96 protein-coding genes, 3 tRNA genes, 1 rRNA gene and 1 other RNA gene (1 of these 101 running past the window's edge) are annotated in these 110,801 nt (G+C 72.7%); 74 read left to right on the top strand and 27 right to left on the bottom strand.

The annotated features are described in order from the left end of the window. The 4 genes from rrf to QUG93_RS02565 all read left to right on the top strand — a co-directional run. Nucleotides 1–65 (top strand): 5S ribosomal RNA (rrf, locus tag QUG93_RS16040); the annotation flags it as partial. 104 nt (nt 66–169) lie between these two features. After that, nucleotides 170–1,657, top strand: a complete 1,488-nt coding sequence (gltX, locus tag QUG93_RS02575) for a glutamate--tRNA ligase (RefSeq protein WP_289472032.1) — start codon at nt 170–172, stop codon at nt 1,655–1,657. 10 nt (nt 1,658–1,667) lie between these two features. Next, nucleotides 1,668–2,651 carry an NAD(P)/FAD-dependent oxidoreductase gene (locus tag QUG93_RS02570; protein WP_289472031.1) on the top strand — a complete coding sequence of 328 codons (984 nt, stop codon included), beginning with the start codon at nt 1,668–1,670 and terminating at the stop codon, nt 2,649–2,651. 44 nt (nt 2,652–2,695) lie between these two features. Continuing rightward, nucleotides 2,696–2,767 (top strand) — tRNA-Gln (locus QUG93_RS02565). Nucleotides 2,768–3,134: 367 nt separating this feature from the next. Here the strand turns inward: QUG93_RS02565 and QUG93_RS02560 are convergent. Both QUG93_RS02560 and QUG93_RS02555 read right to left on the bottom strand, forming a co-directional pair. Continuing rightward, on the bottom strand, nt 3,135–4,013 hold the full coding sequence (locus tag QUG93_RS02560; protein WP_289472030.1) for a glycoside hydrolase family 16 protein: 879 nt from the start codon (nt 4,011–4,013) through the stop codon (nt 3,135–3,137). Continuing rightward, nucleotides 4,003–6,201, bottom strand: coding sequence for a hypothetical protein (locus tag QUG93_RS02555; RefSeq protein ID WP_289472029.1), 2,199 nt, complete (start codon nt 6,199–6,201; stop codon nt 4,003–4,005). The genes QUG93_RS02560 and QUG93_RS02555 overlap by 11 nt, the downstream gene beginning before the upstream one ends. Nucleotides 6,202–6,427: 226 nt before the next feature. On the opposite strand from QUG93_RS02555, the gene QUG93_RS02550 reads away from it, so the two are divergent. The 4 genes from QUG93_RS02550 (at nt 6,428) to QUG93_RS02535 (ending at nt 12,360) form a co-directional block, all read left to right on the top strand. After that, complete coding sequence (locus QUG93_RS02550; protein ID WP_289472028.1) at nt 6,428–7,762, top strand: glycosyltransferase family 2 protein; 1,335 nt, start codon at nt 6,428–6,430, stop codon at nt 7,760–7,762. A gap of 407 nt (nt 7,763–8,169) precedes the next feature. After that, nucleotides 8,170–8,991, top strand: coding sequence for a glycosyltransferase family 2 protein (locus tag QUG93_RS02545; RefSeq protein ID WP_289472027.1), 822 nt, complete (start codon nt 8,170–8,172; stop codon nt 8,989–8,991). Then, nucleotides 8,988–9,953: a glycosyltransferase family 2 protein gene (locus QUG93_RS02540; protein WP_289472026.1), complete on the top strand. Its 966-nt coding sequence runs from the start codon at nt 8,988–8,990 to the stop codon at nt 9,951–9,953. Before QUG93_RS02545 ends, QUG93_RS02540 begins: the two co-directional genes overlap by 4 nt. Before the next feature lie 280 nt (nt 9,954–10,233). Further along, nucleotides 10,234–12,360, top strand: a complete 2,127-nt coding sequence (locus tag QUG93_RS02535) for a DUF7402 domain-containing protein (RefSeq protein WP_289472025.1) — start codon at nt 10,234–10,236, stop codon at nt 12,358–12,360. A 219-nt stretch (nt 12,361–12,579) separates the two neighbouring features. Here QUG93_RS02535 and QUG93_RS02530 read toward each other — a convergent pair whose 3' ends face one another. The 5 genes from QUG93_RS02530 to QUG93_RS02510 all read right to left on the bottom strand — a co-directional run bounded on the left by QUG93_RS02530 (nt 12,580) and on the right by QUG93_RS02510 (nt 17,411). Then, nucleotides 12,580–13,944, bottom strand: a complete 1,365-nt coding sequence (locus QUG93_RS02530) for a glycosyltransferase family 4 protein (protein WP_289472024.1) — start codon at nt 13,942–13,944, stop codon at nt 12,580–12,582. Then, nucleotides 13,941–15,533 carry a lipopolysaccharide biosynthesis protein gene (locus tag QUG93_RS02525; RefSeq protein WP_289472023.1) on the bottom strand — a complete coding sequence of 531 codons (1,593 nt, stop codon included), beginning with the start codon at nt 15,531–15,533 and terminating at the stop codon, nt 13,941–13,943. Before QUG93_RS02525 ends, QUG93_RS02530 begins: the two co-directional genes overlap by 4 nt. Further along, nucleotides 15,530–15,655 (bottom strand): hypothetical protein, encoded by a 126-nt coding sequence (locus tag QUG93_RS02520; RefSeq protein ID WP_289472022.1) that lies wholly within the window; start codon nt 15,653–15,655, stop codon nt 15,530–15,532. Before QUG93_RS02520 ends, QUG93_RS02525 begins: the two co-directional genes overlap by 4 nt. Nucleotides 15,656–15,770: 115 nt before the next feature. Next, nucleotides 15,771–15,974: a hypothetical protein gene (locus tag QUG93_RS02515; RefSeq protein ID WP_289472021.1), complete on the bottom strand. Its 204-nt coding sequence runs from the start codon at nt 15,972–15,974 to the stop codon at nt 15,771–15,773. A 78-nt stretch (nt 15,975–16,052) separates the two neighbouring features. After that, a complete protein-coding gene (locus QUG93_RS02510) occupies nt 16,053–17,411 on the bottom strand; it encodes a glycosyltransferase (protein WP_289472020.1) in 1,359 nt (452 codons plus the stop codon). Nucleotides 17,412–17,716: 305 nt separating this feature from the next. Here QUG93_RS02510 and QUG93_RS02505 point away from each other — a divergent pair, with 305 nt between their 5' ends. The 8 genes from QUG93_RS02505 (at nt 17,717) to QUG93_RS02470 (ending at nt 23,559) form a co-directional block, all read left to right on the top strand. Further along, nucleotides 17,717–19,003: an ABC transporter substrate-binding protein gene (locus QUG93_RS02505; RefSeq protein WP_289472019.1), complete on the top strand. Its 1,287-nt coding sequence runs from the start codon at nt 17,717–17,719 to the stop codon at nt 19,001–19,003. A gap of 100 nt (nt 19,004–19,103) precedes the next feature. Continuing rightward, on the top strand, nt 19,104–20,123 hold the full coding sequence (locus tag QUG93_RS02500) for a carbohydrate ABC transporter permease (RefSeq protein WP_434533070.1): 1,020 nt from the start codon (nt 19,104–19,106) through the stop codon (nt 20,121–20,123). Then, nucleotides 20,120–21,031, top strand: coding sequence for a carbohydrate ABC transporter permease (locus QUG93_RS02495; protein WP_289472018.1), 912 nt, complete (start codon nt 20,120–20,122; stop codon nt 21,029–21,031). The genes QUG93_RS02500 and QUG93_RS02495 overlap by 4 nt, the downstream gene beginning before the upstream one ends. 5 nt (nt 21,032–21,036) lie before the next feature. Then, a complete protein-coding gene (locus QUG93_RS02490) occupies nt 21,037–21,375 on the top strand; it encodes a hypothetical protein (protein ID WP_289472017.1) in 339 nt (112 codons plus the stop codon). A gap of 14 nt (nt 21,376–21,389) precedes the next feature. After that, nucleotides 21,390–22,433: a LacI family DNA-binding transcriptional regulator gene (locus tag QUG93_RS02485; RefSeq protein WP_289472016.1), complete on the top strand. Its 1,044-nt coding sequence runs from the start codon at nt 21,390–21,392 to the stop codon at nt 22,431–22,433. A 157-nt stretch (nt 22,434–22,590) separates the two neighbouring features. Further along, on the top strand, nt 22,591–23,223 hold the full coding sequence (locus tag QUG93_RS02480; RefSeq protein WP_289472015.1) for an MBL fold metallo-hydrolase: 633 nt from the start codon (nt 22,591–22,593) through the stop codon (nt 23,221–23,223). Nucleotides 23,224–23,352: 129 nt separating this feature from the next. Then, nucleotides 23,353–23,428: transfer RNA gene (locus tag QUG93_RS02475), tRNA-Glu, on the top strand. Nucleotides 23,429–23,486: 58 nt separating this feature from the next. Then, nucleotides 23,487–23,559 (top strand) — tRNA-Glu (locus QUG93_RS02470). Between the two features lie 352 nt (nt 23,560–23,911). Here QUG93_RS02470 and QUG93_RS02465 read toward each other — a convergent pair. Continuing rightward, nucleotides 23,912–24,460, bottom strand: coding sequence for a MarR family winged helix-turn-helix transcriptional regulator (locus tag QUG93_RS02465; RefSeq protein ID WP_289472014.1), 549 nt, complete (start codon nt 24,458–24,460; stop codon nt 23,912–23,914). Nucleotides 24,461–24,544: 84 nt separating this feature from the next. On the opposite strand from QUG93_RS02465, the gene QUG93_RS02460 reads away from it, so the two are divergent. Continuing rightward, a complete protein-coding gene (locus tag QUG93_RS02460; RefSeq protein WP_289472013.1) occupies nt 24,545–25,762 on the top strand; it encodes an FAD-dependent monooxygenase in 1,218 nt (405 codons plus the stop codon). 56 nt (nt 25,763–25,818) lie between these two features. On the opposite strand, the gene QUG93_RS02455 is transcribed toward QUG93_RS02460, so the two are convergent. Next, nucleotides 25,819–26,973, bottom strand: coding sequence for an NAD(P)-binding domain-containing protein (locus tag QUG93_RS02455; RefSeq protein ID WP_289472012.1), 1,155 nt, complete (start codon nt 26,971–26,973; stop codon nt 25,819–25,821). A gap of 108 nt (nt 26,974–27,081) precedes the next feature. Between QUG93_RS02455 and QUG93_RS02450 the strand changes: the two genes are divergently transcribed. The 7 genes from QUG93_RS02450 to QUG93_RS02420 all read left to right on the top strand — a co-directional run bounded on the left by QUG93_RS02450 (nt 27,082) and on the right by QUG93_RS02420 (nt 34,224). Continuing rightward, on the top strand, nt 27,082–28,557 hold the full coding sequence (locus QUG93_RS02450; protein ID WP_289472011.1) for a pyridoxal phosphate-dependent decarboxylase family protein: 1,476 nt from the start codon (nt 27,082–27,084) through the stop codon (nt 28,555–28,557). Then, nucleotides 28,554–29,993 carry a lysine N(6)-hydroxylase/L-ornithine N(5)-oxygenase family protein gene (locus QUG93_RS02445; RefSeq protein WP_289472010.1) on the top strand — a complete coding sequence of 480 codons (1,440 nt, stop codon included), beginning with the start codon at nt 28,554–28,556 and terminating at the stop codon, nt 29,991–29,993. The genes QUG93_RS02450 and QUG93_RS02445 overlap by 4 nt, the downstream gene beginning before the upstream one ends. Continuing rightward, the gene (locus QUG93_RS02440) at nt 29,990–32,332 is read left to right on the top strand and encodes a GNAT family N-acetyltransferase (protein ID WP_289472009.1); all 2,343 of its coding nucleotides are present in this window, start codon (nt 29,990–29,992) and stop codon (nt 32,330–32,332) included. Before QUG93_RS02445 ends, QUG93_RS02440 begins: the two co-directional genes overlap by 4 nt. A gap of 74 nt (nt 32,333–32,406) precedes the next feature. Then, nucleotides 32,407–32,814, top strand: coding sequence for a RidA family protein (locus QUG93_RS02435; RefSeq protein ID WP_289472008.1), 408 nt, complete (start codon nt 32,407–32,409; stop codon nt 32,812–32,814). A gap of 5 nt (nt 32,815–32,819) precedes the next feature. Continuing rightward, nucleotides 32,820–33,251 (top strand): fluoride efflux transporter FluC, encoded by a 432-nt coding sequence (locus tag QUG93_RS02430; protein ID WP_289472007.1) that lies wholly within the window; start codon nt 32,820–32,822, stop codon nt 33,249–33,251. Next, nucleotides 33,248–33,622, top strand: coding sequence for a fluoride efflux transporter CrcB (gene crcB / locus QUG93_RS02425; RefSeq protein WP_289472006.1), 375 nt, complete (start codon nt 33,248–33,250; stop codon nt 33,620–33,622). Before QUG93_RS02430 ends, crcB begins: the two co-directional genes overlap by 4 nt. Continuing rightward, a complete protein-coding gene (locus QUG93_RS02420) occupies nt 33,619–34,224 on the top strand; it encodes a histidine phosphatase family protein (RefSeq protein ID WP_289472005.1) in 606 nt (201 codons plus the stop codon). Before crcB ends, QUG93_RS02420 begins: the two co-directional genes overlap by 4 nt. Nucleotides 34,225–34,343: 119 nt before the next feature. Here QUG93_RS02420 and QUG93_RS02415 read toward each other — a convergent pair whose 3' ends face one another. Beyond that, nucleotides 34,344–35,411: an FUSC family protein gene (locus QUG93_RS02415; RefSeq protein WP_289472004.1), complete on the bottom strand. Its 1,068-nt coding sequence runs from the start codon at nt 35,409–35,411 to the stop codon at nt 34,344–34,346. A gap of 205 nt (nt 35,412–35,616) precedes the next feature. On the opposite strand from QUG93_RS02415, the gene leuC reads away from it, so the two are divergent. The 6 genes from leuC (at nt 35,617) to QUG93_RS02385 (ending at nt 42,143) form a co-directional block, all read left to right on the top strand. Continuing rightward, nucleotides 35,617–37,089 carry a 3-isopropylmalate dehydratase large subunit gene (leuC, locus tag QUG93_RS02410; protein ID WP_289472003.1) on the top strand — a complete coding sequence of 491 codons (1,473 nt, stop codon included), beginning with the start codon at nt 35,617–35,619 and terminating at the stop codon, nt 37,087–37,089. Next, the gene (gene leuD / locus QUG93_RS02405; RefSeq protein ID WP_289472002.1) at nt 37,089–37,685 is read left to right on the top strand and encodes a 3-isopropylmalate dehydratase small subunit; all 597 of its coding nucleotides are present in this window, start codon (nt 37,089–37,091) and stop codon (nt 37,683–37,685) included. The genes leuC and leuD overlap by 1 nt, the downstream gene beginning before the upstream one ends. Next, nucleotides 37,685–39,052: a UDP-N-acetylglucosamine 1-carboxyvinyltransferase gene (murA, locus tag QUG93_RS02400; RefSeq protein ID WP_289472001.1), complete on the top strand. Its 1,368-nt coding sequence runs from the start codon at nt 37,685–37,687 to the stop codon at nt 39,050–39,052. Before leuD ends, murA begins: the two co-directional genes overlap by 1 nt. 4 nt (nt 39,053–39,056) lie before the next feature. After that, nucleotides 39,057–39,908 (top strand): lysophospholipid acyltransferase family protein, encoded by an 852-nt coding sequence (locus QUG93_RS02395; protein WP_289472000.1) that lies wholly within the window; start codon nt 39,057–39,059, stop codon nt 39,906–39,908. A gap of 91 nt (nt 39,909–39,999) precedes the next feature. After that, complete coding sequence (locus QUG93_RS02390; protein ID WP_289472066.1) at nt 40,000–41,013, top strand: NAD(P)H-dependent glycerol-3-phosphate dehydrogenase; 1,014 nt, start codon at nt 40,000–40,002, stop codon at nt 41,011–41,013. A gap of 32 nt (nt 41,014–41,045) precedes the next feature. After that, nucleotides 41,046–42,143, top strand: a complete 1,098-nt coding sequence (locus QUG93_RS02385; protein WP_289471999.1) for a D-alanine--D-alanine ligase family protein — start codon at nt 41,046–41,048, stop codon at nt 42,141–42,143. 141 nt (nt 42,144–42,284) lie between these two features. Here the strand turns inward: QUG93_RS02385 and QUG93_RS02380 are convergent, their stop codons facing one another. Next, complete coding sequence (locus tag QUG93_RS02380; RefSeq protein WP_289471998.1) at nt 42,285–42,770, bottom strand: DUF3515 family protein; 486 nt, start codon at nt 42,768–42,770, stop codon at nt 42,285–42,287. A gap of 34 nt (nt 42,771–42,804) precedes the next feature. Between QUG93_RS02380 and thiL the strand changes: the two genes are divergently transcribed. Beyond that, nucleotides 42,805–43,791 (top strand): thiamine-phosphate kinase, encoded by a 987-nt coding sequence (gene thiL, locus QUG93_RS02375; protein ID WP_289472065.1) that lies wholly within the window; start codon nt 42,805–42,807, stop codon nt 43,789–43,791. Nucleotides 43,792–44,012: 221 nt separating this feature from the next. Here the strand turns inward: thiL and QUG93_RS02370 are convergent, their stop codons facing one another. After that, nucleotides 44,013–44,573 (bottom strand): RsmD family RNA methyltransferase, encoded by a 561-nt coding sequence (locus QUG93_RS02370; RefSeq protein WP_289471997.1) that lies wholly within the window; start codon nt 44,571–44,573, stop codon nt 44,013–44,015. 179 nt (nt 44,574–44,752) lie between these two features. Here QUG93_RS02370 and QUG93_RS02365 point away from each other — a divergent pair, with 179 nt between their 5' ends. The 7 genes from QUG93_RS02365 to QUG93_RS02335 all read left to right on the top strand — a co-directional run bounded on the left by QUG93_RS02365 (nt 44,753) and on the right by QUG93_RS02335 (nt 53,963). Beyond that, entirely contained in the window at nt 44,753–46,963 is a 2,211-nt protein-coding gene (locus tag QUG93_RS02365) for an ATP-dependent DNA helicase RecG (RefSeq protein WP_289472064.1), read from the top strand. 90 nt (nt 46,964–47,053) lie between these two features. Then, nucleotides 47,054–47,548 (top strand): pantetheine-phosphate adenylyltransferase, encoded by a 495-nt coding sequence (gene coaD, locus QUG93_RS02360; protein WP_289471996.1) that lies wholly within the window; start codon nt 47,054–47,056, stop codon nt 47,546–47,548. 58 nt (nt 47,549–47,606) lie between these two features. Further along, on the top strand, nt 47,607–48,179 hold the full coding sequence (locus QUG93_RS02355) for a YceD family protein (protein ID WP_353067751.1): 573 nt from the start codon (nt 47,607–47,609) through the stop codon (nt 48,177–48,179). A gap of 43 nt (nt 48,180–48,222) precedes the next feature. Beyond that, on the top strand, nt 48,223–48,426 hold the full coding sequence (gene rpmF, locus QUG93_RS02350) for a 50S ribosomal protein L32 (RefSeq protein ID WP_058728177.1): 204 nt from the start codon (nt 48,223–48,225) through the stop codon (nt 48,424–48,426). Between the two features lie 13 nt (nt 48,427–48,439). Next, entirely contained in the window at nt 48,440–49,165 is a 726-nt protein-coding gene (rnc, locus tag QUG93_RS02345; protein ID WP_289471995.1) for a ribonuclease III, read from the top strand. A 4-nt stretch (nt 49,166–49,169) separates the two neighbouring features. After that, on the top strand, nt 49,170–50,141 hold the full coding sequence (gene mutM, locus QUG93_RS02340; protein WP_289471994.1) for a bifunctional DNA-formamidopyrimidine glycosylase/DNA-(apurinic or apyrimidinic site) lyase: 972 nt from the start codon (nt 49,170–49,172) through the stop codon (nt 50,139–50,141). 33 nt (nt 50,142–50,174) lie between these two features. Then, entirely contained in the window at nt 50,175–53,963 is a 3,789-nt protein-coding gene (locus tag QUG93_RS02335) for a chromosome segregation SMC family protein (protein ID WP_289471993.1), read from the top strand. Nucleotides 53,964–54,210: 247 nt separating this feature from the next. Here QUG93_RS02335 and QUG93_RS02330 read toward each other — a convergent pair whose 3' ends face one another. Continuing rightward, nucleotides 54,211–55,239, bottom strand: coding sequence for a TerC family protein (locus QUG93_RS02330; RefSeq protein WP_289471992.1), 1,029 nt, complete (start codon nt 55,237–55,239; stop codon nt 54,211–54,213). Between the two features lie 214 nt (nt 55,240–55,453). Here QUG93_RS02330 and ftsY point away from each other — a divergent pair, with 214 nt between their 5' ends. Next, nucleotides 55,454–56,323 (top strand): signal recognition particle-docking protein FtsY, encoded by an 870-nt coding sequence (ftsY, locus tag QUG93_RS02325; RefSeq protein ID WP_289471991.1) that lies wholly within the window; start codon nt 55,454–55,456, stop codon nt 56,321–56,323. Nucleotides 56,324–56,413: 90 nt separating this feature from the next. Further along, nucleotides 56,414–56,572, top strand: coding sequence for a DUF4175 domain-containing protein (locus QUG93_RS02320; protein WP_137767577.1), 159 nt, complete (start codon nt 56,414–56,416; stop codon nt 56,570–56,572). 100 nt (nt 56,573–56,672) lie between these two features. On the opposite strand, the gene lipA is transcribed toward QUG93_RS02320, so the two are convergent. Both lipA and lipB read right to left on the bottom strand, forming a co-directional pair. Then, the gene (gene lipA, locus QUG93_RS02315) at nt 56,673–57,656 is read right to left on the bottom strand and encodes a lipoyl synthase (RefSeq protein ID WP_289471990.1); all 984 of its coding nucleotides are present in this window, start codon (nt 57,654–57,656) and stop codon (nt 56,673–56,675) included. Next, nucleotides 57,653–58,336, bottom strand: a complete 684-nt coding sequence (gene lipB / locus QUG93_RS02310) for a lipoyl(octanoyl) transferase LipB (RefSeq protein ID WP_434533069.1) — start codon at nt 58,334–58,336, stop codon at nt 57,653–57,655. The genes lipA and lipB overlap by 4 nt, the downstream gene beginning before the upstream one ends. Nucleotides 58,337–58,431: 95 nt before the next feature. On the opposite strand from lipB, the gene ffh reads away from it, so the two are divergent. Next, nucleotides 58,432–59,988 carry a signal recognition particle protein gene (gene ffh / locus QUG93_RS02305; RefSeq protein WP_289471988.1) on the top strand — a complete coding sequence of 519 codons (1,557 nt, stop codon included), beginning with the start codon at nt 58,432–58,434 and terminating at the stop codon, nt 59,986–59,988. A 72-nt stretch (nt 59,989–60,060) separates the two neighbouring features. Here ffh and QUG93_RS02300 read toward each other — a convergent pair whose 3' ends face one another. Beyond that, nucleotides 60,061–61,200 carry a glutamate--cysteine ligase gene (locus tag QUG93_RS02300; protein WP_289471987.1) on the bottom strand — a complete coding sequence of 380 codons (1,140 nt, stop codon included), beginning with the start codon at nt 61,198–61,200 and terminating at the stop codon, nt 60,061–60,063. A 70-nt stretch (nt 61,201–61,270) separates the two neighbouring features. Between QUG93_RS02300 and QUG93_RS02295 the strand changes: the two genes are divergently transcribed. The 5 genes from QUG93_RS02295 (at nt 61,271) to trmD (ending at nt 65,570) form a co-directional block, all read left to right on the top strand. Next, a complete protein-coding gene (locus tag QUG93_RS02295; protein ID WP_289471986.1) occupies nt 61,271–63,400 on the top strand; it encodes an oxidoreductase in 2,130 nt (709 codons plus the stop codon). Between the two features lie 241 nt (nt 63,401–63,641). After that, the gene (rpsP, locus tag QUG93_RS02290) at nt 63,642–64,058 is read left to right on the top strand and encodes a 30S ribosomal protein S16 (RefSeq protein WP_289471985.1); all 417 of its coding nucleotides are present in this window, start codon (nt 63,642–63,644) and stop codon (nt 64,056–64,058) included. A 4-nt stretch (nt 64,059–64,062) separates the two neighbouring features. Continuing rightward, nucleotides 64,063–64,299 (top strand): RNA-binding protein, encoded by a 237-nt coding sequence (locus QUG93_RS02285; protein WP_022902329.1) that lies wholly within the window; start codon nt 64,063–64,065, stop codon nt 64,297–64,299. 19 nt (nt 64,300–64,318) lie between these two features. Next, on the top strand, nt 64,319–64,861 hold the full coding sequence (gene rimM / locus QUG93_RS02280) for a ribosome maturation factor RimM (RefSeq protein ID WP_353067745.1): 543 nt from the start codon (nt 64,319–64,321) through the stop codon (nt 64,859–64,861). 7 nt (nt 64,862–64,868) lie between these two features. Further along, the gene (trmD, locus tag QUG93_RS02275) at nt 64,869–65,570 is read left to right on the top strand and encodes a tRNA (guanosine(37)-N1)-methyltransferase TrmD (RefSeq protein ID WP_289471984.1); all 702 of its coding nucleotides are present in this window, start codon (nt 64,869–64,871) and stop codon (nt 65,568–65,570) included. A 57-nt stretch (nt 65,571–65,627) separates the two neighbouring features. On the opposite strand, the gene map is transcribed toward trmD, so the two are convergent. Beyond that, on the bottom strand, nt 65,628–66,419 hold the full coding sequence (map, locus tag QUG93_RS02270) for a type I methionyl aminopeptidase (protein WP_289471983.1): 792 nt from the start codon (nt 66,417–66,419) through the stop codon (nt 65,628–65,630). A 167-nt stretch (nt 66,420–66,586) separates the two neighbouring features. Here map and rplS point away from each other — a divergent pair, with 167 nt between their 5' ends. The 9 genes from rplS (at nt 66,587) to QUG93_RS02225 (ending at nt 73,703) form a co-directional block, all read left to right on the top strand. Then, on the top strand, nt 66,587–66,940 hold the full coding sequence (gene rplS / locus QUG93_RS02265) for a 50S ribosomal protein L19 (protein WP_289471982.1): 354 nt from the start codon (nt 66,587–66,589) through the stop codon (nt 66,938–66,940). 183 nt (nt 66,941–67,123) lie between these two features. Next, nucleotides 67,124–67,867, top strand: a complete 744-nt coding sequence (lepB, locus tag QUG93_RS02260) for a signal peptidase I (RefSeq protein WP_289471981.1) — start codon at nt 67,124–67,126, stop codon at nt 67,865–67,867. Continuing rightward, nucleotides 67,864–68,568, top strand: coding sequence for a ribonuclease HII (gene rnhB / locus QUG93_RS02255; RefSeq protein WP_289471980.1), 705 nt, complete (start codon nt 67,864–67,866; stop codon nt 68,566–68,568). The genes lepB and rnhB overlap by 4 nt, the downstream gene beginning before the upstream one ends. 48 nt (nt 68,569–68,616) lie before the next feature. Then, complete coding sequence (locus tag QUG93_RS02250; RefSeq protein WP_058730091.1) at nt 68,617–68,940, top strand: DUF2469 family protein; 324 nt, start codon at nt 68,617–68,619, stop codon at nt 68,938–68,940. Nucleotides 68,941–69,050: 110 nt separating this feature from the next. Further along, nucleotides 69,051–69,410 (top strand): histone-like nucleoid-structuring protein Lsr2, encoded by a 360-nt coding sequence (locus QUG93_RS02245; protein WP_289471979.1) that lies wholly within the window; start codon nt 69,051–69,053, stop codon nt 69,408–69,410. A gap of 152 nt (nt 69,411–69,562) precedes the next feature. Then, nucleotides 69,563–69,916 carry a YraN family protein gene (locus tag QUG93_RS02240; RefSeq protein ID WP_289471978.1) on the top strand — a complete coding sequence of 118 codons (354 nt, stop codon included), beginning with the start codon at nt 69,563–69,565 and terminating at the stop codon, nt 69,914–69,916. Further along, complete coding sequence (locus QUG93_RS02235; RefSeq protein WP_289471977.1) at nt 69,913–71,433, top strand: YifB family Mg chelatase-like AAA ATPase; 1,521 nt, start codon at nt 69,913–69,915, stop codon at nt 71,431–71,433. Before QUG93_RS02240 ends, QUG93_RS02235 begins: the two co-directional genes overlap by 4 nt. Next, complete coding sequence (dprA, locus tag QUG93_RS02230; protein WP_289471976.1) at nt 71,430–72,674, top strand: DNA-processing protein DprA; 1,245 nt, start codon at nt 71,430–71,432, stop codon at nt 72,672–72,674. The genes QUG93_RS02235 and dprA overlap by 4 nt, the downstream gene beginning before the upstream one ends. A gap of 24 nt (nt 72,675–72,698) precedes the next feature. Next, a complete protein-coding gene (locus tag QUG93_RS02225; RefSeq protein ID WP_289471975.1) occupies nt 72,699–73,703 on the top strand; it encodes a tyrosine recombinase XerC in 1,005 nt (334 codons plus the stop codon). Nucleotides 73,704–73,730: 27 nt separating this feature from the next. On the opposite strand, the gene QUG93_RS02220 is transcribed toward QUG93_RS02225, so the two are convergent. After that, entirely contained in the window at nt 73,731–74,312 is a 582-nt protein-coding gene (locus QUG93_RS02220) for a murein hydrolase activator EnvC family protein (RefSeq protein WP_289471974.1), read from the bottom strand. 621 nt (nt 74,313–74,933) lie between these two features. Here QUG93_RS02220 and QUG93_RS02215 point away from each other — a divergent pair. From QUG93_RS02215 to QUG93_RS02170, 10 genes are all read left to right on the top strand, one after another. After that, nucleotides 74,934–76,373 carry a sugar porter family MFS transporter gene (locus tag QUG93_RS02215; RefSeq protein ID WP_289471973.1) on the top strand — a complete coding sequence of 480 codons (1,440 nt, stop codon included), beginning with the start codon at nt 74,934–74,936 and terminating at the stop codon, nt 76,371–76,373. A 362-nt stretch (nt 76,374–76,735) separates the two neighbouring features. Further along, nucleotides 76,736–77,644: a 30S ribosomal protein S2 gene (gene rpsB, locus QUG93_RS02210; RefSeq protein ID WP_289471972.1), complete on the top strand. Its 909-nt coding sequence runs from the start codon at nt 76,736–76,738 to the stop codon at nt 77,642–77,644. A gap of 83 nt (nt 77,645–77,727) precedes the next feature. Next, entirely contained in the window at nt 77,728–78,555 is an 828-nt protein-coding gene (gene tsf / locus QUG93_RS02205) for a translation elongation factor Ts (protein WP_289471971.1), read from the top strand. A gap of 174 nt (nt 78,556–78,729) precedes the next feature. Next, nucleotides 78,730–79,449: a UMP kinase gene (pyrH, locus tag QUG93_RS02200; protein WP_289471970.1), complete on the top strand. Its 720-nt coding sequence runs from the start codon at nt 78,730–78,732 to the stop codon at nt 79,447–79,449. A 45-nt stretch (nt 79,450–79,494) separates the two neighbouring features. Beyond that, nucleotides 79,495–80,049 (top strand): ribosome recycling factor, encoded by a 555-nt coding sequence (gene frr, locus QUG93_RS02195; protein WP_058750599.1) that lies wholly within the window; start codon nt 79,495–79,497, stop codon nt 80,047–80,049. Next, nucleotides 80,049–81,059, top strand: a complete 1,011-nt coding sequence (locus QUG93_RS02190) for a phosphatidate cytidylyltransferase (protein ID WP_289471969.1) — start codon at nt 80,049–80,051, stop codon at nt 81,057–81,059. The genes frr and QUG93_RS02190 overlap by 1 nt, the downstream gene beginning before the upstream one ends. Nucleotides 81,060–81,127: 68 nt before the next feature. Beyond that, complete coding sequence (locus QUG93_RS02185) at nt 81,128–81,676, top strand: DivIVA domain-containing protein (protein WP_289471968.1); 549 nt, start codon at nt 81,128–81,130, stop codon at nt 81,674–81,676. A gap of 60 nt (nt 81,677–81,736) precedes the next feature. Next, nucleotides 81,737–82,720, top strand: a complete 984-nt coding sequence (locus QUG93_RS02180) for an aggregation-promoting factor C-terminal-like domain-containing protein (protein WP_289471967.1) — start codon at nt 81,737–81,739, stop codon at nt 82,718–82,720. A gap of 14 nt (nt 82,721–82,734) precedes the next feature. After that, on the top strand, nt 82,735–83,040 hold the full coding sequence (locus QUG93_RS02175; RefSeq protein ID WP_289471966.1) for an Rv1322 family protein: 306 nt from the start codon (nt 82,735–82,737) through the stop codon (nt 83,038–83,040). Beyond that, the gene (locus tag QUG93_RS02170) at nt 83,037–83,765 is read left to right on the top strand and encodes an alpha/beta hydrolase (RefSeq protein WP_289471965.1); all 729 of its coding nucleotides are present in this window, start codon (nt 83,037–83,039) and stop codon (nt 83,763–83,765) included. The genes QUG93_RS02175 and QUG93_RS02170 overlap by 4 nt, the downstream gene beginning before the upstream one ends. 103 nt (nt 83,766–83,868) lie before the next feature. On the opposite strand, the gene QUG93_RS02165 is transcribed toward QUG93_RS02170, so the two are convergent. After that, entirely contained in the window at nt 83,869–85,701 is a 1,833-nt protein-coding gene (locus QUG93_RS02165; RefSeq protein WP_289471964.1) for a coiled-coil domain-containing protein, read from the bottom strand. A gap of 185 nt (nt 85,702–85,886) precedes the next feature. Here QUG93_RS02165 and QUG93_RS02160 point away from each other — a divergent pair, with 185 nt between their 5' ends. Together QUG93_RS02160 and QUG93_RS02155 are read left to right on the top strand one after the other, a co-directional pair. Beyond that, nucleotides 85,887–87,626, top strand: coding sequence for a DUF8094 domain-containing protein (locus QUG93_RS02160; protein WP_289471963.1), 1,740 nt, complete (start codon nt 85,887–85,889; stop codon nt 87,624–87,626). Further along, a complete protein-coding gene (locus QUG93_RS02155; protein ID WP_289471962.1) occupies nt 87,623–88,642 on the top strand; it encodes a tetratricopeptide repeat protein in 1,020 nt (339 codons plus the stop codon). The genes QUG93_RS02160 and QUG93_RS02155 overlap by 4 nt, the downstream gene beginning before the upstream one ends. A gap of 365 nt (nt 88,643–89,007) precedes the next feature. Here QUG93_RS02155 and glgB read toward each other — a convergent pair whose 3' ends face one another. The 3 genes from glgB to QUG93_RS02140 all read right to left on the bottom strand — a co-directional run bounded on the left by glgB (nt 89,008) and on the right by QUG93_RS02140 (nt 95,836). Then, entirely contained in the window at nt 89,008–91,632 is a 2,625-nt protein-coding gene (glgB, locus tag QUG93_RS02150; RefSeq protein WP_289471961.1) for a 1,4-alpha-glucan branching protein GlgB, read from the bottom strand. After that, nucleotides 91,629–93,629 carry an alpha-1,4-glucan--maltose-1-phosphate maltosyltransferase gene (locus tag QUG93_RS02145; protein WP_289471960.1) on the bottom strand — a complete coding sequence of 667 codons (2,001 nt, stop codon included), beginning with the start codon at nt 93,627–93,629 and terminating at the stop codon, nt 91,629–91,631. The genes glgB and QUG93_RS02145 overlap by 4 nt, the downstream gene beginning before the upstream one ends. 149 nt (nt 93,630–93,778) lie before the next feature. Continuing rightward, nucleotides 93,779–95,836, bottom strand: coding sequence for a glycogen debranching protein (locus tag QUG93_RS02140; protein WP_289471959.1), 2,058 nt, complete (start codon nt 95,834–95,836; stop codon nt 93,779–93,781). Nucleotides 95,837–95,897: 61 nt separating this feature from the next. Here QUG93_RS02140 and QUG93_RS02135 point away from each other — a divergent pair, with 61 nt between their 5' ends. The 7 genes from QUG93_RS02135 to QUG93_RS02105 all read left to right on the top strand — a co-directional run bounded on the left by QUG93_RS02135 (nt 95,898) and on the right by QUG93_RS02105 (nt 102,104). Beyond that, the gene (locus QUG93_RS02135; RefSeq protein ID WP_289471958.1) at nt 95,898–97,061 is read left to right on the top strand and encodes a cysteine desulfurase family protein; all 1,164 of its coding nucleotides are present in this window, start codon (nt 95,898–95,900) and stop codon (nt 97,059–97,061) included. 108 nt (nt 97,062–97,169) lie between these two features. Continuing rightward, complete coding sequence (gene prfB, locus QUG93_RS02130) at nt 97,170–98,279, top strand: peptide chain release factor 2 (RefSeq protein ID WP_289471957.1); 1,110 nt, start codon at nt 97,170–97,172, stop codon at nt 98,277–98,279. A 72-nt stretch (nt 98,280–98,351) separates the two neighbouring features. Beyond that, complete coding sequence (gene ftsE / locus QUG93_RS02125; protein ID WP_289471956.1) at nt 98,352–99,110, top strand: cell division ATP-binding protein FtsE; 759 nt, start codon at nt 98,352–98,354, stop codon at nt 99,108–99,110. Continuing rightward, nucleotides 99,107–100,021 (top strand): permease-like cell division protein FtsX, encoded by a 915-nt coding sequence (gene ftsX, locus QUG93_RS02120; RefSeq protein WP_289471955.1) that lies wholly within the window; start codon nt 99,107–99,109, stop codon nt 100,019–100,021. Before ftsE ends, ftsX begins: the two co-directional genes overlap by 4 nt. Nucleotides 100,022–100,136: 115 nt before the next feature. Beyond that, entirely contained in the window at nt 100,137–100,613 is a 477-nt protein-coding gene (gene smpB, locus QUG93_RS02115) for an SsrA-binding protein SmpB (RefSeq protein WP_289471954.1), read from the top strand. Between the two features lie 119 nt (nt 100,614–100,732). Further along, nucleotides 100,733–101,110: a transfer-messenger RNA gene (ssrA, locus tag QUG93_RS02110) on the top strand. Nucleotides 101,111–101,270: 160 nt separating this feature from the next. Beyond that, a complete protein-coding gene (locus tag QUG93_RS02105) occupies nt 101,271–102,104 on the top strand; it encodes a hypothetical protein (RefSeq protein WP_289471953.1) in 834 nt (277 codons plus the stop codon). A 100-nt stretch (nt 102,105–102,204) separates the two neighbouring features. Here the strand turns inward: QUG93_RS02105 and QUG93_RS02100 are convergent, their stop codons facing one another. The 5 genes from QUG93_RS02100 to QUG93_RS02080 form a co-directional block, all read right to left on the bottom strand. Continuing rightward, nucleotides 102,205–103,509 (bottom strand): LLM class flavin-dependent oxidoreductase, encoded by a 1,305-nt coding sequence (locus QUG93_RS02100; RefSeq protein ID WP_289471952.1) that lies wholly within the window; start codon nt 103,507–103,509, stop codon nt 102,205–102,207. Nucleotides 103,510–103,511: 2 nt separating this feature from the next. Continuing rightward, the gene (locus tag QUG93_RS02095; protein ID WP_289471951.1) at nt 103,512–104,915 is read right to left on the bottom strand and encodes an O-acetylhomoserine aminocarboxypropyltransferase/cysteine synthase family protein; all 1,404 of its coding nucleotides are present in this window, start codon (nt 104,913–104,915) and stop codon (nt 103,512–103,514) included. Nucleotides 104,916–105,031: 116 nt separating this feature from the next. After that, on the bottom strand, nt 105,032–105,745 hold the full coding sequence (locus tag QUG93_RS02090; protein WP_289471950.1) for a M50 family metallopeptidase: 714 nt from the start codon (nt 105,743–105,745) through the stop codon (nt 105,032–105,034). A gap of 166 nt (nt 105,746–105,911) precedes the next feature. Next, nucleotides 105,912–107,732, bottom strand: coding sequence for a glutamine--fructose-6-phosphate transaminase (isomerizing) (gene glmS / locus QUG93_RS02085; protein WP_289471949.1), 1,821 nt, complete (start codon nt 107,730–107,732; stop codon nt 105,912–105,914). 421 nt (nt 107,733–108,153) lie between these two features. Next, nucleotides 108,154–110,801 carry the 3' portion of a helix-turn-helix transcriptional regulator gene (locus QUG93_RS02080; protein ID WP_289471948.1) on the bottom strand. 73 nt of this gene lie beyond the right edge of the window, so only the last 2,648 of its 2,721 coding nucleotides appear in the window; the start codon falls outside the window, past its right edge; it ends in the stop codon at nt 108,154–108,156.

Genomic DNA, 110,801 nt, shown 5'->3' with positions numbered 1-110,801 from the left:
CTAAGCCTCTCAGCGCCGATGGTACTGCAAGGGGGACCTTGTGGGAGAGTAGGACGCCGCCGGACTCAAACATTGCATCACCAGGAAACCCCTGACCATCACTGGTCAGGGGTTTCCTGCGTTTGCGGGCAGGTCGACCCGGCCAGGACGCCGGTAGGATCGAGGCGTCATGACTGCGCCATTCACCACCGCCACCGGCTCCGACGTCCGAGTCCGCTTCTGCCCGAGCCCGACGGGGACCCCGCACGTGGGTCTCATCCGGACCGCGCTCTTCAACTGGGCCTACGCGCGCCACACCGGCGGCAAGCTCGTCTTCCGCATCGAGGACACCGACGCCGCTCGCGACAGCGAGGAGTCGTACCAGCAGATCCTCGACGCGCTCCGGTGGCTGCGGCTCGACTGGGACGAGGGTGTCGAGGCGGGTGGGCCGCACGGACCGTACCGGCAGTCGGAACGGTCGGACGTCTACGACGAGGTGATCGCAAAGCTCCGCGCGTCCGGCCACGTCTACGAGTCGTACGTCACGCCGGAGGAGATGGAGGCCCGCAACAAGGCCGCCGGTCGTGACCCGAAGCAGGGTTACGACAACCACGAGCGTGACCTGACCGACGCCGAGCGACAGGCCTTCCGCGACGAGGGCCGCGAGCCGGCGCTCCGTCTGCGGGTGCCGGACCGCGACCTGAGCTTCGATGACCTGGTGCGCGGGGAGATCACGTTCAAGCAGGGCACCTTCCCGGACTTCGTCGTGGTCCGTCCGAACGGCAAGCCGCTCTACACGTTCACGAACCCGGTGGACGACGCCCTCATGGGGATCACGCACGTGCTCCGCGGTGAGGACCTGCTGTCGTCGACGCCGCGGCAGATCGCCCTCTACGAGGCGCTCGTCGAGGTCGGGATCGCCGAGTCGATCCCGCTCTTCGGACACCTGCCCTACGTGATGGGCGAGGGCAACAAGAAGCTGTCCAAGCGCGACCCGGAGTCGAACCTGTTCCACCACCGGGCCGCCGGCATGGTGCCCGAGGGCCTGCTCAACTACCTGGCGCTGCTCGGCTGGTCGATCGGGCCGGACCGCGACGTCTTCTCGTCCGACGAGATGATCGCAGCGTTCGACGTGGTGGACGTCAACCCGAACCCGGCGCGGTTCGACCACAAGAAGGCCGAGGCGATCAACGGGGACCACATCCGTCTGCTCGCGCCGGACGACTTCCGCGCTCGCCTGGTCCCGTACCTGTCGGACTTCCTGTCGGAGCCGCCGACGGCCGAACAGGAGCGCGTGCTCACCGCGGCTGCGCCGCTCGTGCAGGAGCGCATGCAGCTCCTCGGTGAGGCCCCTGGCATGCTCGGCTTCCTCTTCACGGCCGACGACGCCCTGGTGGTCGAGGACGACGCCCTTGCGACGCTCAAGGCGGACGCCGGCGACGTCCTCCGGACCGGCTCGACCGCGCTCGAGGGCGTCACCGACTGGAGCACCCCGGCGATCGAGGCCGCGCTGCGCGAGGCCCTCATCGAAGGCATGGGGCTCAAGCCGCGTGTCGCCTTCGGGCCGCTGCGCGTGGCCGTCTCCGGGCGCCGTGTCAGTCCGCCGCTGTTCGAGTCGATGGAGATCCTCGGCAAGGACTCGACGCTCGCGCGCCTCCGTCAGCTCGCGGACCGCTGACGCCGTCGTGGTGACGACTGCGGGGGAGCACGGGTCTACGCCGATCGAAGCGGGGACCGACGAGGTGCTGTCGGTCGACGTCGCGGTGGTCGGCGCCGGACCCGCCGGGCTGAGCGCCGCGCTCAACCTGGTGCGGGCACGGCGGACGGTGTTGCTCGTCGACGCCAACCGGCCGCGGAACGCTGCCACGCTGCGGTCGCACGGGTTCCTCACGCGGGACGGCATCCCGCCGCTCGAGCTGCGGAAGCTCGGGCGGTCCGAGGTCGAGGGGTACCCGGAGGCGACGGTCGTGCAGTCCGTGGTCGACCGGGTCGCGCCCGACGGTGACGGCTGGAGCGTCCACGGCACCTGGCGCGGCGCGGAACTCCGGGCCCGTGCACGGGCGGTCGTGGTCGCCACCGGGCTGCGTGAGGAGTTCCCGGCCCTGCCGACCCTGCGGGCGTTCTACGGGACGTCCGTGCACAGCTGCGTCGAGTGCGACGGGTACGAGCACGCTGGTGCCTCTCTCGCGTTCCTGTGCGAGACGCCCGACGTGGTGGACCGGGCGCTGCTCGTGGCCTCGTGGACCGACGACCTGGTCGTCTACACGAACGGAGCCGCGACCCTCGACGCCCGCGGACGCGAGCGTCTGGCGGCTGCGGGTGTCAGCGTGGACGAGCGTGCGGTGGCGGACCTCGAGGGGGACCGGAGCGGCTTGACCGGCGTCCGGCTCGCGGACGGCGACGTGCGGCCGCACACGGGCGCGTTCGTCCGCCCCGTGTGGCACGCGGACCTCGACTGGGTCGACGCCCCGATCGAGCGTGACGCCGAGGGGCTGGTGGAGGTCGACCGACTCGGGCGCACCGGTGTCCCCGGGCTGTACGCGGTGGGGGACGTGACGCCTCCGGGCCCGGAACAGCTCGTCGTGGCGGCCGGTCACGGGGCATCGACGGCGGCCGCGGTGCACCGGGACCTCGTGGGTGGTCTCGAAGACCTCCGGGATGCTGTACAGTAGTTGATCGTGCCCCGGACAACGGGGAACGAAGGCCGACAGGCCTTTGGGGTATGGTGTAATTGGCAACACAGCGGTTTCTGGTACCGTCGTTCTTGGTTCGAGTCCAGGTACCCCAGCTCGAGAAAGGCCCCCGGGATCTCCCGGGGGCCTTTCGCGTTCCTGCTCCGGATCGTGCAGCGCGCAGCGGCAGGGGACACGCCCGGAGTGCCGACGGCGCCCGATCCCGGGCGGGCCGACGGGCGCGCGCCGCGCCGCGCTGGCTGCGCGCCGCGCTGGCTGCGCGCCGCGCCGGCTGCCTGCCTGGCGGTCGGCTCGCGTGGCGGTGGGCCTGCGTGGCGGTCGGCTCGCGTGGCGGTGGGCCTGCGTGGCGGTCGGCTCGCGTGGCGGTGAGCCTGCGTGGCGGTGGGCCTGCGTGGCAGTCGGCTCGCCTGGCGGTGAGCCTGGGTGGCGGTGAGCACGGGTGGCGGTGAGCCCGCCTGGCGGTCAGCCCGCCTGGCGGTACGCCACCACCCAGTCGACGAGCACGTGCCCGTCCGAGTCAGCAGGCACCTGCGAGTCGTCGATCGTCGTCTCCGCCTGCAGGGTCACGCGCATCGGGACCGTCGGCACGGCGCCGGTCGTGGTGGCCACCAGTCGGCCGTCCCACCAGAAGCGCACGGCGTCGGCGGTCCACTCGACCGTGGCGACGTGCCAGTCCTCCTGACCGCCGGGCAGCACCGGCGGGTCCTCGGGCAGGAAGCGCATCGTGCCGGACGTCGGGTCGAAGCTCCCGGGCACCGCCGACACCGGCCGCACGTCGCCGCCGAGGTCGCCCTCGGGCCAGTCGATCTCGCCCTCGTTCCACTCACCCGAGAGCGGCCAGAGGATCATCACGAACTTGTAGCCGGGGGCGTGGTCGGCGCGGTAGCGGATGGAGACGCGCTGGTGCGTCCACGACCGGTACCCGGCCGGCAGCACGGTCGCCACGAGGGGCTGCCCGCCCTCGGAGCGCAGGTGGAAGTCGAGGACCGAGTCGTGCACCGAGACGACCTCGTCCGGGTGGTACAGCCCCTTGCCGGAGGTGTCTCGGATCCCCGTGTACTGGGCCATCGCGGGGTAGACCGACAGGAGCTCGCCGTGGGCGGCGTCCCGGTCGAAGTCCTGCGCCAGGTACGGGATCCAGCGCACGTCCCCGGACTCGAGTGCGCCGGTGGGCATCCGCTCCGCCTGCGCCTGGTCGGACCGGCGCGCCGAGGTGGGCAGCACGACGGCGACCGTCCCGGTCAGGGCCGCGGCGCCGACGAGTCCGGCCACCACGGCGCCCCGACGCAGCACCGCACGCCGCGTGGGCGTGCGGTGCCGGGCGCCGGGCTCATGCTGCACGCGCGACCTCGTACACGCGGACACCGTCCCGGTCGTAGCGGAGGACACCCTCGGCGGCGACCGAGCGCTCCATCGCGTCGACCTCGGCACCCGTGAGCACCCCGCGGTCGACCACGTCAGCCCGCTGTGTGTCCGAGAAGACCAGCCAGGCGTCGCCGCCGTGTGACCGGTCGACGATCGACTCCTGCAGGTCGGCCGGGGTCATGCCGTCCGGGTACCAGGCGGTCGTGTCCGCGACCGAGGCGACCTGCGCCCAGTGGTGCAGGTACGCGGGGTAGTCGGCGCCGATGAGCGCCGGGAAGCTGCCCACCGTCGTGAGGGTGTCGTCCGCGTCGAAGCGGCCGTCGAGCCACCGTGCGGCGGCGACGTCGCCGGCCGGGGTCTGGCTCGCCTGCTCCGCCTGGAACGTCGTGCCGACGAACAGCGCGGTCGTCACGGTCACGAGGGCGGCCGTCGCACCGAGTCGCAGCCGTCGCCCGTGCAGCGCGTGGACCGCCGCGGTCGCGAGGAACGGCGCCGAGAACAGCACCACGCGGTACTTCCCCTCGCCGCCGTAGCTCTGGCCGAGCACCAGGACCATCGGGCACGCCGCCAGCCAGAGGAGGACGAGGGCACGTTGCCCGTGCCCCGAACGCACCATCCGGACGATCCCGACGACGGCGACGACGGCGACGAGGGCGGTGATCGCGAGCACACCCCGGCTCTGCAGCGTCGTCGCGAGCGACGGGATCGAGATCGAGGTGGAGGCGGCGGTGACGTTGCTGACCGGGTCGAACCCGGTGGTCAGGCCGAACTTCTCCTGCACGTAGTCGAGGTTCGGCAGCAGGTAGAGCAGCGGAGCCGCGGTCACCGGCAGCGCGACCCACCACGGCCGGACCACGCCCACGACGACGAGCGGTACGAGGGCGGCGACGAGCACGAAGGGTGTGAGCTGGTGCGACGCGGTGATCACCGCCTGCAGCAGGACGACGACGAGCACAGCGGCGATCGTCGCCGTGCTGCCGACGGGTGCCGCCGGCGCGGGGGCGACCGGTGCGCGGCGTGCCCGGAGGAGTCGGGAGACACCGCCGACGAGTCCGCGGCCGAGCGAGTTCGGAGACCGGCGCAGTGTCGTCACGACGACGAGCACCGCGGCGAGGAACAGCGCGAAGGCGAGCGCCTGCGGCGAGTAGTAGTCCTGTCCGACCCAGTTCGCGGTGCTGAACAGGACGGCTGCGGTGACCGCCCAGCGCCCCCTCGCACCCAGGGCACGGGCGATCCCGTACACCAGGGCCGCGTCGAGCAGGGCGAACGCGATCTCGACGAACCGCACGGGAGCGAGGGCCTCGAGGTTCCCGGTCGCGGAGCCGAGGAAGGCGCTGAGCGAGAAGAAGCCCGGCCACCGGTTGTAGATGTCGATCGTGGGGTCGACACTGCCGTGCTGCTGGATGGCGGCCGTGACGGCGATGTGCTTGAAGACCCACGGCGGTCGAGGCTCGGTGGCGACGAGGTTCGCCGTGCCGTACACGACGACGACCAGCACGGCGGCGGATGCCGTGCGCAGGGCCGCCGGGAAGCGACGGTCGACGAGGGCGAGCACGGTGACGGCGACGACCGCGCCGGCGCCGAGCCACCACGTCGGGGTGACGGCGGTGAGCAGCCCCCACTCGCCGAGGGCGGTCGCGTCGGTCTGCGCCGTCCCGACCGCCCACAGCGCGACGCCCGTGACGAGGACGCCGCCGCCGGCCACGAGCCGGACGAGGGTCCCGTCGTGCCGCGCCGACCACGCCGCGCGCAACGAGCGGACCGACGGCCCCCGGTCACCGGCGCGGACCGTGACGACGCCGTGCGCCAGTGCTGCCCACCCGCTGACCACGAGGACGAGCCCGGCCGCGGGGACCGGCGTCCACCGGTCCGACCAGACCATGACGAGGGCCACGACCGCGTCGACCGCGGCACTCGTCGCGACGACCAGGCCCGCCCGGCCGATCGGCTCGACGAGTCCGAGCGGACGGACGACGGCGAGACCGGGCACGACGAGGAGCGCGGCGAGCACGACGGCCGTCTGCACCGGGCCGGTCGTGCCCGTCACGAGCACACCGGCCGCGACGAACGCGAGGACCGCGGCGGACAGGGCGGGCACGGGGGAGCGGGGGATCCGGCGTGTCCGGCGGACCGCCACCCGCGCCGGGGTGGTGGTCGCGGTCACGGTGCGACCTCCTGGGTCGTACGGTCCATCGAGGGTTCCTTCGTGTCGGGAGCGTCCTGGCACGCTAACCAGCGCGGCGACCGCCCCACGAGGGCCCGCAGCCGGTTGTGCGGGTGCCCTGCGGCATTGCGGGATCGCGCACCCGCAGCCGGGCCGCGACGGTCGAAACCGCACGCTCGGCCGACGCGCGTTGACGTCCGGAGGGACGCCCGGCGACGGTGGATCCATGACCCACACCGCCCCGCGACCGTCGTCGTCCCGTCTCGTGCTCGAGCGCACGATGGCGAGCCCCGAACCGCCCACGTGGGCCGGGGCCGTCTGGGTCGGCGCCGTCGACGTGCACGAGGTGCCCGTCGACGACCTCCCGATCACGCTCGCCGACGCCGCCGGCCACGGCAGCGCGCGGCTCCTGGTGCGCGAGGGCACCTCGCCCCGGGGCTTCGTCGACCTCCCGGTCGTCGACGGCACGGTCGCCGCAGCCGCACTCCGCGCCGCCGTCGACACGCTCCCGGCGGCCGAGCACCCGCCCGTCCCGGTCCGGCTGCCGAGCACGAGCGTGGTGCTCTGCACCCGGGACCGCGCGGACCAGCTCGCCGATGCGCTCCGGTCCGTGCTGGCAGTCGACCACCCGGACCTCGAGGTCGTCGTGGTCGACAACGCCCCGTCGGACGACGCCACCCGCCGACTCGTCACCGCCCCCGGCACCGACCCCCGCGTCCGGTACGTGCTGGAACCCGTCCCCGGGCTGTCGAGCGCCCGCAACGCCGGCGTCCGCGCCGCTCGCGGCGAGGTCGTCGCCTTCACCGACGACGACGTCGTCGTCGACCGCGGGTGGCTGCGTGCCGTCGCCTCCGGGTTCGCGCGCGGCGAGGACGTGGTGTGCGTCAGCGGACTGGTGGCGAGCGGCGAGCTGCGGACCGCTGCCCAGCGCTGGTTCGACGAGCGCGTCACGTGGTCGCGCAACCTGACGCCGCGGGTCTTCCGACTCACCGCGCCGCCGCAGGACCGGCCGCTGTTCCCGTTCTCGGTCGGCGACTACGGCACGGGCGCCAACTTCGCGATGCGGCGCGACGCCGTCCTCGCGCTCGGTGGGTTCGACGAGGCCCTCGGCGTCGGGACCGTCACCGGTGGCGGCGAGGACATCGACATGTTCGCCCGTGTCGTGCTCGGCGGTTCCGCCCTCGTCGTCGAGCCGTCGGCCCTGGTGTGGCACCGCCACCGGGCCGAGGTCGCTGCGCTCCGCACGCAGGCGGTCGGCTACGGGACGGGTCTCGGCGCCTGGCTCACCAAGACCGCCCTGCGCCCCCGGACCCTCGGCATGGCCGTGGTCCGTGCCCCGCGCGCCCTCCGCCACCTGCTCGCCGGCCCGGTCACGACGGAGGTCGCGGGCGGACCGGCCGTCACGACGCCGGCACCTGCCGCCGGTGACGCGGCCTTCGACCGGGAGGTCGCCGCGGTGCGCGGCACCGAGCTCCGCGCCGTCGTGCGCGGCGTCGCACGGTACGCGCGCTCCCGCCGCACGGTGCGTGCACGGACCGCCGCGGCACGTCGCTCGGCCTGACACGCGTCGGACGGGAGGCGCGTGGCGGGCCGGCCACGCGCCTCCCGTCCGACGCGTCACGACGTGGCACCGCTCGACGCGCCTCGGCGTGCACCGGTCCCCCGCGACCGCGACCAGCGGCGCCGCCCGACGGTCCGGACCGTCCGGCGCACCCGGAACGATCGGCGGTCGGTTGCGGGTTTCCGTATCCACCGTGGGGGGTCCGCAACGCACCCCGCGCCGCATTGACCGAGGGTGTCGGCGCGCACGAAGGTGGGAATGCCCAGGGAACGGTGTACCCCCGTTCCGGACGGCCGCCGAGGCCGCTCCCGGGCCTCGCCGCCGGAACCTCCCCGTCTCCCCGCCGCCCACCCAGCGGCGGGACCAACGAGACACCGCCAACGCCGCCTGAACCCGACAGGAGCACCATGTCCACCACCGTCCGGCCCCGTGACCCCCGCGTCTCGGTCGTCATCCCTGCGAGGAACGAGGCACGCAACCTCGAGATCATCCTCCCGATGCTGCCGCCCGTGTACGAGGTGATCCTCGTCGACGGCAACTCGGTCGACGACACCATCGCCACCGCGCAGCGCATCATGCCGTCGATCAAGGTCGTGCAGCAGACCCGCAAGGGCAAGGGCAACGCGCTCGCGTGCGGCTTCGAGGCCGTCACCGGCGACGTGGTCGTCATGTTCGACGCCGACTGCTCCGCGGACGCCGCCGAGATCCCGCGCTTCGTCGACGCGCTCGTCGCCGGCGCCGACGTCGCGAAGGGCAGCCGCTACGCGCCCGGCGGCGGCAGCGACGACATCACGATCATCCGCGGCCTCGGCAACAAGGGGCTCAACATGGTCTCCAACCTGCTGCTCCGCGCCAAGTACACGGACCTCTGCTACGGGTACAACGCGTTCTGGGCGGACACGCTGCCGACCGTCGGCCTGCTGTCCTCGACGCTGCCGCAGCCGTCGGACGGCTCGATGCGCTGGGGCGACGGCTTCGAGATCGAGACGATCCTCACCTGCCGCTGGTCGGCAGCGGGCTTCGCGATCACCGAGGTGCCGAGCCACGAGAAGCTCCGCGTGCACGGCGCGAGCAACCTCAACGCCGTGAGCGACGGCATCCGCGTGCTGACGTCGATCATGCACGAGCGCCGCCGCGCCCGCGAGGCCGCCGCACGCGCCCGCCTCGCCCCGGTGCCGGCCCGCATCGTCCCGGAGCCGGTGGCGGTCCTCGACGAGGAAGCCGCGTGACGCTCCCCACGGTCGCGGTCGTCATCTGCGCCTACACGCAGCAGCGATGGGGTGACCTGCAGGCCGCCGTCGAGTCGGCGAAGCGGCAGCCCGAGGCGACCGAGGTCATCGTCGTCATCGACCACGAGCCGGAGCTGCTGCTCCGGGCCGCAGCCCGGTGGCCGGAGCTGTCCGTGGTCGCGAACGCCGAGGAGCGTGGCCTGTCGGGGGCGCGGAACACGGGCGTCGCGCTCGCCGCGTCCGACGTCGTGGCGTTCCTCGACGACGACGCGGCCGCCGACCCGGACTGGCTCGTGCACCTGGTCGAGGCGCTCGACCTGCCGGACGTCGTCGGTGTCGGTGGTCGGGCCACCCCGTCGTGGCCGGACGCCACCGGTGCCGGCCCGTTCCCGGACGAGCTGCTCTGGATCGTCGGCTGCAGCTACACCGGGCTGCCCACCGCGGCCGGTGACGTGCGCAACGTCATCGGGTCGAGCATGGCGTTCCGTCGGGACGTCCTGCTCGCCGCCGGTGGCTTCCGGTCCGGCATCGGTCGGGTCGGCAACCAGCCCCTCGGCTGCGAGGAGACGGAGCTCTGCATCCGGATCGCCCAGATGCGTCCCGAGTCGCGGATCCGCTACGAGCCGCGGTCGAACGTGTCGCACCGCGTCTCGCCCGACCGGGTGTCGATGCGGTACGTCCGGCGGCGCAGCTACTACGAGGGGATCTCGAAGGCCGTCCTCAGCCGTCGGGTGGGTGCTCGGGACTCGCTCTCGAGCGAGGGCACCTACCTCACGCGGGTCCTGCCCGGGGCGCTCCTGCGGGAGCTCGGAGCGCTCGGTCGTGGCGGCGGTGTCCGAGCCCTGGCGATCGTGACGAGCGTCGTCGCGACCGTCACCGGCTACGCGGTCGGCCGCACCCTCGGCACCGTGGTCGTCCGGACCCCGGCCACGGCCCCGGCACGCGAGCGCGTCACGGCCTGAGCCGGACCGCCGCGCCGCGGTGTCGCGCGCGCCGGTCCTCCGCGCGCCGGTCTCGCGCGCGCCGGCGCGTCGGCGCCCTGTGCGCCGGTCCAGCGCGCCGGCGCGCGGCAGAGCCGAGCACGCGGCGCGACCCACCACAGCACGACCCACCACAGCACGGCAGCACCCACCACCCGCAGTACTCGTGGCCCAGGCACCCGACCCGGTGTCGGGGCCACGGCGCTCTGCCTCCGCGGTCCCACCGCGTGCAGGCCGGGCCACCCGGACAGGACCATCGACCATGCGCCACCCCGACCCGTCGCACCCCTCGCAGCCCCGGCAGCCCCACGCCGCCTTCGCTGACGACCCGGACGCATCCGGCGGCACGTCAGCAGACGACACCGCCCACCTCCGCCGGCGGCGGCGGGGCCCGCTGACCGGGACGGCCGGTCGGGCGGTGCTCGCCGTCGCCGCGGTGGCGGTCGTCGGCACACTCTTCGCCGTGCCGTCCTTCGCCGGCCAGGGGACCGGAGCCACTGCTCCGACGGGTGCTCCGTCGGCGACCGCACCGGGCCGGACGGCGTCGGACGGTCCCGCCGGCGCCGGAGCCGGAGCCGGAGCCGGGGCGTCGTCCACCGGCCCGGCGGCACCGACAGCGGGCGGACCTGCGGCGGGCGCGGACTGCTCCGCCGGTCGTGTGCTCACGGTCGTCGCCCACGCCGACGACGACCTGCTCTTCGACGGCACCGAGCTCCGGCGCGACGTGGACGCGGGGCGCTGCGTCCGCTCGGTGGTCGTCACCGCCGGCGACGCGGGGAACCCGGCGGGCTACTGGCGCGGGCGCGAGGAGGGACTCCTGGCGTCCTACGCGAGCCTGGCGGGTGTGGCGTCGGCGTGGACCGCGAGCGCGCCCGTGGTCGCCGGCGCACCGCTGCGGACGGAGACCCTGACCGCGGACCCGCGGCTCAGCGTCGTGTTCCTGCAGCTGCCCGACGGCAACGTCGACGGGACCGGTTTCGCCGCGGACCGGTACGAGAGCCTGCAGCAGCTGTACCAGGGGTCCATCGGCACGATGCACACCGTCGCGGGGGCGGACCACCCCGCGACGTACACGCTGCGACAGCTCGAGGCCCTGGTGACCGAGCTCGTCCGCGCCTGGGCGCCGACCGACGTGCACACCCTCGACCACGCGGGTCACTACGGCGACGGGGACCACAGCGACCACCACACCGTCGCGTACCTGACCGACGCGGCGCAGCGGGCGTTCGGTGGCGCGCACACCTTCAGCGGGTGGCTCGGCTACCCGATCGCCGACCGCCCGTCGAACCTGACACCGGCCCAGACGCGCGCGAAGGGCGACGCGTTCTTCACGTACTCGGCTCACGATCCGCTCACGTGCGCCTCGGTGGCCGCGTGCTCCCCGAGGCCGGAGGGCACCTGGCTCAGCCGTGAGTACGCGGTCGGGTCCCCGGCGACCCCCGTCCCCACGCCCGGTCCGACGGAGCCGCCCGGCGACGGGACCTCCGGGGGTGGGTCGGGCGAGCCCGCCCCGACCCGGGGGAGCGACGTCACGGGCGGCGCGACGGTGACCGCCAGCTCGGACAACCCCGCTGACGGTCAGACCGCGGCGAAGGCGGTCGACGGCGTCGTGAGCGGGTACCCGGACGCGCCGACCGCCGAGTGGGCGACCCGCGGTGGCGGGGTCGGTTCGTGGCTCCGCCTCGACTGGGCAGCGCCCGTCACGCTCGGCGAGGTCGACCTGGCCGACCGACCGAACCCGGACGACCGCGTGACCGGCGGGACCCTGACCTTCTCCGACGGCTCCACCGTCGACGTGCCCGCGCTCGACGACGGCGGCGCCGTCCAGCGGGTGTCGTTCACGGCCCGGTCGGTGCGCTGGGTGCGCTTCACCGTCACCGGCGTGAGCGCGACGACGCGGAACGTCGGGCTCGCCGAGGCCCGGGCGTACGCACCCGCTGCCGTGGGCACGACGACGCCCACCCCGACGCTCCGTGACCGCACCGACGGCGCCACCGTGCACGCGGCCTGGGACGACCCCGCCACGGGACAGACGGCCGCGAAGGCGGTGGACGGTGTCGTGTCCGGCTACCCGGACGACCCGACGGCGGAGTGGGTCGCGCCGTGGGGCGGGCCCGGCGTCTGGATCCAGCTGGACTGGTCGGCGGCGGTGTCCCTGCGGCGGATCGTCCTCGCCGACCGGCCGAACACCGCCGACCGGGTGACGGGTGGCACGCTGACCTTCTCGGACGGCAGCAGCGTCCGCGTGGGGGCGCTGCCGGACAGCGGCACCCCGACGGCCGTCGACTTCACGGCCAGGACCGTGACCTGGGCGCGGTTCACCGTGGACAGCGTGTCGCCCACGACCGTCAACCCCGGCCTGGCCGAGCTGCGCGCCTGGGGCGACTGAGCCGACGCCCGCACGGGCCGGTACACCGAGCACGGGCTGACCAGCGCGCCGTCCACTGCACCGACGAGCGTGACGACCATCGGGCAGGCCGCGGTGCCGTCGCACCGACGGCGGTGCCGCCGCGGCTGCACGGCCGCAGGCGGGCGTCCGGCGTCCGGGTCGGCGCCGCACGCCCGTGGCGGGCGGCGAACCGCCGCAGGCGGGTGACCGGCGGGCGGGTCAGCGCCGCGCGTGTTCCCGCAGCGTGCGCAGGAGGGCGGTCACGTGCCGGTGTCGCCCGTGGTGGTCGCGCACGAAGGCCCGTGCCCGCTCGCCCAGTCCCGGTTCGTCGACGGCCTCGTCGAGCGCGGCGAGGACGGTCGCGGCGAGAGCCGGGCGGTCCTCCGGGTCGACGGTGAACCGTGCCCACTCGCCGGCGAGGATCTCGCCCGTGCCCCCGGCCGTGGCTGCGACGACCGGGACGCCGGCGGACATCGCCTCGACCACGGCGCGACCGTAGCCCTCCGGTTCGATCGACGGCGCCACGACGAGGTCGGCCGCGTGCAGGAGCGGGACGACGTCGTCACGCTCGGGGAGCACGAGCACCGCTCCGTCCGGCAGCGCCGCGACGGCTCGGCGGACCGCATCCTCCTCACCCGGCAGCATTGCGCCCGCCAGGACGAGCAGCGGACGGTCCTGCGCGGCGTGCCGCGACCGGTCCGGGGCCTCCGAGCCGTCCGCTCCGTACTGCCCGCCCGACCGGCCGGACCCGCCGACCGCGGTGCCGGAGGCGACCGGCTGCCGGGCGTCGACGGTGTCGAGGAGGTGCTGCCACGCCTCCAGGAGGGCGAGCACGCCCTTCGAGCGCGTGAGCCGCCCGTAGTACAGCACCGTCCGCGCGTCCGGTGCGATGCCGAGCCGTACCCGCGCCCGGGCACGGTCCGTGCTGGAGGCCGCGGGGAAGGCGGCCGGGTCGACGCCGTTCGGCACCACGCTGATGCGGTCCACTGGGACGCCGACCTCCGCCCAGGCTCGAGCCATGGTGTTCGAGACGGCGGCGAAGTGGGTGCGGCCGCCGGCGAGCGGTGCGACGCGCCGGTAGTTCGGCGCGTGGTGCAGGTGCACCACGAGCGGCGCGCCGGACAGCACCGACACGACGCGTCCCCACGGCAGGTGCTCGGGGCGGTTCAGCCACAGCACGTCCGGACGCGCTCGGCGCAGCCGGACGCCGTCACGCGCGAACCGCACGACGTCGCGGAGCGCGCTGCGGACACCGAAGCGCTGGTCGCCGACGCCGTGGAGGGTGACGCCGAGCGCGCGGAAGGGCGCGTCGGGCACACCGGCCAGGTCGGGGTCGGTCCGGTCGGCCGCGGGGCCGGTCAGGTCGGGGTCGGTCCGGTCGGTCGCGGGGCCGGGCACGGGCCGGGAGGGACGGTGCCAGACCGACACGTCGTGTCCGGCCGCGACGAGCTCGCGGGTGTCCTCGAGGACGCACCGTTCGACCCCGCCGGTGAGCGCGAGCCCGCCCGTGACGACTGCGATGCGCAGCGGTCCGTCGACGACGCCGACGGTCGCCGGGCGTCCGCGCCGGCCCCCGGCGGTCACCGGGAGCCCCCGCGCGCCGCGCGCAGCCGCTGGACGAACCAGGGCAGGCACGCCACGACCCCGACGACGCGGACGACGTTCCAGACGAGGTCCTGCGGCGCGAGGAGCGACGCGGCGGCCAGGACCACCGCCGGGACGACGACGAGGAACACCCGGCGCCCGGGTCCGCGCCACTCGCGGCGATCGGGCAGCATCGCCTGCTGGAGCACGGCGAGCACCCCGTACGCCACGACCGTGGACAGCGCGGCACCCGCGATGCCGAGCGGCGGGACGAGGACCAGGTTCGCAGCGATGTTCACCACACCGGCGACCGCGGCGATGACCCCGATCGAGACCCCGCGCCGCTCGATGAGCAGGAGGCGTCCGGTGGCGCCGCTCGCGACGACCGGGAAGGCGGTGAGCGCGACGACGAACACCACGACCGTCAGCTCGTGCACCCGGTACGACGCCGGTGCCAGGACCGGCAGCGCCACCGGGGAGACGAGGGTGACCGCGAGCAGGACCGGCGCGAGGAGCAGGTAGAGCTCGTCACGGGCGTGCATCGCCAGCCGGCGTCGAGCGAGGGCGTCGCGCAGGGCGGCGAAGTGCGGGGCCCACGCGCCGTTCGTGAAGGTGAGGAGCAGGATGACCGCCGAGCCCACGACGTAGGCGATCTGGTACCGGGCGACCTCGTCGGGCCCGAGCAGCCGCTGCACGATGATGCGGTCGCCGGCGTTGAGGACGAAGTACGACAGGTTGCCGAGCGCGACGGGGACGCCGAGCCGGAAGGCCCTGGCCGTCGTCGCACGGTCGAGGAGCCCGCCGAACCGCGGCCGGACGGCGATCACGCCGATCGTCATCGCGGCGGCCTGGGCGACCACGCCGCCCCACGCGTACGTCGTCGCGTCGGCGTGCACGAGCAGGAGCAGGGCGAGCCCGATGAGCGAGCCACCCACCGAGGACAGCAGGCTCGTCAGCGCGAACACGCGGATGCGGTCCTGCGCGACGAGCAGCGCGAGCGACATCTGCACGAGCGCGGCCGGCAGGGTCCAGAGCACCGCGACGAGCAACAGGGGGTGCTGGCCGACGAAGCCGGCGGCGTCGCCCCACAGCGGGATCGACCCGAGCGCGGCGACGGTGACGACCGTCGCCAGCACCGCTCCGACGGCGACCAGTCCGCGGGCCTTCCGTTCGTCGCCGTCCTCGGCGCGCTGGAGCACGGCCGCCTGGTCCAGGCCGGCCACGGCGAGCACGCCGAGCGCCTGGTACAGGGCGATCGCCGAGGCGAGGACGCCGAACTCCGACGGCGGCATCAGGTGTGCGAGGACGGGGGAGACGAGCGAGCTGACGACGAGCTGCATGGACCAGACGACGACGTAGAGCATGCCGCGCCCGAAGAGGACCGAGGCGCCCCGCTGGACGTCGGTGCTGCCGGTGTCGGTCGTCGCGGTGTCGCCGGTGTCGGTGTCCCTGGCCGCTGCGTGCCGTCCCCGTGGTGCCGACGGCTCGGCTGCCGAGGCCCCGGGTGTCGTCGCAGGTACCGCCGCCTCGGGCATCGCGGTCGCGGGTGTCCGGGTCGGCGTCCCGGTGGTGTCCGGTGTGGTGCTCACGGAGCGACGACCTCCGACCGAGGGTGGTCGAGCAGACCGACGGCCGCGACGGGGCGGCGGACCTGCTCGGGGTCCTCGTGGGCGAGGACGACGCAGGCGGGAGCCGCGGTGGGGATGGCCATGCACGCGACGCTAACCGCGCCGTTCCGGGGCGGACAAGGCGGCGCCGGAGCGGCTGCGGGGATGCGGCGGTTTCCCGCACGCTGGGTGGACACGGTGTGTCCGCCGGCGTCGAGGTCAGCGCTGGCGCCGGAACCGCGGGCAGTTGCAGAGGGCGCAGTCCGACCCCGGGCGGTAGTGCTCGTGCGCCTCCTGCCGGTGCCCGCACACGCACGTGGCGGCGTCGGCGGTCACGGCTGCGGGCAGCGGCGGCACGGCCGTCAGGACCGGCGGCAACGCGCCGACGGGTCCACGGTGCCCGGTGTCGGTGCCCAGCAGCATGCGTCCTCCTCGCGCCCGACGCGCGGTCGCCGGGTCGTGCCCGATCCTACGGGGACGACCCGGCGCTCGACCGGAGGCTCAGCGTGCGTGGAACCGACCGGCCTCGACGTCGCGCCAGCGGCGACGGCTGCGGAACCAGGCGGCGGGACCGGCCGGGAAGCCGCGGAGCTCGTGCCAGGCGAGGGAGCGCGGCACCGGAGTCGACGCCGCGGCCGGTGCACCCGCGACCGCGGCCGGCGCCGCGGCCGTGGTGCCGGTGCCTGCGGTCGTCGCGCGACCACCCCGCAGGGCGCGCAGGGCGTCCTGCGCCTTCACCGACGCCGCGAGCGGCACCAGGCGGGCCAGGACCGCGGCGTGCCGTCGGTCCTTCGCCACGAGGGCGCAGAGGAAGGCGGTGAAGCCGACACCGTTCCCGTGGAGCTGTCGGTGCAGCTCGTCGACGGTCCGGCGGTGCCGGTGGTGCACGACCGCGCGCGGTTCGAAGCCGACGCGGCCGCCGCGCCAGAGCGTCTCGACGAACATCGCCAGGTCCTCCCCGCCCCGCGCCGGCGATCCCGCACCGAGCGTGGTGTCGAAGCCGCCCACCGCCTCGAGCAGCTCACGACGGAACGCCATGTTCGCCCCCGCACCGTACGCGCCGATGCCGTAGACCGCGAAGCGCTTGCGGACCGTGCCGTCCGGCCGCACCGCGGCGACGCGCGCGTGCCGCATCGTGCCGGGGACGTCGTCAGGGACGATCGTCACGGGGTCGAAGGTGCGCTCGCCGCTGAAGCCGCCGTAGTACGCCTCGTACCAGACCTGCGCCGGGGTGCTCAGCTCGGTGGGCAGGATCACGCCGCTGACGGCGTCGAGCGAGGGCTCCCGCACGAAGCGCTCACCGAGGGCGCGGAGCCAACGGGGGTCCACCTGGACGTCGTCGTCGGTGAAGGCCACCACGTCGCCGCGGGCCGCTGCGACGCCGGCGTTCCGGCCGGCGGACAGGCCCGGGCGACGCTCGGTCACGAGCCGGACCGTGCGTCCGGCGAGCAGCGCGGGCAACGCGTCGTCGGCGGGGACGCGGACGCGGTTGTCGACCACCACGACCTCGTGCCGCGGGTAGTCCAGGTGCTCGAGCACGTCGAGCAGCCGACCGAGGTCGTCCACACGGTCGACGACGGTCGAGACCACCACGGAGACCGTGGGCAGGGCGTCGTCCGGGACGGGGTCGGCGGACGCGGTCGCCGGGGTGTCGACGAGGCCTGCGAGCACCCGGGCGGCATCGGACGGGTCCGCCGTCAGGGTGACGTCCGTCGTGCACACCGGGCGTCCCTCGCGGTAGCCGACGACCAGCGCAGACGAACCGGTCGCGTCGGCGACGAGTTCGGGCAGCGGGGCGTCGAGGTCGACACGGACGACACGGCGGGGTCCGGGCAGGGCGACGGCGGAGGTGGTGGCCATGTCGTCGGACGCTACGGCCGCGGGTCGGCCCGGACAATGGCGTCGGTCGACAGTGGCGGGGTCGGTGCGGAACACCGCAGTGGACGGCCACGATCCCCGTCCCCGCCCCGGAGTGAGCGCTCACCAGGGAAAACCGTGCGCCGGGAGGAGATCACGACGCGGTCACGACTTGGATGCAACCGGTTGCACCGGCCGTCGGGCGGGCGTAGCTTCCTCCTCCAGCAGGCAGCGTCGCCTGCTCCAGGTGCACGTCGTCCGCGATGCGGACGGCGTCCCCCTGGTGATCTCGATGAGGAGACAACGCTGTGAAGACATCTCGCGCCAAGGTGCGCCTCGCCTCCGTCGCCGGGCTCGCCGCCGTCGGACTCGTGCTGACCGGCTGCTCGGCGGGCGGCTCCGCGAACACCGACGCCGCGAAGTCGGGCCAGGACAGCCGCGGCCCGATCACCTACGTCCAGGGCAAGGACAACTCGAACGTCGTGCGTCCGCTGATCGAGAAGTGGAACGCGGCCCACCCGGACGAGAAGGTCACGTTCAAGGAGCAGTCCGACCAGGCCGACCAGCAGCACGACGACCTCGTGCAGCACTTCCAGGCCAAGGACGAGAACTACGACGTGGTCGACGTCGACGTCGTGTGGACCGCGGAGTTCGCCGCGAAGAGCTGGCTCACCCCGCTCACCGGCGAGATGAAGATCGACACCTCGAAGCTCCTGCCGTCGACGGTGAAGACCGCGACGTACAACGACACGCTCTACGCGGCACCGCAGACCTCCGACGGCGGGCTGCTCTACTACCGCAAGGACCTCGTCAAGACGCCCCCGACCACGTGGGACGAGATGATGCAGGACTGCTCGATCGCGAAGGACGCCGGCATCGGCTGCTACGCGGGGCAGTTCGCCAAGTACGAGGGTCTCACCGTGAACGCCTCCGAGGCGATCAACGGTGCAGGCGGTTCGATCCTCGGCAAGGACGGCGCGCCCGACGTGGACACCACGGCGGCGAAGGCCGGCCTGCAGAACCTCGTCGACGCGTTCAAGGACGGCAACATCCCGGCCGAGGCGATCACGTACCAGGAGGAGCAGGGCCGTACCGCGTTCGAGAACGGCAAGCTGCTGTTCCTGCGCAACTGGCCGTACGTGTACAACCTCGCCAAGACCGACGGCTCGTCGAAGGTCAAGGACACCTTCGGCATCGCCCCGCTGCCCGGCAAGGACGGCGTCGGCGCCTCGACCCTCGGTGGTCACAACGCCGCGATCAGCGTCTACTCGAAGCACAAGGCGACGGCGCACGACTTCCTCGAGTTCCTGATCTCGAACGACACGCAGAAGTTCTTCGCCACGCAGGGCTCCCTCGCACCGGTCGTCGGTGACCTCTACACCGACTCCGAGCTCACCGCGAAGCTGCCCTACCTGCCCACGCTGCTCAAGTCGATCGAGTCGGCCGAGCCGCGTCCGGTCACGCCGTTCTACCCGGCCGTCACCAAGGCGATCCAGGACAACAGCTACGCGGCGCTGAAGGGCTCGAAGAGCGTCGACGAGGCCGTCAAGGACATGCAGGCGGCCCTGGAGTCGGCAACCAGCAGCGGCAACTAGTCGCGACCCCCTGACGGACGGGAGGCGCGGGTCGACCCCGCCCCGCGCCTCCCGTCCGCCCCTTCCTGCGTCCCGACACCCGCCCGAGGAGGCCGTCGAAGTGTCAGCAGCAACCGAGATCCCAGCAGCGATCCCGAACCCCACCGGCACGGAGCCGAAGCGCCGGCGCGGCGGACTCAACGCCGAGCACGGCCGCTGGGCCGTGTACCTGATCGGCCCGACGATCGTGCTCCTCGCCGTCGTCATCGGCTACCCCGTCGTCAGCGCCGTCATCCAGTCCTTCGAGCTCGACCAGGGCCTCGACAAGGCGACCGGTCTCTTCGTGCAGGGCGGCTTCGCCGGCATCACGAACTACCTGCACTGGCTCGGCCAGCGGTGCGGGGAGACCACCTGCCCGCCCGGCAGCCTCGGCTCGCAGTTCTGGGTGTCGATGGGCAACACGTTCTTCTTCACGGTCGTGACCGTCGCCCTCGAGACCGCCATCGGCGTCTGGATGGCGATCATCATGAACCGCGACTTCAAGGGCCGCGCGCTCGTCCGTGCCGCGATCCTCGTGCCGTGGGCGATCCCGACGGCCGTCACCGCGAAGCTCTGGTACTTCATCTTCGATGCGAACGGCGTGCTCAACCACGTGCTCGGCCAGCAGGTCCTCTGGACGAGCGGCGAGTGGGCGTCCCGATGGGCCGTCATCATCGCGGACACCTGGAAGACCACACCGTTCATGGCGCTCCTCATCCTGGCGGGCCTGCAGCTGATCCCGGACGAGGTCTACGAGGCCGCCAAGATGGACGGCGCGTCGACCTGGCAGCGCTTCTGGACCATCACGCTGCCGCTCGTCAAGCCGGCGCTCATGGTCGCGGTGCTGTTCCGCGTGCTCGACGCCCTGCGCATGTACGACCTGCCCGCGATCCTCACGGGTGGCGGCGGTGGCTCCGGCAACGCGACCACCACGCTGTCGATCCTCGTCGTCGACCAGATCCGGCAGGGGTTCAACTCCGCGTCGGCCCTCTCCACCATCACGTTCCTGGTGATCTTCGTCGTCGCGTTCGTCTTCGTCCGGTTCCTCGGCGCGAACGTCGTGCAGACCCAGGCCGCCCAGCAGAAGGGTGAGCTCAAGTGACCATCGCAGCCGACCGCCCCCGTGCGGTCCCCAACCCTCGCGAGCGCGCCGACGAGCGCGCCGAGGTCCGCGTCCGGCGGCACACCGGACAGAAGCTCCGGACCGCCATCCAGGCCGTGGTGATCGCCGTGTGGTGCCTGCTGCCGTTCTACTGGATGGTGGTCACGAGCTTCCGGGACGTCGGGTTCACGTTCGACGCCACCCCCTGGCCGACCCACGTCACGCTGGACAACTACGCGACGGCGTTCTCGACCGCGCTCGGCAACCACCTCGGCCGGGCACTGCTCAACAGCGTGCTCATCGGCGGGGTCGTCACGGTCATCGCCCTGCTCGTCGGCACGAGCGCCGCGTACGCACTGGCCCGGCTCGAGTTCCGGGGGAAGTCGCTCATCGCGGGCGCCATCCTCGCCGCGTCGATGTTCCCGGGCGTCGCGCTCATCTCGCCGCTGTTCCAGCTCTTCACCGACATCGGGTGGATGGGCACCTACCAGGCGCTGATCCTGCCGAGCATCTCGTTCGTGCTGCCGCTGACGGTCTACACGCTCGCCAGCTTCTTCCGCGAGATGCCGTGGGACCTCGAGGAGGCCGCGCGGATCGACGGGTGCACCCGCGTGCAGGCGTTCCGGCGGATCATCCTCCCGCTGGCCGCACCGGCCGTCTTCACCACCGCGATCCTGGCGTTCATCTCGTCCTGGAACGAGTACCTGATCTCGTCCCAGCTGTCCTCGGACGCCACCCAGCCGGTCACCGTCGCCATCGCGTCGTTCGCCGGGTCCCAGCCGCACCAGGAGCCGTACACGGCGGTGATGGCGGCGGGCACGATCGTCACGATCCCGCTCGTCGTCCTCGTGCTCGTGTTCCAGCGGCGGATCGTGGCCGGCCTCACCGCCGGCGGCGTGAAGGGCTGAGGGCCGTGGCACAGCGCGCACCGCAGCGGCCGACCGCACGGATCGAGGAGGCCATCGGCTTCGTCGGGATGTTCGGGGTCCTGTTCCTCGGCGTCACGGTGTCCTGCGAGGTCACCGGCCGTCCGGCACTGGGATGGGCGCTCGTCCTGCTCGTCTGCGTCCTGGCGGTCGTCGCACTCGACCGGTGGCGGATCGCCGTGCTGCGGCGGCACGCCGCCGCGACGGGGGTCGTCGACGGCGTCGGCGCGGCCGGACCGGCGTCGGGCCGTGTCGGTCCGGTCGGTGGGCGACGCACCGGCCACGCGGTACGGAGCGGCCGCCGCGCCGACGTGTCGGACGGCTGACGGGCCCGGCGACCGTGCACACGGGGATCCAGGAGATCGCGACCGTCACCGGCCTGTCGAAGTCCACGGTGTCCCGGGCGCTCCGCGGCATGCCGACCGTGGCGGACACGACGATCGACCAGGTGCGGCGGGTCGCCGACGAGCTCGGGTACGTGCCCAGCTCGGCGGCGGCCGGTCTCGCCACCGGGCGGCAGCGTGCCGTCGGGGTGGTCGTCCCGGTGATCGACCGCTGGTTCTACGTCAAGGCGCTCGGTGGCGTCGACGCCGAGCTGCGGCGCGCGGGCCACGACCTGGTGCTCTACAACCTCGGCGGGCCCGGCGGCGACCGCGGACGGGCCTTCCGACGCTCGATGCTCCGGCACCGGGTCGATGCGCTCGTGCTGCTCTCGCTGGTCCTCGACGAGACCGAGCGATCGGAGCTCGAGTTCACGCACCACCCGGTGATCGTGATCGGCGGGCCCGCACCGGGGTTGCGCAACGTCGGTGTGGACGACCTCGCCGTCACCGAGAGCGCCGTCGCCCACCTCGCGGGGCTCGGACACCGGGAGATCGCGTACCTCGGCGGACAGGACGAGGACGGGATGAACGTCGCCGTGCCCCACCTGCGGCGCGACGGCTTCGTCGAGGCCGTCCGGTCCCGCGGCCTGACCGTCCGCGAGGACCGCATGCTCGACGGTCGGTTCTCGTTCGCCGGGGGAGCCGCCGCCGGGGCGTACCTGTTCGACCGTGCTGCGTCCGACCGCCCGACGGCGGTGTCCTGCGCCTCGGACGAGATGGCGCTCGGGGTGCTGCTCGCCGCCGCGCAGGCGGGGCTCGCGGTCCCCGGGGACGTCTCGGTGATGGGGATCGACGGGCACGAGTACGGCGCGGTGGTCGGGTTGACGACCGTGGCGCAGGACCCGGCGGCGCAGGGCCGGGCGGCGGCGCGGGCCGTGCTGGCCGAGGTCGACGGCGGGTCGGCGGGGCCGCTGCCGGCAGCGCCCACGGAACTGGTGGTGCGGACGACGACGGCGCCGCCGCGGGTGCAGCGCGGCGAGGCGGCGCGCGGTGCGCGCTGACGCCGTGCCCGCTGACGCCGTGCCCGCTGACGCCGTGTTGGGCGCGTCGGACCACGGGAGCGACACCGGACCGGACACGACGGCCGGTCCGATGTCGGGAACGCGGTCCCACCGAGCTCGCGGACCGGGTGCGCACCCCGCCGCGTAGGGTCGCTGCATGGAGGTCACCAAGCTCGAGCACGCCTGCCAGGTCGTCACCTCGGGCGGCGCCCGACTCGTCATCGACCCGGGTGGCTTCACCCGACCCGTCGACGTCACCGGGGTCGTCGCCGTGGTCGTCACCCACGAGCACCCCGACCACGTCACCCCCGAGCAGGTCCGTGGGATCCTCGACCGCAACCCGGGTGCGGTCGTCCTGGGGCCCGCGGGCGTCGCCGCAGCGCTCGCCGAGGACGGCATCGACGTCGCGGTCGTCACCGACGGCGACCACCGTGAGGTCGGCCCGTTCGCCCTGGACTTCCACGGCAGCCGCCACAACGTGATCCACGCGTCGGTGCCCGTCGTCGACAACACCGGCGTCCTCGTGGACGGCCGGCTGTTCCACCCGGGCGACGCGTACACCGTCCCCGGCGTGCCGGTCGAGGTCCTCGCCGCCCCGGTCGGCGCACCGTGGCTCAAGGTCGCCGAGATGATGGACTGGATCGCCGCGGTCGCCCCGCAGCGTGCGTACCCGATCCACGAGGCGACGCTGTCCGACGTGGGGTTCGCGATGCACACGGACCGGCAGCGGCAGGCGATCGGGGACGGGGAACTCGTGGTGCTGCAGCCCGGCGAGTCGCTCACGATCTGACCATGGGTCGGCCGGGAGGCTCGCCCCACCACCGGCAGACCGGCCCCCCGCCGTCGCGGCACACCCGGGCGACACGCCTCGTTTTGGCAGCGCGCCGCTGCTGTGCCATACTTATCGGGTTGTCGGAACGGCCCCATCGTATAGCGGCCTAGTACGTCGCCCTCTCACGGCGGTAACGCGGGTTCGAATCCCGCTGGGGTCACCACAGGTGGCTAGCCTCCGAGTCCGACAACACGTGTGCTCCGCCCTCGGTCGGAGACCACGGCCCCATCGTATAGCGGCCTAGTACGTCGCCCTCTCACGGCGGTAACGCGGGTTCGAATCCCGCTGGGGTCACACACACCACGAACCCCCGTCGAGCTCCGGCTCGGCGGGGGTTCGTTCGTTGCCGGCCAGATCGCGTCCGGCCCGGATCGCTTCTGGCCCACGTCGCGTCCGGAGCAGATCGCGTCCGGCCCGATCGTGCTCGGCCCGGCTCGGACCGCTCCCGGCCCGGGCCCGCCCGGCGCGTCCCCGGCCCACTGCGTCGACGGCCAGCTGATCCCGACCCGACGAGTCGCCCCGCCCGACGAGTCGCCAGCCCCAGGGGCTCCGGCTCGATGCGTCCCCGGTCGGCTGGCCCGGCCCGACGAGTCGCCCCGCCCGACGAGTCGCCAGCCCGAGGGGCTCCGGCTCGATGCGTCCCCGGTCAGCCGGCCCGGCCCGGCTGGTCCCCGGCCTCGCTCCGGAGCTGGGCCGATCCGGTCGCGCGGCGAGCCAGGCGGAGGTTCGCCGCCGTGGCCGCCGTGGTCATCCGGTCGACGAACGCCAGTGCGGCGCGGAGCTCGTGGGCGTCGGTGTCGCGCAGCGTCCCCGCGATCTCCCGACCCGCGAACGCGAGGAAGGCCTCGTTCGCGGACCGTGCCGTCTCGGTCGTGCGGAGGGTGACGCGACGCCGGTCCGCACTCTCGCGGTGTCGGGTGACGTGGCCGGCCGCCTCGAGCCGGTCGACCAGGACCGAGGTCGCCCCCGAGGTCATGCCGATCTGTCGGGCGAGCTGGGCGGGGGACAGCGGGTCCCCGGCACGCTCGGCCCAGAGCACCTGCCCGAGTGCGTTGGCGTCCGACGAGGGCAGCCGCACCCAGGTGCCGAGGTGTCGGTTCAACTCGTCGAAGGCGACGGCCCAGTCGCGCAGCCGGTGCATGACCGCCACCTCGTCGTCGTTCCACGAGGCCTCGAGCGGGTCGACGTCGGGCATCCAGGTTCCTCCACAGTCAAGTCGCTTCACTGTAAAGCACAGCGGGCGACACGAGCCGACCGCACCGCACACGAGGAGCAGGACATGTCCGCACCACACGCAGTGATCTCAGGAGCGAGCATCGCAGGTCTGTCGGCAGCCTGGTGGCTCCGCCGCACCGGATGGGCCGTCACGGTGATCGAGCGCGCGCCCGCCTTCCGCGACGGCGGTCAGAACGTCGACGTGCGCGGGGTCGCGCACGAGGTCCTCGAACGGATGGGCCTCGTCGACGCCGTCAGGACGGCGAACACCACGGAGACCGGCACCGTGCTCGTCAGGAAGGACGGCTCCGTCCGCGCCGAGGTGCCGAGCGACGGGCCGGACGGTGCCACCGCCGAGCTCGAGGTCCTGCGCGGCGACTTCGCCCGCATCCTCCTCGACCACCTGCCCGACGGGGTCGACGTCCGGTACGGCGAGACCATCGCATCGGTCTCCGACCGCGACGACGCCGTCACGGTGACGACGAGCGCTCGCCGACGACTCGACGCCGACCTGCTCGTCGTGGCCGAGGGGGTGCGGTCGACCACGCGCGACCTCGTCTTCACCGACCCCGACGACGTCGACCCGCGCGACCTCGGCGTCACCATGGCCTTCGGCACGATCCCGCGCACCGCCACCGACGACGACCGCTGGCGCTGGTACACGGCGGTCGGCGGCCGCCAGGTGCACCTCCGCCCGGACCCCTACGGCACGATGCGCGCGATCCTGGCCCACGTGGGCCAGGACGACCTCGTCGGCCGGGACCGGCAGGACCTGGTCGACACCCTCCGCCGCCGCCACGAGGGCGTCGGGTGGGAGGCCGACCGCGTCCTCGAGGGGTTCGCGACCACCGACGACCTGTACGTCGACCAGCTCACCCAGATCCGGATGCCGTCCTGGCGTCGGGGTCGCGTGCAACTGGTCGGGGACGCGGCGTGGTGCGTCACGCCGATGGGCGGTGGGGGAGCCTCGCTCGCCTTGACGAGCGGGTACGTCCTCGCGACGTCGTTCGCGGACGTGACCGGCCGGGGCGCCGTCGACCGAGCGGCCGTCGACCGTGCGCTCGCGGCTTTCGACGACTGGATGCGTCCGCTCGTCGACGACGTGCAGGGCATCCCGGACGCCGTGATCCGGTTCGCCTTCCCGCGCAGTCGCCTCGGCCTCGCCGCGCGCCGGGTCGCCGACGCGGTCCTGCTCGGGACGCCGCTGCGGAAGCTCGCCGCCCGGGTCACGCAGGTCGCCGACACCGACCGGCCCCTGCCGCCGCTCGTGACGGTGTCCTGAAACGGACGGACGGGAGGCTCGGGCGGGCCCGCACCGCGCCTCCCGTCCGGCCACGGTCACCTCGGGAAGGTGCCGGGCGCGACGCCGAGCAGGCGTGCGACCTCACGGGCCGCGGCCCTGCCGGCGCGGTTCGCACCGATCGTCGACTGCGACGGGCCGTACCCGACCAGGTGCACCCGCGGGTCCGCGGCCGTCCGGGTGCCCACCACCGGGATCCCACCGAGCGGTCCGCGCAGCCCGAGCGGGGCGAGGTGGTCGAGGTCGGCGCGGTACCCGGTCGCCCAGAGCACGACGTCGACCGAGGTGGCGGAGCCGTCCTGCTCGACGACCCCGTACGGACCCATGCGGACGAACATCGGACGGCGCTCCAGCGCTCCACGGTCGCGGGCGGAGCGCGCCTGGTCCGTCCAGATCAGCCCCGTGTACGAGACGATGCTCCCGGGCGCGCGGCCGGCCGTCACGTCCGCGGCGACCCGTCGTTCGACGTCGACCCCGTCGAGCTCGTGCACGAACTCCCCGGGAAGGAAGACGGGCTCGCGGCGCGTGTACCAGACGGTGTCGGTCACACCGCTGATCTCGTCGAGCAGCTGCACCGCGGAGATCCCACCGCCGACGACCGCGACCCGGCGTCCGCGGAAGCGATCGGCGTCGACGTAGTCACGGCTGTGCAGCTGCTCGCCGCGGAACCGCTCGGCGCCGGGGACCACGGGGACGACCGGGGTGTCCCACGTGCCCGTCGCGTTCACCAGGGCCGACACCTGCCAGTCGCCGCGGTCCGTCTCGACCAGCAGGGGCCCGGTCGTCGCCGCGTCGATCGACCGCACGCCGTGCACGTGCACCGGGCGGAGGACCGGCAGGTGCTCGTGCTCCTCGTACGCGGCGAAGTAGCGCGGGACCGCGGTACGGCTCGGCTCGTCGGGGTCGATCGGCGGCAGCGCCATGCCGGGCAGGGCGAAGATCCCGTTCACGGTGCGCATGCGCAGCGACTCCCAGCGGTGCTGCCAGGCGCCGCCCGGGTGCTCGTTGGCGTCGAACACGACGACGCTCGGTGCAGCCGGTGCAGCCGGTGCAGCTCCTGCACCGGAGCCGGACCCCACGGCGGCCGGGCCGACGGGCGCGAACCCGCGGGCGACCAGGTGGTGTGCCGCCGACAAGCCCGCCTGACCGGCACCGACGACCGCGACGGTCGCGGTGTGGTCTGCGGTGGGCACGGTCCAACGCTAGCGGGCACGGGACCGGGGGACAGTCCGGGCGGAACGATCGTTCTTCCCCCGTTCGCGGTTCTGGTCGGCCACGAAGTGAGGTTAGCCTTGCCTAACGTGAACAGCGTCAATCCACTGCTCGAGATCCTCACGTCCGACCGTGCCCACCGCTACCGAGCGGTCGTCCGGGGCGCCGTCGACCGGACCGCCGACCGTCTGGCGGCCGTCACGACCCCGACGACCGACACGCCGGCCCCGGTCCTCCGCGAACGCGTCGCAGCCGTCGACCTCGACCGGCCCCTCGGGTCCGCCGAGGCCGCAGTCGCCGAGGTCGACGCCCTCGTCACCGCCGAGACCGTCTGGTTCCACGACCCCGGCTACCTCGCCCACCTCAACTGCCCGGTCGCCGTCCCCGCGGTCGCCGCCGAGGCCGTGCTCGCCGCGGTGAACCCGTCGGTGGACACCTGGGACCAGTCGCGGATCGGCACCGAGGTCGAACGCCGCGTCGTCTCGTGGGTGACGGAGACGATCGGGTTCACCGCCGGCGACGGCGTCTTCACCTCGGGTGGCACCCAGTCGAACCTGCACGCCCTGCTGCTCGCGCGACAGGCCGCGACGACGGACGGCCGGCGGCCGACCGCCCTCGACGACCTGGTCGTCTTCGCCACCGCGTCGAGCCACTTCAGCGTCCGGAAGTCCGCGATGCTCCTCGGGCTGCCCGAGCGGGCGGTCGTCGACGTCGCCACCGACACCGCGGGCCGGATGCTCCCGGACGCGCTCGCGCACGCGATCGCCGAGGCCCGACGAGCGGGCCGCGCCTCGATGGCCGTCGTCGCGACCGCGGGCACGACCGATCGCGGCTGCATCGACCCGCTCGAGCCGATCGCGGACGTGTGCGATCTCGAGGACGTCTGGCTCCACGTCGACGCCGCGTACGGCTGCGGGTTGCTCGTGTCCCCGACCCGTCGGCACCTGCTCGACGGGATCGAGCGTGCCAGGAGCGTCACGGCCGACTTCCACAAGTCGTTCTTCCAGCCGGTGTCCTCGAGCGCGTTGCTCGTCCGCGACCCCGTCGACCTGCGCCGTGCGTCCTGGCACGCGGACTACCTCAACCCCGAGGACGCCGACGAGCCGAACCAGGTCGACAAGTCGTTGCAGACCACGCGGCGCTTCGACGCGCTGAAGCTCTGGACGACGCTCCGGGCGAGCGGCGCACCGGCCATCGGGCGCGCGTTCGACGCCGTGCTCGACGTCACCGAGCAGGTGCACGACCACGTCCGACGTCACCCGGGGCTGGTGCTCCTCGCGCCGACGCAGCTCAGCACCGTGCTCTTCCGCTGGCAGCCGGACGGGGTGTCCGACGCCGAGGCCGACGCGCTCGTCGCCCCGCTGCGCGCGACCCTCCTGGCCGAGGGACGGGTGCTGATCGCGAAGACGGTCGTCGACGGGCGGCCGGCCAGCAAGCTCACGCTCCTCAACCCGGAGACCACCGCCGAGCAGGTCGTCGCGTCGTTGGACCACGTCGTGGCGACCGCGGAACGCCTGCACGAGGCGCACGCCCGGTCCACCGAGACGACGGGAGCGACCCGATGAGCACCAGCACCAGCACCAGCACCGGCACGACCGTGCACGACGTGGTCGGCATCGGGATCGGCCCGTTCAACCTCGGTCTCGCGTGCCTGACGGACCCGATCGACGACCTCGACGCCGTGTTCCTCGACCAGGCCGACGGCTTCACCTGGCACCACGGCATGATGCTCGACGACGCCACGATCCAGGTCCCGTTCCTCGCCGACCTGGTCACGATGGCCGATCCGACCTCGCGGTTCTCGTTCCTCGCCTGGCTCAAGGAGACCGGCCGCCTCTACCCCTTCTACATCCGCGAGGACTTCCACCCCCTGCGCGCCGAGTACGACGCGTACTGCCGGTGGGCGGCCGACCAGCTCGACACGCTGCGCTGGGGTCGCCGCGTCGTCGCGGTCGAGCACGACGAGACCACCGACCTGTTCACCGTGCACGCGGAGACGGCGAACGGCCCGGAGCGGTACGTCGCCCGACACGTCGTGCTCGGCATCGGCACCGAACCCGCGGTGCCCGAGGCACTCCGGGACCTCGCCGGCCCGGTCGTGCACTCCGCTGGCTACCTCCCGGCGCGCGACGACCTCCGGCGCGCCGACTCGATCGCCGTCGTCGGCAGCGGGCAGTCCGCCGCCGAGGTCTACCGCGACCTGCTCGAGGGCATCCGCGACGGCGGGTACCGCCTCGACTGGATCACGCGCTCGCCCCGGTTCTTCCCGATGGAGGACACCAAGCTCACCCTCGAGATGACGAGCCCGGAGTACACGGACCACTTCCACGCCCTGCCCCGCCCGGTGCGCGACCGCCTCGGTCGCGAGCAGCGGGGCCTGTACAAGGGCATCAGCGCCGACCTGGTCGACCAGGTCTACGACGCGCTCTACCGGATCAGCGCACGTGGCCCGGTGCCGACGACCCTCCGGACCGACACGAGCGTGGTGGCCGCCGAGTGGCTGCCCGAACGGGACCGCTTCCGGCTGACGCTCCGGCACGCACAGCTCGGCACCGAGGCGGCGCACGAGGTCGCCCGGATCGTCCTGGCGACCGGGTACCGGCCGCGGACCCCGGACGTCCTCGCACCCGTCGAGCACCTGGTCGCGCGCGACGACCGCGGCCGGTTCGCGGTCGCCCGTGACCTGCACGTCGACACCCTCGGCGGCCGCATCTGGGTGCAGAACGCCGAGGAGCACACGCACGGCCTGACCGCGCCGGACCTCGGCATGGGTGCGTGGCGGAACGCGTCGATCATCCGGTCCGTCACGGGGCGCACCGTGTACGGCCTGGAGGAACGGATCGCCTTCCAGGAGTTCGGCCTGCCCGGCGGGCAGCCGGCTCCCGGCCCTGCGGCGAGCGCCGACGGCGACGCCGCGGCGGGCACGGAGGGCGCCGCTGCGGCGAGCGCCGCGGCTGCCACGGCAGACCGCCGGGCGGCGAGCGTCGGGGTGTCGGCGTGAGCGCCCCGGTGACCGTCGCCCGCGCGACGGACGCGACCACGGGCCTCCCGTCCGTCCAGCCCGTCGACCCGGACCGCGACGCCACCGTCGTGCAGGCGTGGCTCGCGCACCCGGCGTCCGCGTGGTGGTCGATGACCGAGCACGACGTGCACGCCGTCCGCGGGTACCTCCGGTCGGTGCAGGAGGACCCGGCGCAGGCGGGGTGGCTGCTCCGGTGGGACGGCGACCCGATCGCGTACGCCGAGACCTACGACCCGCGCCAGGTGCTGCTCACCGACGTGTGGGACGCCGAGGCAGGTGACGTCGGGATGCACCTGCTCGTCGCGCCGCCGCCCGCGGACGGTCGCGTGCACGGGCTGACGAGCGCCGTGATGCGGGCCGTGGTGGAGCACTGCCGTGACGCGCTCGGTGCCCGTCGCGTCGTCGTCGAGCCGGACGTGCGGAACACCGCCGTGCAGGTGAAGAACGCCGAGGTCGGCTTCCGCGCCCTGCGCGAGGTCGACGTGGACGGCAAGCGGGCGCTGCTCTCGGTGCTCGACACCGACCGGATCGGCGTGCCGGACGACGACGGGCCCGCTGCGCACCTGCGGCCCGAGCACCTCGAGCCGGCGCAGCGCCACCTCGTCGCGAAGGCGATCGCCGAGTTCACCCACGAACGGCTCGTGGCACCGCGTCCCGACGGCGACGGGTGGGCGCTCGACGCGGGGGACTCGACCTACCGGTTCCGCGCCCGGCGGTACGAGCTCGAGCACTGGGTCGTCGACGAGTCGTCCCTGACCCGGAGCCGCGCCGGTCGGTCGGGACCGGCGCCGCTCGACGCGCAGCAGCTCGTGCTCGACCTGCAGGACGCACTCGGCATCCCTGACGAGATGCTCGGGACGTACCTCGAGGAGGTCGCGTCCACCCTGGCGTCGGCCGCCGCGAAGCACCGCCGTGGTGGGCCCTCCGCCGCGCAGCTCGCCCGCGGCCGAGCGGACGGCGACGTCGTCGCGGCGTTCCAGGACGCCGAGGCCGCGATGACCGAGGGGCACCCGGCCTTCGTCGCCGCGAACGGTCGGATCGGCTTCGGCCTCGACGAGTACCGACGCTACGCGCCGGAGTCCGGCGGTCGGTTCCGGTACCGGTGGCTCGCCGCCCGGCGGGAGCACACGCACCTGGCGCTCGCCGCGGACCGCACCGAGCAGCAGCACTGGGACGCCGAGCTCGACCCCGCGACGGTCGACCGCTTCCGCGACACCCTCGAGCGCCGCGGCCTCGACCCGGACGACCACACCTGGTTCCCGGTGCACCCGTGGCAGTGGCAGCACCGGATCGCCGTCACCTTCGCGCCGGACCTCGGTCGGCAGGACCTCGTCGACCTCGGCGAGGGGCCGGACGACCACCAGCCCCAGCAGTCCGTCCGCACGGCCTTCAACCGCTCCGTCCCCGGGCGTTCGTACGTCAAGACCGCGCTCACCGTGCAGAACATGGGGTTCCTGCGGGGGATGTCGCCCGCGTACATGCGCACCGCTCCCGCGGTGAACGACTGGGTCGCCGGCCTGGTCGAGGCCGACCCGGTGCTCGCCGACGCCGGGTTCGGGGTGCTCCGCGAACACGCCGCCGTCGGCTACACCGGGGACGTCTACCACCGGATCGGGTCGGGACCGGCGCAGCGCGGTGCACCGCAGCGCAAGATGCTCGCGGCGCTGTGGCGGGAGAGCCCCGTGCCGCGGCTGGAGCCCGGCGAGCGGCCGGTCACCATGGCGGCGCTGCTGCACCGGGACGCCCGCGGCCGGTCCGTCGCCGCCGCGCTCGTCGAGCAGTCCGGGCTGGACGCCGCCTCGTGGGTGGCGCAGTACCTCGACGCGTACCTCCGGCCCGTCGTGCACTGCCTGACCGAGCACCAGCTGCTGTTCATGCCGCACGGCGAGAACCTCGTGCTCGTCCTCCGTGACGGCGTGGTGTCCCGGGTGTTCATGAAGGACATCGGGGAAGAGGTCGTGGTCGTCGGTGACGTCGCGGTCCCGGCCGGCATCGAGCGGATCGTGCACCCGGTGGGCGACGACGAGGCGGCACTCGGGGTGTTCACCGACGTGTTCGACGGGGTGCTCCGGTACCTCGCGGCCGTCCTCGACCAGGACGGGGTCCTGCCGAGCGCGGTCTTCTGGCGGCTCGTCGGGTCCTGCGTCGACGCTGCGGGAGCGGGTCGTGCGCGGCCGCTCGACCTGCGTGTGCCGGACTTCGAGCACTCGTGCCTGAACCGGCTGCAGCTGCGGAACACCCTGCAGATGGTCGACCTGACGGCGCAGACCGACTCGCTCATCAGGGCCGGACGGATGGCGAACCCGATCGCGCACTGAGCGTCCGTACACGAACCGGGCCCGCGGGCGGTCCCCGTGGCCGCCCGCAGGCCCGGTTGTGTCAGGCTGGCGGGGTGACCCGTGCCGTGCAGCTCATCCGCTCCGACCGACTCAGCGACGTCGCCGAGTACGCGTACGCCGCGACCGCTCCGGCCGACGCCCGACTCGTGTTCCTCGCCGGCGCCTGCCCGCTCGACGAGCAGGGCCGCACAGTCGCTGTCGGCGACCACCGCGGCCAGGCGGTCCGGTGCATGGCGAACCTCGAGACCGCCCTCGCCGCGGCGGGTGCCGAACTCGCCGACCTCGTGCACACCCGCGTGCTCGTCGCCTCCTCGGAGCAGGCCGACCTCGTCACCGTGTGGGAGGTCGTGCGAACTGCGATGGGGGACCACGACGTCCCGAGCACCCTGATGGGCGTCACCGTCCTCGGCTACGACGACCAGCTCGTCGAGGTCGAGGGCGTCGCCGCGGTCCGGGACTGACCCCGGTGGATCCGCGGCCCCCGCACCGGCAGTGGCGGTCCCTCGGCCTCGTCGCGCTCGGCGGCGCGGTCGGCACCGGCGTCCGTGCTGCGCTCGCCAGTGCGCTGCCCGCGGTCGACGGCGTCAGCTGGACGATCCTCGGGATCAACGTCGTCGGGGCGTTCTGCCTCGGTCTGCTGCTCGAGGCGCTCGCCCACCGCGGCCCGGACGTCGGTCGTCGCCGGGCCGCGCGCCTGTTCGTCGGCACGGGCGTGCTCGGCGGCTCCACGACGTACTCGACGCTCGCCGACGACACCGCGAAGCTGCTCGACGCCGCGCGCTGGGGTGCCGGGACCGGGTACGCGCTGCTGTCGGTCCTGCTCGGACTGGCCGCGGTCGCCGCCGGCACGTGGGTCGCCGGTCGGGTGCGTCCGCGGCGTACGGGGGCGTCGTCGTGACGCCGGTCGAACTCCTCCTGGTCTCCCTCGGCGGCGGCGCCGGCGCGGCGCTCCGCTGCTGGTTGGACGGCGTCGTCAAGGCCAGGGTCGGTCGGTTCCCGCTCGGGACGTTCGTCATCAACGTGTCGGGCTCGCTCGTGCTCGGGTTCCTCACCGGGCTCGGCGAGACCGGGGCACTCGGTCCCTCGACGGTCGCCGTGCTCGGCACGGGCATGATGGGCGGGTACACGACGTTCTCGACGGCGAGTGTCGAGACCGTCCAGCTGTTCCGGTCCGGGAGACCCCGGGCTGCCGTGCTGAACGGGCTCGGGATGCTCGTCGTCTCGGTCGGCGCAGCCGCGCTCGGCCTGTACACCGGAAGGAACACATGACCTCGGAACGCCCCGGCGAACTCGTCCTCGTCCGCCACGGAGAGACGGAGTGGTCGAAGAGCGGCCAGCACACCGGCCGCACCGACATCCCGCTCACCGAGAACGGCATCGAGCAGGCGAAGCGCGCCGGCCGGTACCTCGCCGACCGGACGTTCGCGCTCGCGCTGTCCAGCCCGCTGCAGCGCGCGCGGGACACGGCGGAGCTCGTGGGCGTCGACCCGGAGCTCGACGAGGACCTGTACGAGTGGGACTACGGCGCGTACGAGGGCCTGACCACCCCGCAGATCAAGGTGCAGCGCCACGGCCCGTGGGACCTCTGGACCGACGGCGTGCCGGCGGGGGACACCCCGGGCGAGAGCGCCGCCGAGGTGCGTGTGCGCGTCGAACGCGTGCTGAACCGCGTCCGGCCGGTCCTCGCCGAGGGCGACGACGCCATCGTGGTCGCCCACGGGCACGTCCTCCGCGCGCTCGGCGCCGCCTGGATCCGGCTCGCCCCGCAGGACGGTGCCGTGCTGAAGCTCGGCACGGCGACGGTGAGCTCGCTCGGCTACGAGCACGGCCGCCCGGTCATCGACTCCTGGAACGTCGCGCCGCGCGACTGACCCGCCAGCCCGGAACCAGGTTCCGGACACGACACCGCGCTTCTTCCCGGTGCTGTGTCCGGAACCAGGTTCCGGGCACGGGCACGGCAGCGGGCGTCACGCCCCACGAGCGCCCCGGCTCAGACGGTGCGGATCGCGCTCGTCGCGCCGAGCGCCCGCCCGCGCCGACGCTCGACCCCGCGACCGACCACGAGCAGCGCCACGCTGACGAGGGCACCGAGCAGCGTCTGCGCGACGCGGTCCACCGCAAGCAGCTCCGGGGCCTCGGGCACGCTCAGCCACGACACCGCCAGCGCGAGCGGCGTGAGGAACAGCAGCGTCACGGCGTAGTGCCGCGCGACGAAGATCTCCGCGAAGAACTGGCCGACCACGGCGATCACCACGATCCACCACGCCGAGGGCTCGAGCAGCAGGATCCCCACGGCGATCACCGTCCCGCCGATGGTGCCCACGAACCGCTGCACCGCTCGGACGACCGTGTGTCGCTGGCGGATCGCCGGCAGGGTCGAGACCACGGCGATGACCGCCCAGTACGGGTGCCCGAGCCACGGGATCGTCTCGGCGACCGCGCCGGCGACGAGCGCCCCGACGACGTTCAGGCCGACCGTCTCCCAGAGCGCCGACCTCCGCAGCACGGCCAGGGAGCGGTGCTTGCGCTGCGCGATCGGGCGGAACACGTGCGGCGCGTGCGGGTGCAGCACGAGCCGGATCACCGCTCCGGACATCGCGACGAGCCACGCCCACACCACCGAGCCGACGATGATCGTCGCGACCAGGGGCAGGTCGGTGGCCCGCACGGGCACCAGGGCAGAGACGCAGAACGCGAACACCGGGAAGATCGGCTGGGCGGGGATGGTCTGCAGCGCGCTCAGGGTGCAGACCGCGACGACGAGGACCACCACGAGTCCGACGCCCTGCAGCCAGAGCGGCGCGCCGGACAGCGACACCGCGATCCCGGCAGCCATGCACGCGGCCTGCAGCGCCCCGGCGACACCGGTCGTCACCATCCGCTGCCGGTAGGGCTCGGTCGCCCCGAAGATCGCGGTGAACCCGGCGAACATCGCGAAGGCCGCGTACCCGGGCATCCCGAGGGCGATGAGCAGGGCGAGCGGCGCACCGCCGGCGATCGCGGCGCGGGCTGCGCCCTCGAGGTTGGTGGTCCGGGTCGAGTGTGCAGGCGTCGTCATGTCGGCTCCATCCTCCCACCGCGACAGGTGTCGCCGACGTGACCGACCGTCGGACGGGAGGCGCGTGGCGGGCCCGCACCGCGCCTCCCGTCCGTCGCGCACCCCGTCGGAGCACTCGACCCGCGTTGGTATACCAACCTGCTAGACTCACCGGACCGAGCCGCGGGAGCGGCGCATCGACGTCAACGAGGAAGGGTCGTACCCGATGGGAAAGACGCTCGCCGAGAAGGTGTGGGACGACCACGTCGTGGTCAAGGGTGAGGACGGGAACCCGGACCTCCTCTACATCGACCTCCACCTCGTGCACGAGGTCACGAGCCCGCAGGCGTTCGACGGCCTCCGCCAGGCCGGCCGCCCGGTCCGCCGCCTCGACCTGACCATCGCGACCGAGGACCACAACACCCCGACCCTCGCGATCGACCGGCCCATCGCGGACCCGACCAGCCGCACCCAGATCGAGACGCTGCGCCGCAACTGCGCGGAGTTCGGCGTCCGCCTGCACTCGCTGGGCGACAAGGAGCAGGGCATCGTCCACGTGGTCGGTCCGCAGCTGGGCCTGACCATGCCCGGCGTCACCGTCGTGTGCGGCGACTCGCACACCTCCACCCACGGCGCCTTCGGCGCGATGGCGTTCGGCATCGGCACGTCCGAGGTCGAGCACGTCCTCGCGACGCAGACCCTGCCGCTGAAGCCCTTCAAGACGATGGCGATCACGGTCGAGGGCACCCTGCGTCCCGGCGTCACGGCGAAGGACATCATCCTCGCCGTCATCGCGAAGATCGGCACCGGTGGCGGCCAGGGCTACGTGCTCGAGTACCGCGGATCGGCGATCCGCTCCCTCTCGATGGAGGGACGCATGACGATCTGCAACATGTCGATCGAGGCCGGTGCCCGCGCCGGCATGGTCGCCCCCGACCAGACCACCTACGACTACGTGCAGGGCCGCGACCACGCCCCGACCGGCCAGGACTGGGACGACGCCGTCGCGTACTGGGACACCCTGTCGACCGACGACGACGCGGTCTTCGACGCCGAGGTGTTCATCGACGCCGACGAGCTCGAGCCGTTCGTCACCTGGGGCACCAACCCGGGCCAGGGTGTCTCGCTGTCCGAGTCCGTCCCGTCGCCGTCGGACTACACGGACCCGAACGACCAGGCAGCAGCCCAGCGCGCGCTCGAGTACATGGACCTGGCAGCGGGCACCCCGATGAAGGACATCGCGGTCGACGCGGTCTTCATGGGCTCGTGCACGAACTCGCGCATCGAGGACCTCCGGGCCTTCGCTTCGGTGATCCAGGGCCGTCAGAAGGCCGAGGGCGTCCGGGTCATGGTCGTGCCGGGGTCCGCCCGGGTCCGGCTCGAGGCCGAGGCCGAGGGGCTCGACAAGGTGTTCACCGACTTCGGCGCCGAGTGGCGGTTCGCCGGCTGCTCGATGTGCCTCGGCATGAACCCCGACCAGCTCGCCCCGGGGGAGCGCTGCGCGAGCACCTCGAACCGCAACTTCGAGGGCCGCCAGGGCAAGGGCGGCCGGACGCACCTGGTCTCCCCGCTCGTCGCCGCCGCCACCGCGGTCCGCGGCACCCTGTCGAGCCCGTGGGACCTGGAGACCGACGATGCGATCGCAACGGTGACGGACGACGCCGCCGCGACGGCCGCGACCGCTGAAGGAGCCAATTGATGGACAAGATCACCACCGTCACGGGGATCGCCGCGCCGCTCAAGCGCTCGAACGTGGACACCGACCAGATCATCCCCGCGGTCTACCTCAAGCGCGTGACGAAGACCGGCTTCGAGGACGCCCTGTTCGCCGGGTGGCGGCAGGACCCGGACTTCGTGCTCAACCAGCCCGTCTACCAGGGCGCCCAGGTGCTCGTCGCCGGTCCGGACTTCGGCACCGGGTCGAGCCGTGAGCACGCCGTCTGGGCACTCCGCGACTTCGGGTTCCAGGTCGTGGTCTCACCCCGTTTCGCGGACATCTTCAAGGGCAACGCGGGCAAGCAGGGCCTGGTCACGGCGATCGTGACCGAACCGGAAGTCGAGCGGCTGTGGGCCGAGATCGCGACGAACCCGGGCATCGAGGCGACGGTCGACCTGGTGACACAGCGCGTGTCGCTCGGCGCGGTGGACGTGCCCTTCGAGATCGACGCCTACACTCGTTGGCGGTTGATGGAAGGGCTCGACGACATCGGGCTCACCCTCCGTGACGAGACCGCGATCACGGAGTTCGAATCCCGCCGCTCCCGATGGCGGCCGAAGACATTGCCGGTGAAGTAGTGAACTCCCTCGTACAGGACGCAGCAGCAGCAGGGGCCCGTGTCGGCCTCAAGTCGGACGAGATCGTCATCCGGGGCGGCAAGCCGCTCGTGGGACGCATCGAGGTCCGCGGCGCGAAGAACCTCGCCACGAAGGCGATGGTCGCGTCGCTGCTCGGCGACACCCCGTCGATCCTCAAGGACGTCCCGGACATCTCCGACGTCAAGGTCGTCCGCGGCCTGCTCGAGGTGCACGGCGTGCGGATCACGGACCCGGCACGAGGCGAGCTCATCCTCGACCCGGCGAACGTCGAGTCGGCGCACTTCGCCGAGATCGACGCGCACGCGGGCTCGAGCCGCATCCCGATCCTGTTCTGCGGCCCGCTGCTGCACAAGCTCGGCGAGGCCTTCATCCCCGACCTCGGCGGCTGCCGCATCGGCGACCGTCCGATCGACTTCCACCTCGACGCCCTCCGTGCGATGGGCGCCGTCGTCGACAAGCAGCTCAACGGCATCCACCTGACGGCGCCGAACGGGCTCAAGGGCGCGAAGATCGAGCTGCCGTACCCGAGCGTGGGCGCCACCGAGCAGGTCCTGCTCTCCTCGGTCCTCGCCGAGGGCGTCACCGAGCTCCGCAACGCGGCGATCGAGCCCGAGATCATGGACCTCATCGCCATCCTGCAGAAGATGGGCGCGATCGTCACGGTCGAGCCGAGCCGCACGATCTTCATCGAGGGCGTCGAGTCGCTCCGCGGCTACACCCACCGGGCGATCAACGACCGCAACGAGGCCGCGAGCTGGGCCTCCGCGGCACTGGCGACGAACGGCGACATCTTCGTCGAGGGCGCGGACCAGCAGGACCTGATGACGTTCCTCAACGTCTTCCGCAAGGTCGGCGGCGGGTTCGACATCCAGGAGGACGGCATCCGCTTCTACCGGGAGCGCGAGACGCTGCGCCCGGTCGTCGTCGAGACCGACGTCCACCCCGGGTTCATGACCGACTGGCAGCAGCCGCTCGTGGTCGCGCTGACGCAGGCCGAGGGCACGAGCATCGTGCACGAGACCGTCTACGAGAACCGCTTCGGCTTCACCGACGCCCTCAACGAGATGGGTGCCGACATCGTCGTGCACAAGGAGGGACTGCCCGGGCACGACCGTCGCGTCGCCCGCCGGCCGTTCGAGCAGGCCGCCGTCATCACCGGTCCGACGACGCTGCACGCCGCGAACGTGCGGGTCCCCGACCTGCGCGGCGGCTTCAGCCACCTCATCGCGGCGCTGACCGCCGAGGGCGAGTCGCACATCACGAACGTCGGCATCATCAGCCGCGGCTACGAGCACTTCATCCCGAAGCTCCGCAAGCTCGGCGCCGACTTCGACTTCGCGGGCTAGGCGCGTGTCGGGCTCGCCTCGTCACCCGGACCCGTCGTCGGACCGGCCCGGTGACGGCCTGGAGGCGCGGCGTGCGTCCGCCGCGCAGGTCACCACGGGACTGCCCACACCGGGGCGCCGGTGGCGCCGCGGGGAGCTGAACCCCGCGTTCCGCATCACCGCGTCGGTCGTCATCCCGATCTTCCGGTTCTCCGCCCGGTACCACTGGCACGGACCGAAGCGGCTGCCCGAGGACGGCGCGTTCGTGCTCGCGCCCAACCACTTCACGAACATCGACCCGCTGGTGGTGGGCACGGCCGTGTGGCTGTCACGCCGGGCGCCGCGGTTCCTCGCCAAGGCGTCGATCTTCAAGGTGCCGGTCGTGGGCAAGCTCATGACGGGCATGGGGCAGATCCCGGTCGAACGGTCCGGACGCACTCGGATGAGCGACCCGCTCGGCGGCGGTCGATCGCTCGTCGAGCAGGGCGGCGCGATCATCGTCTACCCGGAGGGCACGCTCACCCGCGACCCCGACCTGTGGCCGATGCGCGGCAAGACCGGTGCGGTGCGGATCGCGCTCGAGAACGACGTGCCGATCATCCCGATGGCCCACTGGGGCACGCAGCGGATCATGGCGCGCTACTCGAAGAAGCTCCGGCTCTTCCCGCCCTCGCGCGTCGACGTCATCGTCGGCGACCCCGTCGACCTGTCGGCGTACCGCGGACGTCCGCTCGACCAGAAGATGCTGCTCGAGGCGACGGAGATCGTGATGCAGCGGATCACCGAGCTGCTCGAGGAACTGCGCGGCGAGCCGGCTCCGGCGACCCGCTGGGACCCGGCGGCCAACAACCAGAAGGAGACGGGCCGCTTTGAGTGAGCACGCCCCGGGTCTGCGCCCCCACGACGACCACCCGGACCGTGTCGTCGCCGCGCCCGGCGCGGTGGACACCGCCGCCATCCGCGTGGTGATGCAGTCCACCGACAAGCCGCGGGTCGCCGTGATCGGCGCCGGCAGCTGGGGGACCACGTTCGCGAAGGTCCTCGCCGAGGGCGGCGCCACCACGGTGCTCTGGGCACGCCGCCCCGAGGTCGCGCGCGAGATCACCGAGACGAAGCGGAACTCGGAGTACCTGCCCGGTATCAACCTGCCGCGCACGCTCACGGCCTCGACCTCGCTGTCTGCCGTGCTCGACGGCGCGGAGCAGGTGTACGTCTCGGTGCCGTCGCAGTCGCTCCGGTCGAACCTGTCCGCGATCGCCCCGCTGCTGCCGGAGGGCGTCCCCGTCGTCAGCCTGATGAAGGGTGTCGAGAAGGCCACGGGCCTGCGGATGAGCGAGGTCCTGCACGAGGGGCTCGGCATCGACCGCGACCGGATCGCCGTCGCGAGCGGCCCGAACCTGGCGCTCGAGATCGCCCGGCGGCAGCCGACCGCCGCCGTGGTCTCGTCGACGTCGATCGACACCGCCACGGCGGTCGCGGCGGTCGCGACGAACCCCTACTTCCGGTCGTTCACGAACACCGACGTCATCGGGACCGAGTTCGGCGGCGTGCTCAAGAACCTCATCGCGGTCGCCATCGGCATCGTCGACGGTGTCGGGTACGGCGAGAACACGAAGGCCTCGATCATCACCCGTGGCCTGGCCGAGATGACCGACTTCGCGGTCTCCCTCGGTGCGCAGCCGTCGACGTTGTCCGGGCTCGCCGGCCTCGGTGACCTCATCGCGACGTGCCAGTCGCCGCTCTCGCGGAACAACACCGCCGGACGGCTGCTCGGTCAGGGGTACCGCTTCGACGAGGTCGTGCGGCAGATGAACCAGACCGCCGAGGGCCTGGCGTCCGTCGCACCGATCCTGGAGCTCGCGTCGGCGAACGGCGTCGACATGCCCATCGTGGGTCAGGTCGCCGAGGTCCTCGCCGGTAGGCTCGATCCGCGCAACATCGCGCCGCACCTCACCGAGACCGACGAGCCCCAGGGCGAGTGACCGGTCCGCTCCCGACCTCCGAGGGGACTCCCATGCCCACGATCGCTCCTGCCCCCACGACCGTCGCCGTGCTGTTCGGTGGACGGTCCAGTGAGCACGAGATCAGCTGCGTGACGGCCGGCGGCATCATGGACGTCGTCGACCGGTCGGCCTACGCCGTCGTGCCGATCGGCATCACGAAGGAGGGCGCGTTCACACTGCAGGCGGACGACCCCGCGCAGTGGGCGCTGCGCGACGGGGCACTGCCCGTCGTGCCGGACAACGGTACCCGTGTGGCGTTCCCGACGTCGCCCGCGACGAACGAGCTCGTCGTCTCGCACCCGGACGGCTCGGTCGAGACGATCGCTGTCGACGTGGTGTTCCCGATCCTGCACGGCCCGTTCGGCGAGGACGGCACGGTGCAGGGCATGCTCGAGGTCGCCGGGCTGCCCTACGTCGGCGACGGCGTCCTGGCGAGTGCGCTGGCGATGGACAAGCACACTGCGAAGGCCGTGCTCGAGCACGCCGGACTGCGGGTCGCCCCCTGGACGACCGTCCTCCGTCGGCAGTGGACCGCCGACCCCGACGCCGTCGCGGAGTCCGTCGCGGTGCACGGCTGGCCGCTCTTCGTGAAGCCGGCCCGGGCCGGGTCGAGCATGGGCGTCTCGCGGGTCGACGAGCCGTCGCAGCTCGCTGCCGCCATGGAGCTGGCGTTCGAGCACGACGCGAAGGTGATCGTCGAGCCGCGCGTGGTCGGCCGCGAGGTCGAGGTCGCGGTGCTCGAGGGCCGCGACGGCGTGCCGCGCACGAGCCTGCCGGGCGAGATCGTCGTCGCCGAGGACGGCTTCTACGACTTCGCGTCGAAGTACCTGGGCGGTGACGAGGCACTCCTCTGCCCCGCACCCCTGACCGACGACGAGACCGAGGCGATCCGCTCGGTGGGCGCCCGTGCCTTCGAGGCGATCGGCGGCGCCGGTCTGGCGCGCGTCGACTGCTTCCTGACGGACGACGGCTTCGTCGTGAACGAGGTCAACACCATGCCGGGGTTCACCCCGCTGTCGATGTACCCGCGCTGCTGGGCGGCCTCGGGCGTCTCCTACGGCGAGCTCGTCACGGAGCTCATCGAGCTGGGGCGCACCGCGGTCCGCTGACGCGCGTGGGCCGCTGCGCGTGCGGGGCGGCCTGCCCGAGGCTCGGTCTGAGCGACACTCCTCGCGCTCCGGCGCCCGAGACCTGTCGCTGTTCCCGAGTCTCGGCGGTGCCCAACCGAGTCTCGGCAGGGCGTCGTGGCGTCAGCCCTGGACGTCCGAGGGGTCGAGGCACTCGTGTCCGTCCTTCGGCAGGATCGAGACCACGTCGGACAGGTCCTGCACGACCTGGTTCGTGGTCTTCGTCGAGTCGATGACGACCTGCACCGCGGGGGAGCGGCCGAAGGTCGTGTAGACGACCTGCTCGCCGCGGTCGTCGCGGATCCAGTCGACGCCGCCCTGGCTGAAGCACGGCAGGTCGGAGACCGTCGGGACCGCGACCCCGCAGTGGTACAGCGCCGCGGCCGGGTCGCCCCACGCGGCGGTCGACTGCGCGTTCGTGTTCCGCAACGGCAGGTCGTTCCCGACGGTCGCGGGGAGCCGGACCTGCACGGCGGCACACGCGGCGGAGTCCGCCGAGGGCGCGGAGGCCATCGACACGGCGTTCGTGCACCCGGTCAGGCCGGTGGCGAGTGCCACGGCGACGCCCGCGATCGCGGTCCAGCGGAGGGGTCGGCGCGCGGTGTCCATCGCGGTCCAGGCTACCGTTGCGGGCGTGGACGAGATGGACGACGCCTGGGCAGGACCGACCGTGGGACAGGTGGGGGAGCTCGCCGTCCTCGACCGGATCGTCCGCCGGCTGCCCGCGGGCGCGCCGGTGCTCGGCCCCGGTGACGACTGCGCGGTGGTCGCGGCGCCTGACGGCCGGTTCGTCGTCACGACGGACATGATGGTGCACGGACCGGACTTCCGCTGGGCGTGGTCCTCACCCGCGGACGTCGGGTGGAAGGCCGCCGCGACGAACCTGTCCGACGTCGCAGCGATGGGTGCGACGCCGAGCGGCCTCGTGATCGCCCTCGCCGCGCCGCAGGACACGCCGGTCGCGGTGCTCGAGTCCTTCGCCGACGGAGTGCGGCAGGCGGTGGACGCCCTGTCGCCCGGCTGCGGGGTCGTCGGCGGCGACCTGTCGACCTCGGCCACCTTCACGGTCTCGGTGACGGCGTTCGGCGACCTCGGCGGACGAGGTCCGGTGCTGCGCTCCGGTGCCCACGTCGGGGACGTGCTCGCGGTGTCCGGCGAACTCGGGCGGGCGGCGCGTGGCCTCGCCCGGCTGTTCCGCGACGGCGTCGACGAGCACCGGGAGCCGTCGCGGGCCGTGACCGTGGCCAGTGGCGCCGACGCGGACCCGGACGTCGACCGGCAGCGCCGCCCGGTCCCGCCGATCGCTGACGGTGTGCACGCGGCCGCGGCGGGTGCGACGGCGATGCTCGACCTGTCCGACGGCCTGGCGATCGACGCCGGTCGACTCGCCCGCGCCAGCGGGGTGTCGCTCGCGCTCGACCCGCTGCCCGAGCTCGACGCGGTCGCGCTGCACGGCGGCGAGGACCACGGCCTGCTGGCGACCTTCCCGCCGCACGTCGCGCTGCCCGGGGGCTTCCGGCGGCTCGGCCTCGTCGTCGCCCGCGGCGACGCTGACCTGGTCCGCGACGGCGAGCCGGTCCCGACGACCGGGTGGGACCCGTACGCCGACTGGGACGGTGCCGCGGGCTGACCGCCGGAGCCGCACCGGGCCTCCCGGCCGTCGGCTGCGGGCTCGAGCCGCCCTGCGGGAGCACGCACGCCGTCTGCGACGTTCCACGCGTCGATCGACGTGCGCCGTGTCGCACGATGCACCTGCATCGACTCCGGGCGCATGTCCCGACGTTCCGCGTGTCGATCGACGCGCGCGGTGTCGCGCGAGCCGCGCGCGCCGGCACCCACAGCCGCACCGGGTCAGGCAGGCGTGACGGCCTCCCACGCCACGGTCTCGCCGTAGCTGCGCTTGCTGAACGGCTCGAGCCCGGCCGGCCACGTCGGTTCGGGGGAGCGCTTGCTCCGTTCGACCACCACCACGGCGCCGGCGGTCAACCGCGGCACGAGCGCCTCGAGCACGTCGGCGATCTCCTGCTCGGCGACGTCGTACGGCGGGTCGATGAAGACCAGGTCGAAGGTGCGCACCGTGCTCCGCAGGTACCCGAGCGCCGGCTGCGGCTGCACGTCGATCCGGACGCCGGGCACCCGCTGCTGCACCGCCTTCGCGTTCGCCCGGCACGCCTGCGCCGCGGCGGACGCCCGGTCGACGAGCACGACCTCCGCGGCCCCGCGCGACGCCGCCTCGAGCCCGAGTGCTCCCGTCCCGGCGTAGAGGTCCGCGACCGAGGTGCCCTCCACGAGCCCGCGTGCGCCGAGCGACGAGAACAGGGCTTCCCGCACGCGGTCGCTCGTCGGCCGGGTGCCGGACTTCGGCACCCGGAGCGTCGTGGAACCGGCGGCGCCGGCGATGATGCGGGTCATGCAGCCACCGTAGCGGCGTGCGCGGCCCCCACCGGTCGCTCCGGTCCAGCGGGTCCGTGCGGTCGGTGCCGGTCCGCGCGGTCTCCACAGGGCGGCCGGGAGGCGCTGTGCGCGTCGGACGCGCCCGGTACCGTGGTCGCGTGGTCACCTCCGACACCTCCGACACCGCGGTACCGACGGTGCCGCCGGACCTCGGTCCCGCGCCCCTCGACGCCCGGCTCGGGGGCGTGCTCGGCGGGCGGACCGCGAAGGCGATCGAGAAGGCCTTCGGCTACCGCACGGTCGGCGAGTTCCTCGAGCACGCCCCCCGCCGGTACGCGGAGCGCGGGGCCCTGACGGCGCTCGACTCGCTCGCGATCGGCGAGTCCGTGACCATTGTCGCCGAGGTGATCGACGTGCGCGAGCGGACCATGCGCGCCAGGCGCGGTTCGATCCTCGAGGCGAAGATCGGCGATGGCAAGGGCCTCCTGACGCTCACGTTCTTCAACCAGGGGTGGCGCACGAAGGACCTGGTGCCCGGCGCGCGCGGCATCTTCGCCGGCAAGGTCAGCGACTACCGGGGCGCGCGGCAGCTCGCCCACCCCGACTACGAGCTCTTCGAGCGCGACGACCCCCGCGCGACCGCCGACCCCGAGGACGAGGAGGCGATCCGGTGGTCGCGGCAGCCGATCCCGATCTACCCGGCGACGGCCTCGCTCACCTCGTGGCAGATCGCGAAGGCGATCGCCGTCGTCCTCGACACGTTGCCCGACCTGCCGGACCCGATCCCGGCACAGGCGCGGACGCGGCTCGGGCTCGTGCCGTTCCGTCGCGCGCTCGAGCTCCTGCACCGCCCGGAGAAGGTCGCCGACTTCAAGCGCGCCCAGGACGCCCTGCGCTACCGCGAGGCGTTCGTGCTGCAGACGGCGCTCGTGCAGCGGCGGATCGCGGCCCGGGCGACCGCGGCCACCCGGCGGACGGCGTCCCCCGGCGGGATCCTCGAGCGCTTCGACGCCTCGCTGCCGTTCACGCTGACCGACGACCAGCGGGCCGTGGGCGGCGAGATCGCGCACGACCTGGCAGGGGAGTGGCCGATGCACCGGCTCGTGCAGGGCGAGGTCGGGTCCGGCAAGACCCTCGTCGCGATCCGGGCGATGCTCACGGTGGCGGAGTCCGGCGGGCAGTCGGCGCTCATCGCCCCGACCGAGGTGCTCGCCGCGCAGCACCTCCGCTCGATCGTGAAGTTCCTCGGGCCCGACCTGGCGGCAGAGCTCCGACCGGTCATCCTCACCGGGTCCCAGTCGACCGACGAGCGACGCCGGGCCCTGCTCGCCGCGGCGTCCGGCAGCTCGCGGCTCGTCGTCGGCACGCACGCCCTGCTGGGCGACCGCGTCGACTTCGCCGAGCTCGGCCTGGTCGTCGTCGACGAGCAGCACCGCTTCGGCGTCGAGCAGCGCGAGGCCCTGCGCACCAAGGGCGCGACCCCGCCGCACGTGCTCGTGCTCACGGCGACGCCGATCCCGCGCACCGTCGCGATGACGGTGTTCGGCGACCTCGACGTGTCGACGATCACCGGGCTGCCGTCGGGCCGCGCGGGCGTCGAGACCTTCGCGGTCGGCCTCGCCGAGCACCCCGGGTGGGAGGGCCGCATCTGGAGCCGGATGGCCGAGGAGCTCGCCGCGGGGCGCCAGGCGTTCGTGGTCTGCCCGGCGATCGACGACGCCCACGCCGAGGACGACGGCGGCCCTGCCCCGGACGCCGACCCGACGGCCGAGGGCGCGGAGGCACCGCGGCGTGCTCCGGCCACGGTCCTCGCCACGGCGGAGCGGATGCGTGCGATGCCGGTGCTCGACGGGCGCCGCATCGAGGTCCTGCACGGCCGCATGGCGGCAGAGGACAAGGACCGCGTGATGACCGCCTTCGCCGCGGGGGAGGTCGACGTCCTCGTCGCGACGACCGTGATCGAGGTGGGTGTCGACGTGCCCAACGCGTCGATGATGGCGGTCCTCGACGCCGACCGGTTCGGCGTCTCGCAGCTGCACCAGCTCCGCGGTCGCATCGGCCGTGGGCGGTACGCCGGCGTGTGCCTGCTCGTCACCACGGCCGAGGCCGAGACCACCGCACGCGAGCGCGTCGACGCCGTGGCGGCGTCCGACGACGGCTTCGAGCTGGCGCGTGTCGACCTGGAGCTCCGGCGCGAGGGCGACGTCCTCGGCGAGCGGCAGTCGGGTGGGCGCTCCTCGCTCAACCTCCTCCGGGTGGTCGAGCACGCCGACCTGATCGTCGACGCCCGGGGCGAGGCCGAGCGGGTCCTCGAGCCCGACCCCGAGCTCCGGGACCACCCCGCCCTGCGCGAGGCCCTGGCGCGTCGGCTCGACGAGTCCGACGCGGCCTTCCTCGGGAAGAACTGACCCGGCCGCGGCACGGACGGACACGCCCTCGGCACAACCGACACCGGTCTCGACACGGACTGACACCGGGCCGCCGGTATCGTCGCGGGCATGGCACAGATCGCGGTCGTCCCCGGTTCCTTCGACCCCGTGACCCTCGGGCACCTCGACGTGATCGGCCGCGCCGCCCGGTTGTTCGACGAGGTGCACGTGCTCGTGGTGCACAACCCCGACAAGCAGCCGGCGATGTTCACCGCCGCCGACCGGGTGCGGCTGATCGAGCGATCCCTGGCCGAGGTCGGCGTGGCGGACACCGTGCGCGTCGGTGAGTGGACGTCCGGGCTGCTCGTCGACTACTGCCGCCAGGTCGGCGCCGGCGTGCTCGTCAAGGGCGTGCGCTCCGGCGAGGACGTCGCCTACGAGACCCCGATGGCGATCATGAACCGGCACCTCGCGGACGTCGAGACCGTGTTCCTGCTCCCCGACGCGTCGCGCGCACACGTGTCGAGTTCGCTCGTCCGCCAGGTCGCGACGCTCGGCGGCGACGTCACCCCGTACGTGCCCGGCGTGGTCGCGGACGCGCTGGCGGAGCACCTCGGGCGCTGACACGCCGCGATCCGGGCGTCCTCGACGTCCGTCGCGGATCGCGGTAGACTCGTCGATCGTGTCTTCCCCCGTGAACAGCCCCTACGCCCTGCGCGTGCGTGACCTCGCGCACCGTCCGGGCGAGATGCGCGAGCACTCGCTCGACATCGAGGTGCCGGACGCGATGGGCGCCGGCGTGATCGCCGTGCGCGCGGGCGCTGCGATGCACCTGGACCTCAAGCTCGAGGGGCTGCACGAGGGTGTCCTCGTCTCCGGCCACGCCTCGGCCGAGGCCACGGGCGAGTGCTCGCGGTGCCTCATCGACATCAGCGAACCGGTCGAGGTCGATTTCGCCGAGTTGTTCGCGTACGATGTCTCGGAGGATTTCGACTTCTTCGTTCGCGATGACCACGTGGACTGCGAACCGGTCGTTCGAGATGCGGTGGTGCTGTCGCTGCCGTTCCAGCCGGTCTGCCGACCGGACTGCCCAGGACTCGACCCGGTGACGGGTGAGCGACTGGCCGACCTCGACGAGCACCCCGTGCACGAGGTCCTGGACCCGCGCTGGGCCGCGTTGACCGGCTTCCAGGGCACCGAGTCCGACGACAGCAGCACCACCCAGAGCCCCGAGGGCGACGGCCGCACGGCCTGACGCACCTCGACCCTGACCACCGACCAACCGAAAGAGAACCACCATGGCCGTTCCCAAGCGCAAGCAGTCCCGTGCGAACACGCACGCCCGTCGATCGCAGTGGAAGGCCGCGCCGGTCCAGCTCGTGAAGACGATCGAGAACGGCAAGGTCACCTACAGCCTCCCGCACCGCGCGAAGGTCGTCGAGGACTCGGCCGGCACCGCCCTGTACATGGAGTACAAGGGCCGCAAGGTCGCCGACGTCTGATCGGACACCGCACATGACAGCGACGTCCGGCGCCGCGGGGTCCCGCCCCGTGGGGTCGGACGTCGTTCGTCTGCAGGGCATCCTCGGCGTCGACCTCGACCCCGAGCTGCTCCAGCTCGCCCTGACCCACCGCTCGTACGCGTACGAGCACGGCGGGATCAAGCACAACGAGCGCCTCGAGTTCCTCGGGGACTCCATCCTCGGCCAGGCCGTGACCGTGAAGCTCTTCCGGTCCTTCCCCGACCTCGACGAGGGCGAGCTCGCCAAGCGGCGCGCCAGCCTCGTCTCGACGGTCGCCCTCGCCGAGATCGCCCGCATGATCGGCCTCGGCTCCTACCTGCGCCTGGGCAAGGGCGAGGAACAGACCGGCGGCCGCGACAAGGCATCGATCCTCGCCGACACCGTCGAGGCCGTGATCGGTGCGACCTACCTGTCCGCGGGCCCCGACGACGCCACTGCGCTCGTGCTGCGTCTGGTCGAGCCGCTGCTGGTCGACCCGGACCGCTTCGGCGCCGCGATGGACCCGAAGACGAGCCTGCAGGAGCTCGCCGCGAGCCTGTCCCTCGGCAACCCCGCGTACCGGGTCACCGAAGAGGGTCCTGACCACGACAAGACGTTCCACGCCACGGTCGTGCTGCAGGGCGAGGACGTCTCGACCGGCTCGGGCTCGAGCAAGAAGACCGCCGAGATGGCCGCCGCGCTCGAGGCGTGGACGCGGCTGTCCGGCCGGGCGGCCTGACCGCGTGCCCGAACTCCCCGAGGTCGAGGTCGTCCGCGCCGGCCTCGAACCCGCCGTCAGCGGCGCGCGGGTGCGGCACGTCGAGGTCGTCGACGACCGGGCCCTGACCCGGCACGACGGTCCGGCGGAGGACTTCGTCGAACGACTGACCGGTCGCACGATCGCGGCCGCCGTCCGCCGCGGCAAGTTCATGTGGTTCCCCCTCGTCCCCGAGCGCGTGGGGGACCGACCCGAAGCACTCGTGACCCACCTCGGCATGAGCGGGCAGGTCCTGCTCGGCCGCGGGCGCGAGGTCGCGAAGCACCGGCGCATCCTCATCGACGTGCAGCCAGCCGGCACCGACCGCGACGGCACGCCGGAGGAACCGGTCGAGCTCGAGTTCGTCGACCAGCGCACGTTCGGATCGATGGCGATCGACACGATGGTGCCGACGGTCGACGGCGCCCCCGCGGGCTCGGCCGGCGCGGTCGACGAACGGGACCCGGACGCCGCCTGGCGCCGCAGCATCCCGACGCAGGTGTCGCACATCGCCAGGGACCCGCTCGACCCGGCGTTCGACGACGACCGCTTCGTGGCGATGGCCCGGAAGCGCTCGAGCGGCATCAAGCGCGTCCTGCTCGACCAGGGCGTGGTGAGCGGCATCGGCAACATCTACGCGGACGAGTCGCTGTGGGCCGCGAAGCTGCACTTCGACCGTCCCGCGGAGCGCCTGCCCCGGGCGGACGTGCACCGGCTGCTCGCCGAGGTCCGCAGCGTGCTCGCACGCGCGCTCGAGGACGGCGGCACGAGCTTCGACGCGCAGTACGTCAACGTGAACGGACAGTCGGGGTACTTCTCGCAGCGCCTCGCCGTGTACGGGCAGCAGGGTCAGCCGTGCCCCCGGTGCGGCACCGAGATCGTCCGCGAGGCCTTCATGAACCGGTCGAGCCACCGCTGCCCCGTGTGCCAGCCCGCCCCGCGGCAGCGCAGGCGTTAGCCTGACGCGCAACCGAGCAGCCGGAGTCCCGCCATGTACTTGAAGAGCCTGACCATCAAGGGGTTCAAGTCCTTCGCGCAGCCGACGACGTTCGCGTTCGAGCCCGGGGTCACCTGCATCGTCGGCCCGAACGGGTCCGGCAAGTCGAACGTCGTCGACGCGCTCGCCTGGGTGATGGGGGAGCAGGGCGCGAAGACCCTCCGCGGCGGCAAGATGGAGGACGTCATCTTCGCCGGCACCTCGACCCGGGGACCGCTCGGTCGTGCGCAGGTGCTCCTGACGATCGACAACACCGACGGCCTGCTGCCGATCGAGTACTCCGAGGTGACCATCTCGCGCACGCTCTTCCGCAACGGCGGCAGCGAGTACGCGATCAACGGGGAGAACTGCCGACTGCTCGACGTGCAGGAGCTCCTGAGCGACACCGGCCTCGGACGCGAGATGCACGTCATCGTCGGGCAGGGGCAGCTCGACAAGGTGCTGCACGCCACGCCGGAGGACCGTCGCGGCTTCATCGAGGAGGCCGCCGGCATCCTCAAGCACCGACGCCGCAAGGAGAAGACGCTCCGCAAGCTCGACGCGATGCAGACCAACCTGACCCGCTTGTCCGACCTGGCCGGGGAGATCCGGCGGCAGCTCAAGCCGCTCGGCCGGCAGGCCGAGGTCGCGCGGAAGGCGCAGTCCGTCGCCGCCGTCGCCCGTGACGCCAAGGCCCGCATCCTCGCCGACGACGTCGTCCGGCTGCGCCGCGAGCTGCACGAGCACCAGGAGGTCGAGGCCGGCCGGAAGTCCGAGCGGATCGTCCTGCAGGAGCGCCTCGACCAGACCCGTGCCCGCCAGCAGCAGGTCGAGCAGAGCATGGTCGGCGACGACGTCGACCGTGCGCGGACGGTGGTGCACCGGCTCGAGAGCGTGCAGGAGCGCCTGCGTGGGCTGTCGAGCCTGGCGAACCAACGCCTGATGTTCCTCGCGCAGCAGGCCGATGCCCCGCAGCAGGGGCCGACGATCACACCCGAGCGGGTGCAGGGCGTCCGTGCCGAGGCCGAGCGGCTCGACGCCCGCGCCGCGGAGATGGCCGCGCGGTCCGGTGCCGCAGCCGCTGCCGTGCAGCAGGCCCGGGCCCGGCTCGACGCCCTCGACGAGCAGATCGCGGCGCAGGCGGCGCTCGTCTCGCAGCACGACCTCGAGGCCCAGCGCCTCGGCGGCGCCGTGGACGTCGCGCGGTCGCGGCGCGGTTCCGTCGTGGCCGACCGTGACCGCCGAGCACGCTCCCTGGCCGAGGCCGAGGAACGCGCCGCCCGAGCCGCCGCAGCGCTCGAGGCGGTCGGCGTCGACCCCGCCGAGGGCGTGGACGTGGACGCCCTCGCGGCGGCGCACGACGCTGCACGCGAGGCGCTCGAGACCGCGCAGACCGAGCGGGACGCCCTGCGCGACCGCCTGCACGGGCTCGAACGCGAGCGGGACGCCCTCGACGCCCGGGTCGCCGCCCTCGGCATGTCGATCGACGTCCGCGACGGCTCGCAGGCCGTCATCGACGCACGGCGCGACGGCGTGCTCGGCCGCCTCGCCGACGCGCTGACCGTCGAGCCCGGGTTCGAGGGCTCGATCGCCGCGGCGCTCGACGGGCTCGCCGACGCGGTCCTCGCCGCCGACCGCGGCACCGCCCTCGACACGATCGCGCACGCGCGCGACGCCGACCTCGGCCGCGTCGACGTCGTCGTCGCGGACGCGACCGTCGACGGCCCCGCACTGCCCGGCACGCTGCCGGCCGGCGTCCGGCCGGCGCTCGACCTGGTGCAGGGCCCGGCAGCACTGACGACGGTGCTGCGGACCACGCTGGTGGCGGTGGACGACGACGTCGACCTGGAGGCCGTGCTCGCCGCCGCCCCGCAGGCGACGGTCGTGACGCGCTCCGGTGACCTCGTCCGCACGGTCCGTGTCACCGGCGGCGGTGCCCGCACGGTGTCGCGCATCGAACTCGTGGCCGAGCGGGACGACGCGCAGGGCCGTCGCGACGTGGTCGCGACCGACGCGGCGGACGCGGCCACGAGCCTCCAGGCCGCGCGCACCGCCGTCGACGACGCACGCCGCCGGGCGGAGGAGGCCGACCGCGCGCACCGCGCGTACACGGCGGCGAAGGCGGAGTACGACCGGTCGAGTGCGTCGACCCGGGCGAAGGCGGAGAACGCCGCGGCCGAGGTCGAGCGGCTCCGTGGCGCCCTCGCCGAGACCGACGGCGCCGTCGAGGCGGCCGACCGAGCCGTGGCCGAAGCCGAAGCCGCCCAGCGGGCCTTCGCCGAGCAGCCGCGGCCCGTCGTCGACGCGTCGGAGCGCCCCGCCCTGCAGGACGCGCTCGATGCGGCTCGGGCCGACGAGATCGAGCAACGGATCCAGGTCGAGACCGTCCGGGAGCGCGCCCGTTCCGAACGGAACCGCGCCGCCGGACTGCAGCGGCAGCTCGAGGCCGAGCGGGCCGCGGCCGAGGAAGCCGCGCGGCTCGCCGTGATCCGCCGCGGGCAGATCGCCGTCGCCGAGGGCGTGCTGGCCGACCTGCCCGGTGTGCTCGGCGCGGTCGACCGCTCGCTCGCCGAGGCCCGCGTGCGGCTCGCGACCGAGGAGTCGGAGCGCACCAAGCGCAACACCGAGCTCCAGGTGATCCGGAACGAGGAGCGCGAGCTCCGCGACCGGCTCCAGACCGTCACCGACGGGGTGCACTCGCTCGAGATGGAGATCTACGAGAAGCGGCTCCACGTGTCCGGCGTGCTCGACCGGGCGCAGAGCGAGCTCGGCCTCGGCGAGGCCGTGCTCGTCGCCGAGTACGGGCCGGACGTGCCGGTGCCGGTGGACGTGCTCGTCGATCCGCGGGTGCTCGCGCGGCGCCACCGCGAGGCCGAGCGGGAACGCGCGGCGGCAGTGGCGGCCGCGGAACCCGCAGCAGCCGACGCCGGAGCGGCCGTTGTCGGAGCGGCCGATGTCGTCGCCGGAGCGGCTGGCGCCGACACCGCGGCCGCCGGGTCCGGGGACGCCGACGACGCCGACTTCCCCGCACTCGTGGACGCCGAGTCGACGCTGCCTGGTGGCCCCGCGCTGCCCGAGTTCGACGCCACCGACGAGGTCGACCCGGCCGACGTCGAGACGGTGCCGTACGTCCGTGCCGAGCAGGAGCAGCGGCTCGCGGCGGCGGAGCGGGACCTCGGTCGACTCGGCAAGGTGAACCCGCTCGCGCTCGAGGAGTTCCAGGCGCTCGAGCAACGGCACGCGTTCCTCGCCGAGCAGCTCGACGACCTGCAGAAGACGCGCACGGACCTCCTCACGATCATCGAGGAGCTCGACACGAAGATGCAGACGATCTTCGAGGCCGCCTACAACGACACGAAGGCCGCGTTCGACGTCATCTTCCCGATCCTGTTCCCGGGTGGCACCGGGTCGATCACGCTGACGAACCCCGACGACATGCTCGCGACGGGGCTCGACGTGCAGGTGAAGCCCGCCGGCAAGAAGATCGACCGCCTCACCCTGCTGTCCGGCGGGGAGCGGTCGCTCGCCGCGGTGGCGCTCCTCGTGGCGATCTTCACGGCGCGCCCGTCGCCGTTCTACATCATGGACGAGGTCGAGGCGGCGCTCGACGACGCGAACCTCGGCCGGCTGCTGACCGTGTTCGAGCGGCTGCGCGAGTCCTCGCAGCTCATCGTCATCACGCACCAGAAGCGCACGATGGAGATCGCCGACGCGCTCTACGGCGTCTCGATGCGGCAGGACGGCGTGTCCGCGGTGGTGGGGCAGCGCGTGCAGCGGCGCGAGCCCGCCGACGCGGTCGCGTAGCCGCGCCCGCGCCGCGCTGGCGCGCGTCGCGCCCGCGGCCGCACGGCGAGACTCGGCCCGGCGGACACCTTCGCGATCGGAACGACGCGAAACCGTCCGCGGGAGCGAGTCTCGGGGTGCGCGCCGAGACGGACGGGAGGCGCGGTGCCAGCTGGCACCGTCCTCCCTCGCAGGCTCGGTCGGCGCGCCCCGCGCAACGCTTCGCGTTGCCGCTGAGCGGGGCGCGCCCGTCCGCAGACCGTCGCGACTACTTCGCGTCGGCCTCCACGGGCTCCCGCGGCTCGCCCGTCGGCGTCAGGCCGCGCTCCTGGCGCTTCTTCGAGACCACCAGCGACGCGACCGTCGCGACGGCGATCGTCAGCGCGATGAAGCTCAGCGAGAACCAGATCGGGATCTCCGGCGCCCACTCGATGTGCTCGCCGCCGTTGATGAACGGCAGCTCGTTGACGTGCATGGCGTGGAAGACGAGCTTCACACCGATGAAGGCGAGGATGACCGCCAGGCCCTGGCCGAGGTAGATGAGGCGTTCGAGCAGCCCCGCGATGAGGAAGTACAGCTGGCGCAGACCCAGGAGCGAGAACGCGTTCGCGGTGAACACGATGAAGGCGTCCTGCGTCAGACCGAAGATCGCGGGGATCGAGTCGAGCGCGAACAGCACGTCGGTCAGGCCGATCGCGACCATGACGAGCAGCATCGGCGTGAAGAGGCGCTTGCCGTCGACCTTCGCGGTGAGCTTGTCGCCGTGGTAGTCGTCGGTGGTCGGGATCACGCGACGCAGGACACGGATGAGCCGGGAGTCGCCCTCCTCGGCGCCGTGGTCGTTCCCACTGCGCGCCTGCGACCAGGCGAGCCAGAAGAGCAGCGCGCCGAACAGGTAGAACACCCACGAGAAGTTCTCGATGATCGTGACGCCGAGGGCGATGAAGACGCCTCGGGCGACGAGTGCGATGGCGACACCGACCAGCAGGACCTTCTGCTGGAACTCCTTCGGCACCGCGAAGCTCGACATGATGATGAGGAAGACGAACAGGTTGTCGACCGACAGGGCCTTCTCGGTCAACCAGCCGGCGAAGTACTCACCGCCAGCCTGTCCGCCGCCGAATACCAGGATGCCGACACCGAACAGGATCGCGAGACCGACGTAGAACGCCGACCAGAACGCCGACTCCTTGATGTGCGGCACGTGCGGGGTGCGGACGTGCGAGTAGAAGTCGAAGACCAGCAGCGCGAGGATGCCCGCGATGGTGAGGAGCCAGACGAAGAGGGGAACGTCCAATGGATGTCCTTCAGGTTCGGGGCGTCCCGGTGTGCGGGTACGCCGATGCCTGAAGGTCTCCTCCGCCGTGTCGACCGAACGGTCCGACACGACCGGCGTCCCGGGTCTGGATCGTCCCAGACCGTACTGACGGGTGCGCCGAAGTGGAGTACTCCCCTTCAGGGATCGAGGATAGCGGGCTCGGCTCCCACGCGCCGCGCCCTAAGCTGGGAGCATGGCGAGTTCCTGGTCACTGTCCACCCGTCTCCGCGGCCTGTTCCAGCGGAAGACCATCGACGAGACCACGTGGGACGACCTCGAGACCGCGTTGATCGGTGCGGATTTCGGCCCGGACATCGCGGACGAGGTCATCGAGGACCTGCACGCACGGGTCGACCGGTACGGCACGACCGACCCCGCCGACCTGCAGCGCATGCTCCGCGAGGTCCTCGAGGAGCGTCTGTCGAAGCTCGACACCACCCTCAAGCTCAGCAACCGTCCGGCCGTCGTGCTCGTCGTCGGGGTGAACGGCGTGGGCAAGACCACCACGATCGGCAAGTTCGCGAAGTTCCTCAAGACGTACGACCGCACGGTCCTCGTCGGGGCGGCGGACACATTCCGCGCGGCGGCGGTCGAGCAGGTCGCGACGTGGGCACAGCGCGCCGGCGTCGACGTCGTCCGACCGGCCCAGCCCGGGCAGGACCCGGCATCCGTCGCCTACCAGACCGTCGAGAAGGCGATCCGCGAGGGCACCGAGATCGTCGTGATCGACACCGCCGGCCGGCTGCACACCAAGGCCGGGCTGATGGACGAGCTGACCAAGATCAAGCGCGTGGTCGAGAAGCAGACCGAGATCGCCGAGGTGCTCCTCGTGCTCGACGCCACCACGGGGCAGAACGGCCTGGCCCAGGCGCAGGCGTTCATCGAGGGCGCCGGCGTGACCGGCCTCGTCATCACGAAGCTCGACGGCTCCGCGAAGGCCGGGTTCGTGCTCAGCGTGCAGGAGAAGACCGGCATCCCGATCAAGCTGATCGGCCAGGGCGAGGGCATCAACGACCTGACGGGCTTCACGCCGCACGTGTTCGTGCAGAACCTCGTCGGCTGAGGCAGCAGCGAACGTCGTCAGCGCGCGGCGAGTAGCGTCTCCGACGGCCCGGGCATCCGCTCGGTCTCGTTCCAGGGATTGGAGACCCTCATGCCCGCACTGCTGATCATCGCGATCATCGTCGGCCTCGTCCTGCTCTTCAGCGGCATCTTCGTCGGTGCGCTGAAGTTCCTGCTCTGGGTGGGCATCGTGCTCATCCTGCTGGCGGTCATCGGCTGGCTCCTCCGGAGCATCCGCGGTCGCGCGTAGCGACCGCCGGTCACGTCACGACGTGACCACCTGACGGACTGGAGGCCCGGTACCAGCTGGTACCGGGCCTCCCGTCCGTCGTGTGGTGCCGTCGACCGCCCTACACGGCCTGACGACCCGGGGTCGCCTCGAGCAGGTGGGCGAGGTGTGGCGGCACCGTGCCGCCGCGTGCCACCGTCGCGCGGGCCCACAACCGGCCCGCGCGGTAGGACGAGCGCACCAGCGGGCCGGCGAGCACGCCCGAGAAACCGATGTCCTCGGCGATCTCGCGCAGGTCGACGAACTCCTCCGGCTGCACCCAGCGCGCCACGGGCAGGTGCCGCGGGGACGGACGGAGGTACTGCGTCAGGGTGATGATGTCGGTGCCGGCCTCGTGCAACTGCTCGAGCGCGTCGACGACCTCGTGCCGCTCCTCGCCCATGCCGAGGATCAGGTTCGACTTCGTCACGAGTCCGGCATCGCGCCCCTGGGTGATGACGTCGAGGGAGCGTTCGAACCGGAACGCCGGACGGATCCGCTTGAAGATCCGCGGGACCGTCTCGACGTTGTGCGCGAAGACCTCGGGGCGGGCGTCGAACACCTGCGCGAGCTGGTCGGGGCGTCCGGTGAAGTCGGGGACCAGGATCTCGACGCCGGTGCCGGGGGAGTGCTCGTGGATCGCGCGGATGGTCTCGGCGTACAGCCAGGCGCCGCCGTCCTCGAGGTCGTCGCGGGCGACGCCGGTGACGGTCGCGTACTTCAGGCCCATCTCGGCGACCGAGTCCGCGACGCGACGGGGCTCGTCGCGGTCGAGCGGCTCGGGCCTGCCGGTGTCGATCTGGCAGAAATCACACCGTCGGGTGCACTGCGAGCCGCCGATCAGGAAGGTGGCCTCGCGGTCCTCCCAGCACTCGAAGATGTTCGGACAGCCGGCCTCCTGGCAGACGGTGTGCAGCTGCTTGTCGCGGACCAGGGCGGAGAGCTCGCGGAACTCCGGGCCCTGGGTCGCCCGGGTCTTGATCCAGGCCGGCTTGGTCTCGATCGGTGTCTCGGCGTTGCGGGCCTCGACCCGGAGCATCCGTCGGCCTTCGGGGGCGAGGGTCATGCGGCGACCTCCTGTCGCGTGGTGCTGCTGATGCGGGTCCCGGCGTGCATGCCGTCCACCGCCTGCTGGATCCGGGGTCCGACGACGGCGGCGACCTCGTCGACCGTCACGTGCCGTCCGGTCGCGTGGGTCAGGGTGGTGACGCCGGCGTCCGCGATCCCGCACGGCACGATCGCGGCGAACGGGGTGAGGTCGTTGTCGCAGTTCACGGCGATGCCGTGGCTCGAGACCCCCTCGGCCACGTGGAGCCCGATCGCCCCGACCTTGTCGTACGGGCCGCCGTCCGGGCGGGGGAGCCACACACCGCTCCGACCCGCGACCCGCTCGGCCGTGAGTCCGACGGCGGTCACCGTGTCGAGGACGACCTGCTCGAGGTCGCGCACCCACGCCACGACGTCGAGCGGCTCCGGCAGGCGCACGATCGGGTACGCGACGAGCTGCCCGGGGCCGTGCCAGGTGATGCGACCGCCGCGGTCGACGTCGACGACGGGGGAGCCGTCCGTCGGCAGGTCGGACGGCTCGGTCCGCCTGCCCGCGGTGTAGACGGACGGGTGTTCGCAGAGGACGACCGCTCCGGGGGACCGCCCCGCGACGACGTCCGCGTGGTACGCCCGCTGCACGGCGAGGCCCTCCTCGTAGGCGAGGAGGCCTGGCCACCGGATGATCTCGAGCTGGGGCACGTCGAGCACGCTACATCGGTTCCTGGACGCAGTCCAACAACCTGTCCACAGGCCGTCCGAGGCGGTCGGAGGCGGCCCTGTAGAATCGTCGGACCATGGCACAATTCGGCTCACTCTCCGATCGGCTGACCGAGACCTTCCGCAACCTGCGGAGCAAGGGTCGGCTGACCCCGTCCGACGTCGACGGCACCGTCCGCGAGATCCGCCGGGCCCTGCTCGACGCGGACGTCGCGCTCGAGGTCGTCAAGGCGTTCACCGCCTCGGTGCGGGAGCGCGCGCTCTCGGACGAGGTCAACAAGGCGCTCAACCCGGCGCAGCAGGTCGTCCAGATCGTCAACGAGGAGCTCGTCGGCATCCTCGGCGGGCAGCAGCGTCGCCTCGAGTTCGCCAAGCGGCCGCCGACGGTCATCATGCTCGCGGGCCTGCAGGGTGCCGGCAAGACGACCCTCGCGGGCAAGCTCGGCAAGTGGCTCAAGAAGGACGGCCACACCCCGATGCTCGTCGCGGCGGACCTCCAGCGTCCGAACGCCGTGCAGCAGCTCCAGGTCGTCGGCGAGCAGGCCGGCGTCCACGTCTTCGCGCCGGAGCCCGGAAACGGCGTCGGTGACCCGGTCAAGGTCGCGAAGAACGCGATCAAGGCTGCGGTCGACCAGCAGTACGACACCGTCATCGTGGACACCGCCGGTCGACTCGGCGTCGACGCCGAGCTCATGAAGCAGGCCGCGAACATCCGCAAGGCGGTCGACCCGGACGAGGTCCTGTTCGTCATCGACGCGATGATCGGTCAGGACGCCGTCGCCACCGCCCGGGCCTTCCAGGAGGGCGTCGACTTCACCGGCGTCGTCCTGTCGAAGCTCGACGGTGACGCGCGCGGTGGTGCGGCCCTGTCGGTCGCCAGCGTGACCGGCCGTCCGATCATGTTCGCGTCCACGGGCGAGGGCCTCGACGACTTCGAGCCGTTCCACCCGGACCGGATGGCGAGCCGCATCCTCGACCTCGGTGACATCCTGTCGCTCATCGAGCAGGCGCAGTCGGCGTTCGACGAGGACGAGGCGCGCAAGGTCGCCGAGAAGATCGCGAGCGACTCGTTCACGCTCGACGACTTCCTCGCGCAGATGCAGCAGCTCCGCAAGGCCGGCTCGATCAAGGGCATGCTGGGCATGCTCCCCGGTGCCAAGGGCATGCGCGAGGCGCTCGACAACTTCGACGAGGGCGAGATCGTCCGGACCGAGGCGATCATCCAGTCGATGACGAAGCAGGAGCGCCAGCTCCCGAAGCTCCTCAACGGCTCGCGTCGCCTCCGCATCGCCAAGGGTTCCGGCACGACCGTGACCGAGGTCAACGCGCTCGTGAACCGGTTCGAGCAGGCGGCGAAGATGATGAAGACGGTCGCCCGCGGCGGCGTGCCGCAGATGCCGGGCATGGGCCCGATCCCGGGCATGCACGGCGGCAAGAAGAAGCAGCAGCAGGGCGGCGCGAAGAAGAAGAAGGTCGGCAACCCCGCGAAGCGTGCGGCGCTGGCCTCCGGTGCCCCGGCTCAGCCGCAGCAGCAGGCGCCGAGCGGGTCGGGCTTCGGCTTCGGTGGCGGCAAGGGCGGCAAGGCGCCCACCGAGGAAGAGCTGGCCAGCCTGCAGAAGTTCCTGGGTCGCTAGTCGCGACCCCCTCACGGACGGGAGGCCCGGTACCGGCTGGTACCGGGCCTCCCGTCCGTTCCGTGGTGGCGTCTAGAGCGACTCGCGCAGTTCCGCGACCAGGTGGCGGACCACGGCGCGCAGGTCGCCGCCGTTCTCCTGCGCCACCCGGAGCTGCCGCTGGTACGAGGCGCCCTCGGCGATCATCGTGTCGAGGTGGTGCAGCTCCTGCTGGCACCCGAGGCGCTCCGCGATCGGGTCGAGCCGGGTGACCAGGTCGTGCACCTCGTCGGTGACCAGGCGTTCGTCGCCGGCGGCGTTGGTGATGATCTCCGCCTCCATGCCGTAGCGGGCGGCGCGCCACTTGTTCTCGCGGATGAACCAGGGCTGCATCGACGGCAGCGTCTCGCCGCGGTCGAGTCGGTCGGAGAGCGCGGTGACCAGGCACTGCACGAACGCGGTGACGGCGCCGACCTCGTGCAGGGTCGAGATGCCGTCGGAGACGCGGTTCTCGAGCGTGCCCCACCCCGGCGAGGGGCGGATGTCCCACCGCAGGTCCTTGAAGCCCTCGATCACGCCGGTCTTCGTCAGGTCGTCGACCACCGCCTCGAAGCCGCGCCAGTCGTCGATGCCCGGGGGCAGCCCACCGGTCGGCAGCTGCTGGAACATGAGCGCGCGGTTCGAGGCGTAGCCGGTGTCGGTGCCGCCCCAGAACGGGCTCGACGCCGTGAAGGCCTGCAGGTGCGGCACGTACGCGAGCATCGCGTTCATGATCGGCACGGCCTTGTCGCGGTCGTCGATCCCGACGTGGACGTGGACACCCCAGATGAGCATCTGCCGACCCCACCAGCGTGTCCGGTCGATGAGCGTCGTGTAGTGCTCGCTGTCGGGCGTGATCTCCTGCTGGTCCCAGACCGCGAACGGGTGCGTGCCCGAGCACATCACCTGCGCGTCCAGGGGCTCCGCGGCGTCGATGACCTCGCCGATGATGCCCGCCAGCTCGCGCGTCGCGCCACCGACCGTCTCGTGCACGCCGGTGACCACCTCGACGGTGTTCGTGAGGAGTTCCTCGGTGACCCGGTCGGGGTCGCCGAGACGCTGCTGCACGGCCGAGAGCACGGCAGGAGCGCGGGGCGCGAGGTCGCCGGTGCCGCGGTCGACCAGCGGGAGCTCCCACTCGACGCCGAGGGTCGACGGGCGGGACTCGGTGAAGCGGATGTCCATGGGGGCCATCCTGCCCGGGATGTTGGAGGGTCGGCACAACGAACGCGGGTGGCGGCGCGCCGTGCGGCAGAGTGGTGCCATGAGCACCGTCGCTTCCGCTCCCGTGGTCCCGGACTCGCTCCGGACCGTCGCGTCGCCGTGGACCCTCGGTCCGCTGCACCTGCGGAACCGGGTGGTGATGGGGTCGATGCACACCGGGCTCGAGGTGCTCGACGACGGCGGCGCCGCCATGGCCGCGTTCTACCGCGAGCGCGCGGCCGGGGGCGTCGGGTGCATCGTCACGGGCGGGATCGCCGTCAGCGACGAGGCCCGCGGCGGCCCGGACTTCGCCGTGTTCGGCACCGGGGGAGCGGACGAGCGGTTCCGTGTCGCGGTCGACGCCGTGCACGAGGAGGGCGGCGCGGTCCTCGCCCAGCTCTTCCACGCCGGTCGGTACGCGCTCGCGAGCGGGATGGTCGACCGGCACGGCCGCCCGCAGCGCGTCGTGGCGCCCTCGGCGCTCCCGTGGGCGGCCGCGCGCGGTGTCGTCCCGACCGAGCTGTCGGCGGCCGAGGTCGAGCGGACCGTCGAGGACTTCGCCGCCGCGGCCAGGAGTGCGCGGACGATCGGCTTCGACGGCGTCGAGATCATGGCCTCCGAGGGGTACCTGGTCAACCAGTTCCAGTCCCCGCTGACGAACCTGCGCGACGACGAGTGGGGCGGCGACCCCGTCCGACGCCGCCGGTTCGCGGTCGAGGTCGTGCGGGCGGTGCGCGCCGCCGTGCCCGACCTGGCCGTGACCATCCGGCTGTCCGGCGCCGACCTCATGCCCGGCTCGACCACGGACGACGAGGTGGACGCCCTGGTGCACGAGCTCCTGCCGCTCGGTCTCGACGGCATCTCCGTCGGCATCGGCTGGCACGAGTCCCGCACCCCGACGGTGCAGGCGTCGGTGCCGCACGGTGCGTGGCTCGCGTACGCGGAGCGCATCGCCGGGGTCGTCCGGGCGTCGGCGCACCTCGGTGTCCGGGTCATCGCGTCGAACCGGATGACCGACCTGCGCGACGGCGAGGCGGTGCTCCGGGACGGCCTGGTGGACGCCGTGGCCCTGGCGCGGCCGTTCCTCGCCGACCCGGAGCTCGTGCGACGGTCCCTCGACGGCCGCTTCGACGTCGTGAACACCTGCATCGGCTGCAACCAGGCGTGCCTCGACCACTCGATCGTCGGGGCGCCGGTGTCGTGCCTCGTCAACCCGCGCGCCGGCCGCGAGCTGGCGTTCCCGGCACGGCCCACGACCGAGCCGAAGCGCGTCGACGTGATCGGCGGCGGTCCCGCCGGGATCGCAGCGGCCGTGGACGCCGCGCGACGGGGGCACCGCGTCACGCTGTGGGAGGCCGACGACGCGCTCGGCGGGCAGTTCGCCCTCGCCGCGGCGATCCCGGGCAAGGAGGACTACGCCGCCACGGTCCGCGCCGCGCGGGCCGAGCTCGACGACCGGGGCGCGACCGTCCGCCTCGGACGCTCCGCCACCGCCGCGGACCTGCTCGACAGCGACGCCGTCGTGGTGGCCGTCGGTGTGGTCCCGCGTGCGCTCGACGTGCCGGGCGTGGACCTGCCCCACGTGGTCTCGTACGAGACCGCACTGCGCGACGGCGTCCCCGCGGGCACCGTCGCGGTGGTCGGCGGCGGCGGGATCGGCGTCGACACCGCGGCGTTCCTGGTCGAGTCGCCCGACGAGGTCGTCCGTGCCGAGCAGTTCGCCGAGCGCTGGGGCGTGGTCGTCGCCGCGGACGTCATCGGCGACGTGCCGCAACGACTGCCCGCGGCGGACCGGGTGCTCCGACCGGGCGACCAGGTGACGGTCCTGCGGCGCACGGGCAAGTTCGGGCAGGGCGTCGGCATCACCTCGCGGTGGGTCGCCGTCGGACGACTGCGGGACGCCGGCGTCCACATGGTCGGTGGTGTGCAGGAGTACCTGCGCATCGAGCCCGGCGCGCTCTGGATCCGCGACGAGGACGGCGTGGAGCGGGCCGTGCCGGCTGACCACGTGGTGGTCTGCGTCGGCCAGGAACGAGCACCAGGAGCGGACGCCGACGAGCAGCTCGTGGCGGGGCTCCGGGCGGCGGGGGTGCCGGTCGAGGTCGTGGGCGGTGCCCGGGACGCGAGGAGCGTCGACGCGGTGCGGGCGACGAGCGAGGCGCTCGCGGCGGTCCGGCGCCTGGCGCCGTGACCGCCCCGGACGCGGCGGGGCCGTGGCGGGATGGTGACCCGGAGTCGGTCCGGGTCGCGGTCTCCGCGCATCCGGCGCGTCCCGGCTCGCTTCTCGGGCCGGGATCTGCAAGAATGAACGGTCGAATCGCGTCTGCTCGACCCTCTATCCAGCAGTGCGCGACTCCCTTCGAGCTTCCACCGCGCGTGCCCCCACGCCCGCGGTTCCGGTTCAACCACAACAACACGCAACAGGAGCAATTGTGGCTGTCAAGATCCGTCTCAAGCGTCTCGGTAAGATCCGTGCGCCGTACTACCGTGTCGTCGTCGCCGACTCGCGCACCAAGCGCGACGGTCGCGTGATCGAGGAGATCGGGAAGTACCACCCCACCGAGGAGCCGTCGGTCATCGAGATCAACTCGGACCGTGCCCAGTACTGGCTCGGCGTCGGCGCGCAGCCGACCGAGCAGGTCGCGGCGCTCCTCAAGCTCACGGGCGACTGGGGCAAGTTCAAGGGCGAGGGCAACACCGAGTCCGTCGTCAAGGTGCGCGAGGCGAAGGAGGCCTTCGTGGCCGACTCGTCCAAGAAGCCGGTCCTCAAGCCGAAGTCGGAGAAGACGGCTCCCGCCGCCGCTCCGGCCGAGTCGGCCGACGACACCGCCGAGACGACCGAGGCCTGATTCCTTGCTCGAATCCGCGCTGACGCACCTCGTCAAGGGGATCGTCGATCACCCGGACGACGTGCGCGTCGCCAGTTCCACCTCCGCGCGGGGCGAGGTCCTCGAGGTGCGTGTGCACCCCGAGGACCTCGGCCGCGTGATCGGTCGCGCCGGACGGACCGCGAAGGCGCTCCGCACCCTCGTCTCGGCTCTCGCCGACGGCAAGCGGGTGCGGGTCGACGTGGTCGACACCGATTCCTAGGGAGACGACCCAGCTCCGGGTGGGTCGAATCACGAAGGCGCACGGGCTCAAGGGCGGCATCAAGCTCGAGCTCTACACCGACGACCCGGATCGTCGGTTCACGCCAGGGGCCGAGTTCACGCTCCAGGTCCCGGCGGACTCGCCGTGGTCGGGCAGGACGCTCACCATCGACGAACTCCGTTGGTACAACGGCCACCCCGTCGCGTTCTTCCAGGGCGTCGAGGACCGCACCGCAGCTGAGTCCCTCGCGCGGGCGATCCTCTGGGTCGAGCAGGACGCCGACGCCGAGACCGGCGAGGACGACGCCTGGTACGACCACCAGCTGGTCGGCCTGCGGGTCCTCCGCGACGGCGTCGAGGTCGGCACGGTCGCACGCGTGGACCACCTGCCCGCGCAGGACCTGCTCGCGGTCGACACCCCCTCGCGCGGCGAGGTCCTGGTGCCGTTCGTCTCGGCCATCGTGCCGACGGTCGACATCGAGGCCGGAACCGTCACGGTGACGCCCCCGACCGGTCTGTTCGAGGAGCCCGAGGACACCTCGCGCCCCGAGACGATCTCGTAGGCACGTCGTGCGCATCGACATCGTCACGATCTTCCCCGAGTTCTTCTCGGTGCTCGACGTCTCGCTGCTCGGGAAGGCCCGCGTCGACGGGCTGCTCGACGTGCACGTGCACGACCTCCGCTCGTGGACGACCGACCGGCACCGCACGGTCGACGACACCCCGTACGGCGGCGGCGCCGGCATGGTGATGAAGCCCGAGCCGTGGGCACAGGCTCTGTCGGCGGTCCTCCGTCCGGACGGGTCCTCCACGCTCGTGGTGCCGACCCCGGCCGGCACGCCGTTCCGGCAGTCGATCGCCCGGTCGCTCGCGTCGTCGACCGATCACCTGGTGTTCGCCTGCGGGCGCTACGAGGGCATCGACGCCCGCGTGTTCGAGTGGGCGGCGTCCCGCTGCTCGGTCGTCGAGCTGTCGCTGGGCGACTACGTGCTGAACGGCGGCGAGGTCGCGGCGATGGCGATGATCGAGGCGGTCGGTCGTCTCGTGCCCGGTGTCGTCGGCAACCCCGAGTCACTCGTCGAGGAATCGCACGAGGACGGTCTGCTCGAGTACCCGTCGTACACGAAGCCGGCCGTCTGGCGCGACCTCGAGGTGCCGGACGTGCTGCTCAGCGGGCACCACGCCCGGGTTGCCGCTTGGCGGCACGAGCAGCAGGTGGAGCGGACGCGGCGCGTCCGGCCCGACCTGCTGCCGGACGATGCTGCGCGCTGAACCGCCGACGAGACGGACGGGAGGCGCGGGGCGGGGTCGCACCGCGCCTCCAGGCCGTCAGGCGGTCGCCTCGGCGCGCTGGGCCCGACGCAGGGTCAGCACCTCGGGACCGGCGTCGGTCACCGCGACGGTGTGCTCGACGTGGGCCGCACGCGAGCCGTCGACGCTCTTGAGCGTCCAGCCGTCCTCGTCCTGCACGAGCTCGTCGGTGCCCTGCATGAGCCATGGTTCGATGGCGACGACGAGGCCGGGGCGGAGCTTCAGGCCGCGACCCGGGCGGCCGTCGTTCGGCACGTGCGGGTCGCCGTGCATCGTGCGGCCGACGCCGTGGCCGCCGAACTGCGTGTTGACCGAGTAGCCGGCGTCCTTCGCGACGTGGCCGATGGCGTACGAGACGTCCCCGAGCTTGTTCCCCGGACGGAACTGCTCGATGCCGGCCGCGAGGGCGCGCTCCACGGTCGCGATGAGCCGCTGGTCCTCATCGCGGGCGGTACCGACCTGGACCGTCACCGCGGAGTCCGCGACCCACCCGTCGACGCTCGCTGCGAAGTCCAGGCTGACGAGGTCACCGTCGACCAGCGCCCGGTCGTACGGCAGTCCGTGCAGGGCCGCGTCGTTGACCGAGGTGCACAGGTTCTTGCCGAAGGGTGAGTTGCCGAACGACGGGTGGTAGTCCACGTAGCAGCTGACCGCGCCCCGGTCGGCGATCATCCGGGCGGCGACCCGGTCGAGGTCGAGCAGGTTCACGCCCACGTCGACGGTCTCGAGCAGCTCGTCGAGGACGTCGGCGACGAACCGGCCGGCGGCGCGCAGGCCCTCCAGCTCGGCGGGGGTGCGGAGTTCGATCATGCGTCCATCCTGCACCGGTTGGCAGGGCCCGCCGTTCTGTGGCAAGATCGTCTGCTGTGCCCTGGCTGGACTCTGCCACGGGGGAGTCGCCGATTCCGGGCACGCACACCTTCTTTCCACACACCGATCCGCGGCGACCCGTGCGCGTCCGCAGAGAGTGAACGAACATGCAGCTCCTCGACCACGTCGACGCAGCGTCCCTGCGCACCGACGTCCCCGACTTCCGCCCCGGCGACACCATCAAGGTGCACGTCAACATCATCGAGGGCACGCGTTCGCGTATCCAGGTCTTCCAGGGCGTCGTCATCGCGCGTCAGGGTCACGGCCTCGGCGAGACCTTCAAGGTCCGCAAGGTGAGCTTCCAGGTCGGCGTCGAGCGCTGGTTCCCGGTGCACTCGCCGATCATCGACCACATCGAGGTCGTCACCCGCGGTGACGTCCGTCGCGCGAAGCTCTACTACCTGCGCGAGCTGCGCGGCAAGGCGGCCCGCCGCAAGATCAAGGAGAAGCGCGACGCCTGATCGCCTTCACAGTGAGTGCCCGCGAGCCGGGTGCCGCTGGACGCCCCTCGCCGATGTACGGTTGTGCATCGACGGGGGGCTTTCCCGTTGTGCGCGCTCCGGCGGAGCGCAGGGTCCGCGCGCTGGTCGAGCGTGCGTGGGAATCGGCACGCTCGTCGGGCGTGCGTGTGAACGAGAGCGGAAATGACGGACACGACGCAAGGAACAGGGCGCCGCCCGCGGACGGAGAAGCAGGGCAACGGCGTCCTGACGTTCCTGCGGGACCTCGTCATCATCTTCCTCGCGGCACTGCTCGTGTCGTTCCTCGTCAAGACGTTCCTGATCCGCTCCTTCTACATCCCGTCGGCGTCGATGGAGAACACGCTGCAGATCAACGACCGCGTGATCGTGAACGAACTCGTGCCCGACGTCGTGTCGCTCAAGCGCGGTGACGTGGTCGTGTTCAAGGACCCGGGCGGGTGGCTCACCGGGGCAGAGGTGCCGAACGTCGCGCCGACGACCCAACCCGCGAAGGCCATCGACTGGCTCCTCACGCAGGTCGGGCTCGGTACCGGTGACAGCGACGACCACCTCATCAAGCGCGTGATCGGCTTGCCGGGCGACAAGATCACGTGTTGCAACGACCTCGGGCAGATGTCGGTCAACGGCGTGCCCATCAAGGAGCCGTACACGCTCCTCCCGAGCGGCGCGCCCGCATCGGCCGACCCGTTCTCGGTGACGGTCCCGGAGGGCTCCATCTGGGTGATGGGCGACAACCGGAACGACTCGAAGGACTCCCGGTACAACCGCGACACCCCGTCGAAGGGCTTCGTACCGCTGTCCGACGTGACCGGTCGGGCGTTCGTGATCTCGTGGCCGACGAGTCGCTGGACCTGGCTCGACGACTACCCCGACGTCTTCGCCGGTGTGGAGGAGAAGGACCGGTGACCGCCGTCCGGCCGTCGCTCCGGGTCGAGAAGAAGCTCCTCGGCGCGGGTCGGGTGACCGTCATCGGCATGGACGAGGTCGGCCGTGGGGCCATCGCCGGCCCCGTCGCGGTGGGCGTGGCGGCAGTCACCGTGGACATCGGTCGCGTCCCGCAGGGCCTCGCCGACTCGAAGCTGCTGTCGGCCGCGCGCCGGACCGAACTCGTGCCCGTCGTCCGTCGGTGGGCGCGCACCGCCGTCGGCATGGCGTCTGCCGAGGTCGTCGACGAGCAGGGGATCGTGCCGGCGCTCGGGCAGGCCGGTGCCGCGGCCCTCGAGGTGCTCGTGCAGGACGGCCTGTCGCTCGACGGTGCCGTGGTGGTCCTCGACGGGTCCTTCGACTGGCTGTCCCGGGCGGTGCCGTCGACCCTGGTGCCGTCGGAGGGTCCGCTCGACGTCGTCGTCCGGGTCAAGGCCGACCGCGACTGTGCCTCGGTCGCGGCTGCGTCCGTCGTGGCGAAGGTGGAGCGGGACACCCTGATGGTGCGTGCGCACGACGACGCGCCGCACTACGCGTGGGCGTCGAACAAGGGGTACGGGTCGACGGCGCACTACGACGGCATCCGCGCCGTCGGGACACACGCCCTGCACCGCAGGAGCTGGCTGCACCAGGCTTCGACGGTCGCGCTCGACGGCTTCGACGAGCTGTCCGCCACCGGTTGAGCCGCTCGTCGTCCATCGTCGGTCTGGTCGCCGTAGACTGTGCGGGCGATGGATGACGACGAATTCGACGACTACGACCGCGAGGTCGAACTTGCCCTGTACCGCGAGTACCGCGATGTCGTGTCGCAGTTCCGGTACGTGGTCGAGACCGAGCGGCGGTTCTACCTGGCGAACGAGGTCGACCTCGTCCGCCGTGACACCGAGCACGACTTCTACTTCGAACTGACGATGAACGACGTCTGGGTCTGGGACGTCTACCGTTCCGACCGTTTCGTGAAGTCCGTGCGCGTCCTCACGTTCAAGGACGTGAACGTCGAGGAACTCACCTCGCGTGAACTCGAACTGCCGAAGGAACTCGCACTCGACGAGTGATCTTCGCTTTCGCGTCGGAATTGCGGCGCGGTGGCATTCCGGTGACATTCTCGCAAATGTGGCGCTACGGTGGTGGGGATCCCTTTTCCCCTCGACCCCAGGAGCACGACATGGCACAGAAGGTCACCGTTCAGCTCGTCGACGACCTCGACGACTCGCCGATCGCCGCCGGCGAAGGCCGCACCGTTGAATTCGCATTCGACGGTTCCAACTACGAGATCGACCTGTCGGACGACAACGTCGACAAGTTCCGCGAGGCGATCTCCGACTACGTCGCAGCGGCGCGCAAGGTGTCCGGCCGTCGTTCCGGTGGGAGCAGCAACGGTGGGGCACAGAAGTCCGCACCGAAGCGCGGCAACTCCGAGGAACTCGCCAAGATCCGTGAATGGGCGAAGGAGAACGGCTACGAGGTCTCGAGCCGCGGCCGCATCTCCACACAGGTGCAGGAAGCGTACGCAGCCGCACACTGACGCTGTCGTCCCAGGACCCCGGGTGATCCCAGATCGCCCGGGGTCCTGCCATTCCTGCACAGCAATTCCGCGGCATGTGCTCTTCCACAATCTCGACCCGCAGTCGCTCGGGGACAACGCCGTCGTCGATCGTTGTCCGCGGAGGCGAGGACATGGAACGACGAACACTCGGCAGGTACGGCGAGGACCGCGCGGTGGAATGGTTGACCGAACGCGGGTACCGGTTGCTGGAACGCAACTGGCGGTGTGCGCGGGGTGAGGTCGACGTCGTCGCATGGGACGGCAGCACGCTCGTCTTCGTCGAGGTGAAGACGCGCGCGGGCACGACGACCGGGCACCCCTTCGAAGCGGTCACCGCGGCGAAGGTCGCCCGGCTGCGTCGGCTCGTCCCGATGTGGTTCGCCGCGCACCCGGAGACCCACGCGCAGGCGGTGCGGGTCGACGCGGTCGCCGTGCACGTGGACGGCGAGCGGTTCGGGGTCGAACACGTGGCTGGTGTGCTGTGACCGGTATCGGCCGGGCCGCAGCGGTCGCGCTCCTCGGCGTCAGCGGTCGCCGCATCGAGGTCGAGGCGCACCTCACGAGCCAGCTGCCGGCGTTCAGCATCATCGGGCTGCCGGACACCTCGTTGGGCGAGGCCCGGGAGCGGGTCCGGGCGGCCGCGGCGAACGCGGGAGCGCCGCTGCCCGCGCGACGCATCACGGTGAACCTGACGCCCGCGGCGATCCCGAAGCGCGGCTCCGGCTTCGACCTGGCGATCGCGATGGCCGTCCTCGCGGGTGCCGAGGTCGCACCGCGGGTGAGCGAGCGCGTCGTCTACATCGGCGAGCTCGGGTTGGACGGGCGGCTCCGCCCCGTGCCGGGGGTCGTGCCGATGCTGCTCGCCGCGCGCGACGCCGGCGTCGAGCGGGTGGTGCTGCCCACCGGCAACGCGGACGAGGCGCGCTTCGTCCGGGGCGTCGACGTCCACCACGTGGACTCGCTCCGTGCCGCCGCGATCGATGCCGGCGCGCTGCTGCCGCCGGTCGAGGTCGAGCCGGTGTTGGTCCCACCGGCCCTGCCGGAACGGTCGCCCGTCGCCGAGCTCGCCGACGTGGTCGGGAACCCCGTGGGTGTGCGCGCGATCGTCGCGGCGGCCGCGGGCGGGCACCACGCCCTGCTCGTCGGACCACCGGGTGCCGGCAAGACCATGCTCGCCGAACGGCTGCCGGGGTTGCTGCCGGACCTCGACGACGACGCGGCGCTCGAGGTCGCGGCGGTGCGGTCCGTGGCCGGGCACGGGGCGGCGTCGTGGACGACCAGGCCGCCGTGGGAGGCACCGCACCACTCGGCGTCCGCGGTGGCGCTCATCGGCGGCGGCTCCGGCACGGTGCGCCCGGGTGCGGTGTCGCGGGCGACGCGCGGGGTGCTCTTCCTCGACGAGGCGCCGGAGTTCCCGCGTGCCGTGCTCGACGCGCTCCGGCAGCCCCTCGAGTCGGGTCGCATCACCGTGCACCGGGCAGCCGGGGCTGCGGAGTTCCCGGCCCGTTGCCAGGTCGTGCTGGCCGCCAACCCCTGCCCCTGCGGCAACGCGGGGTCCGGACGGCAGCCGTGCGAGTGTCCGCCAGCGACGGTGCGGCGGTACCTGGCTCGGATGTCGGGGCCGCTGCTCGACCGGATGGACATCCGGGTCCGGGTGCCGCGCGTCACGACCGGGCTGATCCGCGGCGAGGACGGATCGACGCCGACGACCGCGCAGGCACGCGCCGTGGTCACGGCAGCGCGGGACACCATGCGGGAACGGCTGGCAGGCACGGGGTGGACCAGGAACGCCGAGGTCTCCGGCGCGTGGCTGCGGGGTCCGGGACGCGCACGGCCCGGTTCGACGAGGCTCCTCGACCACGCGCTCGACCTCGGCACGCTCACGATGCGCGGGTGGGACCGCACGATGCGCCTCGCCTGGACCCTGGCCGACCTGCAGGGTGCGGACCGCCCCGAGGAACGGCACGTCCGAGACGCCCTGGCGCTCCGGAGTGCGCTGTGAACGGCGGCACGGACCTGCTCGGCGTCGTCAGCAGCCTGCTCGGTCCGGGTGGTGGCAGCGCCGTCGACCCGGTCGAGGCAGCAGCCCGGGTGGCGTGGTCGGCCCTGGTCGAACCGGGCGACGCCGTCGGCGGACTGCTCGTGCAGGGGCTCGGCGCAGAGCGCTCGTTCGCGCTGGTCCGTGCTGCCGTCGACGACGGACCCGAGCTACTGGTCGAGTCCTGCAGGGACGCCGGGCTCCCCGGCGCCGAGTCGCCGTCCGTCCTCACCGGTGCCGTGGCCGAGGCGCTCGCACGGTGGGGTCCGCGGCTGGGCCGGGTCGACGTGCTGGCGGCACTCGACGCAGCGCGGGCGGTCGGTGCACGCCTGCTCGTCCCCGGCGCGGCGGGATGGCCCCGGGCCGTCGACGACCTCGGTCCGCACGCCCCGATCGTGCTGTGGACGCGGACCGGGCGTCGCGCCGACGGGCCCGCGGTCGCCGTGGTCGGCTCGCGGGCGAACACCGTCGCCGGTGCCGAGGCGACCGCCGAGATCACCTCGGTCGCCGCGGACCGTGGGTGCACGGTGGTGAGCGGCGGCGCGTACGGCATCGACGCGACCGCGCACCGGGTCGCCGTCGCCGCGGGGACCCCGACGCTCGCGGTGCTCGCTGGTGGGATCGACCAGCTCTACCCGGCTGGGAACTTCGAGCTGCTCCGGAACGTCGCGCGACAGGGTGCACTGCTCGCCGAGTCGCCGCCCGGGACCCGGCCGACGCGGTGGCGGTTCCTGGCGCGGAACCGGCTGATCGCCGCACTCGGCGCCGCGACGGTCGTCGTCGAGGCGGGGGCGCGTTCCGGAGCGCTCAACACGGCGCACCACGCCGCACAGCTCGGGCGGTCGGTGTTCGCCGTGCCCGGGGCGTTCTCGTCGTCGGCATCGGTCGGGTGCCACCGGTTGGTGGCCGAGGGCCGGGCGCAGATCGTGGTGCATCCGGAGGACCCCGTCGACACCGTGCTCGGCCGCAGCAGACACGCGACACCGGGCCGGGGCAGGTCGTCGTCCTCGGGAACACCGGTCCTGGCCGGGCGCGAGGACCCGGAGGTGCTCCGCGTGCTCGACGCGCTGGGACGGCGGGCGCTGGGGGAGCAGGAGCTCGCGGCGCGGTCGGGGATGTCGTTCGCCGAGGTCGCCGACGCGCTCGCGTTGGCCGAGCTGCAGGGCCTCGTCGTGCACGGCGTCGGCGGGTGGACCAGGGCATGAGGGGCACGCGCCTACCCTGGGGTCGTGGCGGAGCGGACGGACGGGCGACTCGTGGCGGCGGTGGAGTCGTTCCTCGAGCACGTCCGGCACGCCAGGGGCCTCAGCGAGCAGACCGTGCGGGCGTACGCGAACGACCTCGACCAGCTCGTCGCCTTCGCCGCGGAGCGGGGGAGTGCCGGCGTGCAGGACCTCGGGCTGGAGTTGCTCCGCGACTGGCTCTGGGACGCCGACCAGCGCGGGCTCGCGCGGTCCACCATCGCCCGCCGGTCGTCCTCGGTGCGGGCGTTCACGCGGTGGGCGAGCGAGACCGGGATGCTCAGGATCGACCCCGGCGTCCGGCTCCGGGCACCGAAGGGCGCGGCGCACCTGCCGCGGGTCGTCTCCTCGGACCAGGTGGGCACGGTGCTCCGTCAGCTCGCCGCCCGAGCGGGCACGGAGGATCCCGGCGCCCTCCGGGACCTCGCGGTCGTCGAACTGCTGTACGCGGCGGGCATCCGTGTCAGCGAACTCGTGGGCATCGACCTGGGCGACGTCGACCGCGTCCACTTGACCGTCCGGGTGCTCGGCAAGGGCAGCAAGGAACGGGTGGTGCCGTTCGGCGTTCCCGCGCGTGACGCACTCGAGGCGTGGCTCGAGCGCGGGCGTCCGGCGCTCGCCGCGGCAGCGGCCGACCGGTCGGGTGCGCGTCGCGCGGAGGGCGTGCAGCGGTCGGCGGACGCAGGGCAGCGCGGCGGTGCAGGGCAGCCGGGCGGTGCAGCGCTGTTCCTCGGGGACCGCGGGGCTCGGCTCGGGGTCCGGAGCGTGTACCGGATCGTCGCTCGGGCACTCGAGGGGTTGCCCGGCGCGGGACCGAGCGGGCCGCACACGTTCCGGCACACGGCGGCGACCCACCTGCTCGACGGGGGAGCGGACCTGCGGGCGGTGCAGGAACTGCTCGGGCACGCGAGCCTCGGGACGACGCAGATCTACACGCACGTGTCGTCCGCCCGACTCCGGGAGGTCTACCGGACCGCGCACCCGCGGGCGTGACACCGGCTCCGCAGCACCGGCACCGCCTCACCCCGGCCACGCCGACTCCGGCAGGAGCACGGGCCAGTCGGCGGCGGGCAGGTACGGCAGCGGATCGACGTAGCGGTCCTGGAGCCGTACGCCGAGGTGCAGGCACGCTTCCGATGCCGTGCAGTGCCCGGCGGCGACCGTCCCCACCGCCTCGCCCCGCGTCACCTGCGAGCCGGCGGCGACGGCGGGGACCACCGAGTCGAGGGTGCTGACCAGCCCGCCGCCGTGGTCGATCGACACGACGCCCCGGCCACCGACCTGTCCTGCGAAGGTCACCGTGCCGTCGGCGACCGCGACGGCGGTGGTGCCGATCGGCGCCGCGACGTCGAGCCCGCGGTGTCCCGCCGAGTAGTCGTCCGCCGGCTGCTCCCACCCGCGGAGCACCTGTCGGCTCCCGGTCGGCCACACCCACGGTGGGGCGGCCCGCTCGACGCTGTCGGCTGGCTCGACCCCGCGCGACGTGTCACCGGCCGGAGCGCCGACCGCGGTCGACACGAGCGCACACCCCGCTGCCGGCGGTACTGCGAGCACCAACGTGAGGACTGCGCCGAGCGTCCGGCGGACGGGGATCGATGTCATGGTCCGAGCTTCGCCGACCGGCCGCGGCGGCACAGGGAGCCGCAGCCGACCTGTGGAGCGCCGCCGACGATCCGGTGCTGTGCAGGACTCGACCACGGAACGCAGCGCGTCCGGATGCCGTCCCGTCGGGCGGCCCGACGGTCCGCTCGGCCCGTGCGACACCGCCGATGTCGGACGACAGCGATGTCGTCGCCCCGTCCGTCGGGCCGGCACTTCGCTCGACTCGCGCGACTCCGTCCACGTCGACGACGGCGAGGTCGTCGCCACGGGCTCCGTACGCGCCGGCGCACCGACTCCCGCAACATCGTCGACGTCGTACGACAACGGCGATGTCGTAGGGCGACCGCGTCCCCGGTGCGCCCGCACCCCGCACCCGGCACCCGGCGTACCCCCGCCTCCGGCACCCGGCACCCGGCACCCGGCACCCCGCACCCCGCACCCCGCACCCCGCACCCCGCACCCCGCACGACACCCCGCCGCCCCGCCCCGATGTGCCCCGAGGGCCGCCAGCGAGTACAGTCGGGGCCGCTCCGGACCCATGCAACGCCGCTCGGACGGCGAACCAGCCGACCGCCGGGGCACCGTGCGCCACCCAGCACGGCGGCGGGAACCTGGAGCACCGTGTCGAACACGTCCACCCAGCACGGCGAGGACCGTGCGTTCAAGGGGAAGGTCACCCTGTTCGCCATCGCGGCGGCAGTCGGCGGCTTCCTCTTCGGATTCGACTCCTCCGTCATCAACGGAGCCGTCGACGCGATCAAGGGCGAGTTCGGCCTGTCCGAGGCTGCCAGCGGCTTCGCCGTCGCCTCCGCTCTGATCGGCTGCGCCTTCGGTGCCTACTTCGCCGGCCGACTCGCCGACCGCTGGGGTCGCACCCGCGTCATGTTCTGGGCCGCCGTGCTCTTCTTCGTCAGCTCGATCGGCAGCGCCTTCGCGTTCGCCACCTGGGACCTGGTGATCTGGCGCCTCGTCGGCGGTCTCGGCATCGGTACCGCGTCGGTCATCGCCCCCGCGTACATCTCCGAGGTCTCCCCGAAGGCCATCCGCGGTCGTCTGGCTTCGTTCCAGCAGCTCGCGATCACGCTCGGCATCTTCGCCGCGCTCCTGTCCGACCAGATCTTCGCGGTGACCGCCGGCGGCGCCTCGGAGCAGGTCCTCGGGCTCGCGGCTTGGCGCTGGATGTTCCTGGTCGGCGTCGTGCCGTCGGTCGTCTACGGCGTCCTGGCGATCACGCTGCCGGAGTCCCCGCGCTTCCTGCTGTCGAAGGGCCGCACGGACGACGCCCGCGACGTGATGGGCAAGATCGTCCCGCGCGACACGGTGAACACGAGCCTGGAGGAGATCCAGGACGGCATCAAGAAGGAAGCCAACGAGAAGAAGGGCTCGATCCGGGGCGACCGCTTCGGCCTGCAGCCCATCGTCTGGGTCGGCATCATCCTCGCCGTGCTGCAGCAGTTCGTCGGCATCAACGTGATCTTCTACTACTCGACGACGCTCTGGCAGGCCGTCGGGTTCAAGGAGAGCGACTCGTTCCTCATCTCGACCATCACCTCGGTCGTGAACGTGGCGGTCACGTTCATCGCCATCTTCACCGTGGACAAGCTCGGCCGGAAGCCGCTCCTCATCGCCGGCTCCTCGGGCATGTTCGTGTCGCTGACCATGGTCGCGATCGCGTTCTCGCAGGCGACGATCGTCGACGGTGCGCCGAGCCTGCCCGGCTCGTGGGGCATCATCGCGCTGATCTTCGCGAACCTGTTCGTCGTGTCCTTCGGCGCCACCTGGGGCCCGCTCATGTGGGTCCTGCTCGGCGAGATGTTCCCGAACCGCATCCGCGCGACCGCGCTCGGCATCGGCTCGGCGGCGAACTGGATCGCGAACTTCGTGGTGACGATCACCTTCCCGGTCCTCTCCGGCTTCAACCTGACCGTGACCTACGGCATCTACGCGCTGTTCGCGCTGGTGTCCCTGTTCTTCGTCATCGCGAAGATCCCCGAGACGAAGGGCCGCTCCCTCGAGGAGATGGGGATCACCGCCGACGGCGAGACGGCGTCCACCAAGTAGCAAGGCACCAGCGACGCACCAGCGTCACCACCTGCCTGGAGGCGGGGGGGGGGGGCGCCCCCCCCCCCCCCCCCCGGGGGGGGCCCCCCCCCCCCGCCCCCCCCCCGCCCGGGGGGCGGGGGGGGGGCCCCCCCCCCCCCCCGCCTCCTGTGCGTCCCACGACCTGCTAGCATTGCCACCGCAGTGCGCTCTCGCGCGCTGACTTCGCGCGTCCACTCGCGTCCCCGGCCACCGGTCCTGCTCTCACGAGCAGGCGGCCGTTCGGACAGGGCGCCAGGGGTCACGACCACCGGTCGCGACCGACACAACCGCAACCGTGCGCACGGCCCAACAGCCGTGCGCCGAGAACAAGGAGGGACGGCATGGCCGTCGTCACCATCCGCCAGCTGCTCGACAGCGGCGTCCACTTCGGACACCAGACCCGTCGGTGGAACCCGAAGGTGAAGCGCTTCATCCTCGCCGAGCGCTCGGGCATCCACATCATCGACCTGCAGCAGTCGCTGGCCTACATCGACCGTGCGTACGACTTCGTCAAGGAGACGGTCGCGCACGGTGGCACGATCCTCTTCGTGGGCACCAAGAAGCAGGCGCAGGGCTCCATCGCCGAGCAGGCGACCCGCGTCGGCCAGCCGTACGTCAACCAGCGCTGGCTCGGCGGTCTGCTCACGAACTTCCAGACGGTCTCCAAGCGCCTCGCGCGCATGAAGGAGCTCGAGGAGATCGACTTCGACGACACGACGAAGGGCTTCACCAAGAAGGAGCTCCTCATCAAGAAGCGCGAGCTGGACAAGCTCCACAAGACCCTCGGTGGCATCCGCAACCTCACGCGGACCCCGAGCGCGCTCTGGATCGTCGACACCAAGAAGGAGCACCTCGCCGTCGACGAGGCGCAGAAGCTCGGGATCCCGGTCATCGGCATCCTCGACACCAACTGCGACCCCGACGAGATCACGTACCCGATCCCGGGCAACGACGACGCGATCCGCTCCGTCGGTCTCCTGACCCGCATCGTGGCCGACGCCGCGGCCGAGGGCCTCAAGACCCGCCACAACGGCGGCGACGAGGAAGAGGCCGAGCCGCTCGCCGAGTGGGAGCAGGAGCTCCTCTCGGGCCAGACCGAGTCGGCTCCGGCCGAGACGGCCCCGGCCGCCGGCCAGACCGAGGGCGAGGGCGCCACGGTCGAGGAGAACGACGCCGACGCGCAGGTCGCCGCGAAGGAGATCGGCGAGCCGATCGCCGACGACGCGAAGAACGCCACCCCCGCCGAGTGATCACCGCGGGCGTCGGTCCCTCGGGGCCGGCGCCCGCTCCCACTCACCTCTCCACAACCACAGTCCAGAAAGGACTCCAGTCAATGGCCAACTACAGCCTTGCTGACGTGAAGAAGCTCCGTGAGGACCTCGGGGCCGGCATGATGGACGCCAAGAACGCCCTCGTCGAGGCCGACGGCGACTACGACAAGGCCGTCGAGCTCCTCCGCATCAAGGGCGCGAAGGCCGTCGCCAAGCGCGATGACCGTGCGACCTCCGAGGGTGTCGTCGTCGCGTCGACCGAGGGTGGCGCCGCCACCGTCGTCGAGCTCGCGAGCGAGACCGACTTCGTCGCGAAGAACGAGAAGTTCACCACGCTCGCCGACAAGGTCGTCGCCGCGGTCGCCGCCGCTGGTGCGTCCGACGTCGAGGCCGGCAACGCCGCGCCGCTCGACGGCAAGACGGTCGCCGAGGCGATCGACGAGGCCGCCGCTGCGCTGGGCGAGAAGCTGGCGCTCCGCACGGTCGTCCGTGTCGAGGGCGACGCGTTCGAGGTCTACCTCCACAAGACCAGCCAGGACCTGCCGCCGCAGATCGCCGTCGTCATCGCCTACTCGGGCTCCGACGCGGCCGAGGCTCGTTCCATCGCGCAGCACGTCGCGTTCGCGAACCCGACCTACCTGACGCGCGACGAGATCCCGGCCGAGGCGATCGAGAAGGAGCGCGCGACCGTCGAGGCGATCACGCGCGAGGAGGGCAAGCCGGAGGCCGCCCTGCCGAAGATCGTCGAGGGTCGCCTCAACGCGTACCGCAAGCAGGTCGCGCTCCTCGAGCAGGACTACGCGAAGGACAACAAGCTGTCCGTCGCGAAGGCCGCCGAGAACGCGGGCATCACGATCCAGGGCTTCGCCCGCGTCAAGGTCGGCGCGTAGCGAACCCGTGACGGGGCCCGGAACCACATCGGTTCCGGGCCCCGTTTCTGCGCGCTGCGGCGCGCAGACCCGTGCACTCCGGTGCGCGGGGCCGGCCTGGAGGCACGACCTCCTCCGCCGGACCGGCTGCGGCCGGGTAGATTCCCACGAGACCATCGACGAAGGGTGCGCCACATGACGAACGAGAAGACCGGACGCCGCCGGGTCCTGCTGAAGCTGTCGGGGGAGGCCTTCGGGGCCGGGTCCCTCGGCGTCAACCCCGACGTCATCGGCACCATCGCCAAGGAGATCGCGGAGGCGGCGCAGGACGTCGAGGTCGCGATCGTCGTCGGCGGCGGCAACTTCTTCCGCGGTGCCGAGCTCTCGCAGCGCGGCATGGACCGTGGGCGTGCCGACTACATGGGCATGCTCGGCACGGTCATGAACGCGCTCGCGCTGCAGGACTTCCTCGAGCAGGCCGGTGCCGCCACCCGTGTGCAGTCCGCGATCAGCATGACCCAGGTGGCCGAGCCGTACATCCCGCGGCGTGCCGAGCGGCACCTCGAGAAGGGCCGCATCGTGATCTTCGGTGCCGGCGCCGGACTGCCGTACTTCTCGACCGACACCGTCGCGGCGCAGCGAGCGCTCGAGATCGACGCGCACGAGGTCCTCGTCGCCAAGAACGGCGTCGACGGCGTCTACACCGCGGACCCGAAGAAGGACGCCACGGCCGAGAAGCTCCACCACGTGACGTACCAGGACGCCCTGCTGCAGGGCCTCAAGGTCGTCGACGCCACGGCCTTCTCGCTGTGCATGGACAACGGCATGCCGATGCACGTGTTCGGCATGGAGGGCGAGGGCAACGTCGCTGCCGCGATCCGCGGGGAGCGCATCGGCACGGTCGTCAGCAACTGACCCGCGCGCTGACTAGACTCGACTCAGTACCGAAGGAGAACCACCGTGATCAGTGATGTCCTGACCGAAGCCACCGAGAAGATGGCGAAGGCCGTCGACGTCGCCAAGGACGACTTCGCGACCGTCCGTACCGGACGCATCAACGCCGCCCTCTTCCAGAAGATCCCGGTAGACTACTACGGCACCCCGACGCCGCTCGCGCAGCTCGCGTCGCTCCAGACGCCCGAGGCACGCACGCTCATCGTCACGCCGTACGACAAGTCGGCCCTCAAGGAGATCGAGCGCGCCATCGCGACGTTCCCGAACCTCGGCGCCAGCCCGTCGAACGACGGCGAGATCGTCCGGGTGACGATCCCGGAGCTGACGCAGGACCGCCGCAAGGAGTTCGTCAAGCTCGTCCGCGGCAAGGGTGAGGACCACAAGGTCGTCATCCGCAACATCCGTCGCCGCGCGAAGGACGACCTCGACGCGCTGAAGGGCGAGATCTCGGACGACGAGATCGCCCGTGGCGACAAGGACCTCGAGACCCTGACGAAGAAGCACGTCGACCAGATCGACGACGCGCTGAAGAAGAAGGAAGCCGAACTCCTCGAGGTCTGATGCGTCTCCCCGAGCAGGGCGACGACCGCCCCACACCACCGCGCCCGCCGGCACCGCGACCGCCCGCGAAGAAGGGGCTCCGTCAGGACTTCGACGCCCGTGCACGTGCGGCGCGCGCCGACTTCGAAGCGCAGCTCCGGCAGCGCAAGGCCGACCTCGGCGCGCGCAACGAGGCCCTGACGGCACGGACCGGCCGCAACCTGCCGGCGGCGATCGCGATCGCGCTGGCGTTCGCGGTCGTGATGCTCGCCTCGCTGCTGTTGCTCAAGCCGTCGTTCATGGTCGTGGCATCGTTCCTGCTCGGCGTGGGCGTCTACGAACTCACGAGCGCGATGCGGTTCGCGGGGCGGGACGTCCCGCGCATCCCGAGCGTGGCGGTGGCCGTGGGCGTCGTCGTGGCGGCGTACCTCGGCGGCCAGGCCGCCGCCCTCTTCACGCTGCTCGGCGGGATCGTCCTCGTCTCGCTGTGGCGGCTCGTCGAGGTCGCCGTCGCGCGGGAGAAGCCACCCGCCGGGCACGTCGTCCGTGACCTCACGAACGGCCTGTTCGCCCAGGCGTACATCACGCTGCTCGGCGCGTGCGTGGTGCTCCTCGCGGCCCAGGACGGCGGCGAGCTCTGGGTGATCGCGTTCATCCTCGTGGTGGTCGCCGTCGACACCGGTGCCTACGCCACCGGTCTGAACCTGGGCAAGCACCCGATGGCCCCCCGGATCAGCCCGAAGAAGACGTGGGAGGGCTTCGCCGGGTCCGTCGCGGCGAGCATCCTGGTCGGCATCCTCGTGACCTGGCTCATGCTCGGACTGCCGTGGTGGACGGGCATCATCCTGGGCGTGCTCATCTCCGGGTCCGCGACCCTCGGCGACCTGACCGAGTCGATGATCAAGCGCGACCTCGGCATCAAGGACATCTCGTCGTTCCTGCCCGGGCACGGCGGCCTGCTCGACCGCATCGACAGCATCCTGCCGTCGGCCGCCGTCGCGTACGTGCTGTTCCTCGTCATCGTGCACTGACGGTCTCCTGAGCCGGACCGACCGCGCGTCCAGGTGGCGCCATGCTCCGGTGCTGGCAGAATGTCGCCGTGGCCACCACCTTCCCCAACGAAGACCGCAAGCGCCTCGGGTACGACGTCGACGAGGTCGAGCGCTTCCTCGAGGACGCCCGTCGCGCGTACACGGCGGGGGACACCTCACCCGGCATCGAGGCAGCGAAGATCCGGGCGACGGCCTTCTCGATGCGCAAGGGCGGGTACTCCACGGCGCACGTCGACGCCGCGCTCGAGCGGCTCGAGGACGCCTTCGCCGCGCGGGAGCGGGAGCGCGAGATCGCCGAGGTCGGGCAGAAGGCCTGGTACGCCGAGGCCCGCGCGAAGGCCTCGGACGTGGTCGCCCGGCTCGAGCGGCCGGACGGGCAGCGGTTCGCCCGGACCAGCGTGCTGGGCACCGGGTACCACCCCAAGGACGTCGACGACTTCGCTGAGCGGCTCGCAGGCTACTTCCGCGACGGCAAGCCGCTCAGCCTGACCGAGGTGCGGTCGGTCGTGTTCCGGCCGAAGCACGGGGGCTACCGCGAGGCGCAGGTCGATGCCCTGCTCGACGCCGTCGTCGAGGTCATGCTCGCGGTCCGCTGACGACGCGCGGGTCACAGGTGCTTCTCATCCCGTGATCGTTCCGTTATCCTGGACGGACTCATGGGCAGGCACACGGCAGACAACAGCTCCGACCGCGGTACCCGCGAGCACCTCGACCGTCCGGTCGTCGGTGAGCGCCGCGCGGCACGTGACCGACTCCGTACGGCGGAGCACGCGGTCCTCCACGCGACCCCGCGGGTCGAGACGGCGTCCGTGCCGTCGGGCCCGCTGAGCGCTCCCTCGTCCGCACCGACGGGCGCAGTCGCGACGGCAGCGTCCCCGACCACGGGACCCGTGCTCGTGCGCGGCCCGATCACACCGACGGGGACGACCGATCCGCGGATCGTCAAGCAGCGTCGTGCGGTCGCCGCCCCCGCGACGGCGAAGGCGCCCCGGACGATCAACTCGTTCATGCGGAAGCGTGCGACGATCCCGGCCCTGTCCTTCTTCGCGGTGTTCGGCTTCGTGGGTGGGTCCCTGTTCAACCCGATGCAGCCCGACGTCGCGCAGGCCGCGGTCGTCGCGCCCGTGCTCGTCAAGGCCCCGGTCGAGCCGCAGCAGTACACCGCGCACGGCACCTACGCGGCGTTCGACGTCAGCCGCGACGGCTACGGCGTGACCCTGCCGAAGCCGAAGGTCGTCCCGAAGCCGGCGGTCACCGAGACCGAGACGGACACCACCGACACCGCTGCCAAGGCCGTGTCGCCGTCGAACACCCTCGCCAACACCGCCGCGACGCCCGACCCGGGCAGCGCGCAGGCGATCGCGCAGCAGATGGTCGCCGCTCGCGGCTGGGGTGCCGACCAGTACAACTGCCTCGTCTCCCTGTGGAACAAGGAGTCGGGCTGGCGCGTCAACGCGTACAACCCGAGCGGCGCGTACGGCATCCCGCAGGCACTGCCCGGCAGCAAGATGGCCACCGCGGGTGCGGACTGGCAGACGAACCCCGCGACGCAGATCACCTGGGGCCTCAACTACATCTCCGGTGTGTACGGCACCCCGTGCGGTGCCTGGGGCCACAGCGTCGCCAACAACTGGTACTGATCGGCAGCACCCGGGTGCCGCGCAGCAACCGACCGCGGCGACCCCGTGGCCGCGGACCGGAGTCGTCCGACGACGACACCGGTCTCGGCCGTCTGATGAGTTCGTGGCGGCGGACCGAGGTCCGTCGCGGCCGTGAGTACACGGTGCAGCCGGTCTCGGCGGCGTCGGCGCAGAAGGAGTACGTCTGCCCTGGCTGCGGTCTCGCCGTCGTGCCGGGCACCGCACACGTCGTGGTCTGGCGCGCCGACGGCGTGCTCGGCGACGAGGCCGACCTGGCCTCCCGGCGTCACTGGCACACCCACTGCTGGAGCATCGCATGAGCACCGAGATCCGCTCGAACACCGAGCTGCCCGCTCGACGCACGGACGTCGAACTGGTCACCGACGACCACCTCACGCTGGTCGGTGAGCTCGCCGAGCCGCTCGGCCGACCGGCTAGGGGTACCGTCGTCACGCTCCACCCGCTGCCGACGGCCCACGGGTTCATGGACTCCCACGTGCTCAAGAAGGCCGCGGCACGCCTGCCGGCCCTCGCGGACATCGCGGTGCTCCGGTTCAACTTCCGGTCGGTGACCTCGCCGCGTGGAACGTCCGAGGGTGTCTTCGGGGACGGGGTGTCCGAGGGCTTCGACCTCCGCGCCGCCGTGCAGGAGACCGTCGCGCGCGGGCTCCCCACACCCTGGCTGCTCGGGTGGTCGTTCGGCACCGAGGTGGTCCTCAAGCACGCGCTCGAGCACGTCACGGCCGGCAACGTCGCCGGTGTCGTGCTGCTCTCGCCGCCGTTGCACCGCACTTCGGACGCGGAGCTCGCCCGCTGGGCCGAGGTCGACGTCCCCGTCGTGGCGCTCGTGCCCGAGCACGACGACTTCCTGCGACCGGACGAGGCGGTCCGTCGCTTCGCCGTCGCTCCGGACGTGCGCGTCGTGCCGGTCGCGGGCGCGAAGCACCTCTGGGTGGGGGAGCGGTACGTCCGTACCGTGCTCGACACGGTCGCCGACCTCGTGGTCCCGGGCAGCGCTCCGCTGCCCACGCACGTCGACCTCTGACAGGACACCCGACGGCCCACCCCGGCCCGCTCGCGACGCGGGTCGGCCTGGAAGGCGCTGGTCGCGCCTCCAGGCCGGCTCCCGTGACCCGGTGGTCCGGTCGTCAGCGCGCGGCGTCGTCCTCGTCGTCGCCGCGCTGCGCGGCGTCGGCGGGGGCGTCCAGCAGGCCGGTCGCGTGCGTGAGCACGCCCCGCAGGTTCTCGAGGTAGCCCGCCACGGCATCGCGCTCGTTCCGGATGGCGGCGAGCCGGTCCTCGGACTCGGCGACGGCGGCGGCGCTGCGCTCCTCGGCCTCGGCGATCATCCGGTGCACCCGCTCCTGGGCGTCGGCGACGATCGAGCGTGCTCGTTCCTGGGCCTGGGCGGTGCTGGAGCGCTCGAGGTCGTCGGCCTCCTGCTGGAGCCGCTCGGCGCGCTCCCGCGCCTCGGTCGCGCGCCGCGTGGCCTCGGCCAGCTGCAGGTTGGCCTCGTCCAGGTACTTCTGCGTCTCGGTCACCGTCTCGTGGTGCTTCTGCAGGTACTCCTGCTCGGCGTCGTCGCGGCGGGCGGCGAGCTCGGACTCCAGGGCCGCGCGTGCCGCCTCGCGCTCACGGGCGACCTCGGCGCGGACCGCGTCGCGTTCGCGCTCCAGGTCGGCGCGCATCGTGTCGATCTCCTGACGGAGGGCGGTCCGCTCGGTCTCGAGGGCCGTGAGCTCGGCGGCGCGGCGGTCGGCGATCTCCGTGTCGACCTCGGCGTGCTCGCGCTCCCGACGGGCCGCGAGCTCCTCGGCGTGCTCGCGGGCAGCGCGCTCGGCGGCGTCGTCCGCCTCGGCGCGCTCGCGTTCGATCCGGGCACGGTGCTCCTCGAGCTCACGCGCCGTGCGCTCGGCGGTCTCCCGCACGAGCCGCTCGTTCTCGGCGCGGGTCTGCTCCTCGTCGACGCGCAGCTGGGCCCGTGCGGCCTGCAGCTCCTGGTCGAGGGCGGTGCGGGCAGCGGCGGCCTCGCGCTCCCACGCCGCGCGTGCGGCGGCGAGCTCCTCGTCGAGCTCACGGCGGCGGTCGGCGACCTCGGCGTCGAGTTCGGCCCGACGGCGCGCGACTTCGGACTCGAGCTCGGCACGGCCGGTCTCCAGGGCGAGCGCGTGCTCCTGCTGCTGCTCGTCACGCTCGCGCTGCCAGGCAGCGCGTCCCTCGGCGATCTCGCGGTCGAGCGCGGCGCGCCGGGTGGTCTCCTCGCGGTCGAGGTCCTCGGTGCGGCGGGCGTGGTCGGCCTCGAAGACGCTGCGGCGGTGCTCGGTCTCGCGGTCGAGGTCGGCGGCGCTCGTGCGGGCGTCCTCCGCGGCGCGCTGGGCGTCCTCGCGGAGTTCGGCGACCTCGCGCTCGACGCGGGCACGGAGTGCGTTCGTCTCGCGGATCGCGACGGACCGGACCTCGGCCGCCTCGGTCACCGCGGCGCCGCGGACGGCCGCGGCCTCGTTGCGGGCGTCCTGCGTGAGCAGGCCGGCCTCGGCGCGGGCACGTTCGATCGTGTCGGCGGACTCCGCGCGGGCGCGGGTGAGCTCGTCGGTGGCGCGGGACCGGGCGTCCTCGAGGGTCTCCGAAGCCTCCTGCCGGGCCTCGCGCAGCAGTCGCTCGGCCTCGTTGCGGCTCGAGGCCCGGAGTCGCTGCGCGTCGATGTCGGCCTGGCTGATGAGCCGGGTGGACTGTTCCTCGGCGACGCGCAGGGTGGACTCGAGCCGGGTGCCGAGTCCGCTGTACGTCGGGGTGCCGGCCTCGTCGAGCTCGCTCTGCAGGTCGGCGACGCGGGCCTGCAGCAGACGGATCTCCTTGGCGGCCTCGGCGCGGTCGGTGTTCGCCTTGATGAGCTCGCGGCGCAGCTCGTTGAGCGAGCGGTCCACGTCGTCGCGGCGGTACCCGCGCAGCTCGGTCCCGAACTCGGCCTCGTCGTTCGCCACGTGTTGCTCCTGGGGGTCGGCGGAGGGCCAGCCCTTGGCCCGCGGACGAGTCTAGTGGCGGCCCTCCTGGCGGGACTGTGCCCGTGGACAGCGGTGGGGGATGCGACTTCCAGGGACCGTCGCTACCCTGGAGTGCTGATTCGCGCGCCGATCCCCCCACCCCCGGCGCGGTAGGGAGAAGATCCGTGCGATTCGTCCTGGCGATCGTCAGTTTCGTCATCGGTCTGCTGCTCGTCGGGCTCGCGGTCGGGCAACGGACCGTGTTCGCGCCACCGTCGTCGCTGGTGGCGCAGTCGTCGAGCACGGCCTCTGTCCCCGTGACCGTCATCCCGGGGTCCACGCTCAACGCGAACCCCGGCTACCAGCGCATCAACGTGTCCGGCTCGGGCAAGGTCTTCGCGGCCTACGGCAAGACCGGGGACGTCCAGGCGTGGATCGGCGACGCGAAGCACACCACGCTGCGCTTCGACGCCGAGCAGGACCGGCTCGTCGGACGGACGACCGGTTCCGAGGCCTCCGTCCCGGACCCCGCGGGCAGCGACCTCTGGTACCAGGAGTGGGACGGTGCCGGACAGTTCACCGTCCGGCTCCCCGCCGACGTCTCGGTCGTCGTCCTCTCCGACGGCACCGCCGCCGCGCCGACGGACGTCTCCGTGACCTGGCCCCGCGACACCGCGACCCCCTCGGTCGGCCCGCTCCTGGTGGTGGGCGGCCTGTTCCTGGTCGGCGGCGTCGCGCTGCTCGTCTGGGCGTTCCTCCACCAGCGGCGTGGTCGCGGTCCGCGTCGCCGCAGCGGGGGCTCCCGGCCGCCGCGCGTGCGAGCCTCGCGCCGTGCCGCCGCCGCCGGCGCACAGGTCCCGGTACGCGGTCGTCGTGGGCGCCGGTCGCTCGTGGCCGTGCCGATCGTGCTCGTCGGCGCGCTCGGGCTCGCCGGTTGCTCGTCCGACTACTGGCCCCAGGGTGGGGACACGGCAGCGACACCGACCCCCACCGCGTCCGCCACCGGCGCCGCCGACGCCTCCCAGCCCACCGCTGCCACGAAGCAGCAGATCAAGCGGATCGTCGAGCGGATCGCCGCGGTGGCGGAGCAGGCGGACGAGACCCGCGACACGCGGCTCATCGGTACGCGCTTCACCGGCGCGGCCTTCGAGCTGCGCAAGGCCAACTACACGATCCGGGGCAAGGACGCCGAGGTCGACGCACCGCCGGCGATCTCCGCGCAGCAGGTCTGCGTCGCGCTGCCGCAGCAGACGGACAGCTGGCCCCGCACCGTGTTCACGGTGGTGGCAGAGGACTGCTCCGCGAAGACCGCGCCGCAGGCCCTGACCCTCGTCCAGGACAGCGCTCGTGACGACTACAAGGTCGCGTACGACGTGTCCCTCGAGGCCGCGGCGGAGATCCCCAGCCTCGCGCCGACGTCGCTCGGTGCCGCGCGGCTCGCCGGTGACACGAAGCTCCTCCGCATCGCCCCGGACGACATCGCCGCGGCCTACGGTGACGTCCTCGCGAAGGACACCGCCAGCACCTCGGCGTCGCTCTTCGACACCGACGGCGACGGGCTCCGGTCGACGATCGGCAAGGCGTACAAGGACAAGAAGGCCGAATCGCTGCCGGACACCGCGAAGATCGAGTACTCGTCGGAGGTGCCCGAGGACAGCGCGATCGCCATCGCCACCGACGGGGCCGGGGCACTCGTGTCCGCGGACCTCGACGAGATCGAGAAGGTCACGCCGACCGCGGCCGGAGCCGAGGTCAACACCGAGGGTGCCGTCAAGGCGCTCTCGGGCGTCGACTCGAGCACGAAGGGCATCAGCGCCACGTACAGCGTGCAGCTGCTGTTCTCCGTCCCGCCGGTCGGCAGTGATGAGAAGGTGGTCCTGCTCGGGTTCACGCAGGGCCTGACCGCAGCGAGTGAGGTGCAATGACCAACGTCCCCCCGACCCCGTCCGGTCTCCGCGGAGCCGTCGACCTGTCGTCCCTCGTCGACCGCGCGCAGCGGTCGACCCAGCCCGGAGCCGGTGCTCCCCGTGACACTCCTGCCGCCGGCGCTGGCAGTGTCGCTGGCGGCCCGGCCACCGGCGACGCCGTGCCGGCCGCCGGCGACGTGACCCTGCCGTCGCTCGTCCTCGACGTCACCGACCAGACGTTCCAGGACGTCCTGCAGCTGTCCTCGGTCGTGCCGGTCATCGTCGACATCTGGGCTGAGTGGTGCGGGCCCTGCAAGCAGTTGTCGCCGGTGCTCGAGCGGCTCACCGCCGAGTACGACGGCCGTGTGGTGCTCGCCAAGGTGGACGCGGACACCAACCCGCAGCTCGTGCAGGCGTTCCAGGCGCAGTCGATCCCGACCGTGGCCGCCGTGATCGGCGGTCGCCCGCTCGGTCTGTTCGTCGGTGCGCTCCCCGAGGCCCAGGTCCGTGACGTGTTCGAGCAGGTCGTCGCGGCCGCGGAGCAGAACGGGGTCGTCGGCCGGGTGACGGTCGACGGCGCAGCACCCGCCGAGCCCGAGGGCGAGCCCGAGCCCGAGCCGCTGCCGCCGCACCACCAGGCCGCGTACGACGCGATCGAGCGCGGCGACTACGCCGCGGCGGTGCAGGAGTACAAGACGGCGATCGCGCAGGACCCGCACGACCAGATGGCCGTCGCCGGACTCGCACAGGTGTCGCTGCTCGACCGGTTGAGCGGGCGCACGGCCGACGAGATCCGGAGCGCTGCCGCCGCCGGGCCGCAGGACGTCGAGGCCCAGTTGGCCGTCGCCGACCTGGACGTCAGCGGCGGACACGTCGAGGACGCCTTCGGGCGCCTGCTCGACCTCGTCCCGACGGTGTTCGGCGCCGACCGCGAGGCACTGCGCGTCCGGCTCGTCGAGTACTTCGAGCTCGTCGGGGTCGACGACCCGCGCGTCGTCGCCGCCCGGCGGAAGCTGGCCAGCGCGCTGTACTGACGTCCGTCGGCCGGTCGGCCGACGCGGGGCGCGGCCCCGTGTCGTCGAGACGGTGCTGTTTCGTCGAGGCGGTGCTGTGTCGTCGAGACAGCCCCGCCGACGAGAGAGGCCCCCGGATCCGGGGGCCTCTCGCGTCGGCGGGGGTGTGTTCCGCGCCGACGTCGCCGTCCCGCGGTCGTGCGGGCCGCCCGGCTGCGGCCCGCCCGCCGGGCGGACGGACCACGGGTGCGACGCAGACGCTCCGCGAACGGGGCAGCCGGACCACGGACGGGGTCCCAGCCGGACCACGAGACGGACGGGAGGCCCGGAGCCAGCTGGCACCGGGCCTCCCGTCCGTCAGGGGTGACGACCGGCGCGCGGCCGGCTCAGTCGACCAGGCGCAACCAGACCGCGCCGAGCGGCGGCACCACCACGTGCGCCGACGCTGGTCGCCCGGCCCACGGGGTCTCGTCCGCGGTGACCGCACCGTAGTTGCCGACACCGGAGCCGCCGTACTCGGCGGCGTCGGTGTTGAGGACCTCTTCCCAGGTGCCCGCGGTCGGCAGGCCGAAGCGTCGCTCGACCGGAACGCCGGAGAAGTTCACGAACACCGCGAGCCGCTCGTCGCCGTCCTTGCGGAGGAACCCGAGCGTCGAGTGCGGAGCGTCGCCGCCCTCGATCCACTCGAAGCCCTCGGGAGACGAGTCGTGCTTCCACAGCGCCGGCGTCTGGCGGTACACGCGGTTGAGCGACGCAACGAGGTCCTGCACACCGAGGTGTCCGGGATCGTCGAGCAGCCACCAGTCGAGCCCGCGGGCCTCGGACCACTCGGACGGCTGGGCGTACTCCTGGCCCATGAACAGCAGCTGCTTGCCGGGGTGTGCCCACATGAACGCCAGGTACGCGCGCACGTTGGCGAGCTTCTGCCACTCGTCGCCCGGCATCTTGCCGTGCAGCGATCCCTTGCCGTGCACGACCTCGTCGTGGCTGATCGGCAGGGTGAACTGCTCGCTGAACGCGTACACGAGCGAGAACGTGATCTCGTCGTGGTGGTAGGACCGGTACGCGGGGTCGCGCTCGACGTACTGGAGCGAGTCGTGCATCCAGCCCATGTTCCACTTCTGACCGAAGCCGAGGCCACCGGCGCTCGTCGGCTGGGTCACGCCCGGCCACGAGGTGCTCTCCTCGGCGATCATCACGATGCCGGGGTAGCGCTTGTACGCCGTGGCGTTGGTCTCCTGCAGGAAGGAGATCGCCTCGAGGTTCTCGCGGCCGCCGTGGATGTTGGGCAGCCACTCGGTCCGCGAGTAGTCGAGGTACAGCATCGAGGCCACGGCGTCGACGCGGAGGCCGTCGATGTGGAACTCCTCGAGCCAGTACAGTGCGTTGGCGACCAGGAAGTTGCGCACCTGCGGGTGCCCGAAGTCGAACACGTACGTGCCCCAGTCGAGCTGCTCACCGCGGCGCGGGTCGGGGTGCTCGAACAGGGCGTAGCCGTCGAACTTCGCGAGCGCCCACTCGTCCTTGGGGAAGTGGCCGGGCACCCAGTCCATGATGACGCCGATGCCCGCGGAGTGCAGCCGGTCGATCAGGTAGCGCAGGTCGTCCGGCGTGCCGAAGCGCGCGGTCGGGGCGTAGTAGCCCGTCACCTGGTAGCCCCACGACCCGCCGAACGGGTGCTCGGCGAGCGGCAGGAACTCGATGTGCGTGAAGCCGAGGTGCTGCACGTGGCCGATGAGCTGGTCGGCGACCTCGCGGTAGGACAACCCCGGACGCCAGGAGCCGAGGTGCACCTCGTAGACGCTCATCGGCGCGTCGTGCGTGGTGGTCCGTGCGCGACGCTCCATCCAGGCGGTGTCGCCGTCCGACCAGGTGTGGTCGGACGCGGTGATCACCGAGGCCGTCAGCGGCGGGACCTCGGTGCGACGTGCGAACGGGTCGGCCCGCTCGACCCAGCCGGAGTCGGTGAGGATCTGGAACTTGTAGCGCTGGCCGACGAGGGCGCCGGGCCAGAACAGCTCCCACACGCCGAGGTCGTTCAGGCGGCGCATCGCGGTGGTGCGGCCCTCCCAGCCCTCGAAGTCGCCGATCACGCGGACGGCGGTCGCGCGCGGCGCCCACACGGTGAAGGCCACGCCGTCGACGCCGTCGACGGTGCGGACGTGTGCGCCGAGGTGCTGCCACAGCTGCTCGTCGCGGCCCTCGCCGAACAGGTGCAGGTCGAGCTCGCCGATGGTCGGCGGGAAACGGTAGGCGTCGTCGGTGGTCCAGGTCGCGTCGTCCGCGTCGGTGGAGTCGTCGAGGTCGTAGTCGGCCTCGACCCGGTAGCGACCGAGCTGCCCCGCGGTGGCACCGGCCCACAAGCCGTCGCCCTCGTGCGTCAGCTCCACGTCGTCACCGTCGGGTCGGACGATCCGGACGGCCGACGCCAGGTGCCGGACCACCCGGACGCTCGTGCCGCCGTCGACGGGGTGCGGGCCGAGCACGTCGTGGGGCTGGGACCAGCGGCCCTCGGCGACCTGCTGTCGGAGCCACTCCTCGACCGGAGCCGGCCGGGGGCCGTCGGGCGAGGACGCTCCGCTGGACGGGGTGGCTGCGCCGCCCGCCGTGGCGTCGGCGACGAGCTCGGCGGCAGTGGGGGTCACCGGGGTCGAGCCCTCGGTGAGCGGAGCGTCGGCGCCGTCGGACGCAGCCCCGGCGGTCGGGGAGTCGTCCGTCGCCTCCGGACGGGCTGCGCCGGCGAGGGTCGCCGACTCGTCCACGCCTCGGTCGGGAGCCTCGGCGGCGGCGGGGGCCGCGCCGGGCAGGTCCTCGCCGGGGGCGGAGACGCGCGGCTCGTACCGTGGCCCCGCGTCCTCGGTCGCGGGGACTGCACCCGGGCGCACCCGGGTCACGGGCGGCGGGGGCGGCGGCACGGGCGGGACGCTCGGTCCCTGGCCTCGGGACGGCGTGGCGGGGGTGGGACGGTCGGAGCCCATCGGCGGGGTCCCCTTCGGGTCGTGGTCGGTCATCGGTGCGGTCCTTCCACGACGAGCAGGTGCACTGGCTCCTGGAAGGCGTCCAGACGGACGTAGTTCGACGCGCCCCAGACCCAGCGCTGCCCGGTGACGACGTCGCGGACGTCGAACAGGCCCTCGGTCGGCAGACCGAGCGCGGCCAGGTCCAGGTGCACGGTGGTCTCGCGGGCGGAGTGCGGGTCGACGTTCGCGACGACGATCACGGTGTCGGCACGGCCCGAGCGGATGAACGCGCCGGGGAGGTGCTTCGAGTACACGACGATCGCCGGGTCCTCGGCGGTGTGCACGTGCAGGTTCCGCAACTGACGGAGCGCGGGGTGCGCCTGTCGGAAGCGGTTGAGCATGGTGACGTAGGGCGCGAGCGACGCGCCCTCGGCCTCGGCCAGGGCGAAGTCCCGCGGCTTGTACTCGTACTTCTCGTTGTCGATGTTCTCTTCCGAGCCCGGGCGGGCGACGTCCTCGAAGAGCTCGTACCCGGCGTACATGCCCCAGGTCGGGGCGCCGGTGGCGGCGAGTGCGGCGCGTACCTTGTAGCCGGCACGCCCGCCGAACTGCAGGTACTCGGTGAGGATGTCGGGTGTGTTGACGAAGAGGTTCGGTCGCAGGTACGCGCTCGTCTCGTGGCTGAGCTCGGAGAAGTAGTCCTCGATCTCCTCCTTCGTGTTCCGCCACGTGAAGTACGTGTAGGACTGCTGGAACCCGGCCTCGGCCAGGGCCCGCATCATCGCCGGACGCGTGAACGCCTCGGCCAGGAACACCGTGTCCGGGTGCTCGTCGCGGACCTCGCGGATGACGCGCTCCCAGAACCACAGCGGCTTGGTGTGCGGGTTGTCGACGCGGAAGATCCGGATCCCGAAGGAGATCCAGTGCCGGAGCACCCGCAGGACCTCGGCGACGATGCCCTCGGGGTCGGTGTCGAACTGGATCGGGTAGATGTCCTGGTACCGCTTGGGCGGGTTCTCGGCCGTCGCGATGGACCCGTCGGCGCGGACCGTGAACCACTCCGGGTGCTGCTCGACCCACGGGTGGTCCGGCGAGCACTGCAGGGCGAAGTCGAGGGCGACCTCCATCCCCGTGTTCTTCGCCGTCTCGACGAAGTCGCGGAAGTCGTCCTCGGTGCCGAGGTCGGGGTGGATGGCGTCGTGCCCGCCTTCCGGCGCGCCGATCGCCCATGGACTGCCGGGGTCGTGCGGCCCGGGGGTCAGGGTGTTGTTCGGGCCCTTGCGGGCCGTCGTGCCGATCGGGTGGATCGGCGGGAGGTAGACCACGTCGAAGCCCATGCGCGCGACTGCCGGCAGGCGGCGTGCGGCGGTGCGGAAGTCGCCGCTCCGCCACGAGCCGTCGGGGTTCTTCTTCGCCCCTTCGCTGCGGGGGAAGAACTCGTACCAGGCACCGACACCGGCGCGCTGGCGCTCGACGTCGAGCAGCTGCGTGGGGGAGTGCGTCCGGAGCGAGGTCAGCGGGGAGTCCTCGACCTCGCCCGTGATCCGCGCGTCGTCGACCGCGGCCAGGCGCTCGGTCGGCTCGAGGTCGGTGTCGCGCAGCTGCTCGGCAGCGCGGACGGCCGCCGACGAGTCCGTCTCCGTCGCCAGGCGGTCGAGGAGCAGGGCGCCGTCGAGCAGGGTCGCCTCGGTGTCGACGCCGGCGGCGATCTTCAGGCGCGCGGCGTGGAGCCAGGTGGCCCAGTCGTCGGAGAAGGACTCGACGTGCCAGGTCCAGACGCCGACGTGGTCGACCTGCACGGTCGCCTCGTAGCGGTCGGTGCCCGGCGCACCGAGGAGCATCGGGACGGTGCGGGTGCCACCGTCCGGGCGTTCGAGGACGAGGTCGGCGCCGATGACCCCGTGGCCCTCGCGGAAGACGGTCGCGCCGAACGTGATCACCTCGCCGTCGAACGCCTTGCCCGGGAACCCGTTCGGGGTCGTCGGCGCGAGCTGGGTGATCGGGATGCGTCCGATCTTCGGTCGGCGGGGTCGATCTGCGGTGGCCACGGAGGTGACGCTACCCGGCTGGCGCGTCCGCGTTCTCCGGAACGCGTTCCCTGTGCACCGCCGGGCGTGCCGAGCGGCCTGTGCAGGACGGTGAGGAGCGTCGGCGACCGCCCCCGCACCCGCACCCGCGTCGCCCCCCGCGGTGCGCCCTACGCGACCTCGAAGACGTGGATGCCCGGGCCGTAGGCCGTGAAGACCTGCCCGCCCGGTCGGAGCCGCTCGTGGTCGCGGTGCTTCTCGCTCGACCACGCCAGCCGGTACCCGAGCACGTCCTGCCGCACCGGCAGCGTCAGGTCCCGCGTCCGGCCGCTGCCGTGCACCACGACGAGCACCCGGTCGAACGGCTCGTGCTCCGGCGTCGACTCGGCGAAGTACTGCACCACGCGGTGGATCGGCTGGTCCCAGCCCTCCGGCGTCATCGGCTGGCCGTCCGGCCCGTACCAGGACATGCGGGTCGCCCCGGGCGTCTCGCGCCCCTCGGCACCGAACCGGGTCGGCCGCAGTGCGGGGTGCGCCGCGCGGAGTCGGGTGAGCGCGGCGACGACCTCGGTCATGGCCTCGGCGTCCTCGTCGTCGCTCCAGTCGACCGGCGTCAGGTCACCGGACACCACGTAGGCGTTGTTGTTGCCGTGCTGGGTGCGGCTCCGCTCGTCGCCTGCGGTGAGCATCGGCACACCCGCCGACAGCAGCAGCGTCCCCACGAGGTTCCGCATCGACCGGCCGCGCGAGGCCCGCACGCCCCGGTCGGCCGTGTCCCCCTCGATCCCGTGGTTGAACGAGCGGTTGTCGTCGGACCCGTCGCGGCCGTCCTCGCCGTTCGCGTCGTTGTGCTTCCGGTCGTACGACACCAGGTCGAGCAGGGTGAAGCCGTCGTGGGCCGTGACGAAGTTGATGCTCGCGAGCGGTCCGCGGTCCTGCCCGAAGGTGCTGCGCGAGCCGGTCAGGGCGTCGGCGAGCCGTCCGATGCCCGCGTGCGGGGTGCCGTTCCGGCGTTCCTCGGCGATGTCGGTCAACCAGAACTGCCGCACGGTGTTCCGGAACCCGTCGTTCCACTCGCTCGTGCCGACGCCGAACGCACCGGTCCGCCAGCCGTCCGGGCCGACGTCCCAGGGCTCGGCGACGACCAGCACGTCCTGCAGGTCCGGGTGCCGGCGGATCCGCTCGAGCAGCGGGTGCCCCGGGTCGAACGCGTGGCGCTCGTCCCGCGCGAGCGCGGCCATCAGGTCGAAGCGGAAGCCGTCGACCTGGACCTCGCGGGCCCAGTAGCGGAGGCTGTCGAGGACCAGGTCGGCGGTCGCCTCGACCGAGGTGTCGAGCGTGTTGCCGCAGCCCGTCGTGTCGTAGTAGGACGTGCCGTCCGCGGTCCACCGGTAGCGGTCTGCCCCGTCGAGCCCGCGGAGCGACGTCGTCGGCCCGCCGAGGCCCTCCTCTGCCGTGTGGTTGTAGACGACGTCGAGCACCACCTGGATGCCGGCCTCGTGCAACAGCCGCACCATGCCCTTGAACTCACGCAGGACGGCCGAGGCGCCGGCTGCCCGGGCCTCGGCTGAGGCGTACGCGGCGTGCGGCGCGCAGAAGCCGAGCGTGTTGTAGCCCCAGGCGTTCTCCCGTCCGGCGGCGCGCAACCACGCCTCGGTGTCGAACGCGTGCACGGGCAGCAGCTCGAGCGTGGTCACACCGATCCGGCGCAGGTGCGCGATCGTGCTCGGGTGCGCGACGCCGGCGTACGTCCCGCGCAGGTGCTCGGGCACCGCAGGGTTGGCCGCGGTCAGCGTGCGGACGTTCGCCTCGTACACGACGACGCGGTCGAGCGGGACGTCGGGCTTCCGGACGTCACCCCAGTCGAACGCCTCGTCGACGACCACGCTCGTCCAGCGCGGCGCGGCCTCGTCCCCGCCGACGGGGTCGACGGGCACGATGCCGCGGGCGGCCGGGTCGAGCAGGGCCCGCGTCGGGTCGAAGTCGTGCCGCGGGCCCTCGGGGCCGTCGGCGAGCAGGTGGTAGCGATCGCCGGCACGGACACCCGGCGTCGCGGCGGCCCACCGATCGGTCCCCGGCTCCCGCTCGAGCGGGTACCCGGTCGTCGAACCGTCGTCGTGCACGACCACCAGGGTCACTCCGGTCGCGGCCGCGGACCGCACCGAGAACCGGGGCGTGCCGTCGCCGAGGCGGAAGCCGGGGGTCTCGTCGGTCGCGGTGCGGTGCATGACGACCAGGGTACGAGGACCCGCGGCTATCCTGGGGACGCTCGACGACGGAGGTGCAGTCATGTCGGTCTACCTCGACCACGCCGCGACGACGCCCGTCCGGCCCGAGGCGCTCGCCGCCTTCACCGACGCGCTCGCGACCGTCGGCAACCCGTCGTCGATCCACAGCGCCGGGCAGCGGGCGAAGATGCTGCTCGAGGACGGCCGCGCCGCCGTCGCCCGGTCGCTCGACGCCGAACCGGTCGAGGTCGTCTTCACCTCCGGCGGCACCGAGAGCATCAACCTCGCGATCAAGGGCATCTACTGGGCGCGCCAGCAGGACCGGCGCCGACCCCGCATCGTCGTGCCCGCGGGGGAGCACCACGCCACCGTCGACACCGTCGAGTGGCTCGAGCGCCACGAGGGCGCGGTCGTCGACGTGGTCCCGCTGGACGCGCAGGGTCGCGTGGACCTCGCCGGCCTGGAGGCACGGCTCGCCGACGCCACGGACGTCGCCCTGGTCACGTTCCTCTGGGCAAACAACGAGGTCGGCACCCTGCAGCCGGTCACCCGGATCGTCGAGCTCGCGCACGCCGCGGGCGTGCCCGTGCACAGCGACGCGGTCGCCGCCTACGGGCAGGTCCCGGTGTCCTTCGCGGCCTCCGGTCTCGACGCGCTCAGCGTCTCCGCGCACAAGATCGGCGGTCCGGTCGGGATCGGCGCGCTGGTGCTCGGTCGACGGACCACCGTCGAGCCGCTCCTGCACGGTGGCGGTCAGCAGCGGCAGGTGCGCAGCGGGACGCAGGACGCCCCCGCCGCGGCGGCCTTCGGGGTGGCGGCCGACGCCGGGCTGCACGACGCGTCGGCGCTGCGCGACCGCCTGGTCGCCGGCGTGCGCGAGGCCGTGCCCACTGCGGTGCTCATGGGCGACCCGGTCGACCGGCTGCCCGGCAACGCGCACTTCACCTTCCCGGGCTGCGAGGGCGACTCGCTCCTGTTCCTGCTCGACGCGGCCGGGGTCGCCGTGTCGACCGGCTCGGCGTGCCAGGCCGGGGTCCCGGAGGCGTCGCACGTGCTCCTCGCGATGGGCCTGGACGAGGACGAGGCGCGGGGTGCACTGCGGATCACGCTCGGGCACACGTCGACCGAGGCGGACGTCGACGCGTTCCTGGCGGCCCTGCCCGAGGCGGTCGCCCGTGCCGGCGCAGCCGGCATGGCGTCGCGGGCGCCGCTGCTCGGACGCTGATCGACCCGGTCCGCACGTCCCTCCACAGCGGCCACCCGCCGGACGGCGGTCCACAGGGTGGGGTGGGGCGGGCCTCCCGGGCGGTGCGCACCGGTAGGATCGTGGACCATGGTCGAACTTGACTTCACCGAGCAGCTGTCCGCCCTCCGCGAGACCTTCGGCAACATCCGCTCGGTGGTCGACGTCGACCGGCTGCAGCGCGAGATCGCCGACCTCAGCGAGCAGGCGGGAGCCCAGGACCTCTGGGACGACGTCGAGCACGCGCAGGAGGTCACGAGCGCCCTGTCCCACAAGCAGGCCGAGCTCCGCCGGATCACGGACACCGAGCAGCGCATCGACGACCTCGAGGTCCTGGTCGAGATGGCGAACGAGGGCGACGACCAGGAGTCCGCGGACGAAGCGGCCGCCGAGCTCAAGGCGATCCAGAAGACGATGGGCGACCTCGAGGTGCAGACGCTCCTCGACGGCGAGTACGACGACCGTCCGGCCGTCATCACCATCCGCGCCGGCGCGGGTGGGGTCGACGCCGCCGACTTCGCCGAGATGCTCCTGCGCATGTACCTGCGCTACGCCGAACAGCACGGCTACAAGACCACGGTGATGGACACGTCCTACGCCGAGGAGGCGGGCATCAAGTCGGCCACCTTCGAGGTCGACGCCCCGCACGCCTTCGGAACGCTCTCGGTCGAGGCGGGCACGCACCGCCTGGTCCGCATGTCGCCGTTCGGCGCCGCGGGCAAGCGCCAGACGTCCTTCGCCGCGGTCGAGGTGATCCCGCTCATGCCGGAGACCGCCGCGATCGACATCCCCGAGAACGACATCCGCGTCGACGTCTTCCGGTCGTCCGGCCCCGGCGGTCAGTCCGTCAACACGACCGACTCCGCCGTGCGCCTGACGCACATCCCGACCGGCACCGTCGTGTCGATGCAGAACGAGAAGTCGCAGATCCAGAACCGCGCCGCCGCCATGCGCGTGCTCCAGTCGCGCCTGCTGCTCCTGAAGAAGGAGGAGGAGAACGCGAAGAAGAAGGAGCTCGCCGGCAACATCACGGCGAGCTGGGGCGACCAGATCCGCTCGTACGTCCTCGCGCCGTACCAGATGGTGAAGGACCTCCGGAGCGAGTACGAGGTCAACAACCCGTCGGCGGTCTTCGACGGCGACCTCGACGGCTTCATCAACGCGGGCATCCGGTGGCGCAAGCAGGGCGACGATTCCTGAGCGTCCTCGCGGGGGAGCTGAGCCGCGCGCCTCGGTTGACTTCCGGCCGGCCCGACCTACCCTGATCCGGTCATGATCAAATTCGACCAGGTCACCAAGGTCTACTCGGGCAACCCGAGTCCTGCGCTCGACGACGTCTCCCTCGAGATCCTCAAGGGTGAGTTCGTCTTCCTCGTCGGCGCGTCCGGCTCCGGCAAGTCGAGCTTCCTGCGCCTCGTGCTCAAGGAGGAGAAGCCCTCGCGGGGTCAGATCCACGTGCTCGGGCAGCGCCTCGGCGCGCTCTCGTCGCGCAAGGTCCCGTACTTCCGCCGCAACCTGGGTGTGGTCTTCCAGGACTTCCGTCTGCTGCCCAACAAGAACGTCTTCGACAACGTCGCGTTCTCGCTCCAGGTGATCGGCAAGAGCAAGGGGTTCATCAGCGAGGCCGTCACCGACGTGCTCAAGCTCGTCGGCCTGGCAGGCAAGGCCACACGCATGCCGCACGAGCTCTCCGGTGGTGAGCAGCAGCGCGTCGCGATCGCCCGCGCGGTCGTCAACAAGCCGGCGATCCTGCTGGCCGACGAGCCCACCGGCAACCTCGACCCGACGACCTCGGCCGGCATCATGGCGCTCCTCGAGCGCATCAACCAGGGAGGCACGACCGTGCTCATGGCGACGCACGACGCCAGCATCGTGAACCAGATGCAGCGCCGGGTGATCGAGCTGTCGAACGGCACGGTCCTCCGTGACGAGCAGTCCGGCGGGTACCAGACGCAGGCCCTGCCGATCCAGCGCGGCGGCGGTGTCTCGAACACCACCGGCATCCAGACCATCCCGGGGCTCATCCGATGAGGCTCGGTCTGGTCATGTCCGAGGTCGGCTCGGGCCTCCGTCGCAACGCGTCGATGGTCGTGTCCGTCGTCCTCGTCACCTTCATCTCGCTGACCTTCGTGGGCACCGCGATCCTGCTGCAGATGCAGATCAACCAGATGAAGGGGTACTGGTACGACCGCGCGCAGGTCGCCGTCTACCTCTGCACCGACACCGACACCACGGGCAACTGCACGGGTGCGAAGGCGACCGAGGACCAGCGCGAGCAGGTCCAGGCGCAGCTCGAGTCGTCGACGCTGAAGCCGTACATCGAGAAGACGTACTACGAGGACCAGGACCAGGCGTTCACCCGCTTCAAGCAGCAGTTCAAGGACTCGCCCGCCACGGAGTTCGTGAAGCCCGAGTACCTCAACGAGACCTTCTGGGTGAACCTGAAGAACCCCTCGCAGGCCGACGTGCTCGTCGAGAGCCTGTCGAAGGTCGCCGGCGTGCAGAGCGTCGTCGACCAGCGCGGGTACCTGCAGCCGATCTTCAACCTGCTCAACGCGTCGTCGTACACGGCGATCGGCATCGCGTCGCTGATGCTCGTGGCCGCAGTGCTCCTCATCGCGACGACGATCCGACTGTCGGCGTTCAGCCGTCGGCGGGAGCTCGGCATCATGCGCCTGGTGGGTGCGTCGAACCGGTTCATCCAGACGCCGTTCGTGCTCGAGGGCGTGATCGCTGCAGCCATCGGGGCGGTGCTGGCCGGCGGTGCCATCGTCGCCGTGGTCTGGTTCTTCGTCCGGAACTACCTGGCGCAGCGGTTCTCCGGCACGGCCTTCATCGGCATGGGGGACGCGGCTGTCGTCGTACCAGCGGTGATCGTCATCGGTGTGCTCCTGGCCGGGGTGTCCGCGTTCATCGCGATCCGTCGGTACCTGCGGGTCTGACCGGTCGACGACGACCGCGGCACGCCGGGAAGGTGCGCCGCGGTCGTCGTGTTCACTAGGCTGTAGGGCTGCGCAGCGCAGTACCGGGGTCATCCCCGGAACGAAGGGAGTCACCATGGCGAAGGAACGCGGCGAGAAGATCGTGGCGACCAACCGTCGCGCGCGCCACGACTACCTGATCGAGGACACGTACGAGGCGGGCATGGTGCTGTCCGGCACCGAGGTGAAGTCCCTCCGCGAGGGGCGCGCGTCCCTCGTCGACGGGTACGCCTTCATCGACGCCGGTGAGGCCTGGCTCGACTCGGTCCACATCCCCGAGTACACCGAGGGGACGTGGAACAACCACGCGCCGCGACGGAAGCGCAAGCTCCTCCTGCACAAGCAGCAGATCGTCAAGATCTCGCACAAGACGGCGCAGGGCGGCTACACGCTCGTGCCGATGAAGATCTACTTCCACGACGGACGCGCGAAGGTCGAGATCGCGGTCGCGAAGGGCAAGCGCGAGTTCGACAAGCGCCAGGCCCTGCGCGAGAAGACCGACAAGCGCGAGGCCGAACGTGCCATGCGGTCGCGCAACCGTCTGGGGGAGTGAGCCGTCGGCGAACGCCGCTGGCATCGTCCAGCACTCCCCGCTAAGCTGGGGCACTGCTCCCCTTCCGGAGCATTGGCAACTCAACAGCGTGACAGCGGCTCGCACGTTCCGGCCCGTACGGGGATGATCGGTTTCGACATTGCCTGTGTGCCGACGGGAAGCGGGCCGAGGACCCACGGTCATCTCGTGAACGATCCGTGGAAAACAACAAGTGCCAATTCCAAGCGCACTGACTTCGCTCTCGCTGCGTAAGCAGCCCAGCACATGAAGTCCGTCGGCCAGGTGATCGTCTTCTAACCTGAGTTCCGGCGTCATCCAGAGGACTTGCTGCACGGTTGCGCCTCAGGGCCGTGCGGGACTTGCACTGAGACTGGGCCCGTCGTCCTAGAAGCCGGTAGCAAAGGACGGGGCCGAGCAGAACGCATCATCCGGATACGCCCGTAGAAGACGTCGAACCGCAGCGATGGACGGGGGTTCGATTCCCCCCATCTCCACCATCGCCGGACGTCGGACCGCTGTCACGCAAGAGCCTCCCGAGCGCCCCGTCGTCGTCCCCTGGACGTCGGCGGGGCGTTTGCTGTTGCCGGGGGTCTCGAGGACTACTGTCCGGGTCAGGTGCGGGACCAGCCCGTGTCGTTCCCGAACGAGAGGCCACACGTGGTGCAGGAGATCGCGATCCGAGTCCGTCTGCGCGAGCAGGACCGTCTGGGGTTGGCGGAGTACGAGCGGATGGTCGGCTCCGTCGCGACCGTCGCGGCCGTGGTCGCGTGGCTGCCCACGCCGGACGAGCGCTTGGTGCTGCGTGGCCGGACCGCCGAGCCGGTGCGACTCGAGACGGTGTCGTACGGCGACGTCTTCGAGATGCTCGTCGTGCTCGACCAGGACTCCGCCGAGGTGGAGCGGGCGGCTGCGGCCGTCGCGGCACTCGTGGCATCGGTGCGCGACGAGGAGGTCGCGGACGACGTCGCCGGGATCGCGGGGGAACTCGACCGCCTCGACCGGTCCGCTCCGCGGGGGCGCTCCACCGTCGAGCGTTCTCTCCGCTCGTTCCTCGAGGGAGCGCGCGCGGACGTCCTGGCGCGCAGGACCACCACGAAGGTCCGTGCGGCGCAGGCGCTGCTGCGGCTCGCCGAGGACGGCGCCGAGCTGGTGGTCGAGCGGGTCGAGGACGCGCTGGCACCCGTCGTCGACGAGCAGCCCGTCGAGGTGTTCGCAGAGTCCGGGAGCGCCGTGGTGGTCGAGCCCGCCGAGGGTCTCGCACCCTCCGGCGTGCGCGCTCCCCGAGCGGAGGAGCAGTCGGACGATGAGGAGCAGTCCGACGCGGGGCAGTCCGACGATGAGTCGGGCACGGAGGAGTCGGGCAAGAAGAAGCACGACGAGAAGAAGCACGACGAGAAGAAGCACGACAAGAAGAAGCACGACAAGAAGAAGTCCGACGCGAAGAAGTCGGGCAAGAAGAAGTCGGGCAAGAAGAAGGACAAGAAGAAGTAGACCCGACCGCTCCGGCAAGACGCAACGTCGGCGGTTGCTCGCAGCGGTACCGCGCTGCGAGGAACCGCCGACGTTGCGTTTCGCGGAAGAGAGGGTGCGCTCAGAAGTCGAACAGGTTCGCCCGCAGGCCCCCGTCGCCGTACTCCCGACGGAGCAGCCCTCGGCGGCGGAGTGCCGGCACGAGCTCACCCGTCATCCGGTACACCTGTGCCGGGTGCAGGTCGCCGGACAGGATGAAGCCGTCGTTGTCGGCGTCGGCGCCGAGCTCCTCGGCGAAGTCCGCGAACTCCTCCGCCGTCCCGACGAACCCCTCGCGCGTGCTGATCCGCCCGAGCCGCGCCTTGCGGGTGAGGAGTTCGCGCAGGGGCGCGTCCGGAGTGTCGCCGAGGAGGCCGCGGATCGTCCCCGCGGACACGTGGTCGCCGAAGGTACCGGCCGGGACCGGCGCGTCGAGGTCCAGCGCGAGCAGGTCCGTCTCGGAGTCGCTCGACCAGGCGACGGCAGCGGCGCGCAGGTCGGCGTCGGACGGGTGCCGCGACGCCGCGACGAGCCGGTCGGCCTCGTCGGGCGAGGACACCACGACGGGCTTGAGCACGAACAGCACACGGACGTCGTCACGGGTCCGCCCGGCGTCGGCCGCTGCCGTCAGCACCCGGGACCGGTACGAGCGCACCGCATCGGCCGTCAGCGGGGCGAGGGCGAGTTGCACGTCCGAGTGCGTGCCGGCGAACCCGAGGCCGCGCCCCGACCCGCCGGGGGAGACGACGACGGGATCGGAGTCGAGCGGCAGCGCGTTGAGCGGCCCGGCCGCGGTGAAGTACGCCCCCTCGTGGTGGAACGCGTCGAGGGCGTCGCCGTCCGCGAAGTGCCATTCCGTCGGATCGCCGACGTAGCCGTCACCCCACGAGTGCCAGAGCCGACGGAGCAGCGTGATCCACTCCTCGGCGCGGTCGTAGGCGGCGTCGTGCGGCAGCGGGGCGGCTCCGACGTGCCGTGCGCTCCCGGTGTCGGTGACGACGTTGAGCCCGAAGCGGTCCGAGGACAGGTGCGCGAGGCTGGCCGCCTGCCGCGCTGCGAGGTACGGCGGCGTGATCCCCGCGTTCACCGTGGGGGCGATCCCGATGTGCTCGGTCGCGGCGAACAGGTACGGCGCGAGCAGCAGCGGGTCGTGCTTGGGACCGCCGTAGGCCTGGCGGATGCGCAGGTCCAGGGTCGCCGGGCTGCCGAGCGAGATCGCGTCCTCGGCGATGACGAGGTCCATGCCGGCCTGCTCGAGTGCCCGGACGGACTGCTGGTACAGGTCCGGCTTCGTCCAGTCGTGGCCCCAGTCCCAGTCGGCGCGGCCCCACGCCTGGGGACCGAAGCCCCGCGAGAAGAAGTACCCGAAGTGCTGCAGGTCGGCCACCGTCAGACGTCCTCGGCGACGACGTGTCCCTGCGGGACGGTGTGTGCGAGGGTGGCGACCGCCGAGGCGGGGGTGGGACGGGCCTCCAGGCCGGCCAGCGCACCGTCGGTGGCCGCGCGGACCGCGGCCAGGCCGCGTTCCAGGTCGCGGAGCAGGTCGGCGACGTCCTCGATGCCGATCGACAGCCGGATCAGCCCGTCGTCGATGCCGAGCTCGGCACGCTCGGCCGCGGTGCGTCCGGCGTGCGTCGTGGTGGCGGGGTGCAGCACGAGCGAGCGGACGTCGCCCAGGTGGGTCATCCGGCTGAACAGCTCGACCGCGTCGATGAACGCGCGGGCCGCGGGCTCGCCACCGGCGAGCGTGAAGGCGAAGACGGATCCGGCTCCGCGGGGTAGGTAGCGTTGGGCGAGGTCGTGGTACGGACTGGAGGCGAGACCTGCGTGGTCGACGCTCGTCACCTCCGGCTGCTGCTCCAGGAAGGACGCGACGGCCAGCGCGTTCGCGCTGTGCCGCTCGACGCGCAGGGACAGGGTCTCGATGCCCTGACGGAGCAGGAAGGCGTTGAACGGCGACGGCGAGGGGCCGATCCGGGAGGCGACGACGTCACGGGCGAAGACGACGAACGCGCGGCTGCCGTGGCGCTCGACGTAGCTCTGGCCGCCGAGCGACCGGTCCGGGGTGGTCAGGTGGGCGAAGCGCTCCGGGTGGCGCGCCCAGTCGAACCGGCCGCCGTCGACGACGAGGCCGCCGAGGCCGGCTCCGTGCCCGGACAGGAACTTCGACGCGGAGTGCACCACGATGTCCGCGCCGTGCTCGACCGGCCGGACGAGGTACGGCGTCGCGAGGGTGTTGTCGACCACGAGCGGGACGCCCGCACGGTGCGCGGTGTCGGCGACGCCCGAGATGTCGAGGACGTCGTTCTTCGGGTTCGGGATCGTCTCCGCGAAGAAGAGCTTCGTGTTCGGTCGGACCGCGCGGGCCCACGCGTCGAGGTCGCGCTGGTCGGCCACGAAGTCCACCTCGATGCCGAGGCGGGCGAGGTTCTGCAGCAGCAGGCCCTTCGTGCCCTCGTAGATGCTCCGGGCACTCACCACGTGGTCGCCCGCCTGGAGCAGCCCGAGGAGCGCGACCGTCACCGCCGCCTGGCCGCTGCCGACCAGGATCGCCTCCGGGCTCCGCTCGAGCAGCGCGACGCGGCGCTCGACGTCCGCGTTGGTCGGGTTGCCGAGCCGCGTGTAGGTGTAGCCGTCGTCGGTGCCGGCGAACCGGTCGCGGGCCTGGTCGAAGTCGTCGAAGAGGAAGCCGGAGGACATGTGGATCGCCGGTACCCGGGCACCGTGGGCGGTGTCGGGCAGGAACCCGCCGTGCACCTGCTCGGTGGCGAAGCCGTGGCCGTCGTCCGTCATGGGTCCTCCTGGTGTCCTCGGTCGTGCGGGTACTCTCGCAGGCTCCACTGCGCGGTGGGGTGTCCGCGTCGTCCGGTTACGAGGGGCCGCTGCCGACGGCGGGGGCGTCGCGCGCCTCACACCAGCGCGCGCACCCCCGCGACCACGGTGTCCCACGTCGCGAGCAGCGGATCACGGGCGAGCCACACCGCCACGGCGTTCACCACCGCGAACAGCACGAACCAGCCCACGGCGGGCACCCGCATCTCGGCGGCGGCGATGTGGAAGTCGGTCTGCACCCGAGCACCGGTGAGGAGCCACCGTGCGACGTGCACGAGCGAGCGGAGTCCGTCCACCACGAACGCGGCACCGACCGCCGCGACGACGAGCACGGTCGCCTCCGACGGGCGGACGGCCACCCAGAGCGCCAGGGCGTCGAACCCGAGCACCACGAGCACGCCGAACCAGTTCCGCACGAACGCCAGCGCGACGAGTCCGACGACCGCGAGCACGGCGACCGGCAGCCACCGCGATCCCTCCAGCACCCCGGTCACCAGCAGGACGCCGGCCCAGAGCGGTGCGCTGTAGCCGGCGAACAGGTTGAGGACGCGGACGAGCCACCGGATCCCGCCAGGCACACGGCCGAGGCGGACCCAGGCCTCGCCGGAGCCGTCGGGGTGCAGGTCGATCCGGTCGATGCGTCCGCCGAACGGCACGACCACGACGCAGTGGCCGACCTCGTGCACGATCGTCGCGGCGATGCGGGCGACCCGGCCGAGCAGGGGCACGAACGGCAGGACGGCGCCGACCAGGACGGCGACGAAGAGGAAGGGCGGGGCTGCGGCGGTCAAGGCACCAGGATCGCAGCCGTCGCGAGGAAGCAGCTGGGCGTCCGACGCACCGGTCAGGTGATCGCGTCCACCACGACGAGCACCACCACGACGACGGTCGCGACGACGGCGAGCACGGTCAGGACGGCGAGGAACACCGTCGCCCGGTTCCGGTGCGTGTGCCTGGCTATCGGACCGTCACCGACCTCGCGCGGTCGTGGGGCTTGTCGACGTCGCAGCCGAGTTGCAGCGCGAGCTCCCGGGCGAGCATCTGGAGCGGCACCACCGCCTCGATCGGACCCCACGGCGCGACGGACCGGCCCCACGCCAGGTCGGTGGCGTCGGCCGGTCGTGCCACGGCCGGCACGTCGGACCCTGCACCGCCGATCGTCACGACGAACCCACCGCGTGCACGCACCTCGGCGATCGCCGACTGCAGCCGCGGGTCGCCGTGGTCGACGACCACCACGGGGGTGCCGTCGTCGACCAGGGCGAGCGGGCCGTGCTTGAGCTCACCGGCGGGGGAGGCCTCGGCCCAGCGGTAGCTCAGCTCCTTGACCTTCAGGGCGCCCTCCGCCGCGTAGGGCAGTCCCGGTCCGCGACCGAGGAAGAGGAAGCCGGGGGCGTCCCGGACGGTCGCGGCGAGGAGCGGCACCCGGTCCGCCGCGACGACCGCCGCGGCGGCCATCCGCTCCGGCAGGCGGGCGAGGTCGTCGACGAGCGCGACCGCGCGGGACGGTTCGAGCCGACCGGACGCGACGAGGGCGGACACGACCGCGGTGACACCGACGACCACCTGCGCGGTGAAGCTCTTCGTCGCCGCCACCCCGACCTCGGGCCCGGCGTGGCAGTCGAGCACGGCGTCCGCGCGCCGGGCGAGCGACGAGTGCACGTGGTTCGTGAGCGCGAGCACGGGGTGCCGGTCGTCGAGCCGGTCGAGCGCCCGGAGGACGTCGGCGGTCTCGCCCGACTGGCTGATCGCGAGGACCAGGGTGCCGGGGCCGAGCACGACGTGCTCGACCTCGCTCGCGACGACGGTGTCGGTCGGTACCCCGCCGAGCGAACGGACCGTGTTCGCGATGACCTGGCCGGCGTGCAGCGAGGTCCCGCACGCCACGACGGCGAGCCGGTCGAACGGCGGGAGCCCGAGGCCCACCCACGTGCTCCCGTCCGCGGTCCGGTGGCGCACGCGCGCGAGGACGTCGGCGACGACGCCCGGCTGCTCGTCGATCTCCTTCGCCATGTGGTCCGGGTGCGCGCCGAGGTCGACGGCGGTCTGGGCGAACGGGGAAGCGGTCGGGAACGGTACGGGCACGGCGATGCCCTCGGAGGACCAGCTCCACGCCTCGCCGAGCTCGACGACGTCGCCGTCACGCAACGGGACGAAGGTCTCGCACCACTCCGCGATCGTGCCGACGTCGCTCGCCACGAAGTCGCCGCGGGTCGACCGTGCGGCCACCAGTGGCGACCCGTCGGCCGCGGCGACCATGCGGCCGTCACGGGCGTCGAGCACGACGAGCGCCCATGAGCCCTCGAGCTGCGCCACGGCGATCTGCACGGCGAGCATGAGGTCGGGGTCCACGCGGAGCGCTCGTTCGACCAGGTGGCCGATCACCTCCGAGTCGACGTCCGACCGGAACACGTGGCCCTGCCGCTCGAGGGTCGTGCGGAGTCGGTCGGCGTTCTCGATCGTGCCGTTGTGCACGACGCTGATGCGGCGGGAGCAGTCGGCGTGCGGGTGTGCGTTCTCCTCGCGCACCGTCCCGCGGGTCGCCCAGCGGGTGTGCGCGATGCCCACCCCCGTCACCGCGTCCGCCGCCGGGGCGGTCGCCGCGAGGGCACGGAGGTCGTCGACCCGTGCGACCGACCTGACGGTCTCGATGCGCCCAGCGGCGCTGCGCACCGCGATGCCGACGGAGTCGTACCCCCGGTACTCCATGCGTCCGAGCCCGTCGAGCAGGAAGGGGGTCGCGTCGTCGGCGACGCGGGCCGCGATGATGCCGCACATCTGGTGTCCGTTCGGGTGGGGGACCGGGCCGCGGGGGAGGTCCGGGAGCGGCACCGACCGCCGTCGGGTCTGCCGCGGGTCCGGGGCCGACGACCGGACGGGCCCCGTCCACGGATCAGGCGGGGACGGGAGGGTGCGGTCGGCGGATCGGGTACCGGACGTTCGGGGAACGCGGACTGGCCCTCCGTGGAGGACACGGCGGTCGGTGCACGAGAAGCCTCGCCCGGCGCCGCCTCCGGGACAACACCGCGCCCCCGCTCTTGCGGTTCACCGCGCGCGCGGTGCGACGCGACGGCGGACGGTGCGGACTCCCGCAAGGAGGCGTGCGCCCGGGACGCGCACCGCGACGGACGGGAGGCCCGGTACCAGCTGGTACCGGGCCTCCCGTCCGTCAGGTGGTTGCGGAGCGCGACCGGCGTGATCAGGTGAGCAGCGCCACCAGGTGCGAGCGCGACCGCGCACCGACCTTGCGGTAGATCTGCGTGAGCCGCAGCTCCACCGTCCGCTGGGACATGAACAGCGACGAGGCGATCTCGCGGTTGCGGTACCCCTCGGTCACCTTCTGCACGACGGCGCGCTCCTCCGCGGTCAGCGACGTCAGCACCGCCGACGCGTCCGGCGCACTCCGCGGCGTGCCGGGGAACGGTGCGGAGTGCACCGGACCGGAGCGCAGCGAGGTGGGCGTGCCGAAGGACGGCATGGCGACCGTCGGGGCCGGCGTCGCGAGCGGACGCCGGAGCCCGGCCGCCTCGTACGCCGCCGCCGCGGCGGCACCGAGACGGGGACGCTCGGCGACCGTGCCGACGGCTGCCAGGGCCGCGAAGGTGCGAGCCCGCTCGTACTGCGAGTCGTGCGGCTGGAACAGCTCCAGCGCGCGCCGCCGTGCGCTCTCGCGGGTCGTGTCGTCCGCGACGAGCGCCAGGCTCCTGGCCAGCACGAGCGCGCCCCAGCGGGAGGGGCGGGCGTGGTGGTCGGCCGCGAGCCGGGCTGCCGTGCTGCGGGCGTCGTCGGTCCGTCCGAGGCGGACGTAGCCCTCGACCAGGTCGCCGAGGTGCCGGAGCACCGTCGGGTTCCGCAGCGAGCGGCCCACCGCGTCGGCGGCCTCGAGCGCCGTGACGGCCTCCTCGACGCGACCGTCGAGCAGCAGCACGCGTCCGCGCAGGGCGTGCAGCCGGGCCGTGGTGCCCCAGAGCAGCACCGTCGAACGGAGCGCCAGGCAGCGGTCCACGACCTCGAGGGCCTCGTGCGAGCGTCCCTCGGCGAAGTGCCGCCACGCCACCGCGACGGCCCGCGACGGCTCGCGCAGCCGCTGGGCGGACAGTGCCGATCCCGCCTCCCACGCGTCGATCGCCCGGAGGGCCTGGCGGAAGTTGCCGGACCGCAGCTCGTTCTCGGCCGACAGGTAGCGGGCGCCCTCGGTCCAGACGGCCTGCGTCTCCTGGCCGCGGGAGACCACCAGCGCGAACACCCGGCGGGCGCTGCGGTACCGCTCGGCGATGCTCAGCGCGTGCGCCACGAGCAGCAGGGCGGGGTCGGACATCGCGAGGAGCCGTGGCGACGAGAGCCCGTCGTACAGCTCGGTGTCCGGCGGCAGCACGCCGTCGACCGCGGCGACGAGGCACTGCACCGCGCCGGCGATCTCGGCCGTGTGCGGAGTGATGGCGGAGCCGAGCTGCTCCACACGGGAGAGGAGGTCACGGGCCTGCTCGAGGTCCCACGTCTCCGCGCGGAAGCTCGCCACCATCGCCAGGAGCCCGGCGACGGCGGGGGCTTCGGGTGCCTCCGCGGCCACGGGGACGAGGAGCTCGTCGGCGTGCACGGTCTCGCCGCGCAGGTACTGGACCGAGTACAGCACCCGGAGGCGGCGGACCTCGTCGGCGGGCCGACCGAACGGGCGCATGGCGGTCAGGTACCGCGCCGCCAGCCCGAGCGACCGCTGCGCGAAGAACGCCTCGGCCACGGTGAGCAGCGCGGTGCGCTCGTCCTCGCCGCCGGAGCCGACGTGCAGGGCGCGCTCGGCCAGTGCCACCGCGGCGTGCGGAGCGCCGTCGGCGACGTAGCCCGCGGCCGCCTCGAGGAGCGCGACCACGTCGGGGACGTCGTCCACGAAGCTGCGGTGCCAGGCGGCGGCACGCGGGTCGCCGTCGGCGCTCGCCTCGGCGAGCTCGGTGTGCAGCGACCGACGGGTCCGGGCGGACATGCGCCAGTACAGCGCCGAGCGCAGCAGCGGGGAGCGGACCGCGACGCTCTGGCCGCGCACCACGACGAGCCCTGCGTCCGCGAGCTCGTCGACGGCGTCGCGGTCCCAGCCGGAGGAGCGCGCCACCGGCACGAGGGCGAGGCGGGCGAGGACGTCCAGATCACGTCCTGCGTCGGTCCCGTCGACACCGTCGGTCGGCGTCGTGCCGGCACCGTCGAGCGTCAGCGCGGCGAGTGCCTCCGTGGTCGCGGTCGGACGCAGCGGCAGGACGAGCGGTTCGGCGCCCGTCAGCTGGGCGTGGGACAGCGCGTCGAACTGCTCGCGGAGCGCACCGGGGTTGCCGCCCGTCGCGTCGGCGAGGATCGCGAGGACGCCGTCGTTCGCACCCTCCGGTGCCATCGACCGGGCGAGCGCGAGGGACTCGTCGGCCGCGAGCGGTTCGAGCCGGAGCACCGGCAGCGCCGCGAGCGGGCCGTTCGACGGCACCGTGCGGACGGTGGCGACGAGGCGGAGCGCGGTGCCGGCGAGCCGGCTGGCGAGGAACGCGATGAGCTCCTGGCTCTCGGTGTCCATGCGGTCGAGGTCGTCGATCAGGACGACCGTCGGCGGCAGGGTGAGGGTCTGCACGGCCTCGAGGAAGTCGTGCGCCGCCGCGAGTCCGCTCGTCGCGCCACCGGCCTGCAGCAGGTGCGCGATGTGCGCGGTGGCACGCGGGTCGTCGAGCGCGGTGAACAGGGAGGTCACGCCGGCCAGGGGCCAGCGGGACTCGCTCCCGTTGACACCGACCCGCACGACGGGGAGGGAGACGCGGTCCGAGACCGCGTCGAGGACGCTGCTGCGCCCGGAACCAGGGTCGCCGACGACGACCA

The sequence above is a fragment of the Curtobacterium caseinilyticum genome, assembly GCF_030363035.1.
Taxonomy (GTDB): Bacteria; Actinomycetota; Actinomycetes; order Actinomycetales; family Microbacteriaceae; genus Curtobacterium; species Curtobacterium caseinilyticum.
Note: the sequence above shows the minus strand (reverse complement) of the source record. Positions and strands in the feature narration are given on the sequence as shown.

Coding starts and splice junctions, on each gene's coding strand:
- gltX (WP_289472032.1), top strand. CDS start 170: ATGACTGCGCCATTCACCACCGCCACCGGCTCCGACGTCCGAGTCCGC.
- QUG93_RS02550 (WP_289472028.1), top strand. CDS start 6,428: ATGACCCACACCGCCCCGCGACCGTCGTCGTCCCGTCTCGTGCTCGAG.
- QUG93_RS02545 (WP_289472027.1), top strand. CDS start 8,170: ATGTCCACCACCGTCCGGCCCCGTGACCCCCGCGTCTCGGTCGTCATC.
- QUG93_RS02535 (WP_289472025.1), top strand. CDS start 10,234: ATGCGCCACCCCGACCCGTCGCACCCCTCGCAGCCCCGGCAGCCCCAC.
- QUG93_RS02520 (WP_289472022.1), bottom strand. CDS start 15,655: ATGGCCATCCCCACCGCGGCTCCCGCCTGCGTCGTCCTCGCCCACGAG.
- QUG93_RS02515 (WP_289472021.1), bottom strand. CDS start 15,974: ATGCTGCTGGGCACCGACACCGGGCACCGTGGACCCGTCGGCGCGTTG.
- QUG93_RS02510 (WP_289472020.1), bottom strand. CDS start 17,411: ATGGCCACCACCTCCGCCGTCGCCCTGCCCGGACCCCGCCGTGTCGTC.
- QUG93_RS02480 (WP_289472015.1), top strand. CDS start 22,591: ATGGAGGTCACCAAGCTCGAGCACGCCTGCCAGGTCGTCACCTCGGGC.
- QUG93_RS02465 (WP_289472014.1), bottom strand. CDS start 24,460: ATGCCCGACGTCGACCCGCTCGAGGCCTCGTGGAACGACGACGAGGTG.
- QUG93_RS02460 (WP_289472013.1), top strand. CDS start 24,545: ATGTCCGCACCACACGCAGTGATCTCAGGAGCGAGCATCGCAGGTCTG.
- QUG93_RS02445 (WP_289472010.1), top strand. CDS start 28,554: ATGAGCACCAGCACCAGCACCAGCACCGGCACGACCGTGCACGACGTG.
- QUG93_RS02420 (WP_289472005.1), top strand. CDS start 33,619: ATGACCTCGGAACGCCCCGGCGAACTCGTCCTCGTCCGCCACGGAGAG.
- QUG93_RS02415 (WP_289472004.1), bottom strand. CDS start 35,411: ATGACGACGCCTGCACACTCGACCCGGACCACCAACCTCGAGGGCGCA.
- leuC (WP_289472003.1), top strand. CDS start 35,617: ATGGGAAAGACGCTCGCCGAGAAGGTGTGGGACGACCACGTCGTGGTC.
- leuD (WP_289472002.1), top strand. CDS start 37,089: ATGGACAAGATCACCACCGTCACGGGGATCGCCGCGCCGCTCAAGCGC.
- QUG93_RS02390 (WP_289472066.1), top strand. CDS start 40,000: ATGCAGTCCACCGACAAGCCGCGGGTCGCCGTGATCGGCGCCGGCAGC.
- QUG93_RS02385 (WP_289471999.1), top strand. CDS start 41,046: ATGCCCACGATCGCTCCTGCCCCCACGACCGTCGCCGTGCTGTTCGGT.
- QUG93_RS02380 (WP_289471998.1), bottom strand. CDS start 42,770: ATGGACACCGCGCGCCGACCCCTCCGCTGGACCGCGATCGCGGGCGTC.
- thiL (WP_289472065.1), top strand. CDS start 42,805: ATGGACGACGCCTGGGCAGGACCGACCGTGGGACAGGTGGGGGAGCTC.
- QUG93_RS02370 (WP_289471997.1), bottom strand. CDS start 44,573: ATGACCCGCATCATCGCCGGCGCCGCCGGTTCCACGACGCTCCGGGTG.
- coaD (WP_289471996.1), top strand. CDS start 47,054: ATGGCACAGATCGCGGTCGTCCCCGGTTCCTTCGACCCCGTGACCCTC.
- rpmF (WP_058728177.1), top strand. CDS start 48,223: ATGGCCGTTCCCAAGCGCAAGCAGTCCCGTGCGAACACGCACGCCCGT.
- rnc (WP_289471995.1), top strand. CDS start 48,440: ATGACAGCGACGTCCGGCGCCGCGGGGTCCCGCCCCGTGGGGTCGGAC.
- QUG93_RS02335 (WP_289471993.1), top strand. CDS start 50,175: ATGTACTTGAAGAGCCTGACCATCAAGGGGTTCAAGTCCTTCGCGCAG.
- ftsY (WP_289471991.1), top strand. CDS start 55,454: ATGGCGAGTTCCTGGTCACTGTCCACCCGTCTCCGCGGCCTGTTCCAG.
- QUG93_RS02320 (WP_137767577.1), top strand. CDS start 56,414: ATGCCCGCACTGCTGATCATCGCGATCATCGTCGGCCTCGTCCTGCTC.
- lipA (WP_289471990.1), bottom strand. CDS start 57,656: ATGACCCTCGCCCCCGAAGGCCGACGGATGCTCCGGGTCGAGGCCCGC.
- ffh (WP_289471988.1), top strand. CDS start 58,432: ATGGCACAATTCGGCTCACTCTCCGATCGGCTGACCGAGACCTTCCGC.
- QUG93_RS02300 (WP_289471987.1), bottom strand. CDS start 61,200: ATGGCCCCCATGGACATCCGCTTCACCGAGTCCCGCCCGTCGACCCTC.
- QUG93_RS02295 (WP_289471986.1), top strand. CDS start 61,271: ATGAGCACCGTCGCTTCCGCTCCCGTGGTCCCGGACTCGCTCCGGACC.
- map (WP_289471983.1), bottom strand. CDS start 66,419: ATGATCGAACTCCGCACCCCCGCCGAGCTGGAGGGCCTGCGCGCCGCC.
- rplS (WP_289471982.1), top strand. CDS start 66,587: ATGCAGCTCCTCGACCACGTCGACGCAGCGTCCCTGCGCACCGACGTC.
- lepB (WP_289471981.1), top strand. CDS start 67,124: ATGACGGACACGACGCAAGGAACAGGGCGCCGCCCGCGGACGGAGAAG.
- QUG93_RS02250 (WP_058730091.1), top strand. CDS start 68,617: ATGGATGACGACGAATTCGACGACTACGACCGCGAGGTCGAACTTGCC.
- QUG93_RS02245 (WP_289471979.1), top strand. CDS start 69,051: ATGGCACAGAAGGTCACCGTTCAGCTCGTCGACGACCTCGACGACTCG.
- QUG93_RS02240 (WP_289471978.1), top strand. CDS start 69,563: ATGGAACGACGAACACTCGGCAGGTACGGCGAGGACCGCGCGGTGGAA.
- QUG93_RS02220 (WP_289471974.1), bottom strand. CDS start 74,312: ATGACATCGATCCCCGTCCGCCGGACGCTCGGCGCAGTCCTCACGTTG.
- rpsB (WP_289471972.1), top strand. CDS start 76,736: ATGGCCGTCGTCACCATCCGCCAGCTGCTCGACAGCGGCGTCCACTTC.
- tsf (WP_289471971.1), top strand. CDS start 77,728: ATGGCCAACTACAGCCTTGCTGACGTGAAGAAGCTCCGTGAGGACCTC.
- pyrH (WP_289471970.1), top strand. CDS start 78,730: ATGACGAACGAGAAGACCGGACGCCGCCGGGTCCTGCTGAAGCTGTCG.
- QUG93_RS02190 (WP_289471969.1), top strand. CDS start 80,049: ATGCGTCTCCCCGAGCAGGGCGACGACCGCCCCACACCACCGCGCCCG.
- QUG93_RS02180 (WP_289471967.1), top strand. CDS start 81,737: ATGGGCAGGCACACGGCAGACAACAGCTCCGACCGCGGTACCCGCGAG.
- QUG93_RS02170 (WP_289471965.1), top strand. CDS start 83,037: ATGAGCACCGAGATCCGCTCGAACACCGAGCTGCCCGCTCGACGCACG.
- QUG93_RS02155 (WP_289471962.1), top strand. CDS start 87,623: ATGACCAACGTCCCCCCGACCCCGTCCGGTCTCCGCGGAGCCGTCGAC.
- glgB (WP_289471961.1), bottom strand. CDS start 91,632: ATGACCGACCACGACCCGAAGGGGACCCCGCCGATGGGCTCCGACCGT.
- QUG93_RS02140 (WP_289471959.1), bottom strand. CDS start 95,836: ATGCACCGCACCGCGACCGACGAGACCCCCGGCTTCCGCCTCGGCGAC.
- QUG93_RS02135 (WP_289471958.1), top strand. CDS start 95,898: ATGTCGGTCTACCTCGACCACGCCGCGACGACGCCCGTCCGGCCCGAG.
- prfB (WP_289471957.1), top strand. CDS start 97,170: ATGGTCGAACTTGACTTCACCGAGCAGCTGTCCGCCCTCCGCGAGACC.
- ftsE (WP_289471956.1), top strand. CDS start 98,352: ATGATCAAATTCGACCAGGTCACCAAGGTCTACTCGGGCAACCCGAGT.
- ftsX (WP_289471955.1), top strand. CDS start 99,107: ATGAGGCTCGGTCTGGTCATGTCCGAGGTCGGCTCGGGCCTCCGTCGC.
- smpB (WP_289471954.1), top strand. CDS start 100,137: ATGGCGAAGGAACGCGGCGAGAAGATCGTGGCGACCAACCGTCGCGCG.
- QUG93_RS02095 (WP_289471951.1), bottom strand. CDS start 104,915: ATGACGGACGACGGCCACGGCTTCGCCACCGAGCAGGTGCACGGCGGG.
- glmS (WP_289471949.1), bottom strand. CDS start 107,732: ATGTGCGGCATCATCGCGGCCCGCGTCGCCGACGACGCGACCCCCTTC.